110 protein-coding genes, 6 pseudogenes and 1 riboswitch (1 of these 117 running past the window's edge) are annotated in these 115343 nt (G+C 47.1%); of the genes and pseudogenes, 19 read left to right on the top strand and 97 right to left on the bottom strand.

The window, feature by feature from the left end; all coding sequences use genetic code 11:
* From DW819_RS00595 to DW819_RS15855, 8 genes are all read right to left on the bottom strand, one after another.
* Positions 1 to 2840: the 5' portion of a phosphoribosylformylglycinamidine synthase gene (locus DW819_RS00595; RefSeq protein WP_118731601.1), read on the bottom strand. It extends 925 nt beyond the left edge of the window; the window shows 2840 of its 3765 coding nt (coding positions 1-2840); the start codon lies at positions 2838 to 2840; its stop codon lies off the left edge, out of view.
* Between the two features lie 160 nt (positions 2841 to 3000).
* Positions 3001 to 3522, bottom strand: coding sequence for a sigma-70 domain-containing protein (locus DW819_RS00590; RefSeq protein WP_118731600.1), 522 nt, complete (start codon positions 3520 to 3522; stop codon positions 3001 to 3003).
* Positions 3515 to 5239: a GGDEF and EAL domain-containing protein gene (locus tag DW819_RS00585; protein WP_177303555.1), complete on the bottom strand. Its 1725-nt coding sequence runs from the start codon at positions 5237 to 5239 to the stop codon at positions 3515 to 3517. The genes DW819_RS00590 and DW819_RS00585 overlap by 8 nt, the downstream gene beginning before the upstream one ends.
* 17 nt (positions 5240 to 5256) lie before the next feature.
* On the bottom strand, positions 5257 to 5739 hold the full coding sequence (locus DW819_RS00580) for an S-ribosylhomocysteine lyase (RefSeq protein ID WP_118731599.1): 483 nt from the start codon (positions 5737 to 5739) through the stop codon (positions 5257 to 5259).
* Positions 5740 to 5854: 115 nt separating this feature from the next.
* Positions 5855 to 6424, bottom strand: a complete 570-nt coding sequence (locus DW819_RS00575; protein ID WP_118731598.1) for a VanZ family protein — start codon at positions 6422 to 6424, stop codon at positions 5855 to 5857.
* A 34-nt stretch (positions 6425 to 6458) separates the two neighbouring features.
* Entirely contained in the window at positions 6459 to 6620 is a 162-nt protein-coding gene (locus DW819_RS15780) for a hypothetical protein (RefSeq protein ID WP_207665284.1), read from the bottom strand.
* 144 nt (positions 6621 to 6764) lie between these two features.
* Entirely contained in the window at positions 6765 to 7535 is a 771-nt protein-coding gene (locus tag DW819_RS00570) for a DUF234 domain-containing protein (protein WP_243025456.1), read from the bottom strand.
* A 145-nt stretch (positions 7536 to 7680) separates the two neighbouring features.
* Entirely contained in the window at positions 7681 to 7998 is a 318-nt protein-coding gene (locus DW819_RS15855) for a hypothetical protein (protein WP_243025455.1), read from the bottom strand.
* 89 nt (positions 7999 to 8087) lie between these two features.
* Here DW819_RS15855 and DW819_RS00560 point away from each other — a divergent pair, with 89 nt between their 5' ends.
* Positions 8088 to 8291 carry a hypothetical protein gene (locus DW819_RS00560; protein WP_118731597.1) on the top strand — a complete coding sequence of 68 codons (204 nt, stop codon included), beginning with the start codon at positions 8088 to 8090 and terminating at the stop codon, positions 8289 to 8291.
* A gap of 187 nt (positions 8292 to 8478) precedes the next feature.
* On the opposite strand, the gene DW819_RS00555 is transcribed toward DW819_RS00560, so the two are convergent.
* From DW819_RS00555 to DW819_RS00495, 14 genes and pseudogenes are all read right to left on the bottom strand, one after another.
* The gene (locus tag DW819_RS00555) at positions 8479 to 9447 is read right to left on the bottom strand and encodes a PD-(D/E)XK nuclease family transposase (protein WP_118731596.1); all 969 of its coding nucleotides are present in this window, start codon (positions 9445 to 9447) and stop codon (positions 8479 to 8481) included.
* Between the two features lie 149 nt (positions 9448 to 9596).
* Positions 9597 to 9791: pseudogene (locus tag DW819_RS00550) on the bottom strand (hypothetical protein); the annotation flags it as partial.
* A 74-nt stretch (positions 9792 to 9865) separates the two neighbouring features.
* A pseudogene (locus DW819_RS16105) lies at positions 9866 to 10162 on the bottom strand (nucleotidyl transferase AbiEii/AbiGii toxin family protein); the annotation flags it as partial.
* Positions 10163 to 10524: 362 nt separating this feature from the next.
* On the bottom strand, positions 10525 to 10755 hold the full coding sequence (locus DW819_RS00540) for a DUF6718 family protein (RefSeq protein WP_118731595.1): 231 nt from the start codon (positions 10753 to 10755) through the stop codon (positions 10525 to 10527).
* A gap of 10 nt (positions 10756 to 10765) precedes the next feature.
* Complete coding sequence (locus DW819_RS15850; RefSeq protein ID WP_243025453.1) at positions 10766 to 11584, bottom strand: hypothetical protein; 819 nt, start codon at positions 11582 to 11584, stop codon at positions 10766 to 10768.
* A gap of 2 nt (positions 11585 to 11586) precedes the next feature.
* Positions 11587 to 11970, bottom strand: coding sequence for a VOC family protein (locus DW819_RS00530; RefSeq protein WP_118731594.1), 384 nt, complete (start codon positions 11968 to 11970; stop codon positions 11587 to 11589).
* A 6-nt stretch (positions 11971 to 11976) separates the two neighbouring features.
* Positions 11977 to 12180 (bottom strand): hypothetical protein, encoded by a 204-nt coding sequence (locus DW819_RS00525; RefSeq protein WP_118731593.1) that lies wholly within the window; start codon positions 12178 to 12180, stop codon positions 11977 to 11979.
* A 34-nt stretch (positions 12181 to 12214) separates the two neighbouring features.
* Positions 12215 to 13330: an HNH endonuclease gene (locus DW819_RS00520; protein WP_118731592.1), complete on the bottom strand. Its 1116-nt coding sequence runs from the start codon at positions 13328 to 13330 to the stop codon at positions 12215 to 12217.
* A gap of 41 nt (positions 13331 to 13371) precedes the next feature.
* Positions 13372 to 14562: a hypothetical protein gene (locus DW819_RS00515; protein ID WP_118731591.1), complete on the bottom strand. Its 1191-nt coding sequence runs from the start codon at positions 14560 to 14562 to the stop codon at positions 13372 to 13374.
* Between the two features lie 289 nt (positions 14563 to 14851).
* Positions 14852 to 17011: a hypothetical protein gene (locus tag DW819_RS00510; RefSeq protein ID WP_118731590.1), complete on the bottom strand. Its 2160-nt coding sequence runs from the start codon at positions 17009 to 17011 to the stop codon at positions 14852 to 14854.
* A gap of 27 nt (positions 17012 to 17038) precedes the next feature.
* A complete protein-coding gene (locus tag DW819_RS00505) occupies positions 17039 to 18145 on the bottom strand; it encodes a hypothetical protein (RefSeq protein ID WP_118731589.1) in 1107 nt (368 codons plus the stop codon).
* 328 nt (positions 18146 to 18473) lie between these two features.
* Positions 18474 to 18629: a hypothetical protein gene (locus DW819_RS15505; protein ID WP_182426174.1), complete on the bottom strand. Its 156-nt coding sequence runs from the start codon at positions 18627 to 18629 to the stop codon at positions 18474 to 18476.
* 86 nt (positions 18630 to 18715) lie between these two features.
* On the bottom strand, positions 18716 to 19120 hold the full coding sequence (locus DW819_RS00500) for a hypothetical protein (protein WP_118731588.1): 405 nt from the start codon (positions 19118 to 19120) through the stop codon (positions 18716 to 18718).
* A 24-nt stretch (positions 19121 to 19144) separates the two neighbouring features.
* A complete protein-coding gene (locus DW819_RS00495) occupies positions 19145 to 19831 on the bottom strand; it encodes a hypothetical protein (protein ID WP_118731587.1) in 687 nt (228 codons plus the stop codon).
* Between the two features lie 90 nt (positions 19832 to 19921).
* On the opposite strand from DW819_RS00495, the gene DW819_RS00490 reads away from it, so the two are divergent.
* Positions 19922 to 20158: a hypothetical protein gene (locus DW819_RS00490; protein WP_118731586.1), complete on the top strand. Its 237-nt coding sequence runs from the start codon at positions 19922 to 19924 to the stop codon at positions 20156 to 20158.
* A gap of 150 nt (positions 20159 to 20308) precedes the next feature.
* Here DW819_RS00490 and DW819_RS00485 read toward each other — a convergent pair whose 3' ends face one another.
* On the bottom strand, positions 20309 to 20506 hold the full coding sequence (locus DW819_RS00485; RefSeq protein WP_118731585.1) for a hypothetical protein: 198 nt from the start codon (positions 20504 to 20506) through the stop codon (positions 20309 to 20311).
* Positions 20507 to 20687: 181 nt separating this feature from the next.
* On the opposite strand from DW819_RS00485, the gene DW819_RS00480 reads away from it, so the two are divergent.
* The 8 genes from DW819_RS00480 (at position 20688) to DW819_RS00445 (ending at position 25244) form a co-directional block, all read left to right on the top strand.
* The gene (locus DW819_RS00480; protein ID WP_118731584.1) at positions 20688 to 21116 is read left to right on the top strand and encodes a helix-turn-helix transcriptional regulator; all 429 of its coding nucleotides are present in this window, start codon (positions 20688 to 20690) and stop codon (positions 21114 to 21116) included.
* A gap of 32 nt (positions 21117 to 21148) precedes the next feature.
* Positions 21149 to 21685, top strand: a complete 537-nt coding sequence (locus DW819_RS00475) for an ImmA/IrrE family metallo-endopeptidase (RefSeq protein ID WP_118731583.1) — start codon at positions 21149 to 21151, stop codon at positions 21683 to 21685.
* Between the two features lie 80 nt (positions 21686 to 21765).
* Positions 21766 to 22113 carry a hypothetical protein gene (locus tag DW819_RS00470; protein WP_118731582.1) on the top strand — a complete coding sequence of 116 codons (348 nt, stop codon included), beginning with the start codon at positions 21766 to 21768 and terminating at the stop codon, positions 22111 to 22113.
* 137 nt (positions 22114 to 22250) lie between these two features.
* A complete protein-coding gene (locus DW819_RS00465) occupies positions 22251 to 22631 on the top strand; it encodes a hypothetical protein (protein ID WP_118731581.1) in 381 nt (126 codons plus the stop codon).
* Complete coding sequence (locus DW819_RS00460; protein WP_243025451.1) at positions 22624 to 22896, top strand: hypothetical protein; 273 nt, start codon at positions 22624 to 22626, stop codon at positions 22894 to 22896. Before DW819_RS00465 ends, DW819_RS00460 begins: the two co-directional genes overlap by 8 nt.
* A gap of 45 nt (positions 22897 to 22941) precedes the next feature.
* Positions 22942 to 24414 (top strand): DNA methylase, encoded by a 1473-nt coding sequence (locus tag DW819_RS00455; protein ID WP_118731579.1) that lies wholly within the window; start codon positions 22942 to 22944, stop codon positions 24412 to 24414.
* Between the two features lie 11 nt (positions 24415 to 24425).
* The gene (locus DW819_RS00450) at positions 24426 to 24878 is read left to right on the top strand and encodes a YolD-like family protein (RefSeq protein ID WP_118731578.1); all 453 of its coding nucleotides are present in this window, start codon (positions 24426 to 24428) and stop codon (positions 24876 to 24878) included.
* Between the two features lie 174 nt (positions 24879 to 25052).
* Entirely contained in the window at positions 25053 to 25244 is a 192-nt protein-coding gene (locus DW819_RS00445; RefSeq protein ID WP_118731577.1) for a DUF6219 family protein, read from the top strand.
* 65 nt (positions 25245 to 25309) lie between these two features.
* On the opposite strand, the gene DW819_RS00440 is transcribed toward DW819_RS00445, so the two are convergent.
* The 29 genes and pseudogenes from DW819_RS00440 to DW819_RS00285 all read right to left on the bottom strand — a co-directional run bounded on the left by DW819_RS00440 (position 25310) and on the right by DW819_RS00285 (position 57056).
* Positions 25310 to 25648 carry a hypothetical protein gene (locus DW819_RS00440; protein WP_147353150.1) on the bottom strand — a complete coding sequence of 113 codons (339 nt, stop codon included), beginning with the start codon at positions 25646 to 25648 and terminating at the stop codon, positions 25310 to 25312.
* 96 nt (positions 25649 to 25744) lie between these two features.
* Positions 25745 to 26515 (bottom strand): hypothetical protein, encoded by a 771-nt coding sequence (locus DW819_RS15845; RefSeq protein WP_243025448.1) that lies wholly within the window; start codon positions 26513 to 26515, stop codon positions 25745 to 25747.
* 1 nt (position 26516) lies between these two features.
* Positions 26517 to 26900, bottom strand: coding sequence for a VOC family protein (locus DW819_RS00430; RefSeq protein WP_118731575.1), 384 nt, complete (start codon positions 26898 to 26900; stop codon positions 26517 to 26519).
* Positions 26901 to 27001: 101 nt separating this feature from the next.
* Positions 27002 to 27322 carry a hypothetical protein gene (locus tag DW819_RS00425; RefSeq protein WP_118572654.1) on the bottom strand — a complete coding sequence of 107 codons (321 nt, stop codon included), beginning with the start codon at positions 27320 to 27322 and terminating at the stop codon, positions 27002 to 27004.
* A gap of 64 nt (positions 27323 to 27386) precedes the next feature.
* The gene (locus tag DW819_RS00420) at positions 27387 to 28679 is read right to left on the bottom strand and encodes an abortive infection system toxin AbiGii family protein (RefSeq protein ID WP_118731574.1); all 1293 of its coding nucleotides are present in this window, start codon (positions 28677 to 28679) and stop codon (positions 27387 to 27389) included.
* A gap of 11 nt (positions 28680 to 28690) precedes the next feature.
* Complete coding sequence (locus DW819_RS00415; RefSeq protein ID WP_118572652.1) at positions 28691 to 28975, bottom strand: hypothetical protein; 285 nt, start codon at positions 28973 to 28975, stop codon at positions 28691 to 28693.
* Between the two features lie 123 nt (positions 28976 to 29098).
* The gene (locus DW819_RS00410) at positions 29099 to 30001 is read right to left on the bottom strand and encodes a sugar phosphate nucleotidyltransferase (RefSeq protein ID WP_118572651.1); all 903 of its coding nucleotides are present in this window, start codon (positions 29999 to 30001) and stop codon (positions 29099 to 29101) included.
* A gap of 19 nt (positions 30002 to 30020) precedes the next feature.
* Positions 30021 to 31019 carry an acyltransferase gene (locus DW819_RS00405; RefSeq protein WP_118731573.1) on the bottom strand — a complete coding sequence of 333 codons (999 nt, stop codon included), beginning with the start codon at positions 31017 to 31019 and terminating at the stop codon, positions 30021 to 30023.
* A 131-nt stretch (positions 31020 to 31150) separates the two neighbouring features.
* Positions 31151 to 32269 (bottom strand): UDP-galactopyranose mutase, encoded by a 1119-nt coding sequence (gene glf, locus DW819_RS00395; RefSeq protein WP_118731572.1) that lies wholly within the window; start codon positions 32267 to 32269, stop codon positions 31151 to 31153.
* A 14-nt stretch (positions 32270 to 32283) separates the two neighbouring features.
* Positions 32284 to 33768 carry a flippase gene (locus DW819_RS00390; protein ID WP_347560144.1) on the bottom strand — a complete coding sequence of 495 codons (1485 nt, stop codon included), beginning with the start codon at positions 33766 to 33768 and terminating at the stop codon, positions 32284 to 32286.
* A 1015-nt stretch (positions 33769 to 34783) separates the two neighbouring features.
* Entirely contained in the window at positions 34784 to 36022 is a 1239-nt protein-coding gene (locus DW819_RS00375; RefSeq protein ID WP_118572645.1) for an O-antigen ligase family protein, read from the bottom strand.
* Between the two features lie 25 nt (positions 36023 to 36047).
* A complete protein-coding gene (locus DW819_RS00370) occupies positions 36048 to 36956 on the bottom strand; it encodes a glycosyltransferase (RefSeq protein WP_118572644.1) in 909 nt (302 codons plus the stop codon).
* The gene (locus tag DW819_RS00365) at positions 36953 to 38038 is read right to left on the bottom strand and encodes a glycosyltransferase (RefSeq protein ID WP_118731569.1); all 1086 of its coding nucleotides are present in this window, start codon (positions 38036 to 38038) and stop codon (positions 36953 to 36955) included. Before DW819_RS00365 ends, DW819_RS00370 begins: the two co-directional genes overlap by 4 nt.
* On the bottom strand, positions 38035 to 39144 hold the full coding sequence (locus tag DW819_RS00360) for a glycosyltransferase family 1 protein (protein WP_118731568.1): 1110 nt from the start codon (positions 39142 to 39144) through the stop codon (positions 38035 to 38037). Before DW819_RS00360 ends, DW819_RS00365 begins: the two co-directional genes overlap by 4 nt.
* A 21-nt stretch (positions 39145 to 39165) precedes the next feature.
* The gene (locus tag DW819_RS00355) at positions 39166 to 40317 is read right to left on the bottom strand and encodes a Coenzyme F420 hydrogenase/dehydrogenase, beta subunit C-terminal domain (RefSeq protein WP_118731567.1); all 1152 of its coding nucleotides are present in this window, start codon (positions 40315 to 40317) and stop codon (positions 39166 to 39168) included.
* Between the two features lies 1 nt (position 40318).
* Complete coding sequence (locus DW819_RS00350) at positions 40319 to 41443, bottom strand: polysaccharide pyruvyl transferase family protein (protein WP_118731566.1); 1125 nt, start codon at positions 41441 to 41443, stop codon at positions 40319 to 40321.
* Positions 41444 to 41453: 10 nt separating this feature from the next.
* Positions 41454 to 41948 carry a glycosyltransferase gene (locus DW819_RS00345; RefSeq protein WP_117539679.1) on the bottom strand — a complete coding sequence of 165 codons (495 nt, stop codon included), beginning with the start codon at positions 41946 to 41948 and terminating at the stop codon, positions 41454 to 41456.
* 15 nt (positions 41949 to 41963) lie between these two features.
* On the bottom strand, positions 41964 to 42431 hold the full coding sequence (gene pssD, locus DW819_RS00340; RefSeq protein WP_118731565.1) for a PssD/Cps14F family polysaccharide biosynthesis glycosyltransferase: 468 nt from the start codon (positions 42429 to 42431) through the stop codon (positions 41964 to 41966).
* Between the two features lie 33 nt (positions 42432 to 42464).
* Positions 42465 to 43715, bottom strand: a complete 1251-nt coding sequence (locus DW819_RS00335; protein ID WP_279220922.1) for a nucleotide sugar dehydrogenase — start codon at positions 43713 to 43715, stop codon at positions 42465 to 42467.
* A gap of 15 nt (positions 43716 to 43730) precedes the next feature.
* Entirely contained in the window at positions 43731 to 44780 is a 1050-nt protein-coding gene (locus DW819_RS00330; protein ID WP_118731564.1) for an NAD-dependent epimerase/dehydratase family protein, read from the bottom strand.
* Between the two features lie 750 nt (positions 44781 to 45530).
* Positions 45531 to 46001: pseudogene (locus DW819_RS15840) on the bottom strand (hypothetical protein); the annotation flags it as partial.
* Positions 46002 to 46203: 202 nt separating this feature from the next.
* Positions 46204 to 47655, bottom strand: coding sequence for a sugar transferase (locus tag DW819_RS00320; RefSeq protein WP_118731563.1), 1452 nt, complete (start codon positions 47653 to 47655; stop codon positions 46204 to 46206).
* Between the two features lie 78 nt (positions 47656 to 47733).
* Positions 47734 to 48408: a hypothetical protein gene (locus DW819_RS00315; protein WP_118731562.1), complete on the bottom strand. Its 675-nt coding sequence runs from the start codon at positions 48406 to 48408 to the stop codon at positions 47734 to 47736.
* 73 nt (positions 48409 to 48481) lie between these two features.
* Complete coding sequence (locus tag DW819_RS00310) at positions 48482 to 49624, bottom strand: LCP family protein (RefSeq protein ID WP_243025447.1); 1143 nt, start codon at positions 49622 to 49624, stop codon at positions 48482 to 48484.
* 18 nt (positions 49625 to 49642) lie between these two features.
* Positions 49643 to 50401 carry a CpsD/CapB family tyrosine-protein kinase gene (locus DW819_RS00305; protein WP_118731704.1) on the bottom strand — a complete coding sequence of 253 codons (759 nt, stop codon included), beginning with the start codon at positions 50399 to 50401 and terminating at the stop codon, positions 49643 to 49645.
* 11 nt (positions 50402 to 50412) lie between these two features.
* A complete protein-coding gene (locus DW819_RS00300) occupies positions 50413 to 51225 on the bottom strand; it encodes a Wzz/FepE/Etk N-terminal domain-containing protein (RefSeq protein WP_118731560.1) in 813 nt (270 codons plus the stop codon).
* 12 nt (positions 51226 to 51237) lie between these two features.
* On the bottom strand, positions 51238 to 51960 hold the full coding sequence (locus DW819_RS00295; protein WP_118731559.1) for a CpsB/CapC family capsule biosynthesis tyrosine phosphatase: 723 nt from the start codon (positions 51958 to 51960) through the stop codon (positions 51238 to 51240).
* 399 nt (positions 51961 to 52359) lie between these two features.
* Complete coding sequence (gene carB / locus DW819_RS00290; RefSeq protein WP_182432521.1) at positions 52360 to 55965, bottom strand: carbamoyl-phosphate synthase large subunit; 3606 nt, start codon at positions 55963 to 55965, stop codon at positions 52360 to 52362.
* On the bottom strand, positions 55965 to 57056 hold the full coding sequence (locus tag DW819_RS00285) for a carbamoyl phosphate synthase small subunit (RefSeq protein WP_118731558.1): 1092 nt from the start codon (positions 57054 to 57056) through the stop codon (positions 55965 to 55967). Before DW819_RS00285 ends, carB begins: the two co-directional genes overlap by 1 nt.
* 276 nt (positions 57057 to 57332) lie before the next feature.
* On the opposite strand from DW819_RS00285, the gene DW819_RS00280 reads away from it, so the two are divergent.
* The gene (locus DW819_RS00280; RefSeq protein WP_118731557.1) at positions 57333 to 58607 is read left to right on the top strand and encodes a peptidoglycan-binding protein; all 1275 of its coding nucleotides are present in this window, start codon (positions 57333 to 57335) and stop codon (positions 58605 to 58607) included.
* 42 nt (positions 58608 to 58649) lie between these two features.
* Here the strand turns inward: DW819_RS00280 and hflX are convergent, their stop codons facing one another.
* The 7 genes from hflX to DW819_RS00245 all read right to left on the bottom strand — a co-directional run bounded on the left by hflX (position 58650) and on the right by DW819_RS00245 (position 64797).
* Positions 58650 to 59909, bottom strand: a complete 1260-nt coding sequence (gene hflX / locus DW819_RS00275; RefSeq protein ID WP_118731556.1) for a GTPase HflX — start codon at positions 59907 to 59909, stop codon at positions 58650 to 58652.
* 9 nt (positions 59910 to 59918) lie between these two features.
* Positions 59919 to 60686 carry a tetratricopeptide repeat protein gene (locus DW819_RS00270; protein WP_118731555.1) on the bottom strand — a complete coding sequence of 256 codons (768 nt, stop codon included), beginning with the start codon at positions 60684 to 60686 and terminating at the stop codon, positions 59919 to 59921.
* A 5-nt stretch (positions 60687 to 60691) separates the two neighbouring features.
* On the bottom strand, positions 60692 to 61126 hold the full coding sequence (locus DW819_RS00265; protein ID WP_118731554.1) for a dUTP diphosphatase: 435 nt from the start codon (positions 61124 to 61126) through the stop codon (positions 60692 to 60694).
* Positions 61107 to 61814: an SMC-Scp complex subunit ScpB gene (scpB, locus tag DW819_RS00260; RefSeq protein ID WP_118731553.1), complete on the bottom strand. Its 708-nt coding sequence runs from the start codon at positions 61812 to 61814 to the stop codon at positions 61107 to 61109. Before scpB ends, DW819_RS00265 begins: the two co-directional genes overlap by 20 nt.
* Positions 61815 to 61819: 5 nt before the next feature.
* A complete protein-coding gene (locus tag DW819_RS00255) occupies positions 61820 to 62617 on the bottom strand; it encodes a segregation/condensation protein A (RefSeq protein WP_118731552.1) in 798 nt (265 codons plus the stop codon).
* Between the two features lie 117 nt (positions 62618 to 62734).
* Positions 62735 to 63661 (bottom strand): metallophosphoesterase, encoded by a 927-nt coding sequence (locus tag DW819_RS00250; protein ID WP_347560143.1) that lies wholly within the window; start codon positions 63659 to 63661, stop codon positions 62735 to 62737.
* A 20-nt stretch (positions 63662 to 63681) separates the two neighbouring features.
* Positions 63682 to 64797: a D-alanyl-D-alanine carboxypeptidase family protein gene (locus DW819_RS00245; RefSeq protein ID WP_118731551.1), complete on the bottom strand. Its 1116-nt coding sequence runs from the start codon at positions 64795 to 64797 to the stop codon at positions 63682 to 63684.
* Positions 64798 to 65172: 375 nt separating this feature from the next.
* On the opposite strand from DW819_RS00245, the gene DW819_RS00240 reads away from it, so the two are divergent.
* Both DW819_RS00240 and DW819_RS00235 read left to right on the top strand, forming a co-directional pair.
* The gene (locus DW819_RS00240) at positions 65173 to 66012 is read left to right on the top strand and encodes a polysaccharide deacetylase family protein (RefSeq protein ID WP_118731550.1); all 840 of its coding nucleotides are present in this window, start codon (positions 65173 to 65175) and stop codon (positions 66010 to 66012) included.
* Between the two features lie 71 nt (positions 66013 to 66083).
* Complete coding sequence (locus tag DW819_RS00235) at positions 66084 to 67280, top strand: iron-containing alcohol dehydrogenase (protein ID WP_118731549.1); 1197 nt, start codon at positions 66084 to 66086, stop codon at positions 67278 to 67280.
* Between the two features lie 67 nt (positions 67281 to 67347).
* Here DW819_RS00235 and DW819_RS00230 read toward each other — a convergent pair whose 3' ends face one another.
* The 6 genes from DW819_RS00230 to DW819_RS00210 form a co-directional block, all read right to left on the bottom strand.
* A complete protein-coding gene (locus tag DW819_RS00230; RefSeq protein ID WP_118731548.1) occupies positions 67348 to 69318 on the bottom strand; it encodes an oleate hydratase in 1971 nt (656 codons plus the stop codon).
* Positions 69319 to 69405: 87 nt separating this feature from the next.
* Positions 69406 to 70008: a biotin transporter BioY gene (locus tag DW819_RS00225; protein WP_347560142.1), complete on the bottom strand. Its 603-nt coding sequence runs from the start codon at positions 70006 to 70008 to the stop codon at positions 69406 to 69408.
* 75 nt (positions 70009 to 70083) lie between these two features.
* Positions 70084 to 71046 (bottom strand): DUF3878 family protein, encoded by a 963-nt coding sequence (locus DW819_RS00220; RefSeq protein ID WP_118731546.1) that lies wholly within the window; start codon positions 71044 to 71046, stop codon positions 70084 to 70086.
* A gap of 2 nt (positions 71047 to 71048) precedes the next feature.
* Positions 71049 to 72089 carry a transglutaminase domain-containing protein gene (locus DW819_RS00215; RefSeq protein WP_118731545.1) on the bottom strand — a complete coding sequence of 347 codons (1041 nt, stop codon included), beginning with the start codon at positions 72087 to 72089 and terminating at the stop codon, positions 71049 to 71051.
* A complete protein-coding gene (locus DW819_RS16035) occupies positions 72080 to 72205 on the bottom strand; it encodes a hypothetical protein (protein ID WP_279220921.1) in 126 nt (41 codons plus the stop codon). The genes DW819_RS00215 and DW819_RS16035 overlap by 10 nt, the downstream gene beginning before the upstream one ends.
* The gene (locus DW819_RS00210) at positions 72195 to 72506 is read right to left on the bottom strand and encodes a nucleotidyltransferase domain-containing protein (RefSeq protein ID WP_347560141.1); all 312 of its coding nucleotides are present in this window, start codon (positions 72504 to 72506) and stop codon (positions 72195 to 72197) included. The genes DW819_RS16035 and DW819_RS00210 overlap by 11 nt, the downstream gene beginning before the upstream one ends.
* 56 nt (positions 72507 to 72562) lie before the next feature.
* On the opposite strand from DW819_RS00210, the gene DW819_RS00205 reads away from it, so the two are divergent.
* A complete protein-coding gene (locus tag DW819_RS00205; RefSeq protein ID WP_118731544.1) occupies positions 72563 to 73090 on the top strand; it encodes a GntR family transcriptional regulator in 528 nt (175 codons plus the stop codon).
* 221 nt (positions 73091 to 73311) lie between these two features.
* Here the strand turns inward: DW819_RS00205 and tnpA are convergent.
* The 3 genes and pseudogenes from tnpA to DW819_RS00185 all read right to left on the bottom strand — a co-directional run.
* A pseudogene (gene tnpA, locus DW819_RS00200) lies at positions 73312 to 73749 on the bottom strand (IS200/IS605 family transposase); the annotation flags it as partial.
* A gap of 413 nt (positions 73750 to 74162) precedes the next feature.
* Positions 74163 to 75635, bottom strand: a complete 1473-nt coding sequence (locus tag DW819_RS00190) for a glycoside hydrolase family 3 N-terminal domain-containing protein (protein WP_243025445.1) — start codon at positions 75633 to 75635, stop codon at positions 74163 to 74165.
* 46 nt (positions 75636 to 75681) lie between these two features.
* Entirely contained in the window at positions 75682 to 76482 is an 801-nt protein-coding gene (locus tag DW819_RS00185) for a helix-turn-helix transcriptional regulator (protein ID WP_118731541.1), read from the bottom strand.
* A gap of 331 nt (positions 76483 to 76813) precedes the next feature.
* Between DW819_RS00185 and DW819_RS00180 the strand changes: the two genes are divergently transcribed.
* The 3 genes and pseudogenes from DW819_RS00180 to DW819_RS00165 form a co-directional block, all read left to right on the top strand.
* On the top strand, positions 76814 to 77227 hold the full coding sequence (locus DW819_RS00180; RefSeq protein ID WP_118731540.1) for a cysteine-rich VLP domain-containing protein: 414 nt from the start codon (positions 76814 to 76816) through the stop codon (positions 77225 to 77227).
* Positions 77228 to 77338: 111 nt separating this feature from the next.
* The gene (locus tag DW819_RS00175; RefSeq protein WP_118731539.1) at positions 77339 to 77734 is read left to right on the top strand and encodes a replication initiator protein A; all 396 of its coding nucleotides are present in this window, start codon (positions 77339 to 77341) and stop codon (positions 77732 to 77734) included.
* Positions 77735 to 78012: 278 nt separating this feature from the next.
* Positions 78013 to 79197, top strand: a pseudogene (locus DW819_RS00165) (recombinase family protein); the annotation flags it as partial.
* Positions 79198 to 79458: 261 nt separating this feature from the next.
* Here the strand turns inward: DW819_RS00165 and DW819_RS00160 are convergent.
* The 17 genes from DW819_RS00160 to DW819_RS00080 form a co-directional block, all read right to left on the bottom strand.
* Positions 79459 to 80160, bottom strand: coding sequence for an FCD domain-containing protein (locus DW819_RS00160; protein WP_118731538.1), 702 nt, complete (start codon positions 80158 to 80160; stop codon positions 79459 to 79461).
* Positions 80161 to 80172: 12 nt separating this feature from the next.
* Positions 80173 to 81591 (bottom strand): FAD-binding oxidoreductase, encoded by a 1419-nt coding sequence (locus DW819_RS00155; protein ID WP_118731537.1) that lies wholly within the window; start codon positions 81589 to 81591, stop codon positions 80173 to 80175.
* 47 nt (positions 81592 to 81638) lie between these two features.
* A complete protein-coding gene (locus tag DW819_RS00150; RefSeq protein WP_118731536.1) occupies positions 81639 to 82571 on the bottom strand; it encodes an electron transfer flavoprotein subunit alpha/FixB family protein in 933 nt (310 codons plus the stop codon).
* Positions 82572 to 82585: 14 nt separating this feature from the next.
* Positions 82586 to 83371 (bottom strand): electron transfer flavoprotein subunit beta, encoded by a 786-nt coding sequence (locus DW819_RS00145; RefSeq protein WP_118731535.1) that lies wholly within the window; start codon positions 83369 to 83371, stop codon positions 82586 to 82588.
* A gap of 34 nt (positions 83372 to 83405) precedes the next feature.
* Entirely contained in the window at positions 83406 to 84542 is a 1137-nt protein-coding gene (locus DW819_RS00140) for an acyl-CoA dehydrogenase family protein (protein ID WP_118731534.1), read from the bottom strand.
* Positions 84543 to 84628: 86 nt separating this feature from the next.
* Positions 84629 to 86170 (bottom strand): L-lactate permease, encoded by a 1542-nt coding sequence (locus DW819_RS00135; protein ID WP_118731533.1) that lies wholly within the window; start codon positions 86168 to 86170, stop codon positions 84629 to 84631.
* Positions 86171 to 86690: 520 nt separating this feature from the next.
* Positions 86691 to 87677: a GGDEF domain-containing protein gene (locus DW819_RS00130; protein ID WP_243025442.1), complete on the bottom strand. Its 987-nt coding sequence runs from the start codon at positions 87675 to 87677 to the stop codon at positions 86691 to 86693.
* 134 nt (positions 87678 to 87811) lie between these two features.
* Positions 87812 to 88972, bottom strand: coding sequence for a beta-aspartyl-peptidase (gene iadA, locus DW819_RS00125; RefSeq protein ID WP_118731532.1), 1161 nt, complete (start codon positions 88970 to 88972; stop codon positions 87812 to 87814).
* A 53-nt stretch (positions 88973 to 89025) separates the two neighbouring features.
* The gene (locus DW819_RS00120) at positions 89026 to 93543 is read right to left on the bottom strand and encodes a PolC-type DNA polymerase III (protein WP_118731531.1); all 4518 of its coding nucleotides are present in this window, start codon (positions 93541 to 93543) and stop codon (positions 89026 to 89028) included.
* 3 nt (positions 93544 to 93546) lie between these two features.
* Positions 93547 to 94620: a flavodoxin-dependent (E)-4-hydroxy-3-methylbut-2-enyl-diphosphate synthase gene (gene ispG, locus DW819_RS00115; protein WP_118731530.1), complete on the bottom strand. Its 1074-nt coding sequence runs from the start codon at positions 94618 to 94620 to the stop codon at positions 93547 to 93549.
* Between the two features lie 85 nt (positions 94621 to 94705).
* Entirely contained in the window at positions 94706 to 95773 is a 1068-nt protein-coding gene (locus DW819_RS00110; protein WP_347560140.1) for a site-2 protease family protein, read from the bottom strand.
* Position 95774: 1 nt separating this feature from the next.
* Positions 95775 to 96917 (bottom strand): 1-deoxy-D-xylulose-5-phosphate reductoisomerase, encoded by a 1143-nt coding sequence (locus DW819_RS00105; protein WP_118731529.1) that lies wholly within the window; start codon positions 96915 to 96917, stop codon positions 95775 to 95777.
* Between the two features lie 20 nt (positions 96918 to 96937).
* Complete coding sequence (locus tag DW819_RS00100; RefSeq protein WP_118731528.1) at positions 96938 to 97738, bottom strand: phosphatidate cytidylyltransferase; 801 nt, start codon at positions 97736 to 97738, stop codon at positions 96938 to 96940.
* Between the two features lie 14 nt (positions 97739 to 97752).
* Positions 97753 to 98481, bottom strand: a complete 729-nt coding sequence (locus tag DW819_RS00095) for an isoprenyl transferase (protein WP_118731527.1) — start codon at positions 98479 to 98481, stop codon at positions 97753 to 97755.
* Between the two features lie 154 nt (positions 98482 to 98635).
* Positions 98636 to 99190, bottom strand: a complete 555-nt coding sequence (gene frr / locus DW819_RS00090) for a ribosome recycling factor (RefSeq protein ID WP_118530644.1) — start codon at positions 99188 to 99190, stop codon at positions 98636 to 98638.
* A gap of 12 nt (positions 99191 to 99202) precedes the next feature.
* Entirely contained in the window at positions 99203 to 99907 is a 705-nt protein-coding gene (gene pyrH / locus DW819_RS00085; protein ID WP_118530803.1) for a UMP kinase, read from the bottom strand.
* A gap of 35 nt (positions 99908 to 99942) precedes the next feature.
* Positions 99943 to 100623, bottom strand: a complete 681-nt coding sequence (locus DW819_RS00080) for a 4'-phosphopantetheinyl transferase superfamily protein (protein ID WP_207665283.1) — start codon at positions 100621 to 100623, stop codon at positions 99943 to 99945.
* A gap of 316 nt (positions 100624 to 100939) precedes the next feature.
* Between DW819_RS00080 and DW819_RS00075 the strand changes: the two genes are divergently transcribed.
* On the top strand, positions 100940 to 101794 hold the full coding sequence (locus DW819_RS00075) for a YitT family protein (RefSeq protein ID WP_118731525.1): 855 nt from the start codon (positions 100940 to 100942) through the stop codon (positions 101792 to 101794).
* A gap of 53 nt (positions 101795 to 101847) precedes the next feature.
* On the opposite strand, the gene DW819_RS00070 is transcribed toward DW819_RS00075, so the two are convergent.
* From DW819_RS00070 to DW819_RS00045, 6 genes are all read right to left on the bottom strand, one after another.
* Positions 101848 to 102627 carry a UxaA family hydrolase gene (locus tag DW819_RS00070; RefSeq protein ID WP_118731524.1) on the bottom strand — a complete coding sequence of 260 codons (780 nt, stop codon included), beginning with the start codon at positions 102625 to 102627 and terminating at the stop codon, positions 101848 to 101850.
* Positions 102628 to 102812: 185 nt separating this feature from the next.
* Positions 102813 to 103106: a UxaA family hydrolase gene (locus DW819_RS00060; RefSeq protein WP_118731523.1), complete on the bottom strand. Its 294-nt coding sequence runs from the start codon at positions 103104 to 103106 to the stop codon at positions 102813 to 102815.
* 42 nt (positions 103107 to 103148) lie between these two features.
* On the bottom strand, positions 103149 to 103670 hold the full coding sequence (locus tag DW819_RS00055) for a hypothetical protein (RefSeq protein ID WP_118731522.1): 522 nt from the start codon (positions 103668 to 103670) through the stop codon (positions 103149 to 103151).
* Between the two features lie 147 nt (positions 103671 to 103817).
* Entirely contained in the window at positions 103818 to 106082 is a 2265-nt protein-coding gene (locus DW819_RS00050) for an ATP-binding protein (protein WP_243025440.1), read from the bottom strand.
* A 93-nt stretch (positions 106083 to 106175) separates the two neighbouring features.
* On the bottom strand, positions 106176 to 106673 hold the full coding sequence (locus DW819_RS15835; RefSeq protein ID WP_243025438.1) for a transporter substrate-binding domain-containing protein: 498 nt from the start codon (positions 106671 to 106673) through the stop codon (positions 106176 to 106178).
* A gap of 31 nt (positions 106674 to 106704) precedes the next feature.
* Positions 106705 to 109536 carry a transporter substrate-binding domain-containing protein gene (locus tag DW819_RS00045; RefSeq protein ID WP_118731521.1) on the bottom strand — a complete coding sequence of 944 codons (2832 nt, stop codon included), beginning with the start codon at positions 109534 to 109536 and terminating at the stop codon, positions 106705 to 106707.
* Between the two features lie 193 nt (positions 109537 to 109729).
* A riboswitch (cyclic di-GMP riboswitch) is annotated at positions 109730 to 109805 on the bottom strand.
* Positions 109806 to 110002: 197 nt separating this feature from the next.
* On the opposite strand from DW819_RS00045, the pseudogene DW819_RS00040 reads away from it, so the two are divergent.
* Positions 110003 to 110410 (top strand): annotated as a pseudogene (locus DW819_RS00040) (FKBP-type peptidyl-prolyl cis-trans isomerase); the annotation flags it as partial.
* A gap of 110 nt (positions 110411 to 110520) precedes the next feature.
* Here the strand turns inward: DW819_RS00040 and DW819_RS00035 are convergent.
* From DW819_RS00035 to DW819_RS00005, 6 genes are all read right to left on the bottom strand, one after another.
* Positions 110521 to 110919: a type II secretion system protein gene (locus DW819_RS00035; protein ID WP_118731519.1), complete on the bottom strand. Its 399-nt coding sequence runs from the start codon at positions 110917 to 110919 to the stop codon at positions 110521 to 110523.
* A 431-nt stretch (positions 110920 to 111350) separates the two neighbouring features.
* The gene (locus DW819_RS00030) at positions 111351 to 111581 is read right to left on the bottom strand and encodes a type II toxin-antitoxin system RelE/ParE family toxin (protein ID WP_347560139.1); all 231 of its coding nucleotides are present in this window, start codon (positions 111579 to 111581) and stop codon (positions 111351 to 111353) included.
* 2 nt (positions 111582 to 111583) lie between these two features.
* Positions 111584 to 111961, bottom strand: coding sequence for an AbrB/MazE/SpoVT family DNA-binding domain-containing protein (locus DW819_RS00025; RefSeq protein ID WP_347560138.1), 378 nt, complete (start codon positions 111959 to 111961; stop codon positions 111584 to 111586).
* A gap of 359 nt (positions 111962 to 112320) precedes the next feature.
* A complete protein-coding gene (locus tag DW819_RS00020; protein WP_118731518.1) occupies positions 112321 to 113196 on the bottom strand; it encodes a hypothetical protein in 876 nt (291 codons plus the stop codon).
* A gap of 61 nt (positions 113197 to 113257) precedes the next feature.
* Positions 113258 to 113578: a hypothetical protein gene (locus DW819_RS00015; protein WP_118731517.1), complete on the bottom strand. Its 321-nt coding sequence runs from the start codon at positions 113576 to 113578 to the stop codon at positions 113258 to 113260.
* 883 nt (positions 113579 to 114461) lie between these two features.
* Positions 114462 to 115289, bottom strand: a complete 828-nt coding sequence (locus tag DW819_RS00005) for a hypothetical protein (protein ID WP_147353149.1) — start codon at positions 115287 to 115289, stop codon at positions 114462 to 114464.
* Positions 115290 to 115343 lie beyond the last annotated feature (54 nt).

Here is a 115343-nt window from a genome sequence, read left to right as displayed (position 1 = left end):
TCATCCATGGAAATGGATACCGGGCCGTACTCGAAGACTGCCTTGTCGGTCACCTCACCAATCACGGTATAGCGGATGGAAAGCTCACCCACCTTGCCGTCCGGAACCTCGCAGACGATATTGCCCCAGCCTGCGGCAAAGAAATCTCTCGGATCTACGTTATGCTCGATCTTCACGCCAAGCTTGTTGCCAAAGGCCATCTTGCTGACAGCCTCAGCCAGTCCGTGACCCTCTACCGCATAAGCGGAAAGGATGCGTCCAGCCTTGATATCTGTGTTTAATTTCTCATAGCCATCCATGATCTGCGCGTAATCCGGCAGGTCATACTGGTCTTTTTCGATCTGGAATACAACGATCTTGCTGCCCGGCTTCTTAAACTCCGGAGTGATGATATTCGGATAATGGTCCACATCCACCGCAAAGGAAACCAGAGTCGGCGGAACGTTGATCTCTCCGTGCTTCTCATCGTTGAAGGTACCGGACATGCTGTCCTTGCCGCCGATGGACGGAAGGCCGAAGCCAAGCTGTGCGTTGTAAGCACCAAGCAGGGCTGCAAACGGAGCGCCCCAGCGGGTCGGATCCTCAGTCATGCGCTTGAAGTACTCCTGGAAGGTGAAGCGGATCTTTCTGAAATCACCGCCGCTTGCCACGATCTTCGCTACGGAAGAAAGCACGGCATAAACAGAACCGTGATACGGGCTCCAGCTGGACAGATACGGATCATAGCCGTAGCTCATCATGGTAACGGTATCGGTTTTTCCCTTCAGTACCGGAAGCTTCGCAACCATAGTCTGGGTCTCGGTCAGCTGGTACTTTCCGCCAAACGGCATAAATACGCTGCCTGCGCCGATGGAGCCGTCAAAACGCTCCACCAGACCCTTCTGGGAACATACATTTAAGTCGGATAAGACGTTCAGCCAGGTGGCCTTCACATCTGCTACTTCTTTCTTAACAAACGGATTGCCCTCTTTGACCGGAGTCTCCAGAACAACCTTTGCCTCCTGATGGGCACCGTTGGTGTCCAGGAACGCGCGGCTTACATCTACGATGGTCTTGCCTCTCCAGTTCATGACAAGGCGCGGCTCACTGGTAACCACTGCAACCGGGATAGCCTCCAGGTTCTCCTCGGCAGCAAAGCCCAGGAATTTGTCTACGTCAGACGGATCCAGGACCACAGCCATACGCTCCTGGGACTCGGAGATAGCAATCTCGGTACCGTCCAGGCCGGCATACTTCTTCGGAACCTTGTCCAGATCGATCTGCAGGCCTGCCGCGAGCTCACCGATCGCTACAGAAACACCGCCCGCACCAAAGTCGTTGCACTTTTTAATGATCTCACTGACCTCCGGACGGCGGAACATACGCTGGATCTTGCGCTCAGTCGGAGCATTACCCTTCTGGACCTCTGCGCCGCAGACCTCAATGGAAGCCTCGGTATGTACCTTGGAAGAGCCGGTAGCACCGCCAATACCGTCACGGCCGGTACGGCCGCCTAACAGAACAATGATATCGCCCGGGTCAGAATTCAGACGCTTCACGTATTTTCTCGGAGCAGCGCCCATGACAGCACCGATCTCCATACGCTTTGCGACATAATCCGGATGATAGATTTCTTTTACATAGCCGGTGGCAAGACCGATCTGGTTGCCGTAGGAGCTGTAGCCGTTTGCCGCGCTGTTGACCAGCTTTCTCTGCGGCAGCTTGCCCTTTAAGGTCTCAGACAGCGGGCGGGTCGGATCTGCAGCACCGGTCACGCGCATAGCCTGGTATACATAGGTACGGCCGGAAAGCGGATCGCGGATAGCGCCGCCAAGACAGGTTGCGGCACCACCGAAAGGCTCAATCTCAGTCGGGTGGTTGTGGGTCTCGTTCTTGAAGTTTACCAGCCACTCCTCGGTCACGCCGTCAATCTCAACCGGAACTACAATACTGCAGGCATTGATCTCGTCAGATACCTCCAGATCTTCAAGCTTGCCCTCTGCACGCAGCTTCTTCATGGCAAGCAGTGCCAGATCCATCAGGCAGACAAATTTGTCATCACGGCCCTTGTAGAGCACCTCGCGGTCAGCCAGGTAGTTTTTATAGGTAGCCTCGATCGGAGCCTTGTAATCTCCGTCGGTGATGGTCACGTCCTTTAATTCCGTGGAGAAGGTGGTGTGACGGCAGTGATCAGACCAGTAGGTATCCAGTACCCGGATCTCGGTCACGGTCGGGTCACGGTGTTCCTCCCCTGCATAGTATTTCTGGATATGCTCAAAATCACGGAAGGTCATAGCCAGATTTAAGGAATCGTAAAGCTCCTTTAACTGCGCAGTATCAAAATCAGTAAAGCCCTCGAAGGAAGCTACATCTGCCGGGGTCTCAAATACCGTCACCAGAGTCTGCGGCTTCCTGCTTCCTGCCTCACGGGAATCGACCGGGTTGATGCAGAATGCCTTGATGGCAGCAGTCTGCTCCTCAGTCAGCTTACCGGAAAGCACATAGGTGGTCGCAGTTCTGATGACCGGCTCCTCGGTCTCCTTTAACAGCTTCACGCACTGCTCTGCGGAGTCTGCTCTCTGGTCGAACTGGCCTGGCAGGTACTCTACGGAAAATACGGTATCGCCCTCTTCCTTCGGGAAGTCCTCTTCATATACATAGTCTACCGGCGGCTCGGAAAAAATGGTAACGAGCGCCTGCTTATAGGTCTCCTCAGACAGATTTTCAATATCGTAGCGGATCAATACACGGACCCCTGTCACGGTGTCTATGCTCAGATAGCTGCCGATCTCCTCGCGAAGCTCTCCGGCCTTTACGGCAAACTCCGGTTTTTTCTCTACATACACGCGTTTTACACTCATGTGGTTCCTCCTGTACTGTATTTCTCCTTTTTTGTTTGCGATTCATAACAGAGACTGATAAATCTCATTCAAATAAATAATACCACAAGATATATTATAAATAAAATTAATATATCTTATGGCATTTATCATTGCAGCTAATCAATTATATCCTGTAAGACTACACTTCCGCATCCGGGCTGACACTCATGGCGTCCAGGGTCAGCTTCATGATGTCCCTGATCTCATCTTCGGTCATCTTCATCTTTTCCGCAAGCTCCGCTACCGTAGCTTCCCGTCCAAGCTCCTCGGCCATGCGCTTTGAAACCTCTTTTAAGACATTCACGCGGGCAAGCATCTCCTCTTCCACCTTAGTCTCAAGTCCCTGCTCCTCAAGGGCTGCCCGGATCATCTCATCCGCAAGGGCTTTGACCTGGCTTTTGAAATCGCCCTCCCGGTACTGGTCGGCCGCCATGATCAGCGCCATATTCGCCTCCTGCACCAGATCTCCCATCGGAAGGCCCTGATCCGCGTAAGCCTTTGCAGTCTCCGCGATAAACGGAAGATAGCCCTCCATCAGACGAGTGCGGACCGTGGTGTCTCCACTCTTAAGCTTTTCTAAAAGCAGGCTTTCCTCCTCTGTGTCCATAGGACGGATGGCTGCGATCTCATCTAAATATAACTGGTATACATCATCATGCATTGCCCGACATCTCCTTTTGTCTGATAAACTTTTTGCGAAACAATTCCTCCGGCAGCGGACGGCTGAAATAATATCCCTGAATGCGGTCCGGCTCCAGCATAAGTATCCGCTCCAGCTCTTCTTGGGTCTCAATCCCTTCAATGCATACATAGATCCCAAGACGCTTAGACATCTGGATCATCTGGGCCAACAGATTGAACTCATAGGAATCAGCCAGAGCCTTCCGGGTGAAGGATCGGTCAATCTTAAGTCCATTCGGTGTCAGGTCTCCCAGACAGTGGAAGTTGGAATATCTGGTTCCGAAATCATCCAGAAGCACCTTCACGCCAAGAGCCTTTAAGCCCTGCCATACCTTCCGGAAATGCCCGCCCGGATCCAGATAGCCGCTCTCTGTCAGCTCCACGCCCATGCACTCTGCCGGAAGCCCGGATTCTTCCAGCGCCTCCCGGACCTCCCGAAGTACATTGGCCTTTGCCACCTGAACATAAGATACATTCACCTGTACCCGCATACCAGGGCAATCCTTCTGCCATTTTTTGCAATCTGCAGCTGCTTTGTGGAGCAGCCACCGTCCTGCCGGAATAATGAGTCCGCTCTCCTCCAGGATCGGAATGAATTCCGCCGGTGAAACCATCCTCTGCTCCTTCTCACTGCTGTCATGTGGACTGACTGCCTCAGCCGGAATGTAAAAGCGCATCAGTGCCTCAGCTGAGACCAGGTGATGCTCCGGGGCATTCATCACCGGCTGATAATAAACCTCAAAACCCTCATAGCCGTTGTTCACCGCATATAAAAGCTGCTTTGCCAGCCTCTGGCGACGCCTCCAGGCCTCATAATCGTGCTCCGCGAACACGTATGACTCATTCTTTCCGGCCCGTTTTGCTTCATTCAGAGCAAACTCCAGATATTTGAGGAGCTGGTCATAATCATTAGCACGGCCCCCTGTCCCGATGATCCCGGCCGATACCGTAAACAATATCTGATACTGGTGGGCTTCCACCCAGCTGCTGATTTCCGTGCGGATCCGTTCATAAAGCTGCTTTGCATCCCGGATGCTCCGCCCGCTTAAGTCCGCAATGATGAACTGGTCCGAAACCAGCCGGAACAGCCTCTGCTCCGGCTCCATGACCCTCTGGATACAATCTGCAGTTTCCTTTAACAGGTAATCTCCGAAATTCATGCCAAAGCTGCTGTTCACTACACCCAGATCATCCATTCCCAGACGTATGACAAAGCCGTCCGGAAGAAAAGCCGGAAACTCCTGGGCATACTGCCAGAGTCCGCCTGCACCCAGAAGGCCGCTGACATTATCTGCCTTCTGCTTTTTGCCGATCTCATTGATGCATCCGATCAGATACCTGGGGGAGCCATCCTGCTCATAAAGCACCAGACCCCTGCAGTTGATCCAGACCGGATCTCCATGCCGGTCCAGCCAGCGGTAATCCATGTTGTGGTCACTCTTCTCACCGGACCGGATCCGGTCCAGATCTTCCCACAAAGCCGGCAGATCCTCCGGATATACAAACTGCCGGTGCACTTCCCGAGAATTTGAAAAATGATCTGCAGGCAGCCGGAAACGCTGTACCGCCGTGGAAGATATAAGGTAAGAATCATCCTTCAGATCCAGCACATAGGGGTAATCATCCATGGTCGGACTGAACAGCCGAAGCATATATTCTATCGTTTTCTTTGGTATGCCATGTATTACTTTTCTCATTCGATCTCAGCCTTTTCTTAGTCTTGCGGATAGGTCAGCCTGCTGTCATCTATGTTGTCCATTACCTCCCGCAGGAAACGGTCTGCAAGCCACTTTGCCATGGAAAGGTTCATATCGAGGTAATTGCCGCAGTCCCTTGCGCTGGCTCCCGGCACCTCGCCCTCAAAATCACGGATGAACGCAAACATTTCCCGCATAAGCGGAACGATGTCGCAGGACTGGTAATCGCCGGCCAGCAGAAGATAAAAGCCGGTGCGGCAGCCCATTGGGCCAAAATAGATCACGCGGTCCTTAATTCCATCGTGATTGCGCAGAAACGTAGCTGCCAGATGCTCTATTGTATGAATCTCCGCGGTATTCATGACCGGTTCAAAATTGGGTCTGGTCATGCGAATATCAAAGGTCGTGATGATGCCATCCCCGGCCTTGTCCTTTCTGGACACATAAATTCCCGGAAGAAGTTTTAAATGATTGATGGTAAAACTTGTGATTTTTTCCATGATGCAATCTCCTTATGCATGTTCTCAGCGCAGATCCTCCATGCCCGCAGATAAAAACGCAATATCTGCCACACACAGAGGCGCATATGTATTGTAATAAAAACCGGCCGTAAAATCAACAAAAATCCCGATGCTGTTTCCTGATTTTTTTTACACGGGACGGAAGCTTACGCAGCCGCCAGAGGCACCAGCCCACCAGCGCTCCCGCCGTATTCGTGACCACATCATCCAGCTGACAATACCCCCGATGGGTAAGCAGCTGGATCCATTCCAGAAGCACTGAGCTTGCAAATGCCGTCAGCACACAGACCCAGGGCCGTTCCAGCTTCCGAAAGCAGGCAGGCACCAGAATTCCGAAGGGCAGATACATCAGGATATTTTCGATAAAATATGCACGGCTGACCGCCGAGCGGCCCCAGGTCTCAAACAGGGTAAGGTCCAGGGAATAGCGGCTGCCCGGCTCCCGGGAAAAAAGAGTCGTCTGCAGCAAAACCAGCAGATACACCAGCAAAAGGACCCGGCACAGACCATTTGCTGAAATCTGAAACCGGATCCTCCATCCTGTCACCCTCCGGATCCCCAGGAAAAATCCCGCTGCCAGCACGCCCGCAGCGAAAATAACCAGCAAATAGGAAACCGGCTGAAAGAAATCTATGATAATGCAACGCAAAACATCAAAAAACATTCTAGTCTCCAATCGAAGCACAAACTCTCATGCTCTATCTGCCGGAGTCCGCATGACCTCTTAAGATTTCTCCGGCCAGTGCGCTCAGGCCCTTTGCCACATCCACAACCCTCTCTTCATCCTGCTGCCTGTATGCTTCCTCCAGCTGACTTCTCATTTTCTTCCGTTTTTCCTGAATCATCGTCATATTTTCCATGACCGAGCACCTCACAAAATTATGATAATATGCTGGAATTGTAACAGTACAGGCCTGTATTCTCAACTGAAAAGGCATAATTATACAGATGAATGACGATATTTTAATTGAGTCATTACATGAATCTCATATTCTTAATATTGTTTACTCGTAAAGATCCTCCAAAGTGATCAGTTGAACTTCTCCTCGCTCCTGTGCTTGAAGCAGTCCGTCCGTAAATCCACCTTTAGAAAAGATATAGTAGTGGTAGTTATTTCCTTTTCCGAACACCGATGCGTAATCCCTGATCAGCTCAAGCTCATCCACACCAATCTTTTCATTTCGATACTTGCAGGAACCGATGATATACTCTTTTCCTTCTACGGGAGTTCCAACAATATCAATCTGTATCTGCTTTTTCTTCTTGGAATCAGTTCCCCACCACTGACCGATTTCACTCAGTTCAATGGGGAGCTGGTCGGCATAATACAGCAGATAATCCTGACACATCTTTTCAAATATCAGTCCCATATAGTCGGGAAGATACTGTTTTACGGCGTGCGGATAGGTCTTTGCAATTCTGCCAGAATCAATTACACTCACATTGACTGGGACAAAGCGATACCAGAACCGGAAGAAGTTATCTGCCAGCAGATAGATTGTTTTCTTTCCAGGCTTCTCTGTGATCGGAGTCTCTTTTTTGGCAATGCCAAGGTCAATCAGGGTTTTCAGATATTTTGAGACAACCGAATTGTCCTCTCCGACCTCCATTGTAATATTATTCAGGCGGGATGCCCCCTCAGCGATTGCCTTGATGATGGCATTATAAATGGCTGGCTCTCGCAGTTCCTGTTTGAGAAGATTGGCTGGCTCCTCATACAGATAGTCGTGAGTTACTAACTCGTAAGTTACTTTCTTACGAGTATAAGAATTCATCAGATGTACGAAGTCAAGCGAAATCCGTCAGAGTATTTCAGCCCATACGCATCTCCCCCTTACTTGAATTGCATCCCACAGCATCTTCTGCTGATCCTTCACATACACACGCTATATATGGTGCTAACTTCATCCTACCGCCCCCTTATTTAATTGAAGCGGCCAGATTTTTCTTCAAACGCATATATGCTTCATACGCTGGAGTTGTTCCTTCCAGAAATCCGCTTTGATATGCATCGCTCTTCTTAATGTCATTGCGCTTTAGAATATAGCTCAACACAGAGGTTTTACCAGAAGCATTGATTCCAATAAACGCACATGCAGAATGAAGGTAATAGTTGTCAATCAGGTTATACAGATTATTCCTGTCATCTTCACTCACACGCTGCTGAGTGTAAAAGCAAATATCCATCTCTTCCTTAAACAACGGAAGCCCTTGTGCTGTAATACGAAGTATTTTCATGTACCATTCTCCCTCTTCTCCAGTTCCCTGATGCTATCTGCCACGGCTGAATCGATGAACGCAGCGAACTTTGCTCCATCAACATTGCTTTGCAGTGGCATACTCTGGTTGATATCGCAAATGCACTGAACGTATCAGCAGACGACCTTCTCGTAGACAGTCTGACTCACTCGGCTTCCACTGCCGATTCCGAGATTCACCGTCTGCTTTTGGACTGCAACACACTTGAGCAGGAGATTCTCACCCGAATGGTAAAGGAACTGAAAGCGATTTTATACGGATTGGCAGTATGATATTGTAACCCGTTGACCACATAACACAAAAACCCGCATAAGCCACAACTTCACTTCGGAGCATGCCGGGGTGCTGTCTGTGGTTCATGCGGGATGAGGCAAAAAAAGAAGCCCACCAGCGTACCATGTAAGATTCTACACAGTGCACCAGTGGGCAAAATATTTCCGTGGCTTCTTTCAGAAGCGCTTATCCAACCAGCTTATACTCTTTCAGAAGCTGGTCACGATACTCTGCATCATCAGAAGCCCTTTCAGCATCGCTGTATCTTTTCTCCGCAAGAAGAATTTTCATCAGTTTTGCCATCAAGTCAACACCTTTATCAACGCCTTTGTTCTCAATTGCTGTACTCAAGTTACACATACGCTGCACCTCACTTTCCAACTCTGCTGTCATTGCAATGTTATACTTTTCGCTAAGGACTTTTTTCTTTTCATCTGGCAGAACCGTAGGAGAAAAAAGCGTATTTAACAAATTCAAAATCCCACAATCCGCCTCGTTATCTGGCTCTCCCAGATTCAGGATGATCACTTCCATCAAATCGTAGTCTTCCTTTTTTACATAGGCATCTCCGAATACAGGTTCCTCAATGGTGTGGTAGCGGAACATTCCATTCTTTCTGCAATCTGGAGTTGACGGACATATCCAGATTGAATAGACCTTTTGGATTTTCTCGTAATGATCGCCAGTGAACACCGTACCATGCTGCTCTGAAATCATTCTTGCACAATAGTATGTACCGCGAGTTACAAGCTCATACCCCGGTTTATCATCTGTTTGAATTTCCAGATTGATGATCAGTGTAATCGGCTCTCCATTTTCCGGTGCAATAGCATTAAAGCGCACATCATAATACACCGTTCCTTCATTTATTGAGCTGGATTCCGAATTCATCTTCGTCACTTGCTCATCGCTGTTTATCTTCTGTCCTTTGTTTAATTCGTCCTGATGAACTGCATGTTCGGAAATTTCCACTTTTCCAGACATACAGTGTTCACTGATATAATCTACGCTGAAAAGCGAAAATTCTTTCACACAAGTTTTCAAAATCCAAGCATCAATCGCTTTGAATGAAAGCAGCTTTTTTGCACATCGGTCATATTTGGCCTTGTCAGCAACAGTATCAATTGCCTCTGCAAGAGCAGTCTGTCTTTCCACCGGCAAGCACCTCCTCAAAGTGTTATCAATCGGAGTATACAATACCCCTATTGTATTTTCATGTTACCATAAAGCCATCTGTTTATCAAGCGGTCTTCTGTGAACTTTCCAGCAATATTTTGTTGGTCATCCCCCCTCTTCTCCAGTTCAATGGCATCCTTGAGCATCTTCTGCTTCCGGACGACCAGTTCTGTATTGGAAGGGTCCAGTTTCAGGAGTTTGTTGACATCCTTAAGACTGGACTGCGTTCCCTTGATTGTTTTGGTTACGCCTTCCAGTGCTTTGGAGAGCTTCGTGGTATCGCCGCCGATCTCAACGGTGATGCCCTGGATTCTGGATGCCATGCGGATGACCACCTTCTTTTGGGCATAAGAAAAGCCCATCTGCGTAGAACAGACAGGCTAAAAATGGGCGTAAAAAGATTTTCGGTGCTTCTTTTCTTACAGTTTGCCTCAAATGCCTTTTTCAGCACATCAGCATCGATATCCTGCTCGTAAATAGAAAGCAAGGTCTTGATGTCATAGAAGTCTCTCATTCGGGTATTCAAAAGACCTCTTGCAAGGACCGTCTGAAGTTTTTCTGCCAGAATGGTTTCCAGATTGTACGACCAGAGACTGATGGAACGGTCATCCAAAAGCAATTTATAGTTGTACTCGATTGCTCTTGACGTGATAACATCTCCTGTGGAAATATCAATCTTCATCGGTGTAACGAGTTTTCCCATCACAGCATTCATGGTAAACCGAATACCCGGATATTCCATTCCTACTCATTCATTGGTGAACGTATGCTGGCCTCCGCTAAACTCACTTACGAAGATATTGCCGCTTTTACAGACCTGACCTTAGAAGAAATCAAGCCTCTGGCTATACAGAAAACTGCATAATAAAATGGCTCCCCATGAAACACATTTAACTATACACGTTATGTGGGAGTCTTTTTACCAACGCCACCACTGTGTATCACACAGCGAGGGCTTTTTTGAAGTCCAGGAGTTCATTTTATTTCCGTCACATACTATATATCAGCCATAAAAAAAATACCGTGTGAACTTCTGGAGTTCACACAGCATTATTTTTATGGCCGAAGTCCTTTTACAAGGGTCTGGAACTCTTGCTCTGTATCCACAAAACGGTAAGGTGCATACTCGCCATACGCTGTCGGCCTGCTGATTGTTACAATCTGCACTCCTTTATACCCAACCGCCTTATTCAGTTCCCTCTTTAATTCTACCAGATGCTTTCCGTGAGTTGTTTTAAAAGCAAAACAGCCATGTGCATCACGATCTTTCGCTACTAGATAACACATTATTCAGCCCCTACTTAAATTCATGTTCATTCCGAATCAAGCCACTCTCATACTTTTCACGCATGATTGATCTGGATAATTTTTCCGGCATCTTAATCAGTTCAAAGCGATTGAAGATTCCATAGATATAGGAGATTCCCCGTATATCCCCCAGTGCTTTGGGTCTGTCCACGACCTGACCAATACATCCAATGTTCTTATATGCAAGAAGCACGGAACTCCATGCAAGGCTCTTGCTATTTTCCCTCCTATCTATCCACAGCTCTTTGGTAAACTCATTTCCTCTGCCCTTTTTTAACTGGTAGGCAAATGGCAACCCGGATATCGTTTTGAACTCATATCCACGGAACGCAACGATACAGTTCCAGAGTGTTTCCTCACACGGATTCTTCTTTAAGAGTTTCATCGCTCTATATCTCCGCTGCCGCTCTGCGCCAACACTGATTTTCTCATTCTCTGTACTTGGATAATACACACCTTTCTGATAAGGCAGGTACGAAGTAACGGAGGCTTTGGAAAGGTCAAGGGCGGTTGCGGTTGATAGCAATGCAGTTTTGTAGTCTTGTGTTTTTCGGTACTCTTCAAAAGTGTCCTGCACCTTTTCCGCCACATCCGATTCATACACACCAGCCGTGATGAGGAGCTTCCTTACTTTGATAGGGTTCAGGTTCAGAGCATCACCGATGGCCTGCAAGGACATCTTAGAATCATAAAGCGCCACAGCACTTTCCATCTGCTCTTTCAGATTCTTTCCGGCATCATACTCCAGCTTCAGCTTCTTCCGGCCGCCTCCGGGTTTTCTTTGCTTGTACTCTCGCTTTTCTCCCATAATTACTCATGCAGCTCCAGCGGCAGTCCATCCGGGTCATGAAAGAAAGTCATCTTCTTTCCGGTGTAATCGTCAACCCGAATCGGCTCACATTCAATTCCTATCTCCGCCAGCTCATTCACTGTCTGTTCCACGCTATCCACGCAGAACGCAAGGTGACGCAGACCACAGGCCTCTGGGCGGTTTACACGTTTCGGCGGGTTTTCCTCAGTGAAAATCTCCAGCTCTGTGTGTTCATTGACACGCAGATCCAGCTTCCAGTCTTTACGTTCCGGGCGATAGTTTTCTCTGATGACAGAGAAGCCCAGTTTGTTTACATAGAAATCCTTAGCTGCTTCGTAATCAGATACGATGATTGCAATGTGGTGTATTTTTGATAAATTCATTTTATGTCACACTCCTTTTTCCAGTATTTTATTTTTGAACTTTTTGAGTATCTTTAGACTTTCAGCATCCGCTCCTGCATCTCCTGCCTGCTTAAGTACAGTCTTATATTTCTTTTTCAAATCATCAAGATAATCCGTATCCTTATCCAGAACGAACGGTGCATACAAATCTTTGCAAATAAATCCGTTGTTCATCCATGCCAGGTTCATATGCTATCCTCCTCTTGACTTCCTTTAAATTTTATTATAAATCCACCTCACAGATTCTGCTAACATACCACGGAATAATTTCTTTTTCCATTTCATCCACCATCTCCACCAACATTTCTTCTGATAGCAAAGTATCTTCTGGATATTTTCTTAAAAAATTGTCCATTACACGGTTCCACATATCTTTTAAAATTCGTTCTTTTATAATTTCTCCTGACTTTTGTTGAAATAGAATCAATTGCTGCTTTAATCCATCAGCCCAGGAGATTTCATTTCCAAGCAAAATCCTTTGTATTTCATCACGTTCTAAACAAAGAATGGGATTTTTTTCCAGTTTTTTTACTTCATTTACATCGTATACATAACTTTCACAATAATTTCCCCCTGAATATTGATCATTTAACAAAATCAGACATTGAAGAATTCCAAAGAAGTCTACATATCCATACAATAATTTCTTATCAGCATCACCAACTACGCAAATCACATGACAAATTTCTTTTTTATCAAATGGTATAACTGAAATCTCTGGATAATAAAACCAACAAGCCCTCTTCTCTTCTTTTCCCTGAAGCCATGGAATCAAATGCTTAATTTCTTCCCTGTTCCCCCCTCTTAATAGATAAAACTCAACCGCTGTCTTTGCAATTGACGGGAATATCCTTTTTCCATAAAAAGGAAGAGTCACCCTTATTGGACTTCCACAAAATGTTTGTGTTCTCTGGGCTTTCATCATCGCTTTTTCAATATCAAGTGCCGGATATTGCTTCTGCAATGACTTTAAAATTTTTCTCGTTTCCTGTGTATTTCTGGCATTTATCTTTATTTCTACTTTCCCATCTGCCAGTTTATCTACCTTTGTCTCTGGCTGTTTCAATACCGGCTTATATCCAGGCGCAAGATCATATTTTTCTTTCTCGTTTGTACGAATAATCTGATTTTCCCCTCTACAACGTTTCACATTTTGCTGCGACGCAGCAAATTTCAATGTTTCTGCTAATGCTGCATCCGTCTGATTTCCCAATTTGCTATTACACTTTTTGCACAGTAAATTTTTTGAATGCAGATGGCCGCCTAATGAATTTAAAATAATATGTTCATCTGAGGCATTTATCTCTGTTAACGTTTCATTACAGATAAAACAGTTCATCTTCTTTTCCTAAACACTTTTTCTTTTTTTCCAAAAGTATTTCATTTTCTATTTTCAAATGCCTTTTGCTTAGCAAGCTTCTTATCCAATCGCTTTTTTTCACTTTCATATGACATTGTTGACATGATATCATCTATTGGTTCTCTTGCTGAATTATTATAAAGTTTTATCATCATTCCATAATAAGGTTTCTTTCGAATGCTTTTTTCGAGAACTTCTATGCTCTCAGATATATTTTTACAGCATCTGCTTAAATGTCCGCTCCCCCAGCGCCTTTGCTCCAATTCCATCTGGATATCAAATTTTTCATTTTGGGCCCGGGAAATTTCTTCATCCTCAGGTTTTGAAAAATCCAGTTCATCATAATCAATCTCTTCCAGCTCCCTTAATTCCTCTTCTTCCAATTTATCCAAATCATTCTGGTAATTCTCAAATCCGCTCTGTGATATATCATAGTCTTTCATAAACTGCGAAAGCAAAAATGGATCTGAAAGAATTGCCTCCTCGTATATCTTACATGCTTTTTGACTCTCTTTGCTGGATAAGTACCTCCTTATCCAATCCGGCATGTTTTTTATGACATCCGATGGATAAATTGATTTTAAATTGTCTTCGTCCGGATGGTTAAGGGCGTCATATGTCATCGGAGACATTAAAATGCGTTCCCGAATGACCAACTGAATCCCATGATAATCAGAAAGAATAATTTTTAATTCCTCAATTTCCGCATCACTTAAAAATTCTTTTTTATCATTCAATGTCTGTGAGAAAACAGGAATTATTTCAGGCAATTGTTCCCACATTATCTGAATAATATCCTTAGGTTTATCATCTTCATCCAGTTCTTCCATTCCTCCAGCCGCAATATACTCTTCATGCGCCTTCTGTTCTGCCCGCTGATGCGGAGTCTGGCGCATCATGATCTGTTTATGACTTTCATAATTCAAAACAGCCGAATAATAATCCTGCAATTCATACCACGCTAACCTGTTATGCTTATAGTTACCAGTTAGTTCTACTACAACCGAGACAATAAAAGAACCAACCACTCCTGTAGTCAACGCAAATACGATATTGTACCAATTCGATTCATGTGGGACCGTTGCCATCACAATTCCAAGTACCGCAATAATGATTGCTGATAAAACTGTACAGGCAATCAACGTCGTTTTTGGATAAAAAGCAAATGCTAAAAATTTCAATTTTTCCTGGATCCTATATTTCATTCTCATATATGCGTATCCTTATATCCACAATCCAACATGCAAGAGGAAGTTTCAACGTTGCTGCCATGCTTCGCACTTCAGCAATTTATCAATACAACCGTTTTGCCTGCTCTTTGACTGTAAGCATCTCCAAATATCCATCGGCATCAGTTTTTCTGCATTGAACATACCTCTATGAAGCCCTTTTCTCTATCAATATCGATACAACTGATTCTTGTTTTATGTACTTCCCATCTAACTTATCCCCTTCGATTTATAAAACCAATCTATCGTATAACTGCCGGATTCTTTATTTTCACCTTCTTTTCCTCATCCGCCTGATCCCCCGCAGCATCAGCTCATCCTTAATCGGCATGACCGGTGTGTACATTTTCATATAGGCGTTTCCAATTGCGCCCTCGAATAATATGAATTGGGCCCGGTTTTCTGGCGCTCCGGAAGCAGCTACATGCTCCTGGGCAATTCCAGCATATTTCTCTATATAATAGATATTTTTGATTCCATACTCATTGGCAAGTATGGTACAGTTCTCGCATGAGCTGGATGTGGTAAAGAGGCAGCCACCTCTGGCCAGTTCTTTATTACATGCCCAGAAGGCTCTTGCCTCTGCATGAATGGCCCTGGAATAATCCGGATTATTGCCATGCATCAATTCATTGTAAATGCTTTTAAAGCAATAGGCAGAAGGCAGCCCATCCAGTATTGCGTCGCAGCGATCCAGATCCGAGAAATCATAGCTGTTAACATACTGTTTGAAAACGCCGGTTTCCCGCAGTTCCAGATCACTGTACATTTTATGGTTATGGCTCTTTTGTAAGTCCCGTAAATTCCGGTAAACACACGGAACTCTTTCACAATGCACGTCATTCCAGCCAAGAGATAAGATATTATAATCTTTATCTGTTACAACAGCTCCCACCTGTCTTGAAACACAGCCGGAATTTACCTTTGCGCTAAATGCCACCTGCATGCAGCGTTCTTCTTTTGTAGGAGGAACCAGTCCCGGATGCATGATCAGGCTGACATATCTTACAATTTTATAGGTTAATTCCTGCTGATCCGTATTGCTTAAAAATACATCTGCATTTTGCGTTGCGTTTTGTATATCCTGCAGATAAAACGGGAACAAATCGGATACCATGCAGAATGCTCTTACCGGATCTTTTAATATTTCCAGATAAAATCTGAACTCTTCTTCTCTTATGCCAGACTGTTCATATTTTTCTCGCTCGTCCGCATAGCAGATATCTTCCAGCGGTGGAACCACCTCGTAGGTATACCCTTTTTCTCCGTCCTTCGGCAAATGTTCATAAATATACTGTATAAATTTTTCCGGATCCGTAAGACTTACTACATAATCGGATGTCTGATCCGAAGGGAGCATTACTTTTTTGGAGAGTATCTCCGCTGTGATCCGAACAAACTCTTTGAAACCTTTCTTCACCAGATTCGGAGCTTCTAACAGCTTCTTATGATTTTTTTCCGCAAACCGGCTGTCATCATGCTCTTCCCCGCCTTTTGATAACATCGCAAACGTATAGTACGCGGAATAACGGTCTTTCAAAAAGCTGAATTCATACGGGTTCTTTAAGGATTCAATCACAATCCGCACCGGAACAGATTTCTGATTCGATTTGGGCGATCTTCTTATTTTTATGAAGGTATTGATTCTTTTGGCGATGCTATAGCAGTAATCCACAGCTTCCGAATTTTCAATATTCTCCAGTCGTTCTTTCCACTGCAGAATATCCAATGTGCCAAAAAAACGGATTTCATTTCCGTATCGCTGAAACAAACGGACATAATTTTCGGAAATTGTTTTTTTGATCAGATTTCCTACAATCGGGAGAATGTATTTTGTGTAAACATATAATGTTAAATCGGTTCGCGCTCCCAGCAGGCTTCCGTCTTTGCTTCTCAGCACCTTGATATATTCACTCAATACCGCATTCATTTTCAGAATTCCCGTCTCAAGGCCTTCCGAAAGAATTTTATTCACAAACCGATCTATGATGTCAAAAATCTCCCGGTCCATATCACTGTGCTGCGGGTCCAGATGTTTCTTACACTCTATGAGGCCTCGATGAACCCCATTCATAAATTCCTGTTCCCGAAACAAGTGTTTCCCTGTATCACTGTAAAAACGGTCCAGACTGGACGGATTTTCCAAAATATAGGTTATGATAATGTCCCGGGCACGAATCAGATCGAAGGTTTTCCAGTGCTTTTTCGCAAAAGTATACACATTCGAGTACTCAAGCTGCTGCATGAAATCTCCATCTGAACTATATTCCGGCAAATAAAACTCATTGAAATTCTTCTGCATGATATTCGCAATGTCTTTTAAGCCTTCGCCGATCGCGCCTGTGAGTCCAATGATGATAAAATCATCCCGTTCTTTGAAAACCTTTCGGATTGTTTTATTCTGCATCTCAAATGATATCTTTTTCCCCATACACGTACACCCCTTCCTAAGGTATGACTATCGAATCCGGTTCCACATGCGTCTTGCAATCCTCGAAAAAATAGGTGCAATAATATATCCAACCGCAGCCAGGAACAATTCCACGACCACAGCATCATCGCTTAATAATCTCTGGCAAAATGAAATATTTTCTTTCGGGCTACTCTTAGGCATGATAGCGATAAAAACAACGATCAGTGCCACAATCAGTAATCCGGCAAGCTCATATGCATGTCCAAGCAGCCAATGAAAGATTCTATAGCTCAAAGGCAGGCACTGCTGCTTCTTCTCTATGTAACGGTTTACGATATCAATGCAGCCTTGCGCATCTTCGTTTACCTGCTCCCGCACACACCTCAGATATCTTTTATGCTTTTCCTCCAAAAAAACCTTTCGTTTCTCCCGATAGGAATCTTCATTTGCCTCAACCTGAATCTGATTCCATTGCTGACGTTCATTTTCATCTAATTTTTCAATCAAAATGGCATCGAGCGTTTTTCGCTCATATTTATGAAGTTCCGCTACCAGATCTCTCAGGCGCTGAATCTCATGCTTTTTTAACACGGAAACGTTCCGCTCCAGCGTTGCTTCGAAAATATCCAGACGGCCAGACAGATTATCGGAATGTTTCGGAGTCGATGAGCGCAGAGTCATAAACTGCACTGTCACAAACGAATTGTAGATTGTCTTGCCGTAAACATTCTTTTCTATCGAGAATTTAAGTTTTCTGTCTGTAGGGTTATTTAATGAGATCAACAGCTGCCCTTCCCAATGGGGATCCAGCGTTGTGGAGACATGTCCAAACCCCTGGGATACAACTTTCACCTTGGAATAAAAAGCTCCCGCCAGCTTAGCCGGAATAATCAGCGTTTCCCTCGTTCGTACCAAAACAGTATCGTTACGTTCTACCATAACATATACTTCGTTATTATTTTCATAAACAGTCAATAACTTTTTCCGCTTTGTGGAATAAATCAACCGTGTAGGCGTCAGATTATACCCCGATGGCTTGAGCTGCAATGGTTCATATGGAGCAATGAATAAATTTCCCTTTGCCATTTCATTCTGAATGTCAATATCCGACAAAATACTTCCGTCTCCCCAATCATTGTAATTGTCACCCATGGCCAGTCCCCCCTTTTTTTAACACTCCGCACTGTTTCCATTTTTAAATTTCTTAATATCATTGTAACATTTTGTGGAGATTTATCAACAATTTTCTACAAATTCTTCCTGTTTTATTCTTCGTTTTTAATAAGACTTGCACAATTTTCAAACAGACTGCAAATTCCATATTCCGTAATGAGAAATCATGTCCCAGTTATTTTTCAGTTGCTCTAAGCCATCTGCGATATTTTCCATTTTTCTTAAATCGCAAAATACCTGCAATACCACATTCCACAAATTTTCTTCTGTTGAATTGCTTCCCCATTTCTTTTATTTCCGTTATAATCTATACATCAGCCTTCAAAGTATCAATATTGGCGGTGATGGATGCGATCTCCGTATTCAGAGACGCAATAGTCTCCTGCTTCTGCGCAATCTGGGATGCGTAGTCTTTGGTGATATTGGTTTTGGGTCGGTTTTTGCTGCCTTTCGTTCTGGGCATCGTGATAACCTCTTTCCTTTTATAGTTATTTAAGTGTTGTAGATTGTTGGGTTGAGGGCAAAGTGTTCAAACTTTTTTCAGATATTTCAAATAATATTATAATCATCCCACAACCGTGACTGCTTTCGAATATCGAAATTATCTTGTGTAATAATTCTACTCAGTTTTTTATAATTTCCAACTTCCTGTCCAACATAAACCGATTTCCATGTTCCATAGAACTGATCCCCCGTGATATCAATAATAATTCGATCATCGGTAATAAGCCATGCATGACTGGTCATTTCAGTTTCATAGTATCCATTTCTTTGACTTGTGTGAATCCTGTATTTTTCCCACAAATAAAAGCCAAGCAAATCACATGTGTCATCGCAACAACCACCTGGAAATCTATGCATCCGATCTCGGAAATCAAATTCTCCGTTTGTTTTCACTGCTACGATTGCTTCTCGAAAATGAAATGCAATCTGGTAAAGTTCATTTTCTCCCACAGTATTCCTCCCATAAATGTCTTTTTACGGTTGTGTAGAAGTACTTGGCTCAAGTCTAAAAGCACGATCCATAAAATCTAATATTGCTTCATAGAATTTCATCACATCAGCATATTCAATATATAACTGAGAGTCTTCTTCTCTATATCCAATATTAAATTTATCGCATTTCGGCTTGAGATCATCTTTAATTCGTCCACCATTATGCACAACCATATTTCGGCAATCACGAATCGTAGTAATATACTCCCAACTCTGATCAGCTTTGAATCCGCTGATACCGACCACATCTTTTAGATATTTCGCTGCACGTTCCAATCCTGCACCTTTTACATCCTTAAGTTCTATAGTAAACTGCCCTAAGTATTTATGTATTCGACATAGCGTATTAACTGCCTCTTCAAGTAAAGAAACCATCGTTAATAATAACGAATACTGTGTCAAAATATCCACCCTGCAGGCTTGAAGAGTCCCGCTCGTCATTGCCCAGCTTTCTGTTCTAAAATCGTCTTTTTCTCTTGCTTCTTGCGCCATATCTCTATACGCTTTTGTGACAAGATCAATCGCCATTTTATTATTATCAATTACACTTTTGAAAGGATAAAAATCACAGTGTGCAAGATATAACGCCATATCCCCGGCCTTATACATATCGTAGCCATCTATTGTCGGAAACAAAACATTGCCTTCGATGCTATTGTAATTTGGCATACTTTTTTATTCCTTTCCTTTATCTTTGTATCATTATCACATCTTAGCCGATTCTTAGATTGTTGCCTGCTGCTCACCACGGAGAGGTGTGTGATCTACGATAAGATGCTTCCCGAAAACGCAAGACAACTGTTGCAGCCATATTCCACTCTGGCGAACCTTCTTCTCGCTCTGAATGAGTATGATGAATCCATTACCAACTACTCCCACGTCCTGTGGCTGATGAAGGAAAACGGGTACACCGAAGATTCGTTTGCGTTTCATGAATTTACCGACAGGATCAATGAAGTCCGTCAACTGAAAGTCCAAGCGGCCGCTACTGAGTAAAAAAAAGCCGAGGCAGACTCTAGACATCCCTAATTAGGGTTATCTGAATGTCTACCTCGGCTTACTACGTTATTCGAGCAGCACCTGCAAGTAGTGTCAAAAGGTTTTGCTGACTCACACGTCCTGCGGTAAGTCAAGCCCGTTCCAAAATCAAGTACGCTTATCTTCTTCCTGGTCTTCAAATGCCAGACGGGGACCGGAATAAAACTGTGATGCAAAGTCATCCATATAAGCATAGGACTGTAACTGTCCATTCTTTACATACGCGATCGCATCACGGCCATTCACTGTTGCCCGGTTTCCCAAGAGAGTCTTTTTCCCCTGGGTCGTGTAAATCCCATAATCCATAACCATCCTCCCATCTACAACTTTCTTTTGTGTGTTCATATTATTTCCGTCTTGACAAGTTGCGTTTCTTGCGTTATTATAAACATGCAAGTTGCGTTTACAAGCACATTATACAGTTTAACTTGCGTCATGTCAAGCGCAACATAGAGAGATGACATGCACAACCAACGGAGGTTATATTATGAAATTCGGAGAAAAAGTCAGGGCAGCCCGCCTCGCTGCCAAATATTCACAGCGTCAACTCGCCGACATGACTGGTATTGCGCTGCGCACGATTCAAAATTACGAAAGCGGAGAACGTCTTCCCAAGCAGAAGGAAAACTACCAGCTCCTCGCTACAGCACTTAATGTAGATGTCGACACCCTCAAAGACGATGATGCAGACTTTGTGATCAAGGCGACCGAGAAATATGGCGCGCGTGGCAATGCCCAGGCAGAACGTCTGGTCAAAGAGGTATCTGGTCTTTATGCTGGCGGTGAACTTGCGGAAGAAGATATGGATGCGATGATGAAAGCCATTCAAGAGGCTTACTGGATAGCAAAAGAAAAGAACCGGAAATATGTACCGAAAAAGTACAGAAGCATCTCCGGTGATAGCTCCAATTCTTAAGCTTTCTTATAGAAAAGGGAGTGATTTTAACAATGATCAGTAAACAAGCCTCTATCCTACCACGCCGCCTGATTCGGCGCTATCACACCAATGATCCATTTGAAATCGCTGCTGCTCTCGACATTACTGTTATGGAACGCAGCGATTTCCAAAGGCAGAAAGGCGCATTTAAAGTCGTCCTGCACAACAGTTTCATTTTTATCAATGCAACGATGTCTAACGAAATGAAGCGCATCGTATGCGCTCATGAGTTAGGCCATGCCCTGCTCCACCGCTCTCTCGGTAAAACGCAGGAATGCCTTATGGAATTTGAACTTTTTAATATCACAAACTCCACAGAATACGAGGCAAATCTGTTCGCAGCCAATTTGCTTCTGGATGACCAATCCATAGAATCTCTTATTCAGGATGGTTTTGATGTCGTTCAGATTGCCCGCAGTCTTGGAACCAATGTCAACTTGCTGCTCCTTAAACTTCAGCAGATGAACAACGATAATCACCTGCACCTTCCTGATATGCCCAGCCGAAATTTTTTGGGTACGATTTCTGATGATGCAGGACATTTATAATAATCAATGAAGCCATTGCTTCTCTCATTGAAAAGCAGTAAATATAAAAAACTGGCGATGCCAGCAGAAAGGACTCACAAATGAAATACGTGCTTTATCGCTTTCCCAATGCTGTCCGTCACCCCGAAAATTCCGATCCCGAACTCTACGGTATTTTCAAATTTCCTGTCAAGGGTCAGGTCGTTGGTGTTGAGTTTGGCTCCAATAATGGAGAAGTGACAGACGAGCTCATCCATGATGTGAATGATGAACTTTCCGAAGCATACCCCAAATGTCAGGTAATGACCTATGCGCCTTCCGACGAGATGTACGGTCTGGAGGTTCTTACCAACGAAGCATTTGATTATGAAATGCAGGGGATCGTTGTGGACAAGAGCAAACCGGTCAACACGATCATCTATTTTGGTGTGAAAGAGATGGATGAATAATTTTTATCACCTGAAGGAACCTCACATCGTGAAACTGAGGCACATAATGTCAGGGATAATATGTTTCTTCGGAACATCCACAACAACCGGAACCTGTTGTTCAAGTCAATCATTTCGCTTATGAGAGGTGACCACTTATGCCATTTACAGAATCTGATATCAAAAACTACAGGTGCCATGCCGATGCTGTGATTGCTGAAATCTATCCATTATTAAAGAATGCGGTATCGCCTCATGCCGCCACTTACATGAAGAAAGACATGTTGCGTCTTAAGGAAAACGGTTTGGACGAGCGGATGACCCTGGAAGAAAATAAAACGTTCTTCCATGAAATAGCCCACATGCACTGTGATGCCGCAATTACTGCCCAGATCCGATACAGCAACAAGGCATACCGTGCCACGCTGACCAAGGAATCTATCTTGGAGAAATGCCGGATTTGTGATCTGGATGCACAGAGCATCGGCCAGATTCTGAAGACTGCCGGTTTCGATGCTGGAGGTGACCAACATGAATAAAGAAAAAGTCTATGTGAAGGTCGATTCCACATTCGACCCAACTGGCTATATGCAACCGACATCGATCACCTGGTCGGATGGACGTACCTTCCCCATCGAAACAGTACGCGACTTCCGCCCCGCCGGGACTGCCGATAACGGTTACTCTGGTGACTGCTTCACCGTACTCATCCAGGGGCAGGAAAAGCATCTGTTCTTTGAACACATCGACCCTCGCTTCAATGGACGGTTAGGTCGGTGGTTCGTGGAACGGGCGGCTCAATAAACAACAATATAACAAGAACGCTGTCAGAAAGGAGGAAATTGCACGATGCAGCGCACATTTCTTGCAATAGATCTTAAGTCGTACTATGCGAGTGCGGAATGCGCTGCTCGACACCTCGACCCGCTTACCACAAATCTGGTCGTGGCGGATTCCTCCCGCACTGAGAAAACCATCTGTCTCGCTGTGTCTCCTTCCCTGAAAGCCTATGGGATTCCGGGGCGCGCAAGACTATTTGAGGTCGTGCAGAAGGTCAAAGAGGTCAATGCGAATCGGTTAAGAGAAGCGGTACGATTAAGAAAAGCTGTGTACAAGGACGGTAACCCATCCTTCTCCTCTGCCTCCTATGATTCCTTATCCCTTGCCGCCGACCCGTCACTCGAACTCTCTTACCTTGTTGCACCACCCCGGATGGCATATTATGAAAAGGTGTCGCGGCAGATCTACGGCATCTATCTGAAATACATCGCACCAGAGGATATCGTGGTCTATTCCATCGATGAGGTGTTCATCGATGCCACCTCGTACCTCTCCCACTATCATATGACAGCACACGACCTTGCCATGACAATGATCCGGGAAGTGCTGTATACGACTGGCATCACAGCAACCGCTGGAATTGGGACAAACCTTTATCTCGCAAAGTTGGCAATGGACATCACCGCAAAACACGCCGCACCGGATAAGGACGGTGTCCGCATCGCAGAGCTGGATGAGAAATCTTTCCGTTATCTTCTCTGGGATCACAAGCCGCTCACAGACTTCTGGATGACTGGTCCCAGCACCGTCAAGCGACTAGAAAAGCACGGCATCCATACGATGGGCGAGCTGGCCTATTTCAGCACCGTCAATCAGGATATCTTATATAAGGAATTCGGTGTTGATGCTGAACTGCTAATCGACCATGCCTGGGGTCTGGAACCTTGCGGCATGAAAGAAATCAAAGCCTACAAACCCAGCACCAACAGTATCTCCGAGGGACAGGTGCTTTCCTGCCCTTACCCATACGAAAAAGCCAGAATCATTGTCATGGAGATGGCTGACAGCTTAGTATTACAATTAACAGATAAAGGACTGGTTACGGATAGCCTAACGTTGGATGTGGGCTATGACCGGGAAAACTGTGACAGCGGAAAGTACAAAGGTCCGGTACACATCGATCACTACGGCCGCACTGTTCCGAAAGGTGCTCATGGCAGCACAAAACTGGATAACCCGACCAATCTCGGTAGTATCCTGATCTCCGCCACAACGGAGCTATTTGAGAGAATAGCGGATAAAACCCTAACGGTAAGACGGATCACAATCGCCGCCAACCGTGTGGTCAAAGATGAGGGATTCTTCCAAGTCGACCTATTCACGGACACCACCAAGCTGGAAAAAGAGAAAAAGCTGCAGAATGCGATGCTGGGACTCAAGAAGAAGTTCGGAAAGAATGCCGTTCTGAAAGGAACCAACTATCTGGATGGTGCAACGATGAGGGAAAGAAATCAGCAGATAGGCGGCCATAAGGCTAAGTAAGGAGGGCGAACATGGACTACAAGAACACACCGGAAGGCAAAGCCGTCCAAAGTAAGTATGGCAAGATACTCCACGCTTCCCGCCCGGAGCCACCGCATAATCATCCCCGGATGCCGATGACAAATCGTGCTAAAATTTTCTCTCCGTTTGCCGCCTTACGAGGCTATGAGGATGAAATTGCTTCTGAAGGCAGAGATCACCTCAAAGGAAATAGAATCGAACTGTCTGAAGAAGATAAGGAAGCTCTAAGCCAAAAGATCAGCCAACTTCGGAAGGGACAAAAGGTCACAATTAAATATTTCACGGATGGCTACTATGAAGATATAGTCGGAGTGCTGGATGCTGTGGATGCGATAAGCAAAGAACTGCGAATTTACACAGGTTTTATAAATGATACCGGCAAAGAGCTGCCGACCATTATTGCATTTGAGGATATATTAGAGATTGGGGTGAATATGACTTGAACTACTACTTTTGCGACGTATGCCGCTACTGCTTCTCTACTGAGGAACTACCTGATCGTTGTCCTGACTGCGGAGCACAAACCTATAAAGAGAAGCCGGCGGTGCGCTTAGCGAGTAAAATGGAAATAGAGGAACTGCTCAGAATAGGGAAAGAAGATAAGGAGGACACACAAAATGAAAGCACATAAATATTGGTCACTCGGCGCACTTGCCTGCATGGCAGGGTGCTTCTACACAGGCTGCAAGAAGCTGATGCAAGCTCACAAGTATTTCGCTTGTGGCTCTCTGATCTGCATGGGCATGGCAATCTACTCTGGTCATAAAATCGCACCGAAGAAGAAAAAAGCTGAAAGACACGAACAATAAGAACACACGCCCTCGCCGTAACAAGCGAGGGCTTTTTTGAACTTCAGAAGTTCATTTTATTTCCGTCACAAACTATATACTTCCATCATGAGTCGTATCCCGACTTTCAGACCTTCCTCAAAAGCGGTCTTCTCCCATCCACAGCACACTGTCCCCTGCCAGTCCATGATCTTTTCCCATAGCGGAATCTTATCTCCAACATAGTCATCTACGAGCCTATTCATTCCATCCAGCCCCCGCAGCCACTCTTCCAGTTCTTTTTCCTTGGCCTTTGCTGCTTTCCCGGCAACTGTGTTTTTCTCTACTGGATTATTCTCCGTGTAATGTTCGTAGATCAGATCTAGCAGATTCTCCACCGGTGGGTAGAAGTCCGGTTCCGTTTTCTTAATACAATCCTCCAGCACTTCTTTCAATTTTTCTATAATGCTACCATCCTTCCCAACTGAGATTTATTTCCTCAGTTACGGCACATATTACCGCACACTTCTGTACATAGCAACCTATTTTTTGCGGTTTTGGGGATGCTTCATCTTCTCCTTCACTTCATCCGGCACATTGATCAATCCGAACCGATAAAACATCCCATAGATGTAGGTCACGCCTCGGATATCTCCCAGAGCTTTCGGGCGGTCTACCACTTCTTCTTTTATATTTCCCAGCGCCAGCAGCACTGAACTCCACGCCAGACTTTTACTCTTTTCCCGTCTGTCGATCCACAGCTCCTTCGTGTACTCGCCGTTCCTGCCTTTTTTTATTTCGTAAGTGAATGGCAACCCGGAGTAAGTTTTGAATTTCACACCGGCATAGGCCAAGACCACACCCCAAAAGTTATCTTCTGTCTGATCAGCCCTCCATCGCTTCATCGCTCTGTATCTCCGCTGCCGCTCTGCTCCAACACTGATTTTCTCTTTTTCTGTACTTGGGAAGTACACACCTTTCTGATAAGGCAGGTACGAGGTAACGGAGGCTTTGGAAAGCTGAAGAGTAGAGGATGTTGAGAGTATGGAGGTTTTGTAGTCTTGTGTTTCACGATATTCTTCAAAAGTTTCTCTCACCCTCTCTGCTACATCCGATTCATACACACCAGCTGTGATGAGGAGCTTCCGGACTTTGATAGGATTTAGGTTCAGAACATCGCCGATGGCCTGCAAGGACATCTCAGAATTATAAAGTGCCACAGCACTTTCCATCTGCTCTTTCAGATTTTTCCCGGCATCGTACTCCGGCTTCAGCTTCTTCCGACCGCTGCCGGGCTTTCTTGTTTTCTTCATTTTACTCATGTAGCTCCAGCGGCAGTCCATCCGGGTCGTGGAAGAAAGTCATTTTCTTGCCGGTATAATCATCCACACGGATTGGCTCACATTCAATTCCTACCTCTGCCAGTTCATTCACTGTCTGTTCCACGCTATCAACGTAGAACGCAAGGTGACGCAATCCACAGGCTTCCGGGCGGTTCACACGCTTCGGAGGATTTTCCTCAGCGAAAATCTCCAGCTCTATGTGTTCATTGATACGCAGATCCAGCTTCCAGTCTTTACGCTCCGGGCGATAGTTTTCTCGGATGACAGAGAATCCCAGCTTGTTCACATAGAAATCCTTTGCAGCTTCGTAATCAGATACAATGATTGCAATATGATGTATTTTTGATAAGTTCATTTTTTCTCCACTCCTTTTTATTTCCGTTACAAACTATATAACAATCTTCAAAATATACCGTGTGAACTCCTGGAGTTCAGTTTGTCCACACGGCGTAGGTTTTACTTCAGTTTTTCGAGAATCTCATCCGCACTCATGCCGCCGGCCAGCAGTTTCTTCAGCACAGCTTCGGCTTCCGTCTTTTTCGCCTCTTCAGCGGCTTTCTGATCCGCTTTGGTTTTCTTTGCTTCGAGTTTGGCTACTTCTTTCTCGGCGGACTTCAGTTCGCTACGCTTTTCTTTTAGAGTTGCCTTTAGGTCGTTGATGTTGGCGGTGATAGAAGCGATTTCATCGTTGAGGGTTGTGATTTGAGTTTGTTTTTCAGTAATTTGGGATGCGATATCAGATTTGGGGCGGTTCTTGCTTCCTTTGGTTCTGGGCATTGTTGTTACCTCCGAATTATGTAGTGCTTCTTCTGAAATGAAACATAATAGCCTTTATTATTCCTTATATTTCAACAATTCGTGTTCCGTGATTTCCTCTTTCACCTGGCATCAGCATTATTTGAATTTGCTCTGTATTATTAGTATTTATTGCAGCTTCAACTTCTGTTAAATTAGCTATCCTTGCAGACTCAAGTTCAACCCACACATTTAAGTTCTCAACTTTTATCCCTAGTATGGTCATACTAGCAATTTCTTTAAATTTCAAACAAGCATCAGAATCAAGGCTTTCAGATGATACTAAATGAAGATTAGCCTTCATGCTAAAATTTTCCCATGTAAATCCTTCTGAAATCTTCATAATACTGTTTGATAAAAACCAAATCAGTTCTATATCTTCGTTGGACAACTCCTGATCTGTCGGAAATTGAAGTCCAAACTGGTTTTCAATCATAAGTAACCTTTTAGCGACTTCAATATTATAATCTATACTATCATAATCCTCAGCAAATACCACACAATTTAACTCTGTATAGAATAAATCCTGATTTACCTCCGTCAAATGAACACGCAGTACATTTTTAGGAACTGCTACTTTCATAAAATTCAAAAACTTATGGATACTTTTCCATGATTTTCCTATAAATTTATATGTAAAATCAGTGACGTGAGTATCCATATGATACGTCAATTCCAAAACAAAATCAGATGCATACTCCACATTAGATATTTTTACAATATTCGCATCAGGATCTACTGGCTGCATTCTCATAATTGTATCATATTGATACGGACTACCATCTATTACAATTACAGCCTTCATGCCAACTGGCAACTCTTCTGGGGCTATCTTAAATGTACTTTTTCTCCATTCTTTTTGAAATTGATCTTGATATGGGTCGATTATATCGCCGATCATTTTCTGCATGTCAATCATTTCAATATTAATTGGAACTTGAGAAATTCTAGCTCTTCTCAATAGTTCTTGAAACGACATTCCCGCAGGCATTTGTACTTTTGCCTGCCCTTTTATGTGTTGTGGAAATCTTGTTTTCGCTTCTTCATTTACAGGTTCACTGTGTATGTCAGCTTTACCATTTCTCATATTCACAACGGCCTGATAGCCTTGGGGCAATACCTCACTTTGTTTTAATAAAACACTAGAGATTGAATCCAATGTTATTTTCAAATCGTCTGGGCTATCTTTAATGTGATTAATGGCAACTGCCGGATTTTCAATTTTAATATTTGAATCTTGATATATATTCCCATTTTTTATAGTATCCACTTGAATACTATTCTGTTTACTGCTTTTTGAGAAAAAATTTCTTATGGCATCAAGTATGTGCTTTACCATATTACTCTTACCTATTCCTCAACATCTTGTTTAATTGTACCTGTTACCGTTCCAGCTTTTATCATATTATTTTTCTTCACCTTTTCATCTTTGCTGTCAAGATTTTTCTGTTTATGCACATCCTGTATAATTTCTCCCACTTTATGAACTTCCACATAATTTTTCTTGTCTATTTCTTTTTGAAATTTTCTTCCAACAAAAAAAGAGCTAACTATTCCAGCGATGAAACTAATCAAAAATGCGCCGAGTGCAGTCGACGGATCAAATAGGTTTTGAAATTGTTGAACGATATCCATTAATTACTCCTCCGTCCTTAATTTTCCTCACATCTTCGCCAATCCTAAGATCGTTGCCTGCTGCTCACCACGAAGAGGTGTGTGATTATCAGAGCAGCGTATGGAGCTACCGCTCCCAGTATATCACAGATCAGAGAACAAGTCAGCCTTGTACACGCCTTTTTCTAACATTTTCTTAAAGCTGTCCTTTACGGCTGCGACATCCTCATGGTAGGTCATTCCGTACCATGTATCGTTGGTCTTCAGAACTTTTACATTCATCTTGCCTTCACTCAGTAATTCACCGATGAAGATTGGGATCAGATACTCTGCTTTCAGTGGGTTCTTAACTACTTCTTTCTCGAAGAACTCTTTGAAGCCCTCTTCCAACACATCCAAGAACTCTGGTGTCAGTCCCCACATATTCATAGAAACCAGAGAATTCGTGTCAATGGCCACACCGTCTGCCTCTGCTCCAGCTGCAGTCTTTACAATATTCTTAGTCTCCACAACCTCGGTCAAATTTCCCTGATCGTCCATCTTGCAGATGCCACGAGTCACACCACCATTATCGGACAGTGTGTTCTCCAGAACAAAGCCCGCCATGCAGGACTTTCCACCGTTTACCAGATAGTCATGGACAGCCTTGAAGCCCTCTTTGCCATAGTAATCGTCTGCATTGATCACAATGAACGGGGTATCAATCACATTCTTTGCCGCGAGCACAGCCTGACCGGTTCCCCAAGGTTTTGTACGACCTTCCGGAAGTTCTCCCGGAATATCGTTGATGTCCTGGAAAGCATAATCAACGGTCACATTGTGTTTTTCACAGATTGCTGCAATTCTGTCGCCAATAACCTCTTTGAACTCTTTCTCGATATCCTTCCGGATAATAAATACCACATGGTTGAAGCCTGCCTCAATTGCATCATGGATTGAGTAGTCCATGATGATATGGTTAGCATCATCGACCGGCTCCAACTGCTTGATTCCTGTTCCAAATCGGCTACCTATTCCGGCTGCCATGATAAGTAATGTTGTGTTCATGTTTTTCTTCCTCTTTATTCTATATTTTCGTTAGGTAGCGCCCGATTTTTATTCTTCCTATGATCCATGTAATCCCCGCTGAAATAATCAATACGATTAACCAAAAACATACCGCCTCTGTAAGTGAATTGACTTTCATAATACGAGCCACAATAAATCTAAGAGGAAAATGAATTATATATATGCCTAATGTTAGCCTTGCAAATTTTCGTATAAACTCTTCTACACGTTTACAAAGGTTTATTCTTAATAGTAAAGAAAAAAAGAGTACAACCCAAATAACATCTAAAATGGAGTCATAAAAATACTCTGCTTTAAGAATTTTCCCTTCTAGCAAAATGACTCTCGTTCCAACATAATAATGAAAAGCTAATACGATTCCGGTTACCACTACTGTCAAGATTAAATGCACATCAAAGTGTATTTTACTCTTTAGTCGAGAAGTTACTACTTCAATAAAACCGCCGAGAAGGAAATAAAATAACCATGTCCATACTCTAAACGTCTGTATTACATCTGCTTGCAAAGGATATGCAATAAAAAATGAAATAGTTTGAATAATAAAACACACTGTTCCAATTAAAAACAGTAAATTTTTTTGGCTCTTAGACGATTTTGAGCTCATCCATGGAAGTAAAACATATACAATAATTAGTGCTCCCAAATACCAAAAATGTCCCATTTCACCTTTCTGGAGGAAACTCTTGATTATATCTTGTGGTACATTTAACCATTCAACACTCAGTCTACCAATTGAATATACTTGAATCATACTTCTTAGAATATCAAAGATCAAGTTCCACAGTACAACTAACCTTATAATGTTAAATGCTTTTCTTAATGGATAATTCCAATAAATTCTTCCACGATTCAGTAGAAAAAAACCACTCGACATAAAGAAAAAAGGAATCGCAAATCCACAGAGGTAATATGCCAAAAGCGTTCCAATCGAACTCTCTCTAGGAAATGTGTGCAACCCTACAACAGCTATGCAGGCAACAATCCGAGCTAAATCAATATTAGTATTTCTCTGTCTGTCTGTCTGTCTGTCTGTCTGTCTGTCTGTCTGTCTGTCTGTCTGTCTGTCTGTCTGTCTGTCAAGATTGTCCCATTACGATCTTCCAATTTCAAGCCCTCACATCACTTTCCTTAATTTCGTGCAAATTCTTTTTCGCATCTATCCAGTACAGCAGCAATAACCTGATCCATATCGTAGTACTTATACTCACCAAGACGACCGCCGAAGATTACCTTTTCTTCTGCGTCTGCCAGCTTCTTATATTCAAAATATAGCAATCCATTTTTAGCATCATTAATTGGATAATACGGCTCATCACCCGGTTTCCACTCACTACTGTACTCACGGCTGATAATCGTCTTTGGCAGGTCGTTTCCATTTTCATCCTTACCGAACTCAAACCATTTGTGCTCAATGATACGGGTCCATGGAGTTTCACGGTCGGTATAGTTCACTGCAGCATTTCCCTGGAAGTTTGGCTTATCCAATGTTTCCGTTTCAAAGCGAACAGAACGGTATTCCAGCGTACCCAATTTATAATCAAAGTACGCATCAATCGGTCCAGTGTATACAACCTTATCAGCTAATGCATCTAACTCGACTTTGTTCTCCAGATAGTCCGTATTCAAACGCACCTCAATACCGTCCAGCAGATTGGCAATCATCCTGGTATAACCACCAACAGGAATACCCTGATAAAGTGCATTGAAGTAGTTGTTATCAAAGGTCAGACGAACCGGAAGACGCTTGATAATAAAAGCGGGCAGTTCCTTGCAATCGCGACCCCACTGCTTCTCAGTGTAGCCCTTAATGAGCTTCTCGTAGATGTCACGACCGACAAGAGAAATGGCCTGCTCTTCAAGATTCTGTGGCTCATCAGTAATCTCCTTACGCTGCTCTTCGATCTTGGCAGCAGCTTCTTCTGGCGTCACGACACCCCACATCTTGTTGAATGTGTACATGTTGAACGGCAGTGAGTACAACTCGCCCTTGTAATTGGCTACAGGTGAGTTCGTAAAGCGGTTGAACTCGGCAAACTGTGTAATGTAGTTCCAGACTTTTTTGTTGTTAGTATGAAAAATGTGAGCACCATACTTATGGACGTTGATGCCCTCAATATTCTCGGTGTAAATGTTGCCCGCGATGTTGGGGCGCTTATCCACTACCAAAACAGACTTACCATGTGCTTTTGCTTCGTGTGCAAAAATCGCTCCGTAAAGACCGGAGCCTACTACTAAATAATCGTACATCTTTTTCCCTTCCCTCACTTACTATGTTTAATCTTTTTAAACAATTGTTTTTCTATATCAATTACTAATGGTTCTTTAACAACGGTCAGAATACCAAAGTAAACGCCAAAAAACACAATAGCAGATATGCACAACATTATAAAACTGCCAAATGATGTCCGTTTTATAAAGCTGGATAATATACTAGCAACTGCTAAAGCTATCACTAAAGACCCATAATGCACGTTTTTAAATGCTTCCCTGACTTCATTTTTCAATGCGACATACTGGACTATCAATACTGCTGCCTCTGCGGTTAATGTTCCAATTGCTGCTCCTGCGGAAGCAAATCTTGGAATCAAAAGTGCATTCAGAATTACATCTACTATAACACCTGCAATCTCCGAATAAAGAACCGTCTTTTCTCGTCCTAAAGGTACCAACATCTGAATGCCCATAATATTAGTAAGTCCAATGAGTAGCAATGTAGGCATAATAATCTGCATCGGAACAATTGAGCCAGCATAGGCTGAACCTGACAAGAAGAAAATACCTTCTTTTGCAAATATAATAAAATACACCATCATCGGTGATGCCACTAAAAAGACAAAATTGATTGCCTTCTTTGTGATACGATAAAACTCCTCCATAAAATTATGCTCAACGTAATACGATGCTCGCGGCAATAATACTACCCCTAATGATGTAACAATGCTAACCAAAATTGATTTAATTTTCACAGCAGCATTATAATATCCAACATCCGCATCTGATGTCATAAATCCGAGCATCACTGTATCCAAGTGAGTATATATTGTCGTTGCACACGACATTGCGAAAAATACCGCAACCGCTTTAAAGTGCTGTTTAAAATTGTAGTTTCCTACCGGCTTAAGTGAAACATACTTATGTACATGAAAAAAGTTAAAAATATTAGAAGCTGATGCAGCTAAAATAGAGATTCCTCCATAGATAACATAGTCACTCTTCTGATGAATCAGCGCAAACATCGTTACTAAAGCAATAAACTTAAAAATAATAGATCTAATCGTTATATAGGTATACTGTTCTAACGCCTTATAGAGCCATTCCATTCCGATTGCGTTAAACAGAATTGTCAGGCTAACAATCAAAAACAATGATTTGTCCTGTTGCAGCCTTGGTACAAAGACAATCGCACCAAACAATGCTACATATGCAATTAAGCTCATCGTGAAATTGATGATGAAAAGTTCTTGAACAGTTTTTGTAAGCTTTTCCTTATTATCTCGAACTTTTGCACATGCACGAATTCCATAAGTCGGAATACCTAATTGCGCGAACATCGCAAAATATGATATCATCGAGGTTGCAAATGAAACCTTGCCAGTTCCCTCAGGCAATAGTATTCGGGATACATAAGGAAATGTGATTAATGGAAATATGAATTGCGACATTGTTAAAATCGCATTCATTATAAAATTCAGTTTTAAAGATTTTTGCTTCATGCCTAATCCTCTCGAAAACATTTTTTTAGCCATTTATCCTTATAAGCAGAAAATAGAACGCCCAAGATAAAACTAATGCACGTTGTGACAATGAAACTGTCCAACCCATATTTTTTCTCTCCATAGACGCATATATAGTACAACGTCCAAACCCATAAATGTAAGAAATACATAACTGTACTACATCTCCTACAAATCATGGATAATATATTGTGCCCAAAACTCATGTTTTTTACAACAGAGAATAGCGAGGTTGAGAGGCAGACAAAAGCAAGTGATTTAGCAAATCCATTTGTCAAGGTTGTAACAATCGCTCCCAAAATCAACAATACATATTTCTTTTCTTTGGTTTTTTCATCACATTTGGCTAATAACATTCCGATGCTTATATATCCGGCTCCCATAAAGATTCTGCCACGAGGACCAAGGATAACCCATAAAAACTTCGTTGGAATTCCAAGAAATGTGGGAAGTGAATCCTTGGCTACAACTAATTCTGTAAATAAGAATCCGAAAATCATCAATGCATTGCAAGCAATTACTATTTGAGAAAAACCAACACGTCTTTTCAATAGCATATAGATAAATAGAAGTCCATAAATGCAAGACAACAAATACCATAGCATGTACGAATTATAATGCTCTCCTACGAATAGAAGCCCTCTAATGAAATCTGCCACATTAAAAAGAATAGATGATCCGTTATTGCAGTAGTAATAAATGGCTAATGGACAATAAACCAACGTCCATATCAAATAAAGCTTCAATAGTTTTTTTAGATGCTGTAAAATATAGTAGTTATTTTGCCCCCCCCGAAATATTTCTTTCCTATTAAAAAACCGCTAGATAAAAAGAAAAACGGGTTTGCGACACCAACTACCGTATTGTATATACTAACAGTAGTCTTGTTATCGCAGCTATATAGGGGATTCGTATGTATTGCAACAACGCATATGGCCATTATAAGTTTAAATAAGTCAATCGAGTTATAATTATTGTTTGATCTCTCCATTTATTCTCCTCCAAAACATTTTACACTGGAACTTAATCATCTAACTAAGTATTCCCCAGTATCATTTTCACAGAAGAACAGTATGAGTAATACCATAAAACATATGTAGTTATATGGAAATGATGTTGTTATAAAATAATATAAAAAGATCAATAAAAAGCCAATTTTTTTACTATTACGAGTAATTATTGCTTCATGTATTGATTTGAGCATTGGTACAACATACACAAACGCAAGATAGATGCCACCTTGTGCGAGCACTCTAAAGATGGAATTCGAATACCCTATATCATTTAATCTAAAACTACTGTAATGTGCAATCACGTTGGTCATATTAAGATATCCCGAACCTAAAATAGGTTTTTCTAACCATGCTGCAAATCCCGCTTGATAATTATCCATTCGCGTACTATAAGAAGCTGTCGATGCCTTAAGTGTAAACGTGTTCTCAAAGTATGATGCAACCTGAGTTCCAATTCCAAAAAGAACCAGAACTAGTAATGCTCTAAAGAATAGACCTCTATTTGTTCCAGCCGGGTATCTAACAAATAAATAAAAAATCCAAATTAACCCTATGGCATAAACTCCAGTCATCGACATTGTTGAAAGCGCTGTTATACTAAATATGATACAGCGTTTAAAGGATGTACTTTTTGCTATAAATAACTCATATGCAAGCATCAAAGATAAAAGTAAAACATATTTAGGTCCTTCGTAAAAGAAACCCGTATTTCTCCAAATTCCAGATGCTCCAAAAATTTCTTCCTTCTGCATCTCATATTGAAGAAAGAAATATGACTGTTTCACTCTTGGGACATCACTTACATATATAGTTAATTCTTGCGATGGATTAAACACATGTAATATACTACCAAACAACCAAAAGAATAATGAAACTATCGCCACAAAATATAAGATTTTAGAGCAGCGCTGCATCACATCTCTTATATTTTCTTCAGTATTAAAAAACAGTAGCATTAGTGCAAGTGTAATTACAAGTTGAAACACATCCATTATATGTACTGAGTTAACCGCTACATTATATATAACAAGAAACGACAAATAGAATCCCATAAAGATTGTTCGGTTCTTACTTCCATATCTAACTACAGCACCATCCCTAAGCAATAGAACCATCAATGACCCCATTAAACACAGTGCCAATGCTAAACGAAAGTAACCACTTCCATGCATCCACTTCCAAACACTTTCACAATCAAGAATAATGCAAATTGCCACTATATTTTCAAACAGGGTCTTTGTTTTTATCTTCATGAGCCTGCTTCCTCCATAACTAAAATCATGGCTTTACGGTTGGACCGAGTCTACCACACACACCGTCCTTCCAGCCTTTCAATATCATTTTTATTGTCTGTATTTTTTTAGGATTGTATTTTATTGCGATAAGGATTTGCCGAACATTTTGTCTGACATATTTTATCGGCTCTCCGTCCCTTTTAAACATGTAAGTGAAATTTCTTGCCCGATAATATTCTTTCCAAGGGGCTTCTGTGCTTCCTTTTTTTGTTTTTCCTAATACTTTAAAGTATTTACGCTCCAAAACCGGATGATAGTAATTCGAATCAAAAACAGTTGCTACGAAAGCATTTGCTTTTAATGCTCTGTAATAGTAGTCCTGCTCATCACCTTTTATAAAGAAATCCTTATTAGGATAGCCTATCTTTTCAACAAGTTCTTTTGAAACTAAAGTTCCGTTAAATGGATTAATCGTTCCGACAATCAGATTATCTTTTTCTCTTTCAGCCGCAATCTGTTTGGTCTTTATTCCCCCATTAAGTCCAAAAGACAATATATCATCAGAACCACAAACGAGAGAATTTAAGAGTAAAAGCTTATTCGTAGAATACAATTCTTCTGCTCTTTTAACAAGAATCTCCATCATGTTTTTATCCGCGGGACGGCCATCATCATCCATTAAACAGATAAAATCATAGCCATCTTCATAAGCCATTTTTAACCCGGTATAGAACCCACCAGAGCCCCCTATATTTTCTTTTAAATAAACATATTTAATTACCTGATTATCGAGAATACCTTCCTCTTTCAATAATTGCTCAGTATTATCAGAGCTATGGTTGTCAATAATGTAATATCTATCCACAACATAGCTTTGTGACAGTATAGCCCTAATGTTTTTTACAAGTTCCTCTTTTCTATTATATGTAACGACAACGCCCGCAGTTTTCATATTTCATTCTCCTCGTAAAGTAAAGATTCCCATTTTTTACAAATTATATTCTCATCCAAAAATTGTTTTACTTTTTCGGCTTCAATGGATAGACGAGTTTCCAAGTCAACATTTTCGATTAAACGGATTATTGCCGCTGCCATAGCATTGCTATCACCAACCGGCACAAGTAATCCATTGACACCGTCCTGAATCATCATATGTGCGCCGCCGATCGGACAATCCGTGCAAACACATGGTAACCCAATCGCCATAGCCTCAAGCATTGAATTGGATAATCCCTCATAGTCAGATGAAGATAAAAACCCAGCGCAATCAAGTATACTTTCGTGAACCTTACTAGCAAAGCCTTCCATTATTATATACTTATCCGCTTGTTTTTTCTTGATATAATCCTTTATTTCAGTCTCAATCAATCCCGTACCATATATTCTCAATTTATACTCTGGATATTTAGAATGAACTTGTACGAAAGAATCAATCATCATTGGAAGATTCTTTTGTTTATCAATTCTACAAAACGTTACAAATTCTTTTCTTCTTATCCCTTCAAATCTCTTTGGTAAATTCGGGGTTATAGGATTTGGAATAACACATCCGTTCTTCTGTGCTCGCTTAGGAAAATAAGCTAATGCATCTGGTGTCTGATATACTGTTTTATACATATAGCCAAACACATGATCTCGGATTAACCGAAATATAGCATTATGCGGTTCTGTACGCGGATCAGTTCTCTCTGATCCAATCACTTTAATATTTAATCCAGTTGTATATATCCGAGCATATGTTGCCATTCTTGACATAAAAGCGTAGAGATAAGCCCCAGGATGTTGCCTTAAAATTTTCCTTGTTTTAATACAAGGTTCAATCATATCAATCTCTTTTTTTACATTGCAATGCAACCATATAAGATTGATTGCTTGATTAGGCGGATAATCAACTGGACTATCTCTCCAAACTATTATTGTCACTGGATAGCCTTTTTCTGCTAAATAATTAGCCAGGATACAAATTACCCTATGAGCTCCTCCCCAGCCCTTTCCGCCTAAGCTTCCAATCACGAAAAAAACTTCTTTATTCATCTTCTACTCCGTCGGTTCAAATAATAACTTTCCATATATTTTGCAGTTGCGTCCATATCAAATCCTGCATCAATCACATACTGCTGCATATTGGTATGTGCTTTCAGATTCTGTGCCATTTCAAGTGCTGCATTCGCCCACTTTTCTTCCCCATCACTCAACAGCAGTTTCCGGTAGATTGGTGTAATATCCGTTTCCGGCGGCAATCCTTCAGAGCAGACAATAGGAACACCCGCCGCCTGCGCTTCGATTGCAACAATACCCAGACCTTCAAACAAAGATGGAAAAACAAACACATCCATCGCTTGATAAATTCTGTTCATATCCTTTCTATTTCCAAGAAAATGCACACAATCTGAAAGGCCTTTTTCGACCACTTTGCTTTTTACTTTCTCTTCTAATGGCCCGGTGCCAACAAGAATCAATTCAGCGTCAGGCTTTTTCTTCTTGATTTCTTCAAAAACATCAATCAGGAAATCATGGTTTTTCTGAGGATGCAGGCGACCAACATGGCCGACAACAAATTTATCCTTTAACCCCAGTTCTTTCCTGATTTCATTTCTGGTATCCGCATTTGCAATAAAATTCTGCGAATCAATTGCATTTTTCAGCACCTGGAATGGTTTGTCTTTGAACAAATATCTTCCAGCTTCTTCAGAGCAAGCAAAAAGATCTGTTGCGTTTTTGGTAAACATTCGCTGCATGAACAGCTTCGGTAAATATTTTATATCGTGTACTGTCTCATTATTATGTGAATGAGCAATTCTGACGGGGATACCTGCTTTCTTTGCAGCTTTCAGGCAGAAATATCCAATCGTGTAGGCGTGACAATGAACAATTTTATATTCGTGATGCTGAGCAAAGAAAACTGCCAAATCTTTTTGAAATTTAGGAAGGTTCAAATCCTCCCGGAAAGACAGTTTGTAAACATGTCCACCCATTTTTTCAATTTCATCATCGTAAAACTGTTTTTCCTTATAAACGACCAAAAAATCAAACTGTACTTTCGTTCTGTCAATTTTCCGGTATATATTCATCAACAAAGCCTGCGTACCGCCAGCTTCCATTCGCTGCAAGATATGCAAAACTCTTATTGGCTCTCCCATGTATTCTTCCTCCACAAAATCTCAAAGAGATTTGATTTTTTGAATCAGTTTATTCGGCAGCACAGATTTCAACCGTGCTTTTGGCTGAAAGCCAACCTTTATATTCTCTATAAAGCCTGGTTCATCGATGCTCTTATAGAAAGTATCTCTAGTCACAGGCCTGTTGCTCGGCTGCACCAGATTATGCTGCTTCACCATGCCCTCTTCCAACGTTGCTTCTTCTACTTCTGCAAGAACTCGCATCATTTCAAAGAGCTTTTGACCTTTTTCGGTATTTACAAATACACTGGACACGCCCTTTGGAGAATTGAAGCTCGGATGGCTCTTTGCAATTCCCCAGAAATCACCCACTGTCAAATCTCCTACACGGCTCGTATTCGCATAAGCACACTTATAACAGCTCTCTCTATAGCAGTCGCCATCCATAAAATGTTTTCCATAGCGATCAAGGGAGAGTGTCTTTGTCTTTGTCTTTGTCTTTGTCTTTAGCAGGTATTGTGTTCCCCAACCTCTCTTGTCTTTGGAACGGAAGTTGAAATAAATTACTCTGCCAGCCGTCTGCTTGTTCTGGTATTCCAGATACTTTTTGAAGAACTTCGGCGAAGGCACACCGTGGCAAATCAGGTCAACTGTATATAGATTTTCTGGATTACCACCCAAAAAAGCATACAGACCTGCAATCTGGCAGGGAGTTCCTGTAAAAAGTACCGTTTTTCCCTCTGACAAACGCTGTTTGACCTTTGCGTAGCTATCTTTCGGGTCAGACTGAACATACTTAGAGGACTGTAGTTTCTCTCTTTCTGCTTCATCTGTCACTTCAATGTGGCTTACTGCCAGCTGCTCGTCATAGGCAGCACCATAAACCACACCGCCCATTTGCAACATAGTTTTCGCTGCACTATCCGCCGCACCGCCAGATGCAGAGCGCATAATATCCACATCATTTTTATTGCGCCACGCCCAAACTTTATATGGCTCATTCCGATGAAATTCCATATTTTCTACTGGACACTTTTTCAAGCACGCCTTGCACTCGATGCAGCTTTCTTCATCAACAGACGGATACCAAAATCCCTCTTTGTTTTCCACCATAGAGATACAGTGTTTTGGGCAGCTTTGCTCACAGCTTTTACATCCCACACATTTCTCTTTTATCCTCGATATGTTCTCCATTTTATTCCTCTAAATTTTTTCTCAGATACTCCTTCGCCACTTCTCTATGTGCTTTCAACTGCTCATCAACTTTCGCGTAATCAATCGCCTTTTCATTGATGTTTTCTGTATCTTCAATTTTCGTTGTCATCCGATTGGCCAGTCCCAGTCGCTTTAGCAAATCGCTCAACTTTTCTTCATTACCATAGCTGTTACCTACACTCTTGCGAATCAATGTTGTAAACGACCGATGTGTGATCACCGAGAAGATGCTGCCGTGGAAGGTATCGGTAATAACTTCTTCTGCATTTCTGAAATAGGCCAGAACCTCAAAGGGTGAGCAGTCCACGAATCGGTCTGCACATTTTTGGATACCACCAATTGCATATACCTTCAAATTCTTTTTCTTTGCATAAGCAGCAATCCAATCTGCCTCATCATTGGAAATACGACCTGCATACGCGTACAGAATCAAATACTTCTCATTCGTCTGAACCTGTGGGATTTTGTCGCAGCAGTTCATGTAATCATAGGTCAGAACCGGATCCAGATTGTACACTGGTTCTTTCCCAGTGAGCTGTTCTACAATAGTTCCTGAATTAGCATCTCGTACAGAAATCGCGTCAAACTTCTTCAACAAAGCTCCGACTTCATTGGCCTTTTCATACTTTTCCAGCTTTTCCAATGTGGTATTGCCGAAAGACGCTGCATAAGTGATAAGTTTCTTCGCATGGTTATTTTTCCCAAACAATTCTGGCGAATAGCCCACATTGGAATTTTTTTGAATACAGTTAAAAACCTCGTCACTGCCAATCACAAGACAATCCACTGTCGGATTGTAGTTCATTTCGTCTGCAATTCCCAAAAGCGGCATATACTTTCGCGCAAAGGACTGTTTATATCGGATGAACGATAATTTGTGTGCAAGAGGAGCCCTATACCGAAAGGTTTCCAGCCCCTTTTCTATCTTTCGGACAACCTTGTTTTTGCTATTTGCATTTTCTGCAATTACTGGAGCACCTACATGGTAGTCCACAAATTCTACATTACAGCCAACTTCCTCAATTAGCTGCTTCAATGCATATGCCTGCAAAAACGAACCGTAGTTTGCAATGCGCTGCATCGACATGATTCCAACTTTTCTCATCCATCCATCCTCAATACAATTCTTTTACAAGTTTTTCGAGCTCTTCATTGAACTTTGCATTATTACTACTCATACCATGCCCCATGCCGGCAACAATCTGATCATAGTTCGTTATGATATCTCCCAGTGTATTAATGTCCTCCACCGGAATAATCGTTCCCATTCTCTGCGCCACATTCCTTGCGAACTCAACTTGATGGTCATTCACATGCTCATTGAACTGATGCTGACGTGGCACAACAATAGGAGTCTTACCTATCTGTAGTGGCATAATAAAACTTGCCGGGCCACCGTGAGTGATTACAATACGGGCGTCGGCCACATTTTTTACCATCTGCTGATATGGAATCAACTTACTCCACTGACAGTATTTCGGCTCGTATGTACTAAAGCCAGTCTGGATAATTACATCTTCGTTTATAATGCCATCTTTCTTTAATTCATCTATTTTCTGAATCAGCCGATTAAATGGCTGCTCATGTGTTCCTACCGTCACAAAAATCATTTTCTCGTCCCCTACTTAGAATATGCTTCCAAGGTTAACCGCCTTTGGATAAACCTTTTTCTGCTCTTCCCACTGCACAACAAACTTGTCCACAATGGGGTAAACCATCTTTCCTGTCATTGTCGGTTTATCAATTCGATCAAAAACCTCGATGTAGACCAACTTTGCGCCCATCATTTTACCAATATAAAAAAACGGGACTGCAACTGCTGCACCGCAGGAAATAATCAAGTCTGGCTTTTCCTTACGTAACACATTCCATGCAATCTTGGTATTCTTAATAAGAGCCTTTAGACTCCGGTTTGTCGGATAATAACAAGGATACATTTTTTCACCTTCAAGTAGACTTCTTGCATCCTCTTTATCAAATGTAACCCAAAAATGATTCTTATCTTTCCAAAACGGCTTTAACATATAAAGGTGGGTTAAATGACCGCCAGATGAACCCACCAAGCATACTTTTATATTTTTATTATCTTTCATCTGACACTCTCCTCTAATCTTCTTTACCCCTGCTTAGTCACGCTGGAAAATATCTCTGGTATATACTTTCTCTTTTACATCATCCAAGCATTTGTCATAGCGGTTTGCGATGATGGCCTGGCTGCGCTTCTTGAACTCGTCCAAATCATTAACAACCTTGCTACCAAAGAATGTATCTCCATCTTTCAGAGTCGGCTCATAAATCACAACTGTTGCACCCTTGGCCTTGATACGCTTCATGACACCCTGAATAGAACTCTGACGGAAGTTATCGCTGTTGCTCTTCATGGTCAGTCGGTATACACCAACAACAACTTCTTTTTCCTTGCTCTCATCCCAGCTGTCATTTGCTTCATAAGCACCAGCAATCTCCAGCACACGGTCGGCGATGAAGTCTTTACGAGTTCTATTGCTCTCAACAATAGCCTCAATCAGGTTTTCCGGTACATCGGCGTAGTTCGCCAGCAGCTGCTTGGTGTCTTTCGGCAGACAATATCCACCGTAGCCAAAGGACGGATTGTTATAATGAGTACCAATACGAGGATCCAGGCAAACACCGTTGATGATCTGCTGAGTGTTCAGCCCTTTCATCTCAGCATAGGTATCCAGTTCGTTGAAGTAGCTGACACGCAGTGCCAGATAGGTGTTGGCGAACAGCTTAACTGCCTCTGCCTCAGTAAAGCCCATGAACAGAGTGTCAATGTTCTCTTTAATTGCGCCTTCCTGCAGGAGTTCTGCAAAAGTGTGTGCTGCCTTTACCAGTCGAGCATTATCCACGTCGGTTCCGACGATGATACGGGAAGGATACAAATTGTCATACAGAGCCTTGCTCTCACGCAAGAACTCCGGGCTGAAGATGATATTGTCGCAGTGGAACTTCTCACGAACACTTGCTGTATAACCAACCGGGATGGTACTCTTGATAACCATAACGGCTTCTGGATTGTATTCGATGACCAGTTTAATGACAGCTTCTACAGCACTTGTGTCAAAAAAGTTCTTCTTGCTATCGTAGTTGGTAGGTGCGGCGATGACTACAAAGTCAGCATCACTGTATGCTTCCTCAGCATCCAGAGTCGCAGTCAGATCCAGCTCTTTCTCTGCCAGATAATTTTCGATGTATTCGTCCTGAATCGGTGACTTTTTATTATTGATAAGTTCCACTTTCTCAGGGATGATATCCACAGCAGTCACCTTGTGGTGCTGAGATAACAGCGTAGCAATGGAAAGACCCACGTAACCGGTACCAGCCACAGCAATTTTCAAATCCTTAAACTCTCTCATTTTTCTATCCTCTAATTATTTATAAAATTCTGCATACCACTCAGCGAACTTCCGCAGGCCAGTTCGGAGGCTTGTGCTAGGCTTATACCCGAAGTCACGCTCCAAAGCACTCGTATCTGCATAGGTCACAGGCACATCACCAGGCTGCATCGGAACCAACTCTTTATGAGTCTCGAAGTCGTAATCTTCCGGCAGAACTTTCGCTCTTACTAACTCCTCACTCAGAATCTGCACGAAGTCCAGCAGATTCTCCGGATTCTGATTGCCAATGTTGTAAACTGCATACGGAGGAATCGGCAGGCCATCCTCGCCGTTCTTCTTGTCCGGAGCTTTCTTCATCACGCGAACAACGCCTTCCACGATGTCATCCACGTAGGTGAAGTCACGTTTGCAGTTGCCGTAGTTGAAGATCTTGATGGTCTCGCCCTTCACCAGCTTGTTGGTGAAGCCGAAGTAAGCCATATCCGGGCGACCAGCAGGACCATACACCGTAAAGAACCGCAGACCGGTGGACGGGATGTTGTACAGCTTGGAATAAGCATGAGCCATCAGCTCATTGGATTTCTTGGTTGCCGCATACAGGGAAACCGGATTATCTACCTTGTCATCGGTGTTGTACGGAACCTTCTTGTTAGAACCGTAGACGGAGGAAGAAGAAGCATATACCAGATGCTCCAGACTCTCGCAATGACGGCAGGCTTCCAGAATATTGAAAAAGCCGACCAGGTTGGATTCCACATAGGCATCCGGGTTGGTGATGGAGTAACGCACACCAGCCTGTGCCGCAAGGTTAACGACCACGGCAGGCTTATATTTCTCGAACAGCTCTGTGATCAATGCCTTGTCAGCGATGTTGCCTTTTACAAAAGTGAATGTAGGATACTTGGCCAGCTCATTCAGGCGGAATTCTTTCAGTGCAACGTCATAGTAGGCATTCATGTTATCAATGCCGATGACCGTAGCAGAAGGAGCCTCCTGATAAATTCGCTTCACCAAGTTGGAACCGATAAATCCGGCCACACCTGTGACTAAAATCGTTTTATTCTCTAAGCTAACTGTGCTCATTTGTATTCCTCCATCTTTTTTTAATATCCCAATCTATGTACACATCCATCTGGATGCTAAAACCAATTTATAAAGTGCCGCGTGTTCGCCTAAGTCTTTTTCCTTACTGTCATACCCTCTCGACACAACAATCATATTTCTACTTTTCTCCGGTTTATCGAGTACACCTGTCTTGCTTTTGCAATCATCGAAGTGTTGTTTTGTACTGTTGAACCCCGTCCATGCACATATGCCATTTTTGCGAAGTGCTGTTTTATACACTCAAAGGGCGTAGGCGCGTATAAGTTGTTGAAACTGTATATATCATCCACTCTCAACCTTATTCCAACCGTCACCATGAACAGATCATGCAGATTTTTCACCCTCGACACCCCGTCTTTATGTACCTATTATCTCCACGACAGGTCTACTCAACAGAAAAGTTGCGAAGTAGAAATCGCCATTTCTCCCGATATTTTCATGACTCAACAAACCGTAGCAAAGTAGCCCTCATATTTACCGGCGATAGTGTACTCAATAGAACATTAGCATAGTAGGTGATAAGCTCATGGATTTTTGATGAATTTATCATCTGCGCCACCATTTTTCTCATTCCACCCACATCCGCCTTATCCTTCCCACTATGTGTTCCTCATCCACCGACAAACTGTGTAAATATCACCCATTTTCACCTCATATATCAGGGCGTTTTGCAACGAATCTTCGGTATGTTAAGTGTGAAAATCGGGTCTTTTTTGACTATGCTACGTTGCTTCGGTTTGCCCCGTAGACATTTGTAGGTGCCGCTATTACAACGAAATCTGCATCGGTGTATGCGGTCTTCGCATCCAACGTTGCGGTCAGATTTAATTCTTTCTCTGCGAGGTACTTCTCTATATAAGCATCCTGGATCGGAGACTTGCGATTGTTAATCAGCTCAACCTTCTCCGGTACAATATCAACTGCAGTTACCTGATGATGCTGACTCAGCAAAGTTGCAATCGACAGACCAACGTAACCCTTTTTCTCAATTGTCGGAACAAATTTTTGGGAGATGCCCTCATATTCAATTTTTCTATCATACTTTGCCCCACTCACATGATGTCCTGACCTGTTGTAACAAGTCACCTGACATCCATCTCGTGTCATCCGGGTACAAAGCTCTTTTACAACGATTTCGATGCCGCCTTCTCGTGAAAGGCGTTTCTGCCCGAACATCGCCACCCTGAGTCTGTCTTTCATCATTTTCTCTCCCACCGTCATTTGATTGAAAAAGAATATGCCTTGGCACATTCTCGCGGAGCATTTTTATATGATAGGACGCAATTTCCTATCATACAAAAAAGGCCTACACACGGTTTTCCCGCATACAAGCCTTCTTCCTGCATTCTGATACCTTCTTTGCTTTGGCTCTGAAGATATCCAGCTTGCATCCCCTTCTGCCTTACATTGCTCCTTCGTGTCGCAGCACAACCAGAACTGTTTTCAGCAGTATCTTTATATCAAGTCCTATACTCCACTCGGCAATATATTTTTTATCGAGCTTTACCACATCCTCGAAATCTGTAATATTGCTTCGTCCGCTTACCTGCCACATGCCGGTGATTCCCGGTTTGGTTGCAAGGCGCGCACGGTGGTGCAGGTCATATTTTTCCCATTCATCTACAGTCGGCGGTCTGGTGCCTACCAGGCTCATGTCACCCTTCAGGACATTGTAAAACTGTGGGAATTCGTCCAGGCTCCAGTCACGGATCCGGTTGCCGATTCCCTTCTTAATGCTTCCGTCCGCCCGTTTTTTACAGCCAATGATACGCGGATCCCATTCCAGCTTGAACATCATGCCGTCCTTGACCCGGTTCTCTTTCATCAACTCTTTCTTGCGCTCTTCCGCATCCAGATACATACTGCGGAATTTATAGATTTTAAATTTTTTACCGTTTTTTCCCACTCGTGTCTGGGAGAAAAAGATTGGTCCCGGAGACTGAATGTAGATCATCGGTGCCAGGATCACAAAAAGAATTGCTGTGATCACGCATCCGGCCAGACCTCCCAAAATGTCCACAGTCCGCTTTAAGAACAGCTGGCGGTCTGTTGCATAGTTAATACTAGTCGTCAGCACGGTATAATTGCCAAGACGCTCTACAAATTTGCGTTCTCCTACCAGTCCGGAGGTCTTTGCTAATTTCATATGTACCACCACGCCCATCTCCGTCAGCTGGTTTAACAGCTGCCCCGGGTATGGCACATCCTCCGGCAGGTTGACAAACACTTCGTCCACCCATTCCCGGCAGACATAATCTGCCACATTACTTAAATTTGATACAACTTCCACTCCGTTTCGGACATGACCGGTCAGATCACAGTCAATCACAGCAACCCCGGCAATGTGAAACATCTGGTAGTTATAGTTTAAGATGTTGGAAATCACCTTATCCAGCATACTCTCGGTAGTCACGATCAGCAAAGACCGCTTTCCCCCGTTCTGCATATGCTGTCGGATTCTGTGTTTCCAGAACAAACGCACGGTATAGGAAATCCCCAGATACAGAAATCCAAGATACAGCATGGCCAGTCTGGAATAATCCTGTGCGTTCTTCATATAGAACAAATAAAATGTGCTGATCAGAAGCACCAGTACCACGTGCTTGATGGTTGCGGAGAATTCCTGGTACAATCCACGTTTTAACACGTTTTTCAGGGATTCAAAAAAGATCAGTACACCCATATCGATAACCGTCAGAACCAGCGCCATATTCCGGTACAGTTCGTGGCTGTACGGATTTTCGCACCCGTTGCGGACCATATAAGCAATCACAAATGCTGCCTGAAGGCAAAGTACATCAAGAATCATGAAATCCAGATGCTTCTCCCAGCCACGGGCACTTTTTCGATACATACTCGTCCCCTACCTTACTTCTTTTCTGGAAATCAGAGCCGGAATACTCCGGCTCTGATCTGACTCAGACCAGGCTAATTATTTTACAGCGATCTGAATGGTGCAGGAACCCGGAACGGTAAAGTTTACGGTCTTAGTTGCTGCATCTACGGTTACGTTGGTAATGGTCATCCACTGACCGGTTGCGTTGTTGAAGCACACAACGGTTACGGTTGCGTTTGCCGGCAGCTTGTCTACAAACATAGATACTGCGGTCGGAGCATCCTGACCTGCTGCGTTCTTTGCTACGATTGCACGGGTACCGCCAACCTGTGCAAAATCTTCCAGGCCAAGACCCGGAAGGACGCTGCTCAGGCTTGCGTTGGAATTCAGTGCCTTAATCGTGCTGACAGCTGTGTCAGGAAGACCTGCAGTCTCTGCTGCGCCGATTGCCACGCCAACGGTTACGTCGCCTGATTTTACTGCGCCGTTTCCTGCAGACTCACCTACCAGACCGATGGTGGTTCCGGTTGCGTCCTTGGTTGCTCCTGCAACAGTTACCTTTGCTCCACTCTCAGTTACCTGTACAGTAGGCTGAGAAGATACAACAGTAGCACCTGAAGCTACGCCAGCATTGCTGGCAGCTTGGGAGTTGCTGGTTGTTGTGCTGGATGAGCTGGAACTGTCATGAGAGCTTCCTGCAGCGCCTGCTGCTACAGGCATTGCTGCCATAGCTGCTGCTACAGCCATAGCGATGAAAACTTTCTTTTTCATTGGTTTCACCTTCCTTCCCTTTTGGGGATATTTATTTCAATAAACAGCATGCTGCCATGCTGGATATTGCCTGTTATGAATCTTTCCGGTAAAACAGATTCAGTATGATGGGTATGACTGCCTGCCGGTCTGCCCGGTACACATCGAAGGTTTCGGTAGTCTCGCCGGTTCCCGGTACGGTATAAAAATCCTGACCGGTCAGGTTTCCGGCATCCAGACCATCCATGGCAATTTTCAGATACTGGTCTTTGCTCATGTCAGTGATCATATAATCCCGGATCAGGTCAAACAGGTGGGTAACTATCTGGCTGTCTGTTCCGGATGCTTCTTTTACTGCCTTGAAATACTGGGTAATATACTCCTGCTGCTGGTCCATGCGGTACAGGGCGGAAAAGTCACGGGTAATGTCGCGGTAGCGCACAAAGGCTTCTGCCTGGTCTCCGTGAAGTGTCACCTGAGCGCCTTTCACAAAAGCCGGGTCCCGTTTCTCCATCCCGTCTGTCGGAATTGTGACGGTTACTCCGCCCACTGCATCATTCAGCTTTGCCACCACCGTGGTATCCACTGCCAGATAATTGTCTATGGAAAAACCGCTCAGCAATTTTTCCACGGACCAAACCGTATTCTCACAGCTGCCTTCACGGCCATCTCCATATGCATAAGCGATCGTAAGCTGGGTGATCTTTGTGTCCGGAGCACCGTTGTCATTGGTAATCGGAATCTCTGTCATGGTATCCCTGGGGATCATGAGGATCTTCAGACTGTGATGTACCGTGTCCTGGGCAATCAAAAAGATGCCGTCAGACTGTCCGGCAGCGCCAAACTCCTTGCTTTCTGTCATGGTATCGGACCGGTCCACACCCATGCAGAGAATGGCCTTCACATACTGGTTGCGGCGATAGGTTGCATCCTGATAAATAACAGGATTTTCAGCCAGAACCGGCATCAGGTTCAGATCTCGCGGATCTGCCGTCTGCTCTTCCTTCTGGCCCGGCGCGATGGGGATCTCGTCTGTACTCTGTGCCGGCTGTTTCTCTGCATTTTGCTGCACCCGTTCCTGGTTGCGGGCTTCGATCATCAGCTCCGTCATGCGGCGGTTGCGGTACATGCTATAGGTACCCCATCCGCCAACAGCCACTCCTATGACTGCCGCTCCGATCAGCGCATTGCGGATGCCCGTCCGATGTTCCTTCCACCAGTTTTTTTCTCTCATCATATCATTCCCGACTTTAATTTACTGTTCTGCTTTTGTGTTCCCGTATTGGTCATAGGCTCCGTAACGGCTGTATTTTCCGGCATATTTTCCATACTTTCCGTATTTTCCATATTTGCCGTATTTTCCGTAGTATCCATCTGCATGAAGATCTACCTTGTTTAATACAACTCCCAGGATACGGCAGCCGGTCTTGTCCAGCTGATTTTTCACCTTCTGCTCCAGGCGGTAGCTGATGGCGCCACTCTCGATGACCATAACAGCGCCGTCACAGTTTCTGGCTACAATTGCACCATCGATCAGATTTGCCATAGGCGGTGTGTCGATAATGACGTAATCATACTCCGTTTCCAGCGCATGAATCAGGTCTTCAAAGAGGTCTTCCTCCAGAAGCTCTGCCGGATTCGGAGAATACGGACCGGCAAAGATAACGCTGAAATTTTCAAAGTTGGTATCGTAAAGGATCTCCTTCATGCCCTTCTGTCCGCTTAAGTACTGGGAAAGGCCGCTTACCTCTTCGGTAAGCTGATAACGGGATACCAGAACGGATTTTCGGATATCCGCATCAATAAAGACTACGTGCTTGCCGATCTGTGCCAGAGAGCTGGCTGCAGCGAATGCGACATCACTCTTGCCTTCATCCGGCATGGCGCTGGTAAACATGATGGTATGGATATTACTTCCGCAAAACTGGATGTTGGTCCGCAGGGTCTTGATGGATTCGTTGTAATTGTAATCATCCTTCATTTCACGGATCAGGGAAATTACTTTTTTGTTCATCATTTCGTTCCTCATCTCTTTGATTTCTGCTCCAGCATAGTCTGAAAGGCAGACGATGTCTTCTTTTTAGATACATGACGGTGTACCCTGGATCGGTTCATGGTCTGCTGGTCCTTGTCCTCCTCCTGTTCCCCCTCTCGCAGCGGCACAGAAGCAAGCACGGTCAGGCCCAGGTATTTTTCGACATCCTCCTCAGACTGTACCGTATCGTTTAAAAGTTCCTCAACTACAGTCAGACCGCATATCAGGACAATACCAAGTGCCGCACCAAGCAGAGCGTTTCTGCCGTTGCTGGGGCTTGTTTTTTCTTCCGGAACAACACCCTCCTCAATGATTTTCGGAGGTACCATCTCCATGATATCACCGATGTAATTGGAAGATGTCTTCGCAACGGCATCTGCAAGTTCTTTTGCAAGAACCGGGTCCGGATCTTTTGCCGTAATGGAAAGGATACGGGTATCAGACGGATTATCAATGCTAATCTTGCTCACCAGCTGCTCATAGGTCAGATCCAGCTTCAGCTTGCTGATCACTTCGGAAAGCACAGGGCGGCTGGTTACGATGATCTTGTAGTCTTTGGTCAACTGGCTTCCGATCTGCAGATCTGCCAGAGAGGTCAGTGTGGTTTCCTTTGATAAGATGTACACCATGGCCGTGGAGGTGTACTGCGGTGTGATCACAAATTTGCTGAATGCGCCAAACGCACCGCCAAACAAAACACCAGCTCCGATAATCCAGAGAATGCGTTTTTTCAGTGCGCGAAAAAGCTGCAGCAGATCAATCTCAATTTCGTCGTCGTCGAACCTTGTTGCATTGTTATTCATAATTATTTTCCTTTATCTTATATTTTCCTGATTGATGATGTGAAGCGCGTTTCGCCGTGTCAGCCGGTCCAGATAGTCCGGGCTCACATGACTTTGGAGCCACTTCATGGATTCTGTAATCTGAGGCGGCCGGTAGTTCATTCGGTGCATATCGGTTCCAAGCAGGTGGATCACCCCCGTCTCAACCTGTTTCCGGCACCAGCGCGTCTCCCGGGACAACCAGCTGCCCTGCAGGCTATCGTAATTCATCTGGAGCTTGCAGCCACAGGAAAGAAGCTCTCCGGTACCGGCATTTCGCAGGCATGCGTAACGCTCCATGTGTGCAAGAATGGGACGATAACCACTTCCAAGCAGTTTTCGGATACCCTGAAACAGTTCCTGATAAGGGACTGACGGGTCAAACTCTACCAGAACGTAACGGCTGCCCGCCATAGTACAGGCTTCACCGGCTCTCAGCCGGTCTGTCAGTTCATTGTGATAGAAGGTTTCCTGCCCCGGGTACACAAAGAAATCGGGATATGTTTCCCGAATCGCTTCCTGCACTCTGGCTGCCCGTTCCTTTAACCCTGTTAAAACATGACGCCTGGAATAATGGGGCGTTGCAATCACGCCAACGATTCCCTGCTCTGCTGCCCGTTTTAAAAGGCTCACTGATTCCCGCATGACACGGGAGCCATCATCCACACCAGGAATAACGTGCGCATGCACATCAATAATTCCGTGTTGAATGTCCATATGTAATTGTTACCTCTCGTGGATCATTTTTAAAAGGATTACGATTAGATTTCAGAATGTGTGATACCAGATGCCCCCTGTAATCCCCTGTTACTCTAAGTTATTCTATCTAACAATCAAATCTGTGTCAATCGCAATACCCCCCCCATTTCATACAAAGTTCGACCCTTTTTTTGTTAATATTTTACAAATATCGACAGTGATATTCCGCACTGTTCTTCCTGTAACCGGGAGCGTTTTGAAATAATGCCCGTTCAGATACGTGTTTTTCAGGGGGAATTGTATAATTCAACCAATTCTTAATAGCTGATTTCAGATAGGATATGTCGGAATTTTGATTGTGTTTTTTTGCACACAAAAAGCCGGTCTGGGGTTACAGACCGGCTTCCCATATACTATTTAGAACTCAATCACTTCCGGTCCGTGTGTGAACGCGGAAATGGTTGCTTTTGCGTGTTTGAAATAGAATACCTCGGTGTTTCCGTCATCCTCGGAGTACATGCTCCGTAAGGTCGGGTATGCATTCAGCATAGACTCACGGGCTGCTCTGCTGTCATCCTCCACCAGCTCGCCCGCTACGCGGATCCACTCACCATCCTTGAATGCCGTGAGCTCTGCCTTCGGGTTTGCATGCAGCTGCTTGGAAACATCCTTCACCTTTCCGGTCTGGATGTAGAGTCTGCCCTCGTAGATATGCGCGGTGCCGAACGGACGTACGCGTGGCTGGTCGCCCTCTGTGGTTGCCAGGTAGTAGGTACCTGCATCCAGCAGGAATTTCTCTACGCGCTCGATGCCGCTGTAGGTTACCGGCTTCACCTTTGCGATGTCGATCAGGGTCAGCTCCTTCGCGCGGTTTTCAAGGCTGGTTGCCAGAGCTGCTGCGGTGTCAAGGCTTGTGAGCACATGCACGCCGGTCTCGATGGCGTTACGGCGGATGACAAATCCGTCGCGGCTTCTCTCTGCGCCCTGCTGCGGAATGTCGATGACCAGATCAATCTCATGACCCAGGATCAGGTCCATGATGTTCGGGGATTCCTGCTCAAGCTTGCGCACGGTCAGGGCCTTCACGCCGTTCTCATTTAAGTACTTCGCGGTGCCGCGGGTGGCAAAGATCTTGTAGCCGACGTTCTGGAAGCGTTTTGCGATCGGAACCACGTTTTCCTTCTCGGAATCGCGGACGGTGATGATCATGTTTTTGTGCTTCGGCAGCTTCAGTCCTGCGCCCTCAAAGGCCTTGTACAGTGCCTCGTTGAAGGTATTTGCGATACCCAGACACTCACCGGTGGATTTCATCTCCGGTCCAAGGCTGATATCCGCGCCGCGGATCTTCTCAAAGGAGAATACCGGCATCTTGATGGCGATGTAGTCTGCCTTCTTCTGCAGACCCGGCTCGTAGCCAAGCTCCTTTAAGGTATGTCCACAGATCACCTGAGTTGCCAGCGGTACGATCGGGATTCCAGTTACCTTGCTGATGTACGGCACGGTTCTGGAGGAACGCGGGTTTACCTCGATGATGTAGACCTCGCCGTCTGACACGATGAACTGGATGTTGATCATGCCCCTGACATGAAGGGCCCGGGCCAGCTTTTCGGTGTAATCTACAAGCTTTGCCTCGACCGCCGGTGTGATGCTCGGTGCCGGGTATACGGAGATACTGTCGCCAGAGTGAACGCCGGTGCGCTCAATGTGCTCCATGATACCCGGGATCAGGATGTCGGTACCGTCACATACGGCATCGACCTCGATCTCCTTACCGACAATGTATTTGTCGACGAGGATCGGATGATCCTGGGCGATCTGGTTGATGATGCCGATAAACTCGTCGATATCGTTGTCGCTGATGCAGATCTGCATGCCCTGGCCGCCCAGAACGTAGGACGGTCTTACCAGAACCGGATAGCCCAGGTCGTTGGCTGCCTTCTTTGCCTCTTCCGCGGTGAATACAGTATGGCCTGCCGGTCTCGGGATCTGGCATTTTTCCAGGATCTCATCAAAGAGCTCACGGTCCTCGGCTGCATCCACATCCTCTGCCGCGGTACCAAGGATCGGCACGCCCATCTTCATGAGGGATTCAGTCAGCTTGATCGCGGTCTGTCCGCCGAACTGTACAACTGCGCCGTCCGGCTTTTCAATGTCGACGATGCTTTCCACATCCTCCGGGGTCAGCGGCTCAAAATACAGCTTATCCGCGATATCGAAGTCGGTACTTACGGTCTCCGGGTTGTTGTTGACGATGATGGTCTCATAGCCTTCCTTGGAAAAGGCCCAGGTGCTGTGTACGGAGCAGAAGTCGAACTCGATACCCTGGCCGATACGGATCGGGCCGGAGCCGAGAACCAGAACCTTTTTCTTTGCATGCTCCTCTTCTACCTCGCTGATGCCGTCAAAGCAGGAGTAGTAATACGGAGTTTCGGCCGCGAACTCGGCCGCGCAGGTATCTACCATCTTGTAAGCGGCGCGGATGTTGTTTGCATGGCGCATGGACTTGATCTCATCCTGGCTCACGCCGGTCAGTCTGGAAATGACATTGTCCGGGAACTCGATGCGCTTTGCTTCCTTTAAGAGCTCTGGAGTCAGCGGGCCGTTCTTTAAGGCATTCTCCATCTCCACGATGATGGCCAGCTTGTCAATGAACCAGTGGTCGATCTTGGTGATGGCGTGGATCTCTTCATAGGAAATGCCGCGGCGCAGCGCTTCCGCAATGACCCAGATACGGCGGTCATCGACTACGTGCAGCTGATCGATCAGCTCGTCATGGCTCAGTCCGGTAAAGTCGTAGGAAAGCAGGCAGTCTACATGCTGCTCCAGAGAACGGATAGCCTTCATGAGAGCGCCCTCGAAATTGGTGCAGATGCTCATGACCTCACCGGTTGCCTTCATCTGGGTTCCCAGGGTACGCTTTGCGCTGATGAATTTATCGAACGGAAGTCTCGGCATCTTGACTACGCAGTAGTCTAACATCGGCTCGAAGCTTGCGTAGGTTTTCTTGGTAACGGCATTTTTGATCTCATCGAGGGTGTAGCCCAGGGCGATCTTTGCTGCCACCTTTGCGATCGGATATCCAGTTGCCTTGGAGGCCAGCGCGGAGGAACGGCTTACACGTGGGTTTACCTCGATGACGCAGTACTCAAAGCTGGTCGGATGCAGGGCGTACTGTACGTTACAGCCGCCGGTGATGCCCAGCTCACTGATGATGTTTAATGCGGAGGTACGCAGCATCTGGTACTCCTTGTCGCCCAGAGTCTGGGACGGAGCCACTACGATGCTGTCGCCGGTGTGAACGCCGACCGGGTCCAGGTTTTCCATGTTGCAGACGGTGATCACGTTGCCTGCGCTGTCGCGCATTACCTCGTACTCGATTTCCTTCCAGCCTGCGATGCAGCGCTCTACCAGAACCTGGCCTACACGGGAAAGACGCAGGCCGTTTTCCAGGATCTCACGGCACTGCTCCGGGTTCTCGGCAATACCGCCGCCGCTTCCGCCCAGGGTGTATGCCGGACGAAGCACGATCGGGTAACCGATCTTGTCTGCGATGCGCAGACCGTCCTCTACGTTCTCTACGATGTCAGACGGAGCAACCGGCTCACCGATCTTCTCCATGGTCTCCTTGAACATCTCACGGTCCTCGGCCTTTTTGATGGTCAGCGCGGTGGTACCGATGAGGCGGACGTTATTTTCTTTTAAGAAGCCTGCCTCCTCGAGCTCCATGGCAAGGTTTAAGCCTGCCTGGCCGCCCAGGGTCGGAAGCACGCTGTCCGGTTTTTCTTTTTTGATGAGCTGCTCTACCACTTCCAGGGTCAGCGGCTCAATGTATACGCGGTCTGCAATGTCTTTATCGGTCATAATGGTTGCCGGGTTGGAGTTTAACAGAACAACCTCGATGCCCTCTTCCTTTAAGGAACGGCAGGCCTGGGTTCCGGCGTAGTCAAATTCAGCTGCCTGGCCGATGACGATCGGGCCGGAGCCAAGCACGAGTACTTTCTTAATATCAGGATTCTTTGGCATTAGTGATTTCCTCCCATCATGTTAATAAAGCGGTCGAACAGGTAAGCGGAGTCCTGCGGTCCCGGGCAGGCTTCCGGATGGTACTGCACGGTGAAGATGTTCTTTCCGACGTATTTGAGGCCTTCGTTGGTCCCGTCGTTGACATTGGTGAATGCCGGTACGGCAACGGCCGGGTCCAGGCTCTCCGGATCCACTGCGTAGCCGTGGTTCTGGGATGAGATGATGGCGCGTCCGGTTTCTGCATCCTTAACCGGATGGTTGCCGCCGCGGTGGCCGTATTTTAATTTGAAGGTGTCGGCTCCGGTTGCCAGTGCCATAAGCTGGTGTCCAAGGCAGATTGCAAAGATCGGCACATCGGACTCGTACAGCTTGCGGATCTCTTTGATGATCTCAATGTTCTCCTTCGGATCTCCCGGGCCGTTGGACAGCATGATGCCATCCGGGCTGGATGCGAGGATTTCTTCTGCAGTTGTATCACAGGGATAAATGGTGACTTCGCAGCCACGCTGTGCCAGGGAACGGGCGATGTTGCGCTTTGCTCCAAGATCGAGAAGCGCTACTTTTTTGATCGGCTTCTCAAATGCATCGGACGCCGGAAGGATATACTTTTCTTTGCAGGAGGTTTTCTTAACCACTCCGGTCACGGTGTATGCATGCATGCGGGCGATTGGGTCGGTCAAATCATCATACTCTCTGGTGGTGATCATGCCGTTCATGGTGCCCTTCTCACGTAAAATCTTGGTGAGCGCGCGGGTATCTACGCCGCTGATTCCCGGGATGTCATATTTCTCGAGGAAATTCTGAATGGTATCCTCACTGCGGAAATTGCTTGGAATGCGGGACAGCTCGCGGACAATATATCCGTCCGGCCATGGTCTGTCAGACTCCATATCCTCATAACAAATACCATAGTTGCCGATCAGCGGGTAAGTCATAACGACGGCCTGTCCTGCGTAAGACGGGTCGGTCAGAACCTCCAGATAACCGGTCATAGAGGTATTGAATACGATTTCGCTGATGACCTCGCGGGTAGAACCGATGCTGGTTCCCTCGAACACGGTGCCATCTTCCAGAATAAGAAATGCTTTCATGGGGGAGTACCTATCCTTTCTTTCATCCGTATTATTTATAGGTTGATTTTTGGGGGACTCGCAAGGAATTGCATCACAATATTGTATACACTGACGTCCGCCCAAATTGATAGAATTATACATGATATACCAATGTTATGCAAGCTGATTTATTTTTATACTTTCTTATTTTTTGTTATGGCAGTTTTGTGATTTTTTCCGTCACAGCGCACCTTTTTCTATTCCTTCGCATATCCTGTCATGATAAGCGATTTTTCATTTTTAAGGAGTCCTCCTATGCCCGCAAGTCTCCGCAGTATCCCGGGAAAGCTGTCCTCAAGCGGCCTTCTCCAGGTCTATGTTGTCAATGTCCAGAATAACTTTCCGATCCAGAACGCCAGAGTTACCATCACCCGTTCCGGTGAGCCTTCTGCTTCGCCGGAGCAGCTTACCACCAATGCCTCCGGCCAGACCGGGGAGGTCAGCCTTGCAGCGCCTCCGTTAGAATACAGTCTGCGCCCGGATGAAAACCGGCCCTATGCCGATTACAACATTACCGTGGAGGCACCGGGCTTTCGGTCGGCCACGATCGAAGGGACCGAGGTGCTGCCTGAGGTCACCGCCATCCAGCCGGTACGGCTGGAGCCGGAAAGCGACAGCATGCCCGAGGAGAATCCCATTGTGATCCCGGAGCATACCCTGTACGGCAGTTATCCGCCCAAGATCGCGGAGACCGAGATCCAGCCGGTTAAGGAAAGCGGCGAGATCGTGTTAAGCCGCGTGGTGGTCCCCCAGACCATCGTGGTCCATGACGGGCCGCCCACAGCAAATGCCAGGGATTATTACGTGCCCTACCGGGATTACATCAAAAATGTGGCCTCCAGCGAGATCTACGCCACCTGGCCCCAGGCTTCCATCACAGCCAATGTCCTGGCCATCATGAGTTTTACGCTGAATCGGGTCTACACAGAGCATTACAGGAACCGCGGCTATGACTTTACCATTACCTCCTCCACGGCCTTTGACCATAAGTGGATCCCCGGACGCAATATTTATGAAAGCATCTCCGTCATTGTGGATGAGATTTTTGACAACTACCTGTCCCGCCCGGGCGTACGCCAGCCCATCCTGACCCAGTACTGTGACGGCAGGCAGGTGCAGTGTCTGAATCGGGGCTGGATGACCCAGTGGGGCTCCTGCTCCCTGGGAGAGCGCGGCTACAGTCCCATTGAGATCCTGCGCCATTATTATGGGGACAGTCTGTATATTAACACGGCAGAGGAGATTGCCGGGATTCCGTCCTCCTGGCCCGGCTATGACTTAACGATCGGCGCCTCCGGCCAGAAGGTCCGGCAGCTTCAGGAGCAGCTGGATGCGATCGCCACAGTCTACACCGCCATCCCGCGCGTTGCAGCAGACGGCATCTACGGACCGGCCACCGCCGCTGCCGTGCGGGAGTTCCAGTCCATCTTCGGCCTGCCCCCGACCGGCGTCACGGATTTTGCGACGTGGTATAAGATTTCGCATATCTATGTGGCCGTGTCGGGGATCGGGGAGCTGTATGGGGCATGAAACAAAGGAGGACCCGGCATAGCCGGATCCTCCTTAATGGATTTAATTATCTGTCACGATCAGACTTCCGAACAGCTCTGCCGGAACATATGCCTTCACGGCAATCCCGTCTGCCTGATATTCCTCGCTCAAAAGCTCACCGTACTTGCGGATGGTCTGGATCTTGCCTGCCTCCTGGTAGGAGAATACACGCTCCAGATAGACCTTCTGGCTGCGCAGGATCTGTTCTAACGTATCTAACAGTTCCGGCAGACCCGCTCCGGTCTTTGCGGAGATCTGTACCTGATAGTCAGACTGGAGATCTCTCGGGAACTCGCCGTCTTCCTTCTGATCGATCTTGTTAAACACGGTGACGATGATCTTGTCCTCCACCTTCAGCTCCCGCAGAGTCTCGTACACCACATGCATCTGCATATCCATGTTTGGATTGGAGCAATCCACCACATGCAGGATGATGTCGCTGTACTTTGCTTCCTCCAGGGTACTCTTAAATGCCTCGATCAGGTGATGAGGCAGCTTGCGGATAAAGCCAACCGTATCTGTCAGCATGATCTGCTGCCCGCTCTCCAGTTCCAGATTGCGGGTGGTGGGATCCAGGGTTGCAAAAAGCTTGTCCTCTGCCAGAATACCTGCATCGGTCAGACGGTTTAACAGGGTAGATTTGCCCGCGTTGGTGTAGCCGACGATCGCTGCCACCGGAGTGTGAGCCTTCTCGCGCTGTTTGCGGATCACGTCACGGTGACGTTTTACCTCCTCCAGCTCCGATTTTAACTGTCCGATGCGCTCATGGATGAGACGGCGGTCCATCTCCAGCTTTTTCTCACCCGGTCCTCTGGTACCGATACCGCCACCAAGACGGGACAGGGAGCTTCGCAGGCCCACCAGCCTTGCGGCGCGGTATTTTAACTGCGCCAGCTCTACCTGGATCTTACCTTCACTGGTGGTTGCGCGGGACGCGAAAATATCAAGAATGACCATAGTACGGTCCATGACCTTGGTATCCAGCGCATCCTCCAGATTTCGAAGCTGTGCCGGGGAAAGCTCATCGTCACAGACTACGCCGGTGGCCTGAAGTTCCCAGATGCGTTCCCGGACTTCATCAATTTTTCCCTTGCCGAGATAAGTGCCGGGATGAACGCGCTCGCGGTTCTGGATCATTTTGTCTGCGGTAATGCCGCCTGCGGTCTTTACCAGCTCTTCCAGCTCGTCCAGGGAGGCACGGGTGTCGTCTTCATCGTCCGTGCTGACGGCAATGAGAATGACCCGCTCCTCCAGTTCTTTCATATCAAATAATTCTGCCATAAATTTCTCCTAATGGTTGCCCTGACGGGTTTTTAAAAATGCCAGCTCCCGGGCTGCGTTTCCTTCTGCTGTGTATTTCTGGTCGTAGCTTTCCAGGATCTCCAGGGCTTTTTTGTAGTCGCCCTTGTATTCCCAGGCCACCGCCTGATTAAAGGTCAGCTCTTCCCGTCCCACATCGTCTGCGCCCGCTTCTGCAAGACCGGTGTCGATGGTGCTTATGGCTTCGTCATACTGACCGGCATTGATCTGATCCCTTGCGATGCGGCTGTATACCTGCCCCAGGATCACGCCAAGGCTCTTTGCGCGGTCATAATCTCCCGTCTCCAGCAGGCAGAGGGAAAGGCCGGTCTTACAGGCTTCATTGCTCTCATCCTTTGCGTAAAGCGTCTCGTAGGAGGCAAGCGCAGACTGGTAATCTCCGCTTCTGTACTGAGCCTCGGCCCGGTATAAAAGCATCTGGCTTTCAAAGGCACCGATGCGGCCATGAGCCAGCGCAATGGCGTCATCAAAGGCTGTGACAGCCTGGGCATAATCCTGGCTTTCCAGATACGCAAGCCCCTGCTCTGCATATTCCTGACGCTGCCCGCGAAGCCATGCCTGGCGTGCGCCGCAGGCTCCGCCTCCGGCAAGCAGCACCACGGCTACAAAAGCAGCCATCATCCGGCGGCGGCGCCTTATGCGCTGTCTGCGGCGGCGTGCGATCTGCCTTGCACGCACCGGAGAGTAGGCTCTGGCTGCAGTTGATCTGCGCCGTTCTGTGTTCTGTCCCTTCTCCATGTTCCTTACCTTCTTCCGGTACTTCCGATACCGCCCCGGTCCTCATGATCCAGGGAATCGGTTTCTTCGAATAAGATAGCAGGCTGATGCTCCATGATGCGGAACTGGCAGATGCGGTCTCCCCTGCTGATCTTTGTGTCGCGGAGCGCATAGGCCGGGAAGAACCACTGGTCGTTGTCTCCGCAGTAGCTTTCATCGATGACGCCCATATGGTTGGTCTGGATGATACCGAAGTTTTTGTAGGTGCTGCTTCGCGGAACCACGTGGGCCTCATAGCCCTTTGGCAGCTCCATGGCAACGCCAAGCGGCACCAGCTTAAACTCACCGGCCTTCAGCTCTACATCCTCTGCTGCCCGGAGGTCGATCCAGTCGGATTTGCCGTCAATATAGGTTAATTTTTCCATATCGTCGTGAAAATATTTAATTCTGATCTTCTGCATGCTCTGATTCCTCTTTTTCTTCGTATTCTTCTATCTCTTCATTGCGTTCTTTCAGCACTTCCTCGACTGCGTCTGACATAGAGACCTGATCGCTGATCTCTTCTTCCTGCGCGCCAAGCCTCATCTGCAGCTCCTCTTCTACCTCCTGGATGATTTCCTCCTCCTGTTCCGGGTTCATGGTAGGAAGATCCACCATGGAGCTGACGCCGAACCGGCGCAGAAACTCTTCTGTAGTCGCAAACAATGCCGGGCGTCCCGGAGCGTCCAGTCTTCCGGCCTCATACACCAGTCCGTATTCCACCAGACGGTTTACCGCATGGTCGGAATTGACACCGCGGATCTTGCCGATCTCCATCTTTGTCACCGGCTGCCGGTAAGCGATGATGGACAGCGTCTCCATGATGACGTCTGTCAGCACATGCTTTTTCGGGGCTGCCGCCACCCGGATCAGGTTCTCATAATAATCTGCGCAGGTGCACATCTGGTAGGCGTTTTCCAGCTCCAGGATACGCATGCCGCGCTTTTCTTCCTCGTAGCGCTTCTGCAGATGTAAAACCACGCGCTTCGCGATCTCTTCGCTCTGGCCGATAGCCACAGCCAGCTGCTTTAGCTCCACAGATTTGCCCATGGTAAACAGAACCGCTTCGATGATTGCTTCCCATTCCTCTTCATCATATAAATTTCCCATATTTTCTATCCTTCCAGGCCGCTTAAGTCTTCCAGCTCCAGCTCGCCCTCTTCGCCTTCCTGTTCCAGTGTCTCGATCCACATATCATCAAAGGTATGCTCCTGGGTCAGATGGATCTTGCCGATCTTCATCAGCTCCAGAATGGCCAGAAACGCAACAACCACTTCTACCTTATCTGCCTGCCGCTCCAGCATCTGCCGGAAGCTGAATTTCCGGTGCTTTCTGGCGTAATGCATGACATCCATGATCTTGGCTTCCAGACTGACAGGCTCCCGCCTGATGGTTCCGAATTTGCTTCGGATCGGGTCAACCTTTTCCTTCTGGCGACGCATGATGGAATCAAAGATCCGCTGCAGCTTTGCCAGGGTCAGGCCGTCTAACAGCTGGTCCAGATCCACCGGCGGCTCGTACTTTGCAACTTCTTTCGGCACGGTCGGCATTTTAAACAGCACATCTCCAGCCGCGTCTTCCATATCGGCCAGTTCCTGTGCCATAAGCTTGTATTTTTTGTATTCCAGGAGCCTTGCCACCAGCTCTGCTCTCGGGTCTTCCTCTTCCCCTTCTTCTGTTTCCGGTACCGGAAGCAGCATGCGGGATTTGATATCCAGCAGCGTGGCTGCCATGACCAGGAAATCGCTGACAATGTTTAAGTCTTCTTTTTCCATCTGGTTCACATAGTCCAGATACTGCTTTGTGATCTCCACGATGGGGATATCGTAAATATCTACTTTATTTTTTTCGATCAGGTGTAAAAGAAGGTCCAGCGGGCCTTCAAACTTTTCCAGCTTATATGAAATTGCCATGTTCTGTTCCCAAATTCCTCCCGGATCCGGCTGTTCTTTTGATACTCACGCCTGCCTTCCGGCAGACGGACACGTATGTTACAGTATAACAAAAAACCCCTGTTCTGTAAACAGAGGTTAATCTTCTTCCTCATCGGTTTTTGGCAAAAGCCGCACTACCATAAGCTGCGGACGGTTGCAGAAACGGATATTGATGGAGTGGGTGCCGAGGCCGCGCCCCACGATCATGTGCTTTCCGTCCTTTTCAAACTCGCCGGCACAATACGGATGGAAAAACTGGTACTGTGGAGTCATAACACCGCCTACAAACGGAAGACGGATGGTTCCGCCATGGAAATGGCCGGACAGGGTCAGGTCTGCCCCCCAGTCCGCGTACTGTTCAAAATAAAGCGGCGAGTGGGCAAGGAGGATCTGAAACCGGCTGTCATCCGCCGGACCAAGGTGGCGTTCCAGATACTCTGTGGTCATGCGTGCCGGAACGAAATCCCGGTAACAGCCGGAATCGAGATTCAGTCCGCTGATGCGGATCTCTTCGCTCAGATTGACCGACCGGTCTGACAGATACGAAATGTTCCGCTGCTTCAGGATCCGGCGGAACTCCCGGTACATTTCCCCGTAGGTCTTGTATTCCCGCCCCAGACGCTGCTCGTGATTGCCGTTCCCGTAATAGATGCGGAAGGGCTTTCCGGAATTTTCCCCGGTTGTCTGGGTCTGCACCTGGCACAGGCCATCCAGGAAGCGTCTGGTGACCTCCAGACTGGCCTTTCCCGGCTTTGCTACCATGATGTCACCGCCGATCAGGATCAGGTCCGGCCGGATGGTCCGGATGGAACCAAGCAGCTGGCTGTTTGCCTCGCCGAATTCTTTATCATGCAGGTCCGTCAGAAACACCAGGGTCCTCGGATTGCGGATTTTTTCAGAGTAAATACTGGTTTCCTCCACTACAAAATGCCTGCGCTCATATCCGGAGCGGACCAGGCCGACAGCTGCCGCGGCAGCACCTCCGGCCACAAGGGCTGAGAGGATTTTCATTTCTGTATTCAAAATGTGTTCGAACCTTTCTGTCAGATTTTTCCTGCGTCATGCAATGCAAATCCATAGTCCAGCATGGCTCTGGTATCTGTATAATGGGTACCCTTTGCCTTCATGACTACCGCGATCAGACGCACGCCGTCCCGCTCCACGGCCGTTACCAGCGTGTTTCCGGCCTTGGAGGTATAGCCGGTCTTTCCGCCGATGATGCCCTCATAATAGCGGGAGTCCGTTTTATACATCATCTTGTGGCCCATGGTGATGGTGCGGGCTGCGGCATTTTTGATGGCCGGAAACTGGTAGGACGTGGTAGTATCGATCTTGCGGAAGGTATCATTGGCTACCGCCGCACGGAGGATCAGGGCCATATCGTATGGTGTTGTTTTATGATTTTCGTTGTTTAAACCATGCGGATTTGCAAAATGTGTGTTTTTGCAGCCCAGCTCCTTCGCCTTTGCATTCATCAGATCCGCAAAGGCGCTGACACTGCCGGATACATGCTCCGCCAGGCCGTTCCCGATCTCATTGGCTGATTTCAGTAAAAGGCCATACAGCGACTGTTCCACGGTCAGTTGGTCGCCAGCAGACACACCAAGCGCCACCGCGCCGGATTCGAGATTGGTCGTGGCAGTCTCTGAAAATGTGACGGTTTCATTCAGATTGCAATGCTCCAGAACGACCAGGGCCGTCATGACCTTGGTAATGCTGGCCGGATAAAACTGCTGATCCTGGTTTTTTCCGTAAAGGACCTCACCGGTTGTCGCGTTTAACAGTACAGCGCCCTCGGCCGCAACCTCCGGCTGTCTGATGTCTGCCGCGGAAGCCGTTGACTGCGTGCTGTCTGCTGCCGCAGTAGATGGCTGCGGTGCCGGAGTCGGACTGTCGGAGGCTGCGTGGCTTCCCGCCGTGACTACGTGGGCCGGGGTACTCAAAACCGCGGGGGCAGCTTTCGTTGTGGCTGTCGTCGTGTTCTCCGGTGCCGCTGTCACCGTGCTCTCCGTTGTGGCTTCCGCCGCGGTGGTCTCTGCTGCCGTCTCGCCTGGTGCTTTTCCTACTACCACGGTTCCTGCCGCATAGGCACTTACAGCCTGGGAAAGAGCCAGGGCCAGGCCCAGACCGGCTATCTGTATTTTATTTCTATGCTTCATGCAAGTATTCTCCTGTATTATTTGTATTCGTTTGTAACTGTTCAGTCCCTTCACAGTTACGTTCGTTTTATTATAGCATGGAATTATTTTATGAAACATGACAACTTTCTTAAACTTGTCATCAGATTTCTTAAATTGTTACTGTTCACGCGTTGCGCAAACAGCAACGGATTTTGCCGATGCTTCGCATTCCAAATCGGCAAAATCTGCTGCCACCACGATATCATACGGCATTTTCAGTTCAGAAAATGCCTACCCGTGTACAGCAACCTTAAATTACCGCGTTTTTCTGCGGCCAGTCCCAGAAGCATCTGCTTCTGAAATCACTCACTCTTCCATAAATATAGAAGGAAGATGTTCTGACCGGAGAATCTTATGCAATTCTTTCCCCATCCAAAACGTATGATCTGCAAAAAGCTGGCCGCAGCCACCGCACTGTTCCTGTGCGCGTTTTTTGCCGGAAATGTCCTGGCCCACACCGTTTCCTCCCTTCGCAACCGGGAAGCCCTCCCAACTTCTGCCTCCTGCGATAACTGGGGTCTCAGCTTTCAGCAGGAGGGGAAACCTCCTGTAGCCAATGCCACCTCAGATTACTTAAAGCAGTTCCAGGCCCACTACATTGCGGATACCACCGATCCTGTCATTTACCTGACCTTCGATGCCGGCTACGAAAACGGAAACACCGCCGCGATTCTGGATGCCCTGAAAAAGCATCACGCGCCGGCGGCCTTCTTCCTGGTGGGAAACTATCTGGAAACAAGCCCGGAGCTGGTAAAGCGCATGGTGGCAGAAGGACACACGGTCGGCAATCACACCTGGCACCATCCGGACATGTCTAAAATTGCGGATCAGGCCTCTTTTTCGGAAGAGCTTTCAAAGCTGGAGCAGAAGTACCGGGAAGTCACCGGACAGACCATGAAAAAGTATTACCGGCCGCCCCAGGGAAAATACAGTGAAGCCAATTTAAAAATGGCAAAGGACATGGGATACCATACCTTTTTCTGGAGCCTTGCCTACGTGGACTGGTATGAAAACAAGCAGCCCACCCACGAGGAAGCCTTCAAAAAGCTGCTGGGCCGCATACACCCCGGTGCGATCGTGCTGCTCCACAGCACCTCAAAAACCAACGGAGAAATATTAGATGAGCTTCTGACAAAATGGGAGGAGATGGGATACCGCTTCGGTACCCTGGATGAACTAACCGGCAATGCATGAACCGCTGGGAAGCCGCTGGCATTTTCCGGTCATCCATGTTATGATATTCCTCAGAAAAGGAGGGATTTATCATGCATGCATTTACATATCATTGCCCGACCGAAATTGTCTTCGGAAAAGATACCCAGCTTCAGTTAGCAGAGCAGATCCGCAAATACGGCGGAAGCCGTGCGCTTCTTGTCTACGGAAGCGGGAGCATTGAGCGAAGCGGGCTGCTCAGCCAGCTCTGTGAGCTCCTGTCCGAAAACCAGATCCCCTATGAGCTCTTTGGCGGTGTCAGGGCCAACCCGACTCTGGAGCACGCCAGAGAAGGCGTAAAGCTCGCTCTGAAATCCGGTGCTGATTTCGTGATCGGCGCCGGCGGCGGTTCCGTGATCGATACCGCCAAGGCCATTGCCATCGGCGCGGCCAATGCCCCGACCGACATCTGGGAATTCTGGACCCGGGAAAAGACTCCACGCCGCGCGCTTCCGGTCGGCGCTGTTCTAACCATTTCAGCTGCCGGAAGTGAATCCAGTGACGCTTCGGTTCTGACGAACCTTGCCACCGGAGAAAAACGTGGTTTAGGCACGGAGCTGATCCGCCCGCGCTTTGCCATCATGAACCCGGAGCTGACCATGACGCTGCCGCCGTACCAGGTAGCCTGCGGCGTGACCGATATCATGATGCACACCATGGACCGGTATTTCAATCCCTATGAAAATGAGCTGACAGATGCCATCGCAGAAGCGCTTCTGCGCACCGTTATTGCCAAGGGCCGCATTGCTGTGCAGGATCCGAAGGACTATGATTCCATGAGTGAGCTGATGTGGGCAGGCTCCCTCTCCCACAACGGACTGACCGGTCTCGGCGGCGTGAAGGATTTCGCCGTACATCAGCTGGGACACGAGCTGTCCGCCATGTTTGATACCGCCCACGGAGCTTCCCTGGCCACCGTCTGGGGTGCCTGGGCGAAGGCTGTGTACCGGACAAAGCCATCCCGGTTTGCACGCTTTGCCCGAAATGTCTGGGGAGTCACCGAAGCTGATGAGGAAAAAGCCGCTCTGGAGGGCATGAAAAAGACCGTTGCCTTCTTCCGCTCCATCGGCATGCCAACCTCCATGGAGGAAAACAAGGACATTGGCCTCCAGGATGATGTCACCCTTCACGACCTTGCGTACCGCTGCACCTACCACCGGACGCGGAGCATCGGAGCGTTCCGTGTTCTTGGAGAGGAAGAGATTTACCAGATTTATAAAGCAGCAGATCACACGGAAAAATTCGCATAAAAAAGAAACAGGGTCTGGAAGCCGCCGACGGCGACTTCCAGGCCCTTCGTTATGAATGCTAGTCTGTTCAGATCATCCCATCCCGGATCACATCATGATCCCGCAGGACCTTCTCGATCACAGTTCCTTTGAGTTTCTTTAAGAGCGGTTTCTTTAACATATTGAGCGGTCCCGGAAGCTCCATCTCCAGCGGGGACCTGCCGTCCATCAGCTTCACGGTGCTGTCTAAGAGGTTGCGGATATCGTAGACGCTGCCCCATACCTCCGGCACACCGCGGTCCACGCCGAGAAGACCGTATACGGACTCCATTGCGGTACGGACGGAATACTCGGTGGTAAAGATGGTGTCACGCGGAGTCTCGGCAAACTGACCAAGGAATGCGAAGTTTACGCTGCCATCCGGAATGACATCCGGGCGGTCGCCTTTGCGTCTCGGCATAAAGAATGCTGTAATATACGGCATCATGGTCGGAACACAGACTGCGTGATTTTCTGCCAGCTCGTCAATCTCTTCCACCGGAACGCCCAGATGATACAGCCATTCCGCTGTGATTTCCTTACCGGTGCATTCCTTCATCGGCTTCTTGATGTAATCGCCCGGCACATCGGTAAAGAGACTGTATACCCAGACGCAGACATCTTCCTTCTTCTGGGTCTTAAACTGGCCCTGACGATTGATGGTCCAGCTTAACAGCCATTTGGAATCCTGACAGCTGACGATACCACCGGTTACCACGCGGCCGCTTCTCGGATCGCGCTTGCAGATCTTCTGGATATAGGAAATGATCTTGTCATCGGAGGTGGTGACGGTTGCGGACTCCCAGTTGGTCTTTTCGGTATCGGAGCAGAACTTCTCCGGATGTCCAAAGGACTCATGCTGCTTTGCGATGTTCTTCCAGAGCTCCCAGCAGCCGCTGACACGTTTCTCCGCGTCTCCCACCGGCGCGTGGTTCTGGTCACCGTAGATGGTGCCCTCGGTACAGCTTCCGTTGGTAACAAATACCAGATCCTTCTCGGTTAACGGGATCTCGGTCTCCACGCCATTTACGGTGCAGATGATCTTCTTCGCAGTCTTCTTCGCGCCTTCAATATCGAACAGCACGTTGGTCACGCGGGTGTTGAACTGGAACTGAACGCCTGCGTTCTCCAGATATTTCTGCATCGGCAGGATCAGGGAATCGTACTGGTTATACTTGGTGAACTTCAGTGCGGAGAAATCCGGAAGTCCGCCGATATGATGGATAAATCGCTGGAAGTACAGCTTCATCTCCAGGGCGCTGTGCCAGGTTTCAAAGGCAAACATGGTGCGCCAGTACAGCCAGAAGGTGGAACCGAATACTTCGTCATCGAAGATATCTTCGATCTTCTTGTCGTAGAGGTCCTCATCCCGGGTGAAGAACAGCTTCATGATCTCCATGCAGCCTTTCTGGCTCAAGTTGAACTTGCCGTCTGTATGGGCATCCTCTCCGCGGTTTTTCGTTGCGCGGCAGAGGGAATAGTTCGGGTCATGCTTGTTCAGCCAGTAATACTCGTCCAGTACGGAAGCTCCCGGTATCTCCAGAGACGGAATACTGTGGAACAGATCCCACAGGCACTCGAAATGGTCTTCCATCTCACGGCCGCCACGCATAACATAGCCGCGGAGCGGATCTTCAATGCCGTCGCATGCACCGCCCGCAATGTCCATGGCCTCCAGAATGTGAATGTGCCCGCCCTTCATCTGTCCGTCGCGGACTAAAAAGCAGGCTGCTGCCAGGGCAGCCAGGCCGCTTCCCACGATGTAGGCTGATTTGTCATCCACGCCCTCCGGCTTTTCCGGGCGGGCAAATGCCTCGTAGTTGCCGTTGGAATAATAGATACCCTTGCTGTTTTTTGCCTGTTTGCCCCGCTCGGTGTTGCGAAACTCTTTTAATTCCTTCTCGCGCTGCGCTTTTGCCTCCGGATCTGCTGATTTCATTCGGTTTTTTTTCATCAGCACGCTTCCGGCACCGACTGCTAACAGTGATGCTGCCCCAAGTTTTGCAAGTTTCTTGTTCATGTCAGTCTTCTCCTTCCTATTGAAAAACATATATTTGTAAGCATGTATGATTTTCTGTCAAGTATTCCCAAACCCCTCCGGCCTTATTCAGGCTTTGAGCACTGCTGAAACTGCAGGCCGTAAACGTCCCGCCAGCATGACCGCCAGCACACAGAGCATCAGGTCCGGCAGCATGGTCGGCAGACAGTAAACGCCAACGATCACGCCCATTCCCACCGGCGTCCGGGATGCCATCAGATGTGTGATCAGGTAAAAATAAAGGATCCCCGTTCCGTAGTAGAGCACAAACCCGACCAGCGTGGTGAAAAAACAGGTGATGGATTTTGCCGGCCGGAGCTTTTCACATAAAAAGCCGATCACCCACGCTGCCAGGGCAAAGCCCAGCAGAAAGCCAAAGGTCGGCCGCAGCAGATACGCCGGTCCGCCGCCCCGCGCAAAGATCGGAAAGCCGATGAGACCGGTGATCAGATAAACCGCGACGCTGCGAAATGCGCGCTTCGAACCAAGAAGCAGACCAGCCAGCAGCACAAACAGCCACTGCAGGGTAAAGTTCATGGTATCCGCGCCCACCGGGATCACGATTTTTATAAAAGCGCCCACGGCGATCAGAGCCGTAAATAAGCCGCAGACTGCCACATCCTGGGTAATGCTCCGGGAGGAACTGCGGGATGTTATGATTTTATCTTTCATTCGCATTTTTCATTCCTTTTATAAATATTCACGGACCATTATAACCGTTTTCCTGCAATAAAACAAGAAAAAAGCCTATTCCGGTTTTTCGCAGGTAAAGGTCCGGATCTCTGTTTTCCGATTGAACCATCCCGGCATCCAGATCATCAGATGTGCTTTAAACTCCAGCGTGTCACTGGCATGGACAAAGGGCTCTTCCCGAAGGACAACAGACCGGATCCCCTTTTCTTCCAGGGCCTGCTGCCCTGCCACTGCCGCCTTCATGATCTGTGCATACCGGGCATCCCGCTCCGGTCCAAAGCTCCGGCAGGGATGGACAGCCGATGCCTGCTTCAGCTTCCCTGTCAGCAGATCCACAACCTTTGCGTGCTTCTTCCGGTGCAAAAGTACAGCAATGTACTTTGTCATCCACCTGCCGGAATGTTTTCCGTAAAGCTCCAGCGCGCGAAGGAACGACGCATCTGCGGCTTCCTTTGCCAGATCCGTCATAACCTCCAGAGCCTCCGGCGCCAGCTGCCAGCCATCCTCCCGGTCCGGAAGATACTGGGGCGGCACAGAAGGGTAGCTGGTAAAGTTTAATGGTGGAAATTTCGCCAGCCACGCAAGCTTCTGTTCCATTTCACTGCAGCAGTCCTCGCCCATGTACTCGTACTTGTCCCACAAAATAGCAATGCGGTATTCGAGCTGCCGTAGATATTCATAACCCTTTACCCAGAAATGGCCAATCTCGCCATAGTTGTAAAGCTCATATTCCAGCTCCAGCTTTTCAAAAAAAATGGTAAATACATTGTGACCCTGATGCACCACCAGGGAGGAGCGCTCTTCATTGCGGTCCAGCCGGGTTCCCAGTTCTCCGCTGTAGTCCGGCAGATATTCTCCCGTGATCCGCGCATTCCGAAAGGTCAGAAAACACTCCACCGCATCGTTCATCAGATACACCAGACGGATATCCTGCGGCGTATGAAATCCGTTTTCACCCTCCAGAAGCTCAAACTGATTCTGCTCTCCCAGTATTTCCAGCATCCGATATACGTTCATAACTATTCCTTCTCTCCCTCATTCGCTTCTTCCATATTTACATCCGGTTCCGGTGCTGACGCCGGTTCTTCCGTATAGCGAATCCGCAGGACCGCCTGGGACCAGTTTAAGCTCACATGAGGCGTTTTCCCCCGCTCCTTTCCGGCTTCCGTGATCTGTTCCAGCAGTTCCTCCAGAACCTGTCTGGTCAGATAGCCGCCACGCCAGTGGAATGTGAAAAGTTTTCCCTTCTTTGCTGCCTGCAGCGCCCGTTTTTTCACCTCCTCCAGCTTTGTGAAGGACAGCTTCTTTTCTTTATAGTAGAAATGATCTCCGTTCGTACAGGACGGCGCCGGGGCAATGAGCGGCTCGTGATCCCGGAAGATGTATTTGTCATCCAGATTAAAATAATCGTAGCGGATTTCCTCACCTGTCATACTGCATTTTCCAAGACTGTTGTCGAACGTGACATCCAGATGGTAATAAACTCCATCAATTCGGACAATATTCCAGGTATGCCGGTATTTGATGCCTTTTTCCGGGTTATTGCCGCAGATGGCGATCATGCACCAGAGTCCAAGTGCGTCACAGAGAACCTTCACCGCCTTGGCAATGCCCTCGCAGACACCCACGCCCTGTCCCAGCGGACCTATGATCTCGTGAGAATAGGCTTTTTTTAATTTATCGTAGCGAACATTCTCACAGATAAAATCATGAATGTATTTTTCTTTTTCCCACTCAGGAAGTGTTCTGGCCGGTCGCGCCAGCTTCTCCACCCTGGATGCCATGGCCTTCTGGTGCTCCCGCACCTTGCCTTTATCAAACAGATACTCCGGCTTCATGATCAGGTTCGGCGAATCCTGATAATGAAGGAAATGAAATCCCGATGCCCAGAACAATTCCGGGTGATCCAGGCGCAGCTGCAGAAATACTTCTGAAAGCTCCCTTGCATCTAAAAGAGGAAGCTGAAAACTGTCTGAAAGCTCTGTAAGGCCCGCCAGCATGCTGCGGTAAGCCGCCTGTTTCGGTTTTGTCATGTGATCATAGTAATACGCTACAGCCATGTTGTCTCCACTTCTTTCCGTAAATCGCAGAACATCTGATAGAACTCATTTTTCGCCGCATCGACAATTCCCAGTGCGATTTTATGGTTGTAAGAATGCGCGACATTATTTTTCATACAATACCTTCCCTTCCCTGCGGATGGATTCGCGAAGTTCATCCTGCATTTGCGAATCCAGATCCACAATATCAAATTTAAGCAGTGTTGACGTTTCTTCTTCTATGTCCAGACGGAAACGCGGAATGTCCCCACCACGCACGGCAAGGTCAATATCACTGGTTCTTTTATAATCTCCCCGTGCTCTGGATCCGAATAATTCCACACGTTTCACACCATATTTTACCGCCAGACCGATTGTTTCATCCAACACCTGCTTACGTATCCCGCTTTCACTGCTAAGCCTGCTTTCTAGCTTCATTCCCATCATCCACCTGTTTTTCATTTTCTTATCAGGAAACATTATATCATTATTTTCTGCTTTTCGCACCGAATTTCAAAAACCTGTCTGTAAATACTAAGCTGCCATCCAAACGAGAACTGGCTGCAGACAACCAGATCAGTGTGCGTACGGTCATGAATGCCTATGACCAGCTCCTGACGGAGGGCTATATCACCTCTGAGGAGAAGCGCGGTTACTTTGCCGCAAAGCTGGAAACCGCACCGGAACGCTCCTCTACTTTCGCCTGCTCCGTGTCTACGCCGGAGCGGACCGCCGATCGGAACTTTGCTTCCGAAGACCCTGAACCGCTTTACAAAGAAGATACCTGGTATGCGGACTTTACCTCCAACAATACCATCTATGAGAAATTTCCTTTCTCCCTCTGGCGCAAGACCATGCGGGAGGTTTTGAGCGAATACGACCTGGAGCTGGTACAGCGGGCTCATTTTCTCGGTGTGCCGGCGCTGCGAAAGGCTATCGCGGGCTATCTCTACCGCTCCCGCGGCATGAATGTTTCACCGGAGCATCACTATCCGCTCGGGACGGGCACATCCGCCGGTTAATCGTGCGTCCGAAGTCAAGACCATCCGCTTAACGGGTGGCTTGTTCTGCCCCTATAAGGGGCTTTTCCCTGCTTGCGCCCGGAAGGCGCACTAAGAGTCTGCCAGCTGCACCACATTCACAGCCGCCCTTAAAAGGGCATATGCAGTGCTACCTTATTCCGGCGCAGCCCCAAAAGGGGCTTGCAGGTTTGCTTTGATTTCCTACTACCTCTCCAAGAGGTTTATTTCTTGTTTTTCTTTACCGGCTCACCCGTGAACGGGTCGATGTACTCTACTAATGTCATCTGATCGTATTCCAAATCTTCCTTTATCTGATTCTGAATGTATGCTTTGATTGCAGCTGTGTTCTTTCCGACTGTATCCACATAATATCCTCGACACCAGAAATGCCGGTTTCCATATTTATATTTCAAATTCGCATGCTTTTCGAAGATCATAAGTGAACTTTTCCCTTTCAAATATCCTACTATTTCGGACACTGAATATTTGGGTGGAATTCTGACCAGCATATGTACATGATCCGGCATACATTCTGCTTCGATTATCTCGATTCCTTTTCTTCTGCATAATGTTCCTAATATCTGTCCCACATCTGCCTTGATATCCTTATAAATTACTTGTCTACGATACTTCGGTGCAAAAACGATATGATACTTGCATTCCTATTTAGGTCAGTTTACAAGGAACTACACGCAGACCACGAAACGGGGGCTGCTGACAACAAATAAAGGCTGAGTATCAAGCACCGGGAAAGTGCGAGATATTCAGCCTGTTTTGTTGTCCGAGGTTTCCAAAGGGGCTTGCCCCTTGGCACACGACTTTGCTTGCAAAGTGTAGTGTGTTATACGCTCTGTCGGCGTTGCTGCGAAAATAAGGTTGCCGCCGGGGAGGGCAAAGGCGTTTGAAGCAGCAGGAAAACAGGGTTGTGATTGCGTGACGTGGAGCCGCAAGCGCAGGACTGGTTTCATCAGCAGACGGGGCGTATATGAAAGTCCCCGTTCCTCGTTCTACACCGAACTTGTGGACACACTCCCGTAAAAACTGAAATTTTAGACTATTTGTAAATAAACCTTTATATTATCCCAAGTGAAATTTTTAATTCTAATATGCGTAAAACAGATTCATCGATTCGTTCCTCTCTAATTTCTCCCTGTTTGACTGCTTCAAGTATGGCTGGAATTTGCACCTCAAAATCTGTGCAGCATAACATATCATTTCCTGCCTTCACAGCTTGAACTGCAATTTTTGTGTCTTCTGCAAAATTGCGCACACCATCCATAGCTAAGTCATCTGTAATAATAACTCCAGTAAATTTTAATTCTTCCCGCAGGATTTTGTGTACCTGTGAAGACAGCGAAGCAGGGGTTTGACTATCCATGCAGGATACCACATTATGAGAAACTAATACCATATTGGCTCCAGAATCAATTCCTGCTTGAAACGGCAAGAAATCTGAGTTCAAAAATGTTTCATAGGTGCGATTATCATAAGCAATACCTGTATGTGTATCCACATTATTTCCGTACCCGGGGAAATGCTTTAGGACGCTCCCCATACCTTCTTGAAACATGGTTTGCACAACTAAGTGGACATAAGCGGCAGTTTGCTCTGCGTTCTGTCCAAAACTCCGGTCATAAATAAAATCCTCTGGATTTTGCGAAACATCGCAGATTGGGGCAAAGTTCAAATTAATCCCCAAACTATTTAATAATTCACATTTTTCTTGTGTGTCACTTTGAATCAAATCAAAGCCACCTTCAGCATAGAGTTCTTGAGGGGACCAGAAAGGCACAGCTCGCAAATTAGGGTTTGTGCTAACACGGTTGACAGTGCCTCCTTCTTCATCTACTCCGATAAACATGGGGATTTTTGCTGCACTTTGGTAACTTTGAATATTCTGGATAATTTCATCTCTTGTTTTTCCAGAAAAGTCTCGGCTAAAAAGAATATAACCTCCAAGATTATACTCCTTTACCTTCTGTACGCTATTTATTTCGAGACAGCGTGCAATAAACATCTGTCCAACTTTTTCTTCCAGCGTCATTGCATTTAGAATTTCTTGTGCTTTCTGTGTCACGGAAGCAGAAGGGGGACTTGGCTCTGTTTCACCAGTTGTTGGTTCAGGATTTTCGGTATTCAAACTGGAATCCGTAACCGTAATGGAAAGTAATTCAACCTCTTGTACAGATGCATTCAAATCCAATTTGCCATGATATGAAACTGTCACTGGATTCCCAATCACTATTCCTGTCTCACCAGTTGAAATATTTACACCTTCTGTTTCAAAATAATATTCACGATTATCCTCACCTTGAACAGTTAGAGTATTCATTGTTGCATCTTTTACAGTTCCTCGAAGCTCTTGTGCAGGTTCAGTTGTACTTGAATTTCCAATAATTTCTATTGTTGCCTCAGACGAGTTTTCCAACAAAATATTATTTACTTTATGCAAACTGGCTATCGCAATGCCTGCACATACAAGAAGCAAGATAATCACACTAAAAATAAGCACTTTATTCCTTTTTTCTTTTTTTACCCGTCTCATGTAATCCTCCTGATTGTTTTATAAAACTATATATATTTTTCTGCAATTATTTTCCTACCTGCTCCATCATCCTCTTTGCCAACTGCCGGAACTGTTCCGCCGTTTCCTCGTCCATCGGAAGAAACTTCCCAATCTGTCCGGCAATCATAGCAGTTACATCGTCCATAGAAAGCAGCTCCTGCTGGTGGTCTTTCATGGTTTCCTGCATGGTTTGGAACATAGCGGCGGTCACAGCTTCTCCTAGCTGTTCTCTGTTGTCCATATCTTTCTTAATATCTCGCAGGATAGCAAGAAATACATTCTTGATTTTTTCAATTTCCGCTTCATGTTCTCCCATCTTCTGTGCGTTCAGAAGTTGCAAATCCTGTTTTGCTTCTGCCCGATGTTCCGGGTGTTCTTTCATCAGATCGGACAAGGAAGCCGTTGCCAGTTCAATCAGCTGATTTCGTGCCATGATACCCTTTGCCGCTGTGTCTTGAAAATAAATCCGTATCAAATCCATCAGTTTCGGGAAGTTCCTGTGTTCCAACAGACGGTTAAGGATTTGCACATCGACTGTACCTGCCACAAGCCCTCTCACAGCTCCCTCGGACAATCCTAATTCAGAAATATCATAACTTTTACGGACACTCAAGGTGGACAAGCCTAATATGTAGTCCGTTGATACCTTAAATTCCTTTGCCACGCCTATGAGAATATCGCTGCTGACCGTCTTTGTTTCCCCACTGACAATGCGGCTCAACTGGGAAGCAGATACGCCTATCTTCTCCGCAAGTTGCTTTTGAGAAATATGATTGCCGTTGCACAAATCAGAAATCCTTTGTCCGGGTGTTCCGTGTAAAGCCATACACAGCACCTCCTTTTCCTATTTCCCATTATACAAGAAAATTGCAGAACTGCAATTTTGAAATTGAATATTGCCCTAAAATGCAATTCTCGCAAGATTCCGGGAATTGCATTTTTTTCGTGTAGACTTAGGGTAGTTCATCGATGAACTGCACCTTGAAAAATGAATGACCATCCGAAAAGGAATACCCCGGCAGGGGAAGCACCGCAACGAGCCACTTCGGGACAAAATGTCCCGAAGTCCGGGGAGCGTGCCAACGCTGGAACACGCCGCAGGAATGGGGCAGGAAGCCTTTTCGGGGAAAACGGCAAAGGAAAAATGGAGGGAACACATGAGAGAGAACCCATATAAACAACTGCCGCCCATAGAGCGCAAGCCGGACGGCTCCCTTTACCGCATGACACCGACACAGAGGAAACAGGCAAACGCCCTGATCCGCCGGGAGTGCTGCTGTTATGAGGACGGGAACTGTATGTTCCTTGACGATGGAGACATCCACGCCTGCCCCCAGACCATTTCTTTCTCGGTCTGCTGCAAGTGGTTCCGCTGGTCGGTCTTGCCGCAAATCGGAACGCTGGAAGCGGAGGTTTTCCGGGATAAGGATCTAAAACGCTGTGCGGTCTGCGGCAGAGTGTTCGTCCCAAAGTCCAACCGGGCGAAATACTGTCCCGACTGCGCCACCAGAGTTCACAGGCGGCAGAAAACAGAAAGTGAACGGAAAAGGAGGTCTTGTGTGGACAGTTAGGGGCTGAAAAGTCCTTGATTTACAAGGCTTTACAAGCACAGAACAGGGGTAGGCAATAGAAACTACCGTCTGCCCCCGGAAACAGGCTTCTAACCGTCCACAAAACACGATATGACAAACACCATTTATATCCATCAGCCGGAAAAGGTGGTCAGCTTTATCCGGCTTCCCAATTTTCTCTTTGAAGCCCCCACATTCACACCCCTGTCCAACGAAGCAAAGGTACTGTACGCCTTTATCCTGCGCCGGACAGACCTGTCCCGGAAAAACGGCTGGGCGGACGAATATTGGCGCATTTACCTCTACTATCCCATCAATGAGGTAGTGGAACTGCTCCACTGCGGGCGGCAGAAGGCGGTCAACACCCTGCGGGAGCTGCAATATGTCGGACTGGTGGAGATCCAGAAGCAGGGCTGTGGAAAACCCAACCGCATTTACCCCAAATCCTATGAAGCGGTTCCAAACACCGACTTCAAGAAATCCGGTTATGGTACGCCGGAGGACTGAAAACCGCACTCCACAAGTACGATAATCAATCCTCTTGAAGTACGAAAACCGGACGGTATATAGAAATACAGAGATTAAAACGATTTTATTTATATCTTATCCATTCCTATCCTATCTGAGATATTTTCTGCGGGATTTTCCTGTGGAAAAGTCCCGGAAAAGAACGGAATGGGGAAAGGAGTTTCATGGCACAACACGCAATCTTGCGATTTGAAAAACACAAAGGCAATCCGGCAAGACCGCTGGAAGCCCATCACGAACGGCAAAAGGAACAGTACGCCACCCCGATGGGGCGGGCGATGTTAAATATCTGTATCGTGTTCGCCCAGCTTGAGAGGGAAACCATACAGAAGCGAGTAACGGACGCTTACTATTCCCACAGCCAGCGAGGTTTCAAGATGGGTGGGAAAGCCCCTTACGGCTTCCATACAGAGCCGATTAAGATGGACGGTATCAATACAAAAAAGCTGGTGGTAAATCCAGACGAAGCGGCAAATATCCGGCTGATGTTTGAGATGTATGCTCAGCCCACAACCTCCTACGGGGACATTACCCGGTACTTTGCCGAACAGGGGATTTTGTTCCATGGCAAAGAGCTGATACGCCCCACGCTGGCGCAGATGTTACGCAATCCTGTCTATGTGCAGGCAGACCTTGATGTGTATGAGTTTTTCAAAAGTCAAGGGACGGTCATTGTCAATGACGCTGCCGATTTTACTGGCATGAACGGCTGCTATCTGTATCAAGGGCGGGATGTGAAGCCCAGCAAAAAGAACGACTTGAAAGACCAAATGCTGGTACTGGCTCCCCATGAGGGCATTGTCCCCTCTGACATCTGGCTGACCTGCCGCAAGAAGCTGATGAACAACATGAAAATCCAGTCTGCCCGGAAAGCCACCCATACATGGCTGGCGGGAAAAATCAAGTGCGGGAACTGCGGGTATGCCCTTATGAGTATCTTCAATTCCTCCGGCAAGCAATACCTTCGCTGTACGAAACGGCTGGACAATAAAAGCTGTGCCGGGTGCGGGAAAATCATCACTTCGGAGCTGGAAGCGGTTGTTTATCAGCAGATGGTAAAGAAACTGGCAAGCTACAAGACTCTGACAGGCAGAAAGAAAGCGGCAAAGGCAAACCCGAAAATTGCAGCACTGCAAGTGGAGCTTGCCCATGTGGACAGCGAGATTGAAAAGCTGGTGGACAGTCTGACGGGTGCAAACAATGTCCTGCTCTCCTATGTGAATGTGAAGATAGCGGAACTGGACGGGCGCAAGCAGGAACTTCTGGCGAGGATAGCGGAGCTGACGGTGGAAGCCATCAGCCCGGAACAGGTCAGCCAAATTTCCGGCTACCTCGACACTTGGGAGAATGTATCCTTTGACGACAAGCGGCGGGTGGTGGACTTGATGATTACCACCACAGCCGCTACAAGCGACAGCTTGAACATCACATGGAAAATCTGACGGGCGGAACCCCCGTCAGATACCTACCCTGTGTAGTCCCTTGTAAACTGTACTTTTGTATGGGCTAAACCATTATTGTTCATTTTGGACCTCCTGTGCTTTTATTTGTGGTTTTACAGACCCACGTTTATTCTAGCACAGGAGTTTACTTATATCTAAAGATCTGCCCTCCCCCTGCATATCAGGGGGTTTATTTTTACTGTGACACAATAAAAACGGAGGAAAACTGCCGGGCAGACAGTTTTCCTCCGTTTTTCCATGTCAGATTTCGACCAGTTTGTGCAGATGCTTGCGCACCACGTTAAAATGCTTTTTCAGGGCTTTTGCGCCTGCTGCCTCATCGTGAGCCACAAGCGCTTCGTAAATGTCCCAGTGCGCCTTGCGTAGCACGGCGGAACGGCGGCGGTCCGAAAGGATCGACGATCTCAGATCCTTTACAAACAGCCTCAGCAGATCCTCCATCTGGTCTACGTAGAAGATCATCAGCTGGTTGTGGGACATCTCCATTAAAATCTTATGGAACTTCACATCCATGGCTGCGCTGTCCTGTGCACTCATGGGCTGATCCATCTTTTCCAGTACTTCCTTCATCCGGGCAAGCTCTTCCGGCTGAGCGCCTTCCATTGCTGCCGCCAGGGCCGTCTGCTCGAATCCGCAGCGCATCTCAAAGACTTCTGTATGATTGATATGCTGCAGCACCATGGTCAGGGACATGAGCTTTGTCATATACTCTCTGGTATTGCAGCGGATATAGTTTCCGCTTCCCTGAATGCACTCGATCAGCCCCATCATCTCAAGAACATGAAGTGCTTCTCTTGCGGAATTGCGGCTGACCTTTAAGTTTTCCGACAGAGCACGCTCCGTCGGGATCTTATCATTCAGGCGGAGACTACCTGAGGTAATCTCCGCCGTAAAATAATCAAATACACGTTCGTATGCTTTCTGGCTGCTTTTCTCTTCCAAGTAAAATTCCTCCTACAGACGATAGCAGACCTTTCCGGGATTCAGGATCATCTTCGGATCGAAGACGCGCTTGATGCCTTCCATGAGAGCCATGTTGGTCTCTCCGACGGAATCTACCAGGTATTTAATCTTGCCGGAGCCGATTCCGTGCTCGCCGGATACCAGACCTCCGCAATTGGTAGCTTCCCTATAAATAATCTCAAAGAATTTGTCGACACGAGACTTAAACTCTTCCTCCTCCAGGTCGTTGGAGCACTGGTAAATGTGAAGGTTTCCGTCACCTGCGTGACCGAAGGACTTGATCACCAGTCCGCAATCCTCACCGGTCTTATTGACAAAATCCAGATAATCTGCGATCTTATTGACCGGAACTACAACGTCACACTCATCAAGCAGCTTTGTCTCATGCATGATTGCTTCCAGGAATGAGGAGCGTGCTGCCCAGGCATCCTTGATCTTGGCCGGGGTATCCGCTACCAGCACATCCATAGCACCCGCATCCAGTACCAGCTCTGCCATCTGCTCCAGCATATTGTCCAGCTCATCCTGGCTGCCTGCATCCAGGGTCACCAGAAGATAAGCACCGATCTGCTGTCCCTCCAGCTCCTGCGGAAATACGCTGCGGCCAATGTAGCGCTCGGAGCTTAAGACGATCTCACGCTCCATGAACTCGATGGCCTGCGGATTTAAGCCGGACATTTTGATCTTCGGAACAGCGGAAAGCGCGGTATTTAAATCCGCAAACGGAATGATGAGGGATGCCACTACCTTTGGTGCCGGAATGATCTTTAAGGTCAGCTCCGTGATGATACCCAGTGTTCCCTCGGAGCCGATCATCAAGTTCAGCAGGGAGTAGCCAGAAGAGGTCTTGGATACGGTCGCGCCCAGATGGGTGATCTCGCCGGTCGGCAGGACCACGGTCATGGCACGCACGTAATCGCGGGTTGCTCCATATTTGACCGCTCTCATGCCGCCTGCGTTCGTAGATACGTTTCCGCCTACACAGGCAAATTTTTCGCCCGGATCCGGCGGATACATCATGCCTTTGCTTATACAGTCATTAGCCAGATCATTTAAGAGCACGCCGCTCTCTATCTCTACGACAAAGTTTTCCATGTCGTAGCTTAAGATCCGGTTCATCTTGGAAGTATCCATGAGCACACCGCCAAGAAGCGGAACCGCACCGCCTGCAAGGCCGGTACCGGCGCCTCTCGGAGTCACCGGGATGGTATTTTCGTAGCAGATCTTCATGACTGCCGCAACCTCCTCGGTGGAGGTTGGCTGAACTACCAGGTCCGGCATATGGGTGCCGTAGATCGGCATCTCATCTCTTGCAAAGTCTGCGTTGATATCGTCTCCTGTGAGCACGTGATCTGACACTGCCTGAATCTGGGCAATAATTTCCGGAGTCAGCTGATTATATTTTTCCATTGTAATTCCTCCTCATATTATAAGGGTAACTCCCCCAGGCATCAAGTTTATTTCCGTTTTTTAATTTCTTCGATCAGAAGCGGAAGGATTTCTTTGACATCTCCCACAATACCGACATCCGCGATATCGAAAATGGAGGCAGCCTCATCCTTGTTGATGGCTACAATATATTTGGATCCCATGATACCGGATACATGCTGCATGGCTCCGGATACACCGCAGGCAATGTAAAGTCTCGGCGCAACGATCTTGCCGGACTGGCCTACCTGGTGAGCACGGGATGCCCAGCCTGCCTCGATGGCCGGACGGGACGCTCCGACCACACCGCCTAACAGTGCTGCCAGCTCCTCCACCAGCTTAAAGCCTTCGGCGTCACCCATGCCGCGGCCTCCGGTCACAATGACATCCGCACCTTCCAGATCAATGGCTTCCGTAATTTCCTTCGCTGCGTCCAGAACCTTTGCTTTGGGGATATCTTCAGCGAACGGCATGTCTTTTTCCTCTACGCTGCCCTCTGCAGCCTCCGGTTTTTCGAAGCTGCCGCTGCGGACAGTTGCAAACTGGATGGGACCGGATACGAAAAGGCGCTCCAGAATGGTTCCGCCGTATGCCGGCCGTACAAATTCCAGTCCGCTGTCTGTCTTGTCAATGATCGTCACATCGGTTACGCAGCCTGCGTCAAAGCGCTGAGCCAGACGCGGTGCCAGGTCTTTTCCGAGCTGTGTGCCGGAAAACAGGACCAGCTCCGGCTGTACTTCCCGGATATAGCTCTCCAGCGCAGCGGTCTGTGCATCTTCTGAAGCTTCACCGGTTTTTAATACGGTAACCTTTGCTCCATAAGCTGCTGCCTTCTCTGCGGCAGCTTTATCCTCTGCGGCAACGGCAACTGTCTCGCCAAGCTCCTTTGCGGCAGTCAGAAGCTCCAGACTGCCCGGAACCGGTGCACCCTCTTTTGTTTCAATATATACCAGTACTTTCATCTGCGGTCTCCTCCTTACAATGCCTTATCCTGAAGCATCTTTTCCATTGCCTTGCTCACTGCGTCCGCTGCCTCTTTTTCCTTGATGCGGATACCTGCGCTTCTCTTTGACGGCTCACTGTAGCCCTTCAGAGATACCCTGGATTCTTCTCCTGAAATATCTGCGTCCGCAGCGGAAAATACCGGCACAACGGCCTTTCTCGCTGCCAGCTTTGCCTTAATGTTCGGATAACGCGGATCGTAGGCCGGTTTTGCGATGGTGAATACTGCTGGCTGTGCCACGCTGTAGCGGATATAGCCCTCCTCTGTTTCCTGCTTGGCCACAAGACCATCGCCCTGCGGCTCTGCCTCGATCACGCTGGATACAAAGCCGGTTCCCAGGATTTCTGCCAGGCGTGCGCCAACCTGACCGCTGATCTCATCGGTAGATTCCTTGCCGCAGAGGATCATGCCGTAGGGCTGTCCATTCTCTGCCTCACATTTCTTAACTGCCTTTGCAAGGTATGCTGCAACAGCACCTTCATCTGCGCTTGCGAAAACATCGTCTTTGAATAAGTATGCCTTCTTTGCGCCAACTGCCAGAAGGTTTTTCATCATGCTGGTGCAGTCCTCAGTTCCAATGGCTGCCACGGTAACCTCACCGCCGTTTGCCTCCGTATAGCGTGTTGCAAGCTCCAGTGCATAAGTATCAAACGCGTTGGTTACCTTTTCTACATCCTTGACTGCCGGTACGCCAGCCCCGTCCAGATGGATCTCCACGCTGTCATCCGGAACCTGTTTTACAAATACCAGAATATCCATATTCTCTATATCCTCCTTCAACCAGTGTTCTTCTTTATTTTCCGATTACGGCTCTTCCGACTACCATTCTCTGGATCTCATTGGTTCCCTCAAAGATCTGGAAGATCTTCGCGTCACGCATCAGCTTCTCAACCGGATACTCACGGCTGTAGCCGTAGCCGCCCAGGATCTGTACTGCATCAATGGCAGTCTGCATCACAGAATCTCCTGTGAAGCATTTTGCTGCCGCGGATTCCTTGCTGAACGGAAGTCCCATATCAGCCAGACGGATGGAATGGGCGATCAGCTGTCTGGATGCCTCGGTGCGGATCTCCATATCAGCGATCTTGAACTGGATTGCCTGATTCTTGCAGATCGGTTTGCCGAACTGAACACGCTGTTTGGAGTAGGCAACTGCTTCATCAATACATCTCTGGGCTACGCCGACACCGATCACTGCGCACCAGGTACGGGCCAGATCCAGAGTCTTCATGGCGGTGATGAATCCGGTTCCTTCCTCTCCCAGACGGTTCTCAGCCGGGATCCTTACATCCTCAAGGATCACATCACTGGTGGTGGAGCAGCGGATACCCATCTTGTTCTCATGATTGCCAATGCTTAAACCAGGAGTTCCTTTGTATACCAGGAAGGCGGATATGCCTTTTGTTCCCTGATCCTTCGCTGTCATTGCGGTTACAACAAAGAAATCTGCCACACTTGCGTTGGTAATGAAGCACTTTCTTCCATTTAATATGTACTCATCACCCTCACGGACCGCTGTGGTCTTTCCTGCACCGGCATCGCAGCCGGCATTCGGCTCCGTCAGTGCAAAGGAGCCAAAGCCGCCATTTATGATGATATCACAGCATTTCTGCTTCTGCTCATCGTTTCCTGCCAGGAGTACCGGCTTTAAAGCCAGTCCGTTGCCGTTTAAGGTAACTGCCACACCGGCATCTGCCCAGGCAATCTGCTCTACAATGGCTGCCTGATCGATATGATCCAGCCCAAGTCCGCCATACTCTTCCGGAACATCCATCATGTGAAGCTGCATCTCGATCGCCTTATCGTAAATCTCTTTTGGCCACTCACCGGAAATGTCGTACTCCTTCACCTGCTCCTTTACTTCGTTGACGCAGAAATCACGGACATCCTTTAAAAGCTCCTTGCCATCTTCAGAAATAATGTAACTCATATGTAAGTTCCTCCTTTTAGAAATTGTTGTCATAATGAAATGCTTTGAAACAGGATGTGCTACGGCACATGCCTCATGCTGAGGGATCAGATCCCCATCAGCACGCCTGCAAAGCAGATACCTCCTGCCAGCACTACGAACAGTGCAAAATACTGAAATACCGTACCCAGGATCTTGCTCTCCGCTCCGACTGCGCCGATTGCTCCCGCACCGATCGCAATGCTCTGCGGACAGACCATTTTGCCGATTCCGGCTCCGCATACATTCGCTGCCGCCATCCAGGACGGGTCAAAGCCCAGAGATGCTGCGGTCTGGCTCTGCAGACCACCAAATAAAACGCAGGTGGATGTTCCGGAGCCGGTAACAAAGGCTCCGACCGCACCGATGAGCGGCGCTATGAACGGATATGCACTTCCGGTAACCTCCACCAGCAGTTTTGCGATGTCGGAGATCATGCCGCTGTAGCTCATGATCTTTGCGGTTGCCATAACAGAGCAGATAGTAACAATAGTCTTCCAGTACTTTTTCAGTGTCTCTGCCAATACTCCTGCCATGACGTCCGGCGCTGCTCCCTGCACCAGACCTCCGATGATGGCTGCCGCAAAAATGATCACGCCCGGCGTATTGATCCAGCTGAAGGAAAGCTTTCCGGCATTTTCCCCGCTGTAAATCTGCACTGAGCTTTTGATCCCGGCGATCGCATTGTGAACCGGCGGACACAGATTCGAGGTTGCCATCAGCAGAATGAAGATCAGAACAAACGGGCACCAGGCTTTTAAGCCCTCACCCACAGTGAAGCTGTCGCCTGCCGTTTTCCCGAATACTTCAATGGAATACTCCGGAGCCGGTTCCCGGTTCAGCACTCTCGATGCCAGCACAATGCAGACCATGGAGCAGATGGAACCGATGATATCCGGAAGCTCCGGTCCGATGAAGCAGGCAGCTGCATACCAGGGGATCAGGTAAGACAGTGCCGCGATCAGGATCATGGGAACCATGCCCTTAAGCGCCTTTACGCTTCTGGAGCCGATCGCCACCAGAAGGAAGGGGGAAAGGATGACCAGGATTGCCTGAAGCATTGCCACATGCGCGGATAATGCCATGGTTTCTACTCCGGCCACAGAAACAAGTGTTACCGTCGGAACTCCGACAGAGCCAAAGGCGGTTGGCGTGGAATTGACCACGAGACATCCGACTACTGCTCCGATCGGGTCCACGCCGATGCCTGCGAGCATCGATGCCGGGATCGCAACCGCGGTTCCAAAGCCTGCCATACCTTCCATGAAGTTTCCAAAGCCCCAGCCGATCAGAAGGAGCAGAACACGCTTATCCTTCGACACGCCAGCAAGCATCTTCTTGATTTCTTCCATCGCGCCTGTCTTTAAAATCAGGTTGTAGGTAAAAAGTGCTGCAATGATGACCAGGCAGATTGGCCAGAGTGCGTTCAGCACGCCCTCCAGCGTTGCTGTTGCCATATTCCCTGCCGGAAATTTCCAACATACCACAGATAAGAATGCAGTCAGGAGCCAGGCAAGAAAACAGGCTTTGTGACCGGGCATCTTCAAAACGCTGAGTGCGATGACCAGCCAGAGGATCGGGATCATCGCCAGCAGAAACAAAAGAAACATAAAAATACCTCCCAAATTTGCTCAACCAATAATGTCCATGCAGACAATCAAAGTAAATCTCGAGACTTTATTTTCGTTTCATCATTCATGTGCCGCGGTTATTTTTGATACTGCGATTATATTCAGTCTGGTATTTTTCTGCAATATGTAACTTTTACAAGAAATATCTGCCGTTTTTGGGCGAAATTTTTTTAACAATGTTTGATTGGTAGGTCCATTTATTAGTGCCACAATTTTTTTCCATAGATACTCCTGAAATATAAAAATTGCTGCATGGTTATACAAACATGTCTATCTATACATATTATCTTTTTCATAAAATCTCTTCACAAGATCCATCTCCGCTTATATTTCGTTATTTTTTTAACTTTTGTTTCGTTTTGCAAGTTTTCTGGCTTTCTATTTGTATACTTGTCGACAAGTTTTTGGAGTTTTTGCATGCTTTCTCCGGTCCTCTGTCTCCTCTGTTTTTATAGGTAAAAATGACGAAAATGAAAAAATGACAGTTACGGAATGGGTTTTATTCCGTAACTGTCACTCTCGCCTTGTGTTCTTTTTTATCCTCATACATATTCTGGTCTGCCCGCTCTTTCGCGTCAAGAATGCTTTCCTGTTCCAGAAGTTCAGCGCTTCCGTAGGAAACCTGCGGCAGAATGGGAACTTCTTTTCTGCGCTTTTCCATGGCCCAGAAAAACTTTTCCCTGCAGAATTTTTCTTTTTCCGGCTCCTGCAGCAGAACACAGAACTCATCGCCCCCGATGCGGTAGCAGTTTCCGTATCGGGAATATGCCTTTTTCAGGCAATCCGCGATTTCCTTTAAGCACTGGTCTCCGATCAGATGGCCGAGGGTATCGTTGATGTGCTTGAAATCATCCACGTCAAGCACGATCAGCATACGGTCTTTTACTCCCAGATTCATGGTTCGGTTCAGATAGCTCTTCTGGCTCAGCAGTCCCGTCAGTCCATCCAGCTGATTCCACATCTCGTTGCAGTACAGAAAATACAGCACTGCAATCAGTGTGACGCAAAGCCAGGTAATGTGGATTTCCGGAATCAGGATCTGTACCAGCGTCCCAACGGCCAGAAATCCGGCAAGGGCATAGATCAGCTCCCGCCCCCTGTTCTGAAAATTTCTGGCCATTTCCAGGGAGCTGAACAGCAGATAAGCGATTCCCAGATAATACATGAACATGTAAATGTGGAATCCGCTCTGTCGGGAATAATGGTTTGCCGCATCTACAGAAAACACCAGACCATTGGAAAACAGAGAGCCAGTCAGCAGAAGCAGATACAGGATTTCCAGGGCCACTGCTGCCTTAAGCGTCCTTGTCCTGCCTTCCGAGCAGTTCAGGGTATACACGAGACAGATCGGCACTGCAGGAGTCAGGCCAAAGCCCAGGTAATTGGAAAGAATGTTCAGCCAGCGCAACCAGAGCGGTCCGTCGTTCACCAGAACGGAAATCAGCTCCAGAATGGAAATACTGCCGATCAGAATAAACGTAACCAAAAATCCCCTCACCTGTCTGGGATTCAGGGTTTCACTCAGCGTGATCAGGACACACATAAAAAGGAGTATAAAAAGATTAATGGCAGTCAAGATAAAAAAGTATAAATCAGTCATATCATTCTCCTATTTTTTTCTTACTGTTCAAATCTTCCCTTCATCCTTACCTCCTGCTCCCACACAGCAACCTTCCCGCGGGCAAACAGACTGTTGATATTCAGATCCGCGTCCAACACCAAAAGATCCGCGTCTGCGCCTTCTGCCACACAGCCCTTGATACCTTCCTTTCCAAGGAGCACGGCCGGAGTGCTGGTCAGAAGCTGCAGGGCATCCTCAAGCGGCATTCCCTCTCTCACGAGGATCTGAATGGTGCGGTGCAGATACTTCGGGGATGCATAGGTCAGTCCAACGCACTCGCCTTCCTCATTGAAGCGCGGCTGACTGCCGAACGCGTCACTGGATATGGTCACATGGTCCAGGCTCACGCCCTCACGATGCAGCAGCTCATAAAGCTTCATGGTATCGGATTCCACCTCCTCATCATCCGCGCCTGCAGTGCAGTCAATATAGCCGCCGCGGCGCACCAGGTCAGCACCTGCGTCGATCAGACCCGGATTACGCAAAATATGGGTCGGAATCAGGTTCTTGGCCGGAACATCGGAGTGGTCCAGAACATAAAAGACCGGATCCAGTCTTCCGTCCCCGTCGCCCATATGCATGGTTACCAGTCCCGGTGTATTGCTCAGAAGACCTGCCCTGCGGGCTGCAGTTGCCAACGCGATCAGCTCCTCGCCGCCAGGATTTGAGCTTCTGTGGTCGGATACCGCCACTTTGACGCCGATCATCGGCGGAACCAGGATGATATCACGCTCTACGCTTCCGGTGAGCGTGGTCGGCGGATAACCGTAGGAGCTGGTCAGAGTATATACTGTCATTCCCTCTTCGGTCAGGGCACGGGCCTTGGCCACCAGATTCTCAACACTGCGTGTCACGCCGTCGGTTCCCAGAAGTCCTACTACGGTGGTAATACCGTTTTTGAAAAACTCGCTGAGCTGGGATTCCGGGACACGGGATGCCGGTCCCTGCTCTCCGCCGCCTCCGGTGATATGCACATGCAGGTCAATATACGCCGGAACAACGGTTTTTCCTTCCAGGTCATAGGTCTCCACCCCCGGAAGGCCCTCGTACCCCTCAATCGAATCCCGCAGAAGAAGGATCTTCTCTCCCTCCACCAGGATATCTTTTTTCCCCAGTTTCTCCGGTGCATAAACATTTGCGTTTTTCAACAGTTTGATCATGCTTTTTTCTCCTCTATTTCGTTATTTATCTTCTATAAACTATGATGGGTCTTTTAAAAGTCAAACAGCGACAGCTGATTGCTCTCCGGCAGGTCTCCGAGAAGCCCCAGATCACTCATCAGGTCACAGATAGTCTTGCTGACCTTGGTGCGGGCACGGAAATCCTCTCTGGAGAGGAACGGGCCATCCTTGGCCGCGTACACCACACCCTCTGCCGCATTCAGTCCCAGTCCGGCAATGCTGCTTAGGGACGGCATGAGCCTGCCGTCGATGATCTGGAACCGGTCTGCCTGGGCACGGTATATGTCGATCGGCATAAAGTCATAGCCCCGGGCATACATCTCCTGTACGATACGCATATCGCGCAGGGTATCCTGCTCTGCCTTGGACAGGGAGTCCGAACGTTTCTTAAAGTCCGCCAAATGATACTCCAGCTTATCCCGGCCCAGGCACATCAGCTCATAGGAAAAGCCGTTGGCGCGGATACTGAAGAAGGCCGCATAATAGGCCAGCGGGTAGAATACCTTACAGTACGCCACACGCCATGCCATCATAACGTAGGCTGCCGCGTGGGCCTTCGGGAACATGTACTTGATCTTTAAGCAGGAATCAATGTACCACTGAGGCACATCGTGCTTCTTCATTTCCTCGATCCAGTCCGGTTTTAAGCCCTTACCCTTTCGAACACTCTCCATGATGGTAAAGGAAAGTCCTTCCTCCAGTCCCATCTGGATCAGATATACCATGATATCATCTCGACAGCAGATTGCAGTCTGGATGGTGGCCTGTCCGCTTAAGATAAGGTCCTTCGCATTGCCCAGCCATACATCGGTTCCATGGGCCAGGCCGGCAATGCGGACCAGATCGGAAAAGTATTTGGGCTGTGCGTCAATTAACATCTGCATCGCAAAGTCCGTACCAAACTCCGGAATACCCAGCGCGCCCAGCTTGCAGCCGCCAATATCCTCCGGCGTGATGCCAAGGGCCGAGGTGTTCTGGAATAGCGACATCACCTCCGGGGAATCCAGCGGAATGTCCTTTACCGGGTCCAGACCGGTCAGATCCTGCAGCATGCGGATCATGGTCGGGTCCTGATGTCCCAGAATATCCAGCTTTAACAGGTTGTGGTCTATCGAATGGTAATCGAAATGCGTTGTTACCGTGGATGTGGTCATATCGTTCGCCGGACGCTGCACCGGGGTAAAGGAATAGATTTCCTCTCCGATCGGCAGAACAACGATGCCTCCCGGATGCTGTCCGGTGGTACGCCGCACGCCTACGCAGCCCTGCACGATCCGGTCAATCTCGCAGTTACGCTTGTGGACGCCCCGCTCCTCATAGTAACGTTTCACAAAACCGAATGCTGTTTTATCCGCCAGGGTGCCGATGGTTCCCGCACGGAAGGTCTGTCCCTTTCCAAAGATAACCTCCGTGTAATCGTGAGCCTTACTCTGGTACTCGCCGGAGAAGTTTAAGTCGATATCCGGCTCCTTATCTCCCTTAAAGCCCAGGAAGGTCTCAAACGGGATATCAAAGCCCTGCTTCGACATCATGGCACCGCACTTCGGACAGCGCAGGTCCGGCATATCGCAGCCTGCCATGCCGGAGAATTTCTTTACATCCTCGGAATCAAAATCCGAGTAATGACATTTCGGGCACAGATAATGCGGGCTTAAGGAATTTACCTCGGTGATACCCGCCATGTTCGCCACGAAGGAGGAGCCTACGGAGCCTCGGGATCCAACCAGATAGCCGTCCTCATTGGATTTCCATACCAGCTTCTGGGCAATGATGTACATCACGGCGAAGCCGTTGGAAATGATGGAGTTTAATTCCTTTTCCAGTCTTGCGGATACGATTTCCGGCAGATCCTCTCCATACATCTCATGGGCCTGGTCATAGCAGATCTTACGCAGTGTTTCATCGGAATTTTCAATGACCGGCGGACACTTATCCGGGCGCACCGGTGATATCTTCTCACACATATCCGCGATCATGCGGGTGTTGGTGATGACGACCTCCTCCGCCTTATCCGGACCGAGATAGTCGAATTCCTTTAGCATTTCTTCCGTTGTTCTCAGATACAGCGGCGCCTGCTGGTCCGCATCGGAAAAGCCCTGGCCTGCCATCAGGATGCGGCGGTAGACTTCATCCTCCGGGTTCAGAAAATGCACATCGCAGGTGCCGCAGACCGGCTTTTCGAGGGTCTCGCCCAGCTTTACGATGCGGCGGTTTAAATCCTTCAGGTCCTCCTCTGTCTTCACCGGACTCTTTTCATCCCGCAGCATGAACGCGTTGTTGCCAAGGGGCTGGATCTCCAGGAAATCGTAGAAATTCGCGATCTTGATAATATCTGCCTCCGGCAGTCCGCGAAGCAGCGCCTGGTACAGCTCGCCTGCCTCACAGGCGGATCCGATGAGCAGTCCCTCCCGGAACTTGCTTAAGACACTCTTCGGAATGCGCGGCCGCTTCGCGAAGTAATCGATGTGGGACCAGGATACCAGCCGGTATAAATTGATGCGTCCCACCTCGTTCTTCGCGATGATGATGATATGGTTGGTCGGCAGCTTTTTGATCATGTCCGGGCTCAGCGTACTCATCCGGTTTAATTGCTCCAGATCCTCCACGCCCCGGTCCTTCAGCATTTCAATGAATTTTACAAAAATCTCTGCCGTGCAGCCTGCATCGTCCACCGCCCGGTGATGATTTTCCAGGGATATATTTAAGGCTTTTGCCACCGTATCCAGCTTGAAACGGTTCAGGTTCGGCAGCAGATGTCTCGCCAGGGCCACCGTGTCCAGCACAGTCGGGTCAAAGGGCAGTCCGAGAAGCGCCGCATTCTGAGAGATAAAGCTTACATCGAAGGAGGCATTGTGCGCTACCAGGCTGCAGCCCTCACAGAACGCGAGGAACTGCGGCAGGATCACGTCAATCTTCGGTGCCGGAAGCACCATGTTGTCGTTGATCCCGGTCAGCTGCTCAATCTCAAACGGAATCGGCACATCCGGGTTTACAAAGGTGCTGAATTTGTCCGTGATCACGCCCTTTTCCACCTTAACCGCGCCGATCTCAATGATCCTGTTTTTCTCCGGGCTGAAGCCGGTGGTCTCGATATCAAACACCACGAAGGAATCCGCAAAGGTCTGTCCCTTCGGATTTTCAACCAGGTCCTTCATATCGTCTACCAGATAGCCCTCCACACCGTAAAGCATCTTAAACGGATCGTTCTTATCCAGGGCGTGGCTTGCCTCCGTGAAGGCCTGCACACAGCCGTGGTCAGTGACTGCCAGGGCCTCCATCCCCCACTCCTTGGCCTTTTTGATGATGCTCGCCACATCAGAAACACCATCCATATCGCTCATCTTGGTATGACAGTGGAGCTCCACGCGCTTCACCGGACTGTGATCCATACGTTTGCTGGTGAAATCCTCTGCCTTTTTGATGCCGCGCACAGAACCGATGGTCAGTTCGCCGTCAAACCGGTCGATGGTTGTCATGCCGCAGAGCCGGATGAACGTCCCCGGCTTGATCGCGGCATTCAGATCTTCCAGCGTATCCTCATTGGCAAAGACCTTGACCGTGATCGTATCGGTAAAGTCCGTGATATGAAAGATGATGATGGTCTTTCCGCTGCGCAGCTCCCTGCTGTCCTTATCCAGAATCTTGCCCCGCACCGTTACCTCACCGATCTCACCCTCGATTTTTTCAATGGTGATAAAGTCATCCTCAAAATCACGGCCGAACAGAACATCCGGATTATCGGATTTCCTGCGGTAGCCGCCGGAGCTCCAGTCATTCTTCTTAAACTCTTTTTTGCCGCCGGATCTGCCCGCCGGAGCAGTTCCTCCTGTTGCATTTCCTGCTGTCTTTCCTTCCGGATTTCCTGCCGTATTTTTTGCCGCTGCCTTTCCTGCTGCACCCGGATCTGTCTTCCCGGCGCTGCCCGAGGGAACGGCTCCCGGATCCCTGCCGCCTTCACTCTTTTGCATTCCTGCCACAGCCCTGGCTGTCATGCGCTCCGCCTCCTGCCGGGCCTGCAGCTCTCTCTGAATAGATGCCTTTGCACGTACTGGAGCTACATACTCGTACTCCACCTCCACCGGCAGCCCGCAGCGCTCATGGAATACCTTTTCCAGCACACGCTTTAATTCCCCGGCCTTATCGCGGTTCACCATGGTGTCCTCTACTGTCATATGCAGAAGATCCGGCCTCGGAAAGGTACACTGACCCTTTCGGAAGATGGCATACTCTACGATGCTGTACTCCTTCAGCTCTGCCTGCAGACTGTCCCGGTAGGCCGTCAAAAGCTTTTCCGGCGTGTACTGCTCCGACAGCGTGTATTTCTCAAAAATGCGGATCTGGATCTGCTTTCCGGGGAAGAGCTGTTCTCTTATTCCTTTTTCCAGTGACCAGATGTTCCGCTTGTCGATCAGGCGCGGGCTTACGATATAAACACGAAGAGAGCTTCTATCCCTGGTCATAGACACACGGTCCACGCTTACCAGGGTTAAAAGCTCCTGCATCTGGTCTGTCATATGTAATCCCGGAAATACTTCCAAAAATGCTTTCATGTATTACAACTTCCCCTGTTCCTTCGCAAGTGCCGTCAGCTCTGCGTGAAGGGCTGAAAGGAGCTCATCCTCCGGCAGTTTGCGGATAACCTCGCCCTTCCGGATCAGAAGGCCTTCTCCGCAGCCGCCCGCGATGCCAAGATCTGCTTCTTTTGCCTCACCCGGTCCGTTGACCACACAGCCCATCACAGCTACCTTCACATCCAGCTGGTCAAATTCTGTTACCATATTTTCGACCTGGTTTGCCAGGCCGATGAGATCGATCTTCGTTCTTCCGCAGGTCGGGCAGGAAACCACTTCCACACCGCCCCTTCTGAGCCCCAGAGTCTTTAAGATCAGTTTTGCGGACTTGATCTCCTCTACCGGGTCACCGGTCAAGGATACCCGGATCGTATCACCGATGCCCTCATGCAGAATGATGCCCAGACCTACAGCCGATTTGATATTGCCGGAGGTTAAGGTGCCGGACTCGGTAATACCCACATGGAGCGGATAATCGGTCTTTTTGCTGATAAGCTCATGGGCTTTCACACACATGAGAACGTCAGAGGATTTGATGCTGATGACCAGGTTGTCGTAGCCCATCTGCTCGATCATGCTTACCTTTTCCAGTGCGCTCTCCACAATGCCCTCTGCGGTCACGCCGCCGTACTTTTCAATGAGCGGCTTTTCCAGGGAGCCGCTGTTAACGCCAACACGGATCGGCACACCGTATTCCTTCGCTTTATCCACCACAGCCCGCACCCGCTCTGCGCTTCCGATATTGCCCGGATTGATGCGGATCTTGTCTGCTCCGCACTCCATGGAAGCAATAGCCAGACGGTAATCAAAATGAATGTCCGCCACCAGCGGAATGTGGATCTGGCGTTTGATGGCCTTCAGGCTTTCTGCCGCTTCCATAGTCGGCACCGCCACCCGGATTATGTCGCAGCCTGCCTGCTCCAGCTTTAAAATCTGTGCCACGGTTGCCGCGGCATCCTCTGTTTTGGTGTTGCACATTGACTGGATCAGGATCGGGTTTCCCCCGCCGATCTTCCGGTTTCCGATCCGGATTTCCTTTGTCATTCTCCGTTCCATATGCTCTTCCCCTTCTTTTATCAGCAATATTGCCGCCTGAAACGTGTCACCGACACATTCCGCAGCCTTCCAGTCCGCTCCTGTTTTACATCAGATTGCGGATGTCGTTAAATAATACCAGCATCATCAGTGCCATTAACACCGCCATGCCGGCCATATGCACCATGCCCTCTTTTTCCGGGTCCACCGGCTTTCCCCGAACCAGCTCAATGAGCAGAAACACCAGGCGTCCGCCGTCCAGTGCCGGAATCGGGAGCAGATTCATGATGCCAAGGCTGGAGCTTAAGAGAAGCACCCAGTTGGCCAGTGTGAGCACGACCGCGCGGGCACTGATCTGGCGGCTTTCCTGGACGGTCTCGCAAACCATATTGACAATACCGACCGGTCCGGTCACAGCCTCGTCTGCACGGATCTGATGCCGAAACAGCATGCCCAGGCTGTCAATGGTAGAAGTGACACAGTATTTCACCTCATAGGCACTGTAACGGATCAGCTGACCGATTCCATGAATCCTCTGATATCCGCCAAACTGCACACCCATCATATAGGACTGATATTCCTCACTGAAGCGCGGGGTCAGCGTAACAAATCCGCTGGTCGCTCCATCGCTTCCTGCCGTACCCTCCTGCGCCGGTCTCGTGAAGGAGACCTTCATCTCCTGTCCCGGATGGGAAAAGGTATACAGCATGATATCCCTGTATGCCGTGATATGGCGTCCGTTGATCCTTGTGATGCGGTCTCCTGCCTGAAGTCCTGCCTCCTCGGCCGGGCTTTTCTCCATGACACCGGTCAGTACCGGCGCGTCGTGGCCGATCTGCGCCACAATGAGCATGGCAAACAGAAATGCCAGGATAAAGTTGAATACCGGTCCTGCCGCAATGACCGCGATGCGGGATAACACCGGCTTATTGTTAAAGGCCTTCGGATCCGGGTTTTCTGAGTCTTCCCCCACCATCATGCAGGAACCGCCAAAAGGCAGCGCCTTGATGGAGTACCGGGTCTCACCTTTTTCCACACTGAAAATGCGCGGCCCCATACCCACAGAAAATTCCACAACTCCGATTCCGCTGCATTTCGCCAGCAGAAAATGTCCGAATTCGTGCACCAGTACAATAAATCCAAACAGCAGCACTGCTGCAAGAATATTCAGCACACTACCACCTGCTTTCTATATATTCATAGGTTTCCCGCTCAGCTGCAAGGATCGCGTCCACATCCGGGTTTTCAACAACCTTGTGATGCTCCATGGCACCCTCGATCATATCTATGATGGTCAGATAGGAAATCTCACGGTTTAAGAACTTTCCTACCGCGTACTCGTTGGCCGCGTTGTAGACCGTCGGTAGGGAGCCTCCGCGCTTTCCGGCCCGGTAAGCCAGCTTTAAGCCGCGGAATACTTCCATATCCGGGTCTTCAAAGGTAATGCTTCCCAGTTTCGCAAAATCCAGACGCTCTCCCGGCAAAAATCTTCGTTCCGGGTAATAAAGCGCATACTGGATCGGCAGCTTCATATCCGGAGTGCCGAGCTGCGCAATGACTGCGCCGTCCGCAAACTGCACCATGGAATGGATGACACTCTGCGGCTGTACCACAACCTGTACCTGATCCATTTCCACACCGAAGAGCCAGCGGGCTTCCATAACCTCCAGTCCCTTGTTGACCATGGTGGAGGAATCAATGGTGATCTTGCGTCCCATCGTCCAGTTCGGATGCTTTAACGCATCCTCCGGCCGCACACCGGCCAGCTGTTCTTTTGTCCAGCCGCGGAACGGACCGCCGGAGGCCGTTAACAGGATCTTGTCAATAGCCTTTTTATCCTCGCCGTTTAAGCTCTGGAAAATAGCACTGTGCTCACTGTCCACCGGAAGGATCTTCACACCCACCTCTTTTGCAAGGGGCATGATGATATGTCCTGCAGTGACCAGAGTCTCCTTGTTTGCCAGTGCAATGTCCTTTCCTGCCTTCATGGCTGCGATGGTAGGACGGATGCCGATCATGCCGACAATGGCAGTGACCAGGATCTCTGCCTCCGGCTGTACCGCCACCTCTAACAGGCCGTCCATGCCGCTCACTACCTTTACGGAAAGATCCGCAATGTTCGTTCTCAGCTCCGCAGCCTTCTTTTCATCCCAGACACAGGCCAGGGTCGGATGGAATTTGCGGATCTGTTCTTCTAACAGTCTGATATTGCTTCCGGCTGCCAGGGCCGTTACCTGAATATCCTGATTATTCTCTACAACCTCCAGGGTCTGCGTACCGATGGAGCCGGTAGAACCTAAAATCGCAATACGTTTCATTTGTACTCTCCTCATTTATACTACGGCAGAAACAGCAGGACAAAAAAGATTGCCGGAGCCGTAAACAGCATGCTGTCGAAACGGTCCAGGATTCCTCCGTGTCCCGGGATAAGATTGCCGTAATCCTTGATATCGTGGTTGCGCTTGATCGCAGATGCCGCCAGATCGCCAATCTGGGAGATGACAGCCGCAATGGCACAGGCCAGGGTGCAGGCCAGACGCGGATACATAAGCTCCGTCATCTTTCCGCCAAATACCGTTGCAAATAAAAAGCCCAGGAGCGCCGCGCCGGCTACGCCGCCCACAGCACCTTCCACGGATTTTTTCGGGCTTAACACGGGTGCAAGCTTATGCTTCCCGAGCAGCATGCCGACACAGTAGGCACTGGTGTCGCAGCCCCAGGAGCTTAAGAAGATCAGCCATGCCAGATACCTTCCGTCGCCCATCGCGCGGACCTGATACAGATATGACAGCATCACAGCCACATAAAACACACCAAAAAAGGACTCTGCCACCTCTTCTGTCCGGTACTTCGGAAAGGTAAAAACATAGATTGCCATCATAACCATAAGAGCCGCAATTGCCATCAAAGTCACATAGTGATGGCCGTCGAACCATACCAGTCCGTAATAAGAAAGCGCTGTAATATAGCCCACCACGCCCATGGCATTTTTCTCAATCTTCAGCACCCGGTACAGCTCAAACAGGCCGATCAGGGAGATCAGCGCTGTAACACCATACAGCAGTGCTCCGCCCTTTCCTACTATTATAATAGCAAGAATGACGAGAATAATACCACTTACCAGCCGTTTTGTAAACATCCGGTCCCCTCCTTTTATGCCTGCTTGACTCCGCCGTAGCGGCGGTCACGCCGGTTGTAGGCCATGATCGCCTTCTCCAGCTCTTCCTGATCAAAATCCGGCCACAGGCATTCGGTCACATAAATTTCTGTGTATGCAAGCTGCCATAACAGATAGTTGGAAAGGCGGAGCTCGCCACTGGTACGGATGAGAAGATCCGGATCCGGCATGCCGGCAGTATCAAGATAGGAAGCCACAACCTGCTCGGTAATCTCCTCCGGATCCTGTTTTCCGGCCGCACAGTCCGCAGCCAGTTTCTTCACGGCGCGGGTAATTTCGTCCCGGCCGCCGTAGTTTACGGCAATGACAAAGGTCAGGCCGGTATTGTTCTTTGTCTCAGATTCCAGACGGTTAATGCCGTCAATGATATCCTGGTCAAAGCGGGTACGGTCTCCGATCATTTTCACGCGGACATTGTTCGCGGAAGCCACCTTCAGCAGGCGGACCATATAGAAGCGGAACAGCTGCATCAGAGCGCCCACCTCTTCCGCGGAACGCTTCCAGTTCTCTGTAGAAAAACCATATACGGTTAAGTATTCAATTCCCAGGCGGGCAGCGATCTCAACGGTCTTCTCTACCGTTACGCAGCCTTCCTTATGGCCCATGGAACGCGGCAGACCGCGTTTTTTCGCCCAGCGGCCGTTGCCGTCCAAAATCATGGCCACATGCTTCGGAATGACCATTCCATCTAATTGTTCAGACATTTCTATTCCTCCATATCTCCAGAATCGTCAGGCGCACCTTCGGTGCCTGTTCGATGTACATAGCAAAGAAGTTTCACGGGACGCGATTTCCTGTGAAACAATGAAAAGGGGGAAGATCGCTCTTCCCCTCTTTACGCTCATTCAATCCCAGGGACTAGACAGTCATGATCTCCTTGGTCTTTGTCTCAATGGCCTTGTCCACTTTTTCGATCATCTTGTCGGTGATTTTCTGGATTTTCTCTTCACCCTGCTTTAAATCGTCCTCAGAGATGTCTCCTGCTTTTTCCATTTTCTTGATGCTGTCCATAGCATCGCGGCGGATGTTACGGATCGCAACCTTAGCGCCCTCGCCTTTTTTCTTGACATCCTTTGCAAGATCTTTACGGCGTTCCTCGGTCAGCTCCGGGAATACCAGGCGGATCACGTTGCCGTCGTTGGTCGGGTTGATGCCCAGATCGGAAACCAGGATTGCCTTCTCAATCTCTTTTAACAGGCTCTTCTCCCACGGCTGGATCACGATCATGCGTGCTTCCGGAACGGTTACGTTGCCGACCTGCTGGATCGGGGTCGGGGTTCCGTAGTAGTCAATGCGTAAGCGGTCCAGTACATGCGGGTTGGCACGGCCTGCGCGGATGGATGCGTACTCGTCAAGCAGCACGTCCAGGGATTTCTCCATTTTGTCCTCGTATAACTTTAAGTGTTCCTGCATAGTTTCCTCCTGTTAGTCGACGGTCACGATCGTACCGTTTATTTTGCCCTGCATTGCGTTTGCAATGCTGTCTTTTTCGTTTAAATCGAATACTGCCATTGGCATCTTGTGCTCCAGGCACATGATGGATGCCGTCAGGTCTACTACCGCAAGCTTCCTGTCGATGACCTCCTGAATGCTGATGGTATCGTAACGCTTTGCGTCCGGATTCTTTGCCGGGTCACTGTCGTAGACACCGTCGATGGATTTTGCAAGCAGGATGCAGTCTGCGTCCATTTCGACCGCACGCAGGGTAATGCCGGTATCGGTAGAGAAATACGGATGTCCGGTACCGCCTGCAAAGAAGACTACCTTGCCCTCCTCAAAATAGCGGTTAGCCTTATCTTTAGAGAAAAGCTCCGTTACCGCGCCGCATACAAACGGGGTCAGGATCTCGGTCTTCATGCCTGCGTTGCGGAAAATCTCTGAAACATAAATGCAGTTCATGATGGTAGCCAGCATACCGATCTGGTCTGCCTTGGTGCGCTCGATCGCGTCACTGGTGCGTCCTCTCCAGAAGTTGCCTCCTCCGATGACGATGCCGACCTGCACGCCTGCATCGACGGAAATCTTCACCTGTCTGGCAACCTCTTTGACTGTATCTTCGTCAAAACCGGTTTTTTTCGGTCCGGCAAGTGCTTCACCGCTTAACTTCAAAAACACTCGTTTCATGTCCATATGGTCATACGTCTCCTTTTTAAACTCTATCGGTATCATACCATATCTTCCAGGTTTTGAAAAGAGAAAAAAAACGTCTCCCCATTTCCTTCTTTGCTTCGCTGCACGCACACGGAGGCGCAGTAGTCCGGAAGAGAAAACTCCTGAAAACGATACCTGTCTTCTTTTGGTCCGGCCAGGACCGGCTGCGCGCCAGGTACGATCGTGAAGCTGTCAAGCGCCATAGCCATACCCTGACCTCCCACCTTCAGATAGCTCTCCTTTAAGGTCCACAGACGGCTGAACAGCATATCCCGTTCTTCCTCTGTTTCCGCCGCCCAAAGGACCCTCTGCTCTGCCGGTGCAAAAAACCGTTTTGCCACGTCCATGCGTGCCTTCTGCTTCTTTTCCACGTCACAGCCGACCGGACAGGAAGCAAACGTAGCCATGACCATAGAACCGGAATGAGAAAGATTGAACTGGATCTCCGGGTGATGCAAAAGACACGGTTTCCCATTTTCCACCGTTCCGAAGGCTTCTGTCCGTTCCCGGAGTCCAAACCGTTTCAGTCCCTGGTCCAGAAGAAGCCCTGCCCCCAGGGACAGACGCCGGTCCGCAGCATAGCGGAGCCTCTCTATTTTTTCCTGTCTTGCCCCGGAAAGACGTCCTTTTAAATCCGCTTCTTCTTTTATTGTAAGTGCTGCGTCCACACACATCACAGATACATATACTTCCATGTTATTCCCTGCCGCTTTCTGTTCCATTCATCCGGTTATGTTCCCGCAAACTATTTCTATATATGCGAAATGACCGGTTGGGGAACCGGTCATTTCAGGAGAAGGTATTTCGTTTTGTTGCAAAAACTATATAATGTATTGGGGGGTTTACGTCCATTATAGTATCATACCGGAATCAAAAAGTGTGCACAAACTTGACAAAGTTTGTCATTTTTTTTTATGCAATCCATCCAACCAGTGTATTCCGGCTATTGATAGCAGTCCCATCCTGTGATAAAATGAGCAGGAAAATTTCGAAACGTTCCGGAGGTTCCTTATGAACAGACAACATTCCTGGTCTTCCCTGATCAAAGAGACCGTCATCCTCACCGCCGCAGTCGCCATCATTGCCGCTGCCGTCTATTTTTTCCTGCTGCCAAGCCATGCCTCTGTCAGCAGCATTTCCGGTCTCGGTATTGTGCTTTCCAACTTTATCCCTCTTCCGCTTTCCGCTATTACCATGATCCTGAATGTAGTGCTCCTCATCATCGGATTCTTTACCTGCGGCAGAGAATTCGGAGCAAAGACCGTATACACCAGCGTCATGCTGCCGCTGTTTCTCGGCCTGTTTGAAAAGGCATTTCCGGCCATCGGTTCCCTGACCGACAGCCAGGAGCTGGATGTACTCTGCTATATTCTGGTGGTCAGCATCGGCTTAAGCATTCTGTTTAACCGCAATGCCTCTTCTGGCGGCCTGGATATCGTAGCCAAGATCATGAACAAATACCTGCACATGGACCTGGGACGGGCCATGTCACTTTCCGGCATGTGCGTTGCTCTTTCCGCCGCCCTGGTCTACGACAAGAAAACGGTCGTTTTAAGCATTCTCGGCACGTACTTTAACGGTATCATCCTGGATCACTTCATCTTCAGCCATAATATAAAACGGCGCGTCTGCATCATCACAAAAAAGGAGGAGGCGCTTCGCCGCTTTATTGTGGAGGATCTGCACAGCGGTGCCACGATCTACGAGGCCATCGGTGCTTATAATATGGAACGACACAACGAGATCATCACCATTGTCGACAAAAGCGAATACCAGAAGCTGATGAACTACATCAGCCGGGAAGACCCGCTGGCCTTCATCACCATCTACAATGTATCTGACATGCGCTACCAGCCCAAACGATAAAGTTCTTTCCCAACCATTACAAAGGAGCTTTTCATGACGGGACCCGGAACGGGCTATGCATAGCTATAGCACTGATTGATGCTTAGTTCATTTGCCCCGTTTTCTTCTGCGCGGGTCTTCTTTCCGTTCATGACCTCTGCGAAGACGGACAGCATCTCTGATTTCAGTTCCGGCAGGCTTTTCTCGCCGCGTATGCTGGCACTGGTGTCGATATCAATGATTTCGCAGAGAGCCTCCGCCGTATCGTGATTGCCGGTAATCTTCACCACCGGCGTGACCGGATTGCCGATCGGATTGCCAAGACCCGTGGTAAACGCCACCAGCGTGGCTCCTGCTGCAGCTAACGCTGTGACACTGAGTACATCGGAAGCTGCCGCATTCACAAAATACAGCCCCTTTCTGTCAATCCACTGTCCATACTCAAAACAGCCGTCAAAGGGTCTGGAGCCGGCCTTATGAATGCAGCCGAGCGATTTTTCCGTCAGTGTGGTAATGCCGCCGGCCATATTTCCCGGCGACGGATTTCCGCACCGCACATCCTGCCCTGATTCCTCATATCGTTTCTGTTCCCAGTCAAGAATTGCCTGGTAAATCTGTTCTCCGATTTCCGGAGTTCTTCCGTTCTGACGCAGAATATGCTCCGCGCCGATACACTCCACGGTCTCGCTCAGGATCGCGGTACCGCCGGCATCGATCACCTCGTCGGTGACAAGCCCCAGCACCGTATTAGAAGAGAAGCCGGAGGTTGGATCGGAGCCGCCGCATTCCAGTCCCAGGATCAGATCTGACAGATCTGCTTCGGTCCGGGGTACTGCATCTGCCTCCTTCTGCATCTGGCATGACCGTCATATCTTTTGGATTTAAACCGCAGCCTATGGGATTTGCCAGAAACACCGCCCCGCATTCGGAGGCAATTTTTTTGGCTGCCATTTCTGCGCAGATCACTCCAGGCATTACAACCACATGATTCCGAATTCCTACCTGTCCGTTTTCTCTCACAAACCCCTGAAATTTCATATCATTCCTCCTCTGGATAGTCGCTCAGATTGTGTGTATGGACCCATGCCCCCGGTTCGATATCCGCCAGCGCGTGGCCGATATTTTCCCCGTATTTCAGCACCTGTTCTCCGCGTTTGACCGCTTTCACCACTGCCTTATGATACTTTGGAATATCCTCCAGGGCTGTCAGTGTGTGACAACCGCCTGTATCCCTGTAGCAAAGCGTCTGCCCTTTCTTTACGGTTTCTGTTGTCATGATCACATGATCCTTCTCATTTATGATCATTGCGTTGATCTGTTTCTCCCCCATCATGCAATACCCTCCAAAATATGTCTCTGATTTGTTATATCAAACTTAGCCCTGCAAAGCGTTGTCCAGCACTGCCCTGAGCTCCTCTGCGCTGCCCACCCGGGCGCCCTCAAAGCGGCCGTTGTTTCCGTTGACCTGATTCAGCCATTTGATCCCGGTACCGCCCGCTGCTTCCCAGCGGTGCAGATTCGGTGTATGATCATCGATCAGGATATCTGCCCGGCTGAGCCTGCGATGCAGCATTGCCTCGATAAACTCTGCCTTATTCTTTCCGTACGGCACAAAGAGACAGTGCGCGGAATCAATCTCCGGCAGATATTGATCCAGCCATTTTTTCTTCTCCAGCAATGCTCTGGTGTCCGTGTAGTATGAGGACAAAATATAAATATCTTCCCCTCGCTTCATGGCTGCGCGCATAAAATCCAGAAGCTCCGTTTCCGGCTCCAGATCTGCATAATATCCCGGCTTTCTGCTTTCCTCAACAGGGACATCGCACCATTTTGCGATCGTTCCGTCCATGTCAAAATAAACCCGCATGTCACTGTTTAATTCCATTTTTTTCTGCATGTTTTCTGATCCTTCTTCTCCTGAATTTTGAATTTTCCACCTAAATCATATCAAATTATCAAAAAAACATCAGCTGGCCCGCAGGCACATACTGTATTCTATCATAGCAGAGAATGGTCAGGAGGGCAACCACAGCCAAAAAAGGTATCATTTTTTGCACATCATTTCCGCTAACATCGACAGCAGCTGTTCTACCTGAATCGGCTTTGCCATATGACCGTTCATTCCGGCTGCCATGGCATCTTTCTTATCTTCCTCAAATGCATTTGCCGTCATTGCAATGATCGGGATACATGCCTTCTCCCGATCCGGCAGCTGCCGGATTGCCCGTGCTGCTTCATAGCCATCCATTTCAGGCATCTGGATATCCATGAGGATCATATCATAGGTATCCGCCGGCATTTTTGTTATCATGTTGACACACTGAATGCCATTCACCACGCGCTCTATTTTCAGACCGGCACGCTTAAGGATTGCCTCTGCAATCTCCGCATTCAGATCATTATCCTCTGCTATAAGGATATTCCTGCCTTCCAGGATTTCCGTGCCTGTTTCCGGATTTTCGATCTTCCTGTTTTCATAAAAGCTTTCATCTGCTATTTTGTGTTTCAGCGTAACAGTAAAGGTACTGCCCTTTCCGAGCTCGCTCTCTACCTGTATTGTTCCACCAAGCAGGTCCACATATCTCTTTACGATGGACATTCCAAGTCCGGTTCCAGCAATTTTACTCCTTGTGGTGTTTTTCTCACGGGTAAAGGCTTCGAAAATCCTTGTCAGATAATCCTGACTCATACCGATTCCCGTATCGCTTACCCTGGTTCTCATAATCATGTATCCAGGCTCATCGCATGGCAGTTCCTCCAGGCTTACCGTAACAGAGCCACCGGAAGGAGTATATTTCATGGCATTACTCAGGATATTGACAAATATCTCTTTTACCTTGGTAACATCCGTCAGTACATGCTCATGCTCTACATTCACCGAGTAACGAAAAGCAATCTTCTTTTTCCTTGCTTCGGCATCAAAAACTGTAAACACAGACTGACGGATATCTTCAATCCGGCTATAGCTCTCATCAATCTCCATTTTCCCGCTCTCGATCCTGGCCATATCAAGTACATTATTTATGATGGACAGAAGAAGCTTTCCGGACTGCTGCAGTTTTTCCAGATGTTCTTTTGTTTCCGGCAGGTCCTTTTCTTTCAGCTCCTCCTCCATAAGCTGTGCATAGCCCAGAATGACATTCATAGGAGTTCGGATGTCATGCGACATATTGTTAAGAAAACTGGTCTTTGCGAGACTGGCCGCCTCTGCTTTTTTCAGGGCGGTTTCCAGCCTGTCATTCAGCTTTTGTGTATCATCTGCCGCAAGCTTTGCAGAAGCTTCTGCCTTCCTGGCCTTTCTCAAAAATACAAGAATCACACCAATTATGCTGAGTGTAAATAATCCGGAAGTGACAAACACAACCGGAAGATTGTCTTTTATGAAATCCGAAAATGTCACTTTATCCGTCGTACTGTCATAGATGGCCAGTGCACTCGTAAGCATATCAGACGGCATGGTCTTCAGCGTTTTATTCAGTATCGTCAAAAGAGTTCCCTCTCCGTTTCTCACGGCAAAGCAGGCCTCCATTGTTTTTGTAAGCGGAATGCTCTTGAAATCTCGACGATTATCATATTTCAGTGCTTTACTGGTTCCCAGGAGAAAACAGTCTGCCTTTTCATTCATGAGCATATCTGTAGCATCCGGAAGCGAATCGCAACCGACCAGTCTCCATTGAGGATAGCTGAACACAATATGCTGTTTTAAGGCCTCATTTTCCCTTGGTACAGCGACTGTATACACTTCATTCTCATTAAAATGCGGTTCATCCGTTACCGCCATCAGGCTGTAGGTCCAGGCTGCATTTGTCAGCGTAAAGCCATGTTTCTCTGCAAAATCAGGATTTCTGCCGACATAATAAATCATGTCAATTTCGTGATCCTGTAAGGCCTGAAGCATTTCTTCATAATTCTCATATGCCTGTATATCAAATTTCAGTGTCTGATTCCCCAGACAGTCTACGGCATAAGAAATATATTCCGACAGCGTACCCGCAAGACTGCCGGTCTCTTCATCCATGGAAAAAACCGACGGAGCATTGTCCATAAATCCGATCCGGATGCTGCCATGCTCCTCCAGCCATGCCTTTTCTTTGCCAGTAAGACTCTGGCTGTAATCAAGCGCAAAATACTTCTTATACAGATCTGCCCGGAAAAACGGACTGTCCTGCTCCAGCTGACGCATAGCCCAGTCCAGCTCCGCCTTGATATCGCTGCGCTCTTTGTTTATCACAAAATATATGCCGGATTTGCCAACCGTGGCAACGGATGAGATTCCCTGCTCCGACCAGAAGGATTCCTCCAGAGACACAAAGCAATCAATCTCATGATCCGCCAATTTCTTTTCGACATCGGCATTATTATATACATTTACGTGTTCTGTATGTATGCCATTCTTATTTTCTCATTCTGTCAGCATGACTTCAGGCTCTGTACCTAAGAGCACGCCTACGCGTTTCCCGTCCATAGACCGAAAATCCGATGTCACGACATCGGTATCTGATAGATCAGCATAGAGGATATATTTTTCCTCCCCCATCGGTTCCGCCGAATACAGCATCTTTTGTTCCCGTTCATCGGTATAGGAAATATCTCCCATGATATCGATCTCACCGTTTTCAAGCTTATCAAAACAGTTGGACCAGTCACATTTCACATACTCAAACTTCCATCCGGTATAGCCTTCCAGAGCCTGCATGAGTTCGTAGCCGAAGCCGCGTCTAACCCCGTACTCATCAACATAATCGAAGGTATCCTCAAAGGAACCGACACGGATGATCTGCTGCCTGTCATCATACTGCGGCTCAGCAGCCCAGCAATGTACAGAAAATAGTATCCACATTCCCAAAACCACAAATACACCTGCACCTAGTACGGCTGTTCTTTTTCTACGTTTATACATTGTTGTTTTCTCCCTCAAACCGCCAGGTTCTTCATCGTTTTATATATTTTGTGATGACAGACAGTAACACACTCATATCGACCGGCTTTGCCACATGACCATCCATCCCGGCATCCAAAGCTGCCTGTATATCCTCTGCAAATGCATTCGCTGTCATTGCTATAATGGGAATCTTCTTTCCGTCCGGGCGATCCGGCATATTCCTTATGGCTTTTGTTGTTTCATATCCGTTCATTTCCGGCATCATGATATCCATTAAGATCAACTCAAAGGTCCCCGGTGCTGTATTGCAAAACTGCGTGAGCGCAGATTTTCCATCGACAGCCCTGGTTACGATCATCCCTTTTTCTTCCAATAGAGTTACGGCTATCTCTGCATTTAAATCATTGTCCTCTGCCAAAAGGACATGTAAACCACGTACATCAATATCGTTTTTGAGCTTTTCTTCCTTTTCAGCTGGCACATGTTCTGCTATAAGCAATGGGATTTCTACGGTAAATGTCGAGCCAACGCCCTGTCTGCTGCTGATTTCAATTTTTCCACCCATAAGATCTACATACCGTTTGGCAATCGCCATTCCCAGTCCGGTTCCCTTATAGCTGGTTCTTGCTCCGTTATTTTCCTGACTGAACTCATCAAATATTCTGGTCTGGAACTCCTCGCTCATACCAATTCCGGTATCTGATATGCGTAAGCGCACAATGATATGCTGCTCATCTTTACCCGGACGGCTTTCAGCAGCAAATGAAATTGTACCTCCATCTTTTGTAAATTTGACTGCATTGCTGATAATGTTGAGCAATACCTCCCTGATCCTGAGTTCATCTGCCATCACATAAGGATTTTTAAGTTTTTCTGTTGAAACCGTAAAAATAAGATCGCGGTTTTCCGTATAGCCTCTTGCAATCGACAAAACCGTATTAACCATATCCCCCAAATCCACCGGCACTGGTTTATATTCCAGTTTACCGCTTTCAATGCGGCTGATATCCAGCACATCATTCATCAGGGTCATCAGATATTCGGAACTCTGCCTGATCTTTTTCAGATAATTTTCCACTTCCCTGTCCGGTTTCAGCTTCAAGGCAATATCGGTAAATCCGATGATCGCATTCATCGGTGTCCGGATGTCGTGGGACATGTGATTCAGGAACGTTGTTTTCGCAATATTCGCCGCATTTGCATTCTGTGCTTCCTTCAACGCTTCCATCTGTTTTTTTCTGCTTGCCAAAAGCGAATAAACCAGAAGAAGAAGTACAAAAATAATCGCAAAGGAAATTCCGGTCACGAAACCGGCATACTCTGCAAGGACATCCTGCAGGGTCATTTTCTTTTCTGAAACAGAATTCAGTGCAAGGACAACGCCATTTAGAATATCGGAGGACTGATCAATTGCTTTATTGATAATGGTAGCTGCTCTTCTGTTTGCTCTCGTCGTAAACATTCCTAATTCCTGCCGTTTTGCCATCTCTGCAAATGACAGACTTTTGGTCAATGAACTTTCATTCAGAAGATTGATCTTGGAAGACGGAATAACAGTTGCTCCCACTTTTCCGTTTGCTACTGCCTCCAGGCATTCTTCCTGTGTATCATATTGTTTGATCTCGGCGTCCAGAAAAAGAAGGGACACCATCAATTCAGAATACAGTGAGGTCTCTGTTGCTGCGATTGCAGAGAGACTGCTGCTGTAGTCATTTCCTTTGTAAATAACTACCGGCGTGATATCAAAGATTTTATCGGTCAAAACTACCTGAAACTGTTCCTGCGTATAAAAATCCTGAATGATAGGACCGGCAATATCAATTTCACCAGCCTGCAATGCCTCATTCATCTGTATGCCCGTGGAACAGGGAACTGCCTTGATCGTGACTTCGTATTTTTTCTGAACAGTCTCCAGAACGGTTCCGAGAATTCCTGTCAGTTTCCCGTCTTCTTCACCGCAAAAAGGAAGATTATCCTTTAGATACCCCACACGTATGGTATTTTCATGGGCAGCCAGCCATTGTTTTTCTTCCATATTTAGTGCATAATTTATGGCTGCTTTCTCTTCATAACGGGCATACAGCTTGCTGCTGTAGTCCGTTTTTGTATTGTTGATTTCTTCCAGGGCAGAATTTAATTCCTTTAACAGATCCGGTCTGGATTTTGATACACCGAAATAGCAGTCACTTACACCGATATTAGCAATTGCAATAAAATCACTGTCGACAGACAGTGCCGGGATCACGAATGCATCCAGTTCATCTGCATCCTGTTTTTTTATTATTTCATCATAGCCTTTGCAGACAACAATCTCTGCATGAAGCTGATTGCTGTCCAGCCATTTTTCCAGATTTTTTTTCTGATAGCTTCCATCCTCAACGCCGATACGGCAGCCATTCAGCTGCTTTAAATCTCCATCCGTAAGGTTCAAATGATCCTCCCTGGTATAGATCCAATATCGTTCTGTTCCCTCCGCATAATCAGAAAAACTGATCACTTCTGCCCTTTCCGGTGTATAACTGACACTTCCAAGTATATCTATTTCTCCATCTGCCAGCATATCCAGACACTCTTTAAATGAGCCATAGACATATTCATACTTCCAGCCGGTTATATAAGAAATTCTCTGGAGATACTCATAGCCTGCTCCCTGCTTGTGTTCCCCATAACCGCCTTCCTGAAAATTGGCATATGGAAAATAGCCAACTCTCACGGTTTTATTTTCTTTCTCCATTGCCTGAGCTGTTTTTCCATTGCTTTTCATTTCAGACGCATGAACAGAAGCCGGTACCAAAAGCAGCATAATCAGTACCAAAATACTAAGCCATACGCTTTTTTTCTTATCTGTTTTTCTTATCCGTTTTTCTGTCCCTCTGTCCATTCTTCCTCCTTATGCTCCGTCCCCTTTTTATTGTATATCCCCTGCAGCTATATCCTTTATGGAATCCCGTCTGCTGCTGTTAAAATATCCGATCATTCCGATATAAACGTTCTTCTTGAAAGGAGTCCACAACTTTTTCCCATACAAAAGGACAATAAAAAACACCGCCATACAGACAGTGTACACTATCATTTCATGCAACTGGTTGCCATTTTAAAGGCCCTCTAGCTTTGCGTCGCAGACTTTCGCCTGCTTTGCTTCTAAATTTAATTTCATTATATCATTTCATATTTTTTCATGTCTATATTTTTCCGCACAAATGCAAAAAAATGTAAAAAGCGGTGGGAGTATGTCGCAAAAAGTCCTTTTCTTTTTGCCTAAAGTTTACTATACTGATACGGAAGCTGCACAAAAAAAGAGAGAGGATATCACAATTATGGCTATTACAGGACGCAATGTCGGCAAAACCTGCCGCACTCATTACAAAGGAACGTTTAACGACGGAACCCAGTTTGACTCTTCTTACGACCGCGGCGAGCCGCTGGAGTTTGTCTGCGGCGCAGGTCAGATGATCCAGGGTTTTGATGCTGCCGTGGCAGACATGGAAGTCGGTGAGGTAAAAGAAATTCACCTGATGCCGGAGGAAGCTTACGGTCAGACAAACCCGGATGCTATCTTCGATGTGGAAATTGCGGATCTTCCGGGTTCTGAGGAGCTGCAGGTGGGCCAGCACATTTACCTGCAGAATCAGAATGGCCAGCATTTCCCGGTAACGGTTACAGCTAAGACTGAAACCACCATCACCTTCGATGCCAACCATGAAATGGCAGGAAAGGAACTGAATTTCAAAATTGAGCTGGTAGAAGTAAACTAACGGAAAACACAAAAAACAGCGGGCTTAGATGCACCGCTGTTTTTGTAGTATGATCTGGGAAGAAACAGATTTGAAGTTGAGGACGGTATGTGTTGCACCTGCCTTGCCTTTTACGTATTGTCCCTTGCTCCAAACGTTCTTGAGTATCCACCTGGACAGAAATAATGAATCTGATATCCGTAGAATGGATTCTTCTCAGATGGGCGGATGACAGAAAACTGACCTGCTTTCAGTTTTACTGTTGTTCCATCTTTGTACTTAATCGTATTATGCAAAATCCAAATATCATCAGTAATGGATGGATCATAATCATATTTCCCAGTTGCCTGATAATCTGCCATCAACACCGAGTAGTAACTTCTGAGGTTTGCTTCATCCGTTGCAACCTTCGCTTTATGCAGTTGTGAAGTGAAAACCGGAATGGAAATTGCTACAAGAATACCAACAATTGCAACCACAATTAATAGTTCTGCCAGTGTAAAGCCACTATTTTTCTTCTGTCTGATCATTTCTGTCCCTCCTGTTTAGCTGGCATATATTTTCATTAAGCATACTTATTTCATGAGAAAACTTCAATTAGTAAATTGATGAAATTTTTGCCAAATTTCGTATAATATTTTGTAAAATTACACGTATTTTCTGCACTTTTTGCCATATTCTATATAGTTTTATCAGCTGGACAGCAACATAGAAAGTATCTGATCTTCTTCGTTCCACAAAAATAGGCTTCGCCTATTTTTTATTACTGTGACACAAAAAAATCCTCCTGAATTGATATTTATTTTAACATCAATCCAAGAGGATATATAGCTCCGTTTAGAGTTTACACAGAATTAATTACAGTCTCTACAAAAGAGTTACAAATATACACGTTCGAACGTTTCCTAAAACGTTCATAAATATAAAAGAAGCCTTTCCTGTGTTCCAGCCATAACGACAACTACGAGTTCCCCATCAATTCTTTCAATGGTATATGCCAATTCTCGTAATTCGTTTTGTTATAGTAGATGTCATACCCATAGAAACCAGCCAGATCTCCGGTTTTTGGGCTCCCGATCGTATAGTCTTCGCAGATTGCATCAACAGCTTTTTGATACAGTGCTTTGAGTTTCTTGTCCTTGAGCTTCTTAATATATTTTGCAGCTGGTGGATCGAATCGTACAGATAGCATTTTCAATCCTTCGATCCGAATACGTTCTCATAAGTCTCGTATTCTGCTTTACCCGTTGCAATATCTTCAGCCTTGGCCATCATCATTTCTGCTGCTGGTCGAATCTGTGCCTGACGTTTCTTAAATTCTGCCAGTAACGTTTCGCCTGAAAAACCCTCCTGAATCAGTTCCGATAAAATTTGTTCAGCAAATTCTCCACCTGCTATGGTTTTGACAGGACGAATGATAAGTTCGTCACCGCGCATGATGCATTCTGCTTCATCGCCAAAACCAAGCGTCTGATAAAATTTCTGTGGAATAGTGATCTGCCTTTTCGAAGAAATACTAAGCACTTTTCTTGCCATTTTTGTGTTCCTTCTTTCCATAACTGCCATCGACATTCGATTACCTCCTTATTATCATATGCATTTTACTTCTTTGTATTCAATTTTCTTTGTTTCTTTGTATTAATTATAATATTGCACGACAGCAAAGTCAAACTATTTCGGATGCGATATTTGTTGCTCCTACGTGAAGCCCAATCAAATCAAGCGTCAAATTAAAGAGACTGCAAAATTTCCACAGTCCGGTAGGATGCCATTTCCTATCACACAAAAACAGAGACTTCACGGAATCCTTCTGAAATCCCATGAAGCCTCTGCTTTTATATCTTTATATCTTTGTTTCTTTTATTTTTTTGTATCTCTCACCTTTGTTTCATCGCTTTGAGATACCTGTCCGAATCTCCGGGTCTGTTCCGTCAATCCTCGACAATCTCTTCTGCAAGATCTGCATCTGTATCAGAAGTCTGGATTTCTTCCGCTTCCTCTTCATCTGCATCGTCTTTGGCATCTTCAGCATCGTTCTCATCTGCTGATTCAGAACCGTTCTTCGTGTCTTCGTCTGTGCCGACAGTTTCATCCTCAGACTTTTCTTCTTCCTTTATCTGGTCATTATCATCGTCAGATTCAGAAGCATCTTCGCTGTCGTCAGTGTCATCAGAGCTGATGATCTCATTGCTATCAGCGGTCTCATCCTTGCTCTGCTGCAGCTCATCTTCAATCTCAACCGTTGAATTGTCAGCCGCATCGGTCACATCGCTTTCAAGTACACTTTCATCTTCCACGCTCACAAAGCTGAACACAACCGTGAGAGCTCCGCCCTCTGAGCCATACTCTGTATACTTCGGGAAGTGTATCTGCATGTAATTCGCACGGATCGTTCCGATCGTGCTCTCAAGGCTATCATCGTCCTCATTGTAAACCGTAACGGTGAGTTTATCGAGGTTGCCATTATAGGTCTCCGGCAGCTCTACACCGCTCTTTCTTACATATCCGTCATCATTTCTAAGATCTTCCTCGGAAATCGTAACTTCCGCAAGATCCTCTCCATCTACGGAGAATACCACTCTTGCAGGTGTCTGGCTGATCTCCTCCGGCTCAAGCGGATCACCGGTTGCCGAGAAGGTAATCATGATAGAACCGCCGTCATCCTTGTATTCCGGAAGCACAATGTGGAGAAAAGCTGGTTTTGAAATAACATTGCTGTTCAGCAGATCACCATACTTGTTATAAACCTTAGCGGTAAACGCATTCCAGGTATCCTTGTAATCCGAAGAAATCACTTCGTCTGTCAAAATCAGATAGCCATTACTCTCAACAAATGTAAATCTCCTTATCCTTTGTGTATATCTTAGTTTACATGTACTTAAAAACTTTATCTAAGAGTCCCTGATCCTTTAAAAAGACCAGCCCGTCTATTACGCCGGCTGTATAAATCACAGATAGCTGAGTGTCATGAAGATCTTCCATTGTTGCCAACAGCTTATTAATGGTATCCTTCTGCTCTTTCCCCAGCGCAAGTGCCTCCACCTGATCAGCTAAATCGCATGATTTTTCCATCAGCATTTTATTCTTTGGGATTTCTGGTAAATATCTCTGCATTGCTTCAATCCTATACGGATCAATCAGGTACACCAGTGCGTCACAAATCTTTTTCTTATCTGCATCCTGCATCATTCCTCACCCCTTCCTACTATCTACCCCCATCATACCCCAAACCATCACTCCCGTGAATGAACCCTCAGTTGAATTCATTTTGCCAGCCGTTTTCCATATTAGATATATGAAAAAAATAGCAACGGAAAGGAGACTTTATAAAGCTATGAAAAAGCATGGGATATGGCCCCTTTTCTCGCATATTAGAAGAAATGTTTGCAGATTACGATTCCAGGAACCCCTGCGAAGATAATCTCCCTGATTATTTTGATGATGATGAAGACGACGAAGAGCCCCAGGATCAATCCTGAGGCTCTTGTCAAAACCATTAATACTACAAAGAAGGAATTCCCCCTCTTCTGCTAATCAGGCAGCCTCCCCGGAGGATTATATATTTCATAAAACCTTTTTACTTTTCAGATTTTTTGCTTTCGTCTTCATACAAACTCATCCCGCAAAGGATCTGGTTTGCTTCAGCTACGGATATTTTTCTAATTTTCCTTTTTATAATATGGAAATGCAGTAATATCCGGTAAATTCTTCTGTGTAGCCAAAAGAATGGGGCAAAAATTTTAAAATACCGCCAACAGTCAATAAAGTCTGCTTTTAGGTATTCTATATATTCTTTTCTGAGTTCTTCCGGTGTTGGCTCCAGGTCGTAGTCCGGGTAATCGTCCGGGTTAAAGTAGATGTCATCGTCTTTATCTTTCAATAGCATATTTTATTAATGTATCAATAAAATAGTCCTCATCTCCATATTGACTGACTAAAACTTTTCCATCTGCCCAAAACAATCGCTCCGCCTCGTTCATTTTTAATTTAAGTTTGAGAACAATCTGGCCAATCAATACTTTTTCATGAGAAGCATTTTGAAATTGCATAATATTGTCAAAATTTGATTTTGTTATACTGTCTGTATAGAATTCTGAATACGTTTTTTTCCATCTTTTTTCTTTCCATTTTTTAGATATCCTGCCCTCTTTAAATAATGCATAAAAAGCTCATAAAAAGAATTCTGTTTGTTCCTGTCATTTACATACCAATATAATGCAGTGATTAAATATTTAGGTGCACGTTCTATTGGAACCTCTAAATATGTGCACGGAATCTGGTATAAAACATGTGCTCGTGAAACAAATTTTCCTTTTTCTCCGGCATATATCGGTGATGTACAAAGCGAAGGGAAAACTTTGTTAAACGGAACTTTGGGTATTTGAATCAAAGATTCCTCATGAGTCTCTTCTAAATAATTTTCTGAACGTACTATTTCATCACAAATTATTTTTTTGTACAAATTGGGGAACTTACACAAAAGATCTAATATTTCCTGGTTCGTATTTAATTTGTTAAAAATATCTTCGTCATCAGGATCATATGTCGGATCTCTCGCTATAATTTCATATATTTTCATAGCAAGACAATATATATTAACCGTTTTTATATCATTCTTGTTTATGAAAATATATGCCTTCTTATATATATTTTCATTGTTTAAAGAACCATCCCACATAGAGTAATAATATCGTGCCTTTGCCCAGTACCTTTCATCCCGATAATAACTAAAACCACCGTTTTCTAACGGCGTATCTTCAATTGGTCTAATAGCTGCCCATGAAATGATTGTCATAAATTCAATTATTCCATCAATTCGATTTATATTGCCCTTCTTATATTCTGTATAATATGCCCATACCAATTCAATAAAACCTTTTGCATAATCCTTGTATGGCAAAGGTGTTGATTATTTTTTCAGAAACGTACCAACAGTCACAAAGAAAATAGGACT

The organism is Clostridium sp. AM33-3 (assembly GCF_003480315.1).
Classification (GTDB): Bacteria; Bacillota; Clostridia; order Lachnospirales; family Lachnospiraceae; genus Brotaphodocola.
This window is presented reverse-complemented; position numbering and strand designations above follow the sequence as displayed.

Coding starts and splice junctions, on each gene's coding strand:
- DW819_RS00055 (WP_118731522.1), bottom strand. CDS start 103,670: ATGCAGAAAAAAATGGAATTAAACAGTGACATGCGGGTTTATTTTGAC.
- pyrH (WP_118530803.1), bottom strand. CDS start 99,907: ATGGACATGAAACGAGTGTTTTTGAAGTTAAGCGGTGAAGCACTTGCC.
- DW819_RS00180 (WP_118731540.1), top strand. CDS start 76,814: ATGAGAGAGAACCCATATAAACAACTGCCGCCCATAGAGCGCAAGCCG.
- DW819_RS00525 (WP_118731593.1), bottom strand. CDS start 12,180: ATGAACCTGGCATGGATGAACAACGGATTTATTTGCAAAGATTTGTAT.
- hflX (WP_118731556.1), bottom strand. CDS start 59,909: ATGGCAGAATTATTTGATATGAAAGAACTGGAGGAGCGGGTCATTCTC.
- DW819_RS00185 (WP_118731541.1), bottom strand. CDS start 76,482: ATGGCTTTACACGGAACACCCGGACAAAGGATTTCTGATTTGTGCAAC.
- DW819_RS00150 (WP_118731536.1), bottom strand. CDS start 82,571: ATGAAAGTACTGGTATATATTGAAACAAAAGAGGGTGCACCGGTTCCG.
- DW819_RS00590 (WP_118731600.1), bottom strand. CDS start 3,522: ATGCATGATGATGTATACCAGTTATATTTAGATGAGATCGCAGCCATC.
- DW819_RS00505 (WP_118731589.1), bottom strand. CDS start 18,145: ATGGGTGACAATTACAATGATTGGGGAGACGGAAGTATTTTGTCGGAT.
- DW819_RS00280 (WP_118731557.1), top strand. CDS start 57,333: ATGCCCGCAAGTCTCCGCAGTATCCCGGGAAAGCTGTCCTCAAGCGGC.
- DW819_RS00355 (WP_118731567.1), bottom strand. CDS start 40,317: ATGGAGAACATATCGAGGATAAAAGAGAAATGTGTGGGATGTAAAAGC.
- DW819_RS00425 (WP_118572654.1), bottom strand. CDS start 27,322: ATGCCCAGAACCAAAGGAAGCAAGAACCGCCCCAAATCTGATATCGCA.
- DW819_RS00445 (WP_118731577.1), top strand. CDS start 25,053: ATGAAAGCACATAAATATTGGTCACTCGGCGCACTTGCCTGCATGGCA.
- DW819_RS00410 (WP_118572651.1), bottom strand. CDS start 30,001: ATGAACACAACATTACTTATCATGGCAGCCGGAATAGGTAGCCGATTT.
- DW819_RS00370 (WP_118572644.1), bottom strand. CDS start 36,956: ATGAAAACTGCGGGCGTTGTCGTTACATATAATAGAAAAGAGGAACTT.
- DW819_RS00095 (WP_118731527.1), bottom strand. CDS start 98,481: ATGTCTGAACAATTAGATGGAATGGTCATTCCGAAGCATGTGGCCATG.
- DW819_RS00255 (WP_118731552.1), bottom strand. CDS start 62,617: ATGGCAATTTCATATAAGCTGGAAAAGTTTGAAGGCCCGCTGGACCTT.
- DW819_RS15835 (WP_243025438.1), bottom strand. CDS start 106,673: ATGTATAAACGTAGAAAAAGAACAGCCGTACTAGGTGCAGGTGTATTT.
- DW819_RS15505 (WP_182426174.1), bottom strand. CDS start 18,629: ATGCCCAGAACGAAAGGCAGCAAAAACCGACCCAAAACCAATATCACC.
- DW819_RS00320 (WP_118731563.1), bottom strand. CDS start 47,655: ATGTATCGAAAAAGTGCCCGTGGCTGGGAGAAGCATCTGGATTTCATG.
- DW819_RS00510 (WP_118731590.1), bottom strand. CDS start 17,011: ATGGGGAAAAAGATATCATTTGAGATGCAGAATAAAACAATCCGAAAG.
- DW819_RS00220 (WP_118731546.1), bottom strand. CDS start 71,046: ATGAACGTATATCGGATGCTGGAAATACTGGGAGAGCAGAATCAGTTT.
- DW819_RS15850 (WP_243025453.1), bottom strand. CDS start 11,584: ATGGGAGAAAAGCGAGAGTACAAGCAAAGAAAACCCGGAGGCGGCCGG.
- DW819_RS15780 (WP_207665284.1), bottom strand. CDS start 6,620: ATGGAAAATATGACGATGATTCAGGAAAAACGGAAGAAAATGAGAAGT.
- DW819_RS00100 (WP_118731528.1), bottom strand. CDS start 97,738: ATGTTTACAAAACGGCTGGTAAGTGGTATTATTCTCGTCATTCTTGCT.
- scpB (WP_118731553.1), bottom strand. CDS start 61,814: ATGGGAAATTTATATGATGAAGAGGAATGGGAAGCAATCATCGAAGCG.
- DW819_RS00460 (WP_243025451.1), top strand. CDS start 22,624: ATGAATAAAGAAAAAGTCTATGTGAAGGTCGATTCCACATTCGACCCA.
- DW819_RS00215 (WP_118731545.1), bottom strand. CDS start 72,089: ATGGCTGTAGCGTATTACTATGATCACATGACAAAACCGAAACAGGCG.
- DW819_RS00465 (WP_118731581.1), top strand. CDS start 22,251: ATGCCATTTACAGAATCTGATATCAAAAACTACAGGTGCCATGCCGAT.
- DW819_RS00580 (WP_118731599.1), bottom strand. CDS start 5,739: ATGGAAAAAATCACAAGTTTTACCATCAATCATTTAAAACTTCTTCCG.
- DW819_RS00485 (WP_118731585.1), bottom strand. CDS start 20,506: ATGGATTATGGGATTTACACGACCCAGGGGAAAAAGACTCTCTTGGGA.
- DW819_RS00415 (WP_118572652.1), bottom strand. CDS start 28,975: ATGGATATCGTTCAACAATTTCAAAACCTATTTGATCCGTCGACTGCA.
- DW819_RS00520 (WP_118731592.1), bottom strand. CDS start 13,330: ATGAACTGTTTTATCTGTAATGAAACGTTAACAGAGATAAATGCCTCA.
- iadA (WP_118731532.1), bottom strand. CDS start 88,972: ATGATCAAACTGTTGAAAAACGCAAATGTTTATGCACCGGAGAAACTG.
- DW819_RS00225 (WP_347560142.1), bottom strand. CDS start 70,008: ATGAAAGATAAAATCATAACATCCCGCAGTTCCTCCCGGAGCATTACC.
- DW819_RS00265 (WP_118731554.1), bottom strand. CDS start 61,126: ATGCAGAAGATCAGAATTAAATATTTTCACGACGATATGGAAAAATTA.
- DW819_RS00030 (WP_347560139.1), bottom strand. CDS start 111,581: ATGCTATCTGTACGATTCGATCCACCAGCTGCAAAATATATTAAGAAG.
- DW819_RS15845 (WP_243025448.1), bottom strand. CDS start 26,515: ATGAAGAAAACAAGAAAGCCCGGCAGCGGTCGGAAGAAGCTGAAGCCG.
- DW819_RS00310 (WP_243025447.1), bottom strand. CDS start 49,624: ATGATGAGAGAAAAAAACTGGTGGAAGGAACATCGGACGGGCATCCGC.
- DW819_RS00145 (WP_118731535.1), bottom strand. CDS start 83,371: ATGGATATTCTGGTATTTGTAAAACAGGTTCCGGATGACAGCGTGGAG.
- glf (WP_118731572.1), bottom strand. CDS start 32,269: ATGTACGATTATTTAGTAGTAGGCTCCGGTCTTTACGGAGCGATTTTT.
- carB (WP_182432521.1), bottom strand. CDS start 55,965: ATGCCAAAGAATCCTGATATTAAGAAAGTACTCGTGCTTGGCTCCGGC.
- DW819_RS00230 (WP_118731548.1), bottom strand. CDS start 69,318: ATGAACAAGAAACTTGCAAAACTTGGGGCAGCATCACTGTTAGCAGTC.
- DW819_RS00105 (WP_118731529.1), bottom strand. CDS start 96,917: ATGAAACGTATTGCGATTTTAGGTTCTACCGGCTCCATCGGTACGCAG.
- DW819_RS00015 (WP_118731517.1), bottom strand. CDS start 113,578: ATGATGCAGGATGCAGATAAGAAAAAGATTTGTGACGCACTGGTGTAC.
- DW819_RS00365 (WP_118731569.1), bottom strand. CDS start 38,038: ATGAATAAAGAAGTTTTTTTCGTGATTGGAAGCTTAGGCGGAAAGGGC.
- DW819_RS00450 (WP_118731578.1), top strand. CDS start 24,426: ATGGACTACAAGAACACACCGGAAGGCAAAGCCGTCCAAAGTAAGTAT.
- DW819_RS00515 (WP_118731591.1), bottom strand. CDS start 14,562: ATGAGAATGAAATATAGGATCCAGGAAAAATTGAAATTTTTAGCATTT.
- DW819_RS00315 (WP_118731562.1), bottom strand. CDS start 48,408: ATGAAAAAGAAAGTTTTCATCGCTATGGCTGTAGCAGCAGCTATGGCA.
- DW819_RS00210 (WP_347560141.1), bottom strand. CDS start 72,506: ATGAAGCTAGAAAGCAGGCTTAGCAGTGAAAGCGGGATACGTAAGCAG.
- DW819_RS00420 (WP_118731574.1), bottom strand. CDS start 28,679: ATGGTAAAGCACATACTTGATGCCATAAGAAATTTTTTCTCAAAAAGC.
- DW819_RS00540 (WP_118731595.1), bottom strand. CDS start 10,755: ATGTGTTATCTAGTAGCGAAAGATCGTGATGCACATGGCTGTTTTGCT.
- DW819_RS00045 (WP_118731521.1), bottom strand. CDS start 109,536: ATGGACAGAGGGACAGAAAAACGGATAAGAAAAACAGATAAGAAAAAA.
- DW819_RS00305 (WP_118731704.1), bottom strand. CDS start 50,401: ATGAACAAAAAAGTAATTTCCCTGATCCGTGAAATGAAGGATGATTAC.
- DW819_RS00390 (WP_347560144.1), bottom strand. CDS start 33,768: ATGGCTAAAAAAATGTTTTCGAGAGGATTAGGCATGAAGCAAAAATCT.
- DW819_RS00585 (WP_177303555.1), bottom strand. CDS start 5,239: ATGAGAAAAGTAATACATGGCATACCAAAGAAAACGATAGAATATATG.
- DW819_RS00155 (WP_118731537.1), bottom strand. CDS start 81,591: ATGGAAAAATATAATCAGCTGACTCCGGAAATTATTGCCCAGATTCAG.
- DW819_RS00070 (WP_118731524.1), bottom strand. CDS start 102,627: ATGCAGAAGGAGGCAGATGCAGTACCCCGGACCGAAGCAGATCTGTCA.
- DW819_RS15855 (WP_243025455.1), bottom strand. CDS start 7,998: ATGAAAATACTTCGTATTACAGCACAAGGGCTTCCGTTGTTTAAGGAA.
- DW819_RS00455 (WP_118731579.1), top strand. CDS start 22,942: ATGCAGCGCACATTTCTTGCAATAGATCTTAAGTCGTACTATGCGAGT.
- DW819_RS00350 (WP_118731566.1), bottom strand. CDS start 41,443: ATGAGAAAAGTTGGAATCATGTCGATGCAGCGCATTGCAAACTACGGT.
- DW819_RS00470 (WP_118731582.1), top strand. CDS start 21,766: ATGAAATACGTGCTTTATCGCTTTCCCAATGCTGTCCGTCACCCCGAA.
- DW819_RS00475 (WP_118731583.1), top strand. CDS start 21,149: ATGATCAGTAAACAAGCCTCTATCCTACCACGCCGCCTGATTCGGCGC.
- DW819_RS00235 (WP_118731549.1), top strand. CDS start 66,084: ATGCATGCATTTACATATCATTGCCCGACCGAAATTGTCTTCGGAAAA.
- DW819_RS00240 (WP_118731550.1), top strand. CDS start 65,173: ATGCAATTCTTTCCCCATCCAAAACGTATGATCTGCAAAAAGCTGGCC.
- ispG (WP_118731530.1), bottom strand. CDS start 94,620: ATGGAACGGAGAATGACAAAGGAAATCCGGATCGGAAACCGGAAGATC.
- DW819_RS00035 (WP_118731519.1), bottom strand. CDS start 110,919: ATGATCAGACAGAAGAAAAATAGTGGCTTTACACTGGCAGAACTATTA.
- DW819_RS00140 (WP_118731534.1), bottom strand. CDS start 84,542: ATGAGTTACATTATTTCTGAAGATGGCAAGGAGCTTTTAAAGGATGTC.
- DW819_RS00575 (WP_118731598.1), bottom strand. CDS start 6,424: ATGTTTTTTGATGTTTTGCGTTGCATTATCATAGATTTCTTTCAGCCG.
- DW819_RS00080 (WP_207665283.1), bottom strand. CDS start 100,623: ATGGAAGTATATGTATCTGTGATGTGTGTGGACGCAGCACTTACAATA.
- DW819_RS00190 (WP_243025445.1), bottom strand. CDS start 75,635: ATGAGACGGGTAAAAAAAGAAAAAAGGAATAAAGTGCTTATTTTTAGT.
- DW819_RS00300 (WP_118731560.1), bottom strand. CDS start 51,225: ATGAATAACAATGCAACAAGGTTCGACGACGACGAAATTGAGATTGAT.
- DW819_RS00375 (WP_118572645.1), bottom strand. CDS start 36,022: ATGAAGATAAAAACAAAGACCCTGTTTGAAAATATAGTGGCAATTTGC.
- DW819_RS00135 (WP_118731533.1), bottom strand. CDS start 86,170: ATGTTTCTTTTGTTTCTGCTGGCGATGATCCCGATCCTCTGGCTGGTC.
- pssD (WP_118731565.1), bottom strand. CDS start 42,431: ATGAAAGATAATAAAAATATAAAAGTATGCTTGGTGGGTTCATCTGGC.
- DW819_RS00285 (WP_118731558.1), bottom strand. CDS start 57,056: ATGAAAGCATTTCTTATTCTGGAAGATGGCACCGTGTTCGAGGGAACC.
- DW819_RS00480 (WP_118731584.1), top strand. CDS start 20,688: ATGAAATTCGGAGAAAAAGTCAGGGCAGCCCGCCTCGCTGCCAAATAT.
- DW819_RS00335 (WP_279220922.1), bottom strand. CDS start 43,715: ATGAGAGAGTTTAAGGATTTGAAAATTGCTGTGGCTGGTACCGGTTAC.
- DW819_RS00360 (WP_118731568.1), bottom strand. CDS start 39,144: ATGGGAGAGCCAATAAGAGTTTTGCATATCTTGCAGCGAATGGAAGCT.
- DW819_RS00570 (WP_243025456.1), bottom strand. CDS start 7,535: ATGAATTCTTATACTCGTAAGAAAGTAACTTACGAGTTAGTAACTCAC.
- DW819_RS00530 (WP_118731594.1), bottom strand. CDS start 11,970: ATGAATTTATCAAAAATACACCACATTGCAATCATCGTATCTGATTAC.
- DW819_RS00345 (WP_117539679.1), bottom strand. CDS start 41,948: ATGATTTTTGTGACGGTAGGAACACATGAGCAGCCATTTAATCGGCTG.
- DW819_RS00120 (WP_118731531.1), bottom strand. CDS start 93,543: ATGAAAGCATTTTTGGAAGTATTTCCGGGATTACATATGACAGACCAG.
- DW819_RS00025 (WP_347560138.1), bottom strand. CDS start 111,961: ATGTCGATGGCAGTTATGGAAAGAAGGAACACAAAAATGGCAAGAAAA.
- DW819_RS00245 (WP_118731551.1), bottom strand. CDS start 64,797: ATGAAGCATAGAAATAAAATACAGATAGCCGGTCTGGGCCTGGCCCTG.
- DW819_RS00330 (WP_118731564.1), bottom strand. CDS start 44,780: ATGAGCACAGTTAGCTTAGAGAATAAAACGATTTTAGTCACAGGTGTG.
- DW819_RS00295 (WP_118731559.1), bottom strand. CDS start 51,960: ATGGACATTCAACACGGAATTATTGATGTGCATGCGCACGTTATTCCT.
- frr (WP_118530644.1), bottom strand. CDS start 99,190: ATGCAGGAACACTTAAAGTTATACGAGGACAAAATGGAGAAATCCCTG.
- DW819_RS00075 (WP_118731525.1), top strand. CDS start 100,940: ATGAACAGACAACATTCCTGGTCTTCCCTGATCAAAGAGACCGTCATC.
- DW819_RS00495 (WP_118731587.1), bottom strand. CDS start 19,831: ATGCCAAATTACAATAGCATCGAAGGCAATGTTTTGTTTCCGACAATA.
- DW819_RS00270 (WP_118731555.1), bottom strand. CDS start 60,686: ATGGAGAAGGGACAGAACACAGAACGGCGCAGATCAACTGCAGCCAGA.
- DW819_RS00430 (WP_118731575.1), bottom strand. CDS start 26,900: ATGAACTTATCAAAAATACATCATATTGCAATCATTGTATCTGATTAC.
- DW819_RS16035 (WP_279220921.1), bottom strand. CDS start 72,205: ATGAAAAATAATGTCGCGCATTCTTACAACCATAAAATCGCACTGGGA.
- DW819_RS00060 (WP_118731523.1), bottom strand. CDS start 103,106: ATGATGGGGGAGAAACAGATCAACGCAATGATCATAAATGAGAAGGAT.
- DW819_RS00175 (WP_118731539.1), top strand. CDS start 77,339: ATGACAAACACCATTTATATCCATCAGCCGGAAAAGGTGGTCAGCTTT.